The sequence below is a fragment of the Magnetospirillum aberrantis SpK genome (genome assembly GCF_011022235.1).
GTDB lineage: Bacteria > Pseudomonadota > Alphaproteobacteria > Rhodospirillales > Magnetospirillaceae > Magnetospirillum > Magnetospirillum aberrantis.
This window is the reverse complement of record NZ_JAAIYP010000026.1, coordinates 1-114,244: the sequence shown is the minus strand read 5'-3', so window position 1 is coordinate 114,244 and position 114,244 is coordinate 1. Positions and strand designations below refer to the sequence as shown.

Sequence of the window (114,244 nt, the reverse complement as noted above, 5' to 3'; positions counted from 1 at the left end):
GATCAGCATTACAATCATCGTGTTCTGGTCCGCCGTGGCGGTGCCATCGACGTCGATACCGTCAACCGGCTGCTGTCGACCCTGGAGCAGAACGGCACCTTGGCCGCGTTGTGGAAGGCCGCCGGGGTGGTTCGCTAAGCGTTTGACATTATTGTTAAAAGATGGGGCGGTGCCTGGAGGTGGGCGCCGCCTTCTGTTATGGCTCTGGCGGATGTTCACCGTCGAGGCCCCCATGCACACGCATCTCGAAAGCTTTTCCGATTCCCTGGTCGTCACCCTGAGCGGCCGTTTGACCTTCGCCGAGAACGGGGCTTTTCGTCAGGTGGTGGAAGACTTGGCGGGCAGCGATCGTCTTGCGGTGGTGGTCGATCTCGGGGGCCTTGACTTCATGGATTCGGCCGGCATGGGATTGTTGCTGGTGGCTCGCGACGTGGTGGCCGCGCGGGGGGGGCATGTCAGCCTGCGCGCGGCGCAAGGACAGGTGGCACGCATGTTGCGGTTGGCGAAGTTCGGTGACTTTTTCACCTTGGATTTCGAATGCGCACAGGTTTAACCGAAGGGTAAGGGAGTTGTCACATTGCCGTCATGACGGCTTTCTATAGTCGGGCGCGCACCTCAACCCGTACAAGGGGCCCCCACGGTGACTGACGACGCCACCACCATCGACGAGGTGATTGCCCCGGTTGCCTCGCCGGCCCGCTTCTCCCTGCCTTCCTGGTTCAAGCCGCTGTTGGTCCGCCTGGGGGCGTTGTGGCGGCATGGCGAAGTGCCTGGATTGGCGAACATCTCCATCGGCCGGCGACTGGCGTTGCTGGGCGTTTTGGCTTTGATCGGCGCGGCAAGCTTCGGCGTGGCCTATCATCTGGCCGAGCGGCGCATCGACAGCATGTTGGTGACCCAGGATGGCTATCGCCGCCTGAACGATCTGGCTGGCGACGTGCGGGCCAAGGTCGCGGCCTTGCAGAACCACCAGGAACAGTTCCTGCGCGAACGGGACGAGGCGCGGGCCAAGGACTTCCGCCAGGATGTGGCGTTCGTGGCACGCAGCCTTGACGCCATGCGGGCCTTGCCCGAAGCGGCGGGCATGGCCTCGAACCTGGCCGAGTTGAGTGCTGGCGTGGCTGCCGCCGCCCAGCGTTTCGAGGCGGTTTCCCACCGGGTGGGGGAATTGGGGGCAAGCGAGGCGCAGGGATTGCGCGGCCGTCTGGCCGCTTCGGTCAAGGCGGTCGAGGACGAGTTGAAGATGTGGCCCAATGCCGGCCCCTTGATCCCCGAGATGCTCCAGATGCGTCAGGCGGAAAAGAATTTCATGCTTTATGGTGGCGAGACCTACCTTAACCAGCATCGCCAGCACGCCAACCAATTCGATTTCGCCCTCGACGCCTCAAGCCTGCCGCCGTCCACCCGCGATGATTTCCGCAAGTTGCTGGCAGCCTATGGCGACGACATGCAAGCCTTTGCCGCCGGCACCATGGCGCTGGGCGAGGACGTCGCCGATCTGCGCCGCCAGTTCCGTGCCTTGCAGCCGACGCTCAACCAAGTGTTCGCCTATGCCCGCGAGGGCATGGCCTCGGCCATCGCCCAGCAAGAAGAAGTGCGCGCCGCCACCTCGCGTCTGTTGGCGTTGTTCGGCGTGATGGCCGTGTTGTCGTTCGGTGCGGCCGTTCTGGTGTTGGCCCGGTCGGTCACTCAGCCCGTGCGGATGATCGAAGAGGCCATGGAACGGTTGGCCGCCGGTGACCATGGCGTCACCGTGCCCGGCATCGCCCGCCGGGACGAGATCGGCGACATGGCCAAGGCAGTCGCGGTGTTCAAGGACAACGCCATCGCCATGGTGCGGATGCAACAGGAACAAGACGCCATCCGTGCCGAAGCCGAAGCCACCAGCCGCCAGCGGCTGATGGTTTTGGCCGACCGTTTCGAAGGTGCGGTCAAGTCGGTGGCCGATTCTGTCAACCGCAACGCCCAGGCGATCACCGCCACCGCCGAGGGCATGGTCCGGCACGAAGGCAACGGCGAAAACCGTTCGCTGTCGGTGGCCGAAGCCGCCGATCAGGCCCGCCGCACGGTGGTCGCGGTGGCCGAAGCGGCCGACGACCTTGCCGCCAGCGTCGGCGACATTTCCGCGCTGGCCGCCGAAACCTCGCGGGTGGTGCGTCAGGCGGTGTCCGAACTGGACCGCACCAACGCCCGTGTCCGCGGTTTGTCCGAGGTGGCGGGAAATATCGATCGGGTGGTCAACCTGATCGGCGACATCGCGGCGCGCACCAACATGTTGTCGCTGAACGCCACCATCGAGGCGCAACGGGCCGGCGAAGCGGGCAGGGGATTTGCCGTGGTCGCCGGCGAGGTCAAGCATCTGGCCCAGAAAACCAGCGAATCCACCCGTGAGATCGCCGACCAGATCGCCGCCATCCAAAGTGCCACGGCGGAAACGGTGTCGGCCATCGGCGATGTCGGCAGCGCGGTGCGGCGGATGGACGAGATCGCCGCCCAGGTGGCCGAGGCGGTCAACCGTCAGGGTGGGGTTACCGACAAGATCAGCCGTTGCGTGGATCAGGTCCGCCACGACACGGCCTGCGTCACCGAAGGCGTGGTGTCCGTCACCCAATCCGCGGCCCGCTATTGCGGCGCGGCGGTACGGGTGATGTGGGCGGCCGACGATCTGGCGGGGCCGGCGGCCAACCTCAAGGACGAAGTGGACGGTTTTCTCAGGACCATCCGGGCCTGATGGGTTTTTGCCGGATTAAGGTGGGGCACCGGTCTTTCGAATCGTGTTAGGAATCCGAAGGAGATGGTGTGAGGACCATCCCTCGGATTTTCTGTGTCAGGCTGCCTCCATGAAGATATTCGGCGTCGCCGGCTGGAGCGGCAGCGGCAAGACCACCTTGATGCTTCGTCTGGTTCCGGCCTTGGTGCGTCGTGGCGTTCGTGTCGCCACGCTTAAGCACACCCACCATGATCTGCGTTTCCAAGATTCCGAAAGCGTGGCGGCGCTGGAAGCTGGCGCGGTTCAGGCCGTGGCGCTTTCGCCCCGGCGGGCGACGATGATGACCAGGGCCGAGGCGGTGGATCTGGAGGATTTGCTGACGCGGGTGCGGGACGCCGATCTGGTGTTGGTCGAGGGATGGAAACGTTCCGGGATTGAGAAAATTGAAATCGTCGCCCCCGGTGCGAATGAGTCCCTGCTTCATCTAGATCAACCACAAGTTGTTGCCGTGGCCTGCGACTTCCGGGGCGAAGTCCACGGCCTTCCCTGCTTTCGCCGCGACGATGTCGAAGCTATCGCTGATTTTATATTATCTCGTATTGGTTGCTAGTTTCGTGTGCCTGTCTTGTCCTGCAAGGGGGGTGTCAAGCAAGTTCACGGTTCTGTTTTGATTGTTGTTAGTATGATGTGGTGTCAATGTTTTGTTCGCATGTGATGTTTGAATGTATTCTTCTGGATGAGGAAGTCAGTTTTCTGTTTTGTGTGTTGCGATTATTTTCAGATTGTAAATCTGTATCCGGCGTTGTGTGGATAACTACTTTTGTTGAATGGTTATTTTATCCTTGTTTGGCTGTGGTATCTTTTATAAAAGCTGTTTTCTGATGGCTTTTTTCGAACATCCTGTGTTGCGAGGCGGGAAAGAGTATGTTTAAAGTTTCTTCGGGGGCAGAGGGAGGCCATTGGTCCGTGCAACGGGGGTCCGGTAATGAAAGTTCTGCTCGCCGATGACCACGCCCTGTTTCGCGAGGGTGTTCGGCTGGTTCTTGAAAGTTTGGTCGATGGTCCTCTCGATGTGGTCGAGGCGCCTGATTATATTCAGGCCTTGGCGGCTGTGCGTGGCGATTCGGCGGTAGACGTCGCTCTGGTTGACCTCAACATGCCCGGCATGGATGGGTTTTCCGGCATCGAAGCGTTGAAGCGTGCCGCCCCCAGCCTGCATCTGGTCGTGGTTTCCGCTTCCGAACAGCCGACCGACGTCCGGCGTGCGTTGGATGCCGGGGCGCATGGCTACATCACCAAGGCGTCGTCCAGTGCCGCTATGCTTGAGGCGATTCGTCTGGTGCTGAGTGGGGAAACCTTCGTCAGTCCTGGCCTTGAAGTTCCCGACGGCCTTTCGGCGGGGGGCGACGTTGACACCGTACGTGCGTCGTTGACGCCACGTCAACGTGATGTCCTGGCCATGTTGCGCCAGGGGAAGAGCAACAAGGAAATCGCCCGCGACCTTGATCTGGCCGAAATCACGGTAAAGCTGCATGTCACCGCGATCTTGCGGGCGCTGGGGGTGGAGAACCGAACCCAGGCGGCGATCATGGCGTCCAAGATCGGCCTGTGATCCTTCTTTGCCGTGTTCTGTGAAAGGCGCCTCCTGGCGCCTTTTTTCATGGGGCATTGTGTCCCGAAACGAAAAAGGGCGCCTTGCGTGAGCAAGGCGCCCTTTTGTCAGGACACGAACTAGGACAGCAGCTTGTTCCACCAGCCCTTGCGCGCCGGCTGGACCGGGGCGGGAGCTTCTTCCTCAACGGAGGTGGCCGGTGCTTCCGTCATCACCGGTTCGGCCGGCGTCTCGGGGGCTACCACAGCCTCCGTGCTTGCGGACGGGACTTCGGCAGCGGTTTCGCTTTCAGCTTCGACCTTGGCTTCCACCTCGGCGGCGACGGCTTTCTTGGCACGGGTCCGCTTGGGTTTGGCCGGAGCTTCGCCGGCTTCCGCCTCGGTTTCCACCTTTTTGGTGCGGGTTCGCTTGGGCTTGGCCGGGGCTTCGGCCTCGGTAGCCTCCGTCGTCTTGGCGGCCTTCGGTTCAGCCGCCTTCCTGGTGCGGGTCCGCTTGGGCTTCTCAGTGACGGCCTGACCCTCGGCTGTGTCTTCGGCGGCAGCCGGTTCGGCGACTTCGGGCTCGGCGGTCTTGCGCGGGGCACGGCGGCGGCGCGGCTTCTCCTCGGCGACGATGTCGGCGTCTTCGGTCGAAGACACGACCACAGCTTCGGCTTGGACCTCGTTTTTGCGGGCGGCTTCGGCTTCGGCCGCGGCCTCGGCACGGGCGAACACGTCGGCGACGGCGTCGGGATTGGAGATCAACTCGCCCCCAGGGATGGCCGGCGGCGGCACGGCGGCATCATCGTGCTCGACGCCTTCACCGCCTTCACCGTTTTCGCGGTTGCGGCGACGACGACGACCGCCCCGGCGGCCCCGGCGGCGCTTGCGGCGATCGGCGTCACCTTCGCTTTCGCCTTCGCCTTCGCCTTCGCCTTCGCCCTCTGCGGCGGTGTCGGCATCATCGCCTTCGGCATCGTCCTCGGCACCGTCTTGATCGGCGGCGTCGGTTTCTTCTTCGCCGTCGCTTTCCTCGCCGCTGGCGAGATCCAGTTGCGACGGTTGTTCACCCGGCCGCCGCTTGCGGCGGCGGCGGCGGCGGCGCTTACGGCTTTCGGCGGATTCGCTACCATCGACGCTTTCGCCCTGTGTGCGCTCGCCGTCCTCGGAAGCGTCCTCTTCCTCGACGTCCTCTTCCTCTTCTTCGACCACGGCGGCCGGCGGCGGTACGTCAAGGGCGACGGGACGAACCTCGTCGGGGCGGTTTTCCGCCTTGATCCGTTCCATGCGCAGGGCCGGAGGAATCAGGCTGTCGTCACCCAACAAGAAAACCTGGAAGTCGTAGCGGAGTTCGATGGCCGCCAAGGCGTCGCGCTTCTGGTTGAGGATATAGAGCGCGATCTGGGACGGCACGTAGACCGTGACCTCGGACGAACGCCGGCGGATTCCTTCTTCCTCGATGGCGCGCAGCACATGCATGGCCGCCGATTCCACCGACCGCACCAGACCGGTGCCGCCGCAATGGGGGCACGGCGCGAAGGTGGTTTCCTGAAGGCTGGGGCGCAGACGCTGGCGCGACAGTTCCAACAGGCCGAAGGCGCTGATCTTGCCCACCTGGATGCGGGCGCGGTCGTCCTTCAGCGCCTCTTTCAGGCGGCGTTCGACGGCGTGGTTGTTGCGGTTCTCCTCCATGTCGATGAAATCGATCACGATGAGACCGGCAAGGTCGCGCAGGCGCAATTGGCGGGCCACTTCCTCGGCCGCCTCGAGATTGGTCTTGAGCGCCGTCTCCTCGATATGGCGCTCCTTGGTGGCGCGGCCCGAGTTGACGTCGATGGCGACCAAGGCTTCGGTCTGGCTGATGACGATGTAGCCGCCCGACCTCAGTTGCACCACCGGCGAATGCATGGCGTCAAGCTGGGCCTCCACCTGATAGCGGTGGAACATGGGCATGCCGGGGTCCCGGTACGGCTGGACCTTCTTGGCATGGCTGGGAGTCAGCATGCGCATGTAATCCTTGGCCAGACGGTAGCCTTCGTCGCCGTCCACCAGCACTTCGTCGATGTCGCGTGAATAAAGATCGCGGATCGAGCGCTTGATCAGACTGGCTTCCTCGTACACCGAGGCAGGGGCCGACGACTTCAGCGTCAGGTCGCGGACCTGATCCCAGGCGCGCAGCAGATATTCGTAATCGCGCTTGATCTCGGTCTTGCTGCGCTCCGAACCGGCGGTGCGCACGATCACCGCCATGCCTTCGGGACAGTTCAGTTCCTGGGCGATGGCCTTGAGGCGGCGCCGGTCGGTGGTGCTGACGATCTTGCGCGAGACGCCGCCGCCGCGCGCGGTGTTGGGCATCAGCACGCAATAGCGGCCGGCCAGCGACAGATAGGTGGTCAGCGCCGCGCCCTTGTTGCCGCGTTCTTCCTTGACCACCTGCACCAGCATGATCTGGCGGCGCTTGATGACTTCCTGAATCTTGTAATTGCGCAAGAGCTTGGCGCGGCGGCGCTCCAGTTCCTGTTCGCTGGCGTCGTCGCCGCCGACGCTTTCGACGGCGGTCGGCTTGGATACCTGTTCGGGGCCGCCTTCGCCTTCGGCCGGCGTCTCGCCGGTTTCGGTGCTTTCGCCGTTCTCGTCACCGGTCGCTTCGGTCGATACCGTTTCGTGTTCGGAATCGCCGTTGCTTTCGCTCACCGCCGCTTTCTGGGCGGCCAGCAACGCCTGGCGGTCGGCCACCGGGATCTGGAAGTAATCGGGGTGGATTTCGCTGAAGGCCAGGAAGCCGTGGCGGTTGCCGCCGTAATCGACGAAAGCGGCCTGGAGCGATGGCTCCACGCGGACCACCTTGGCCAGATAGATGTTTCCCTTGAGCTGCTTCTTAGTGCTGGTTTCGACGTCCAGTTCTTCCAGACGGGTGCCGTTCACCACGACGACCCGGGTCTCTTCCGGGTGCGTGGCGTCGATAAGCATGCGTTTGACCATTAAATCCTAATCTCCGTGGCGCCGCCCGCGACGCCACAGGGCGCGCAGGGCGGGGATGTGCAAAAGCGAAGCCGGCGGCGCCTGCGGGCGGTTCCTCGGTCGATGCTGAGAAAACGGGCATTTGGCGGAAACCTGTCACGGGCATCACGCCCGGCTTCGAAAGGGTCAGCGACAAGGTCCGCCATCCCGTCTCCGTGAAAGCTTCCTGCTCCGAATGCCGCGCCGAACATTGAACGAAACGCATTGAACGTAACGTGCGTCGGCGCGCGGAACGACGGCTTCACGTGTCCCGGCGGGCGGGACTCCTGAGACGGCGAACTTATGAGACGACAAGATAGCCAGTGTGGGGTGTTTCGACAATCATCTTGTTGTGGTGGTCCCGGCAATTGGCCGCAACGGCTGGATATCGTGTCCATGTGTCCCGAAGAGTCTGTGGAATCAATGCCTTTTGGGTTGAACTTGAGTCTCTGTCTGCGTTATAGCTGTTGGCATTCGGGATTGGGTGTCCGCACAAGGATGAGGGGCGTGGTGGTCCGGGGGTTCAGACGTCTTACCGTCTTGGCGGCGATGATTGTGGCCATGGTCGCGTTGACCTCGGCCGATGTCTGGGCGCGTGCCACCGCTACCGGTTTGCGGCTGGCCAGTCATCCCGACGGAATCACCCGTCTGGTGGTGGATCTTTCCGAAGGAATCGATTTCAGCACCGCGTTGTATGCCGATCCCTATCGTCTGGTGATCAACACGCCGCCCATGGGCTGGAGCGCCGACGCCGCCGTCAAGCGGCCGGTCGGTGCCGTGCGCACCTTGCATTATTCCGAGGATTCCCTGGGTGGCCGGGTGATGGTCGACCTCAAGGCTCCGGCCGTAGTCAAGTCGTCGTTCGTCATCCCGCCGCGTGACGGTCAGGGCTGGCGGCTGGTGCTCGACCTTCAGGCCGCCAGCCGCGACGCCTTCCTGGCAGTTGCCGTGCCGTTGCCGGCGCGCAAGGTTGCCAAGGCCGCCGTGCCGCCGGCACGGCCCATCGCCGCTCCGGCGGCACGACCCATCGCCGCTCCGGCGGCACGACCCATCGCCGCTCCGGCGGCACGACCCATCGCCGCTCCGGCCGCCGCGCCGGCCGAAGCGCCGCGCACCATCGTCATCACCTCGCCCCAGGTCGAAGCTCCGGCGCCTGCGCCTGCTCCCGTTTCTCCGCCGGTGGTCGCCGCCGCGCCCGTCGAGCCGCCCAAGGTGGTTCCGGTCGCCAAGGCCGCACCGGTCAAGGACGTTGAACCGCCTCAGGCTGTTTCGTCACGGTCGTCGATCAGCTTGCCGGTGGCCCGAAGCGGTGGTCCTGTCCTGTCGGCACCGGTGCCGCCGCCGCTGGCGTCGTCGCCCTCTCAGGAAAACGTCGCCCAGGCCGTGCCCGCCATGGCCGCGCCCCAGCCGGAACCGGCGCCGATCGTTACCAAGGTGTCGGCGCCCTTGCCCGCGCCGCAGCCCATGGAACCGATGGCGCCGCGTGAAATTCCCGCCGACGGCAAGCCGGTCGTGGTCATCGACCCCGGTCATGGCGGTGTCGATCCCGGCGCCATCGGCGTTTCCGGCATCTATGAAAAATACATCACCCTGGCGGTAGCCCGCGAACTCAAGGCGCAATTGGAAAAGAACGGCCGCTACAAGGTCCACCTGACCCGCGACCGCGACATCTTCATCCGCTTGCGCGACCGTATCGCCATCGCCCGGCAGTACAACGCCGACCTGTTCATCTCGTTGCACGCGGACACGGTGTCCAATGCCCAGATGCGGGGATTGTCCGTCTACACCTTGTCGCAGAACGCCTCGGACTCCGAAGCTCAGGCGCTGGCCGACAAGGAAAACAAGGCCGACCTGATCGCCGGCATCGACCTGTCCCACGAATCCGCCGACGTCGCCAACATCCTGATCGATCTGGCCCAGCGTGAAACCATGAACCGCTCGGCCGGTTTCGCCGGCGGCGTGGTGGAGGAGGTCGGGCACGACGTCACGCTTTTGGGCAATACCCACCGTTTCGCCGGTTTCGCCGTGCTCAAGGCCCCGGACGTGCCATCGGTGTTGATCGAGGCCGGCTATCTGTCCAATGAGGTCGAGGAACGCGCCCTGCGCCAGCCGGAATACCGCGTCAAACTGGCCAAGGGCATCGCCCGCGCCGTCGACCGTTTCTTCCTGCAAGGACAAAAGGCCCGCCGCCCCTGACGGTCTTGTCACGGGGCGCCGGTTCCGTCGTTTGCCCCGCCGGGCCTTCGTTTGCCCTGTCGGGCCTTCGTTTGCTTGACGGGGCGGGGTGAACGGGGTTACCACCGCCCGACCGGCCTTTAGCCGAAATGGATCCATGCTCCGCTTCATCGCCATCCTCTTCAGCCTTGTCTTCCTGCTGGCGGTTTCCGCGGCGGGCGGCGCGCTTTATCTGTTCTGGCATTACGGCCGCGGCCTGCCCGACTATCACCAGTTGGCCCATTACGAGCCGCCGATCACCACCCGCGTCTATGGCGGTGACGGTCGTCTGGTCGCCGAATACGCCGTGGAAAAGCGCGCCTTCGTGCCGCTGAACGCCATTCCTCAGCGGGTGGTCGACGCCTTCCTGGCGGCCGAGGACAAGAATTTCTACGAGCATGCCGGGGTCGATCCTTGGGGGGTCGCCCGCGCGGTGATCGTCAACCTGCGCAACAAGGGGCTGGGGGCGGATCGCCGTCCGGTCGGCGCCTCGACCATCACGCAACAGGTCGCCAAGAACTTCCTGCTGACCAACGAGGTGTCCATCGAGCGTAAGATCAAGGAAGCCATCCTGGCCTTCCGCATCGAACGCGCTTTCACCAAGGACCATATCCTCGAGCTGTATCTCAACGAGATATATCTCGGCATGGGCAATTACGGCGTCGCCGCCGCCGGGCTCAACTATTTCAACCGGGCGCTGGGCGACCTGAGCGTGGCCGAGGCCGCCTATCTGGCGGCGCTGCCCAAGGCGCCCAACAACTATCATCCCGTCCGTCACGCCCAGGCCGCCAAGGAACGCCGTGACTGGGTCATCGGCCGCATGTACGAGGATAACCGCATCACGCGGGCCGAATACGAGGCGGCGGTGGCCGAACCGTTGGTCATGCGGCCGCGCGACGAGAACCAGATGATCGTCGGTGCCGATTACTTTGCCGAGGACATCCGCCGCGACCTGGTCGCCCGCTATGGCGAGGAGGCGTTGTACAAGGGTGGCTTGGTGGTGCGTTCCACGGTGAACGCCGACCTTCAGGCCCACGCCTCCAAGGTGCTGCGCGAGGGGCTGGAATCCTATGACCGCCGCCACGGTTGGCGCGGTCCGGTGACCAAGATCCAGGCCGGACAGGGCTGGGCCCAGCGTTTGGCCGCCGTGCCCTATCCGGCCGGCGGCGAGCCGTGGGAACTGGCGGTGGTGCTGTCGGTGTCGGAGCAGATGGCCGGCATCGGTCTGCGCAACGGTTCGACCGGGGTCATTCCGTTCTCGGCCCTGAGATGGGCCCGTCCGACGCTCAAGGAACAGCATGTGGGCGCCCCGCCGCGTCGCCCCGCCGACGTGCTTCAGCCCGGCGACGTGGTGCTGGTCGAGGAAACGGCCAAGGGCGACGACGGCAAGGCTTTGCCGGCCGGTTCGTATGCTCTGCGCCAAATCCCCAAGGCCGAGGGCGCGCTGGTGGCCATGGACCCGCACACCGGACGTGTGCTGGCCATGGTCGGCGGTTGGTCCTATTCGAAAAGCCAGTTCAACCGCGCCAGTCAGGCCATGCGCCAGCCGGGGTCCTCGTTCAAGCCGTTCGTCTATCTGACGGCGCTCGAGAACGGCTATACCCCGTCGTCCCTGGTGCTCGACGCGCCCATCGCCTTGCCGCAGGGGCCGGGCCTGCCGTTGTGGCGTCCCAAGAATTACGGCGGCGACTTCCTGGGGCCGACCACGCTGCGCGTCGGCATCGAAAAGTCGCGCAACCTGATGACCGTGCGTCTGGCCCAGGCCGTGGGCATGGACAAGATCGCCGACTATTCCAACCGTTTCGGTATCTACGACAACCTGCCGCGCGTGCTGTCCATGGCCTTGGGCGCCGGCGAGACGACCGTTCTGCGGTTGACGGCGGCTTATGCCATGCTGGTCAACGGCGGCAAGAAAATCACGCCGACCCTGGTCGATCGCATCCAGGACCGCCAGGGCCGAACCATCTTCGTCCACGACAAGCGCTTCTGCGAGGGGTGCTGGCCGGTGCAGTTCGCCAACCAGGACATGCCGCGCCTGCCCGACATCCGCGAACAGATCGTCGATCCGGTGTCGGCCTATCAGATGGTGTCGATCCTGGAAGGTGTGATCCAGCGTGGCACCGGCCGTTCGGTTTCGGTGATCGGCAAGCCGCTGGCCGGCAAGACCGGCACCTCCAACGACAGTTTCGACGTGTGGTTCGCCGGCTTCTCGCCCGATCTGGCGGTGGCGGTGTTCGTCGGTTTCGACGAACCGGGCACCCTGGGGCCCAAGGAAACCGGCGGCAGCGTCGCGGCGCCGATCTTCCGCGACTTCATGTCCTATGCGCTCAAGGACAAACCGCCGACGCCGTTCCGGGTACCGCCGGGGGTGCGTCTGGTCCGCGTGGACGCCGGCACCGGCCGGCCGGCCATGCCCGGCGATTCCCGCGTGATCCTGGAGGCGTTCAAGTCCACCGACCCCATGCCGGACGAGGACGAGCGCGTTCTGGAGGGCGAGGGAACGGAAAGCTTCAGCTTCCAACCCTTGCCCGAGGAAGGCGCCGACGCTCCGGCCCATGGTCTGGTCGCTCCGGTGGCGCCCCAGGCCCCGGTCACGGCCCCCATGCCGGGGGGGTTGTACTAGCTGTTTTGGGGGATTGTTGCCAATCTCGCGGCCTTCCCCTAAAACTGCCCTTCTGTTGAATTTGGACCTTGTGGTCCGTTTGGAAAGGAAAAGCCGTGCGCGCCGAGATCGAAGCGCTGGCCCAGGATGTTCGCAACTCCGTGGCCCTGCTCAAGCGTCACCTCAATTGGGACGAGGCGCTGATGCGCCTGGACGAATTGAACGCGGCGTCCGAGGATCCAAATCTGTGGAACGACGCCGAGCGTGCCCAGAAGCTGATGCAGGAGCGCACCCGCCTGGATGCCCTGGTCCAGGGGTGCCGCAGCATGGAAAACGAAGTGACCGAACTGGTCGAGTTGATCGAATTGGCCGACATGGAGGGGGACGCCGCCGTCGCCGCCGACGCCGAGTCCCAGTTGCGCGCCGTCAAGGACCGCGCCGGCAAGATGGAACTGGAAACCCTTCTGTCGGGCGAGGCCGATTCCAACGATTGCTACGTGGAAATCAATGCCGGCGCTGGCGGCACCGAGGCCCAGGACTGGGCCGAGATGATGCAGCGCATGTATTTCCGTTGGGCCGAGCAGCACGGGTACAAGGTCGAACTGGTGGAAGAGACCGCCGGTGAAGCGGCGGGCATCAAGTCGGTGACCATGAAGGTCATCGGCCACAACGCCTATGGCTGGCTGAAGACCGAAGCCGGCGTGCACCGTCTGGTCCGTATCTCGCCGTTCGACAGCAACGCCCGGCGCCAGACCAGCTTCGCTTCGGTGTGGGTCTATCCCCAGGTGGACGACACCATCGACATCCAGATCAATGAAAGCGACTGCCGTATCGACACCTACCGCGCGTCCGGCGCGGGCGGTCAGCACATCAACAAGACCGATTCGGCGGTGCGCATCACCCACATTCCCACCAACATCGTGGTGGCCTGCCAGACCGAGCGTTCGCAGCACCAGAACCGGGCGCGGGCCTGGGAAATGCTGCGTGCCCGCATGTACGAGGCCGAATTGCAAAAGCGCGAGGCCGCCGCCCAGGCGTTGGAAGACACCAAGACCGACATCGGGTGGGGTCACCAGATCCGTTCCTATGTGCTTCAGCCTTACCAGATGGTCAAGGACCTGCGGACCAACGTCGAAACCTCGGACACCCAGGGCGTGCTGGATGGCGACCTGGACCAGTTCATGGCCGCGTCCCTGGCGCATCGCATCCAAGGCGCGGAACAGGATTCCTGAGAAACCGCCCTGACAGCGTTTGAATTGCCGATGGCGGGACCTATATGGGTCCCGCCATTTTTTTTCCGAACGGGATATTCGCATGAGGCACAAGCTGTTCGCCGTCCTTCTCGCCGCCGTGGTCACCCTGTCCATGGGGGCCGACGCCTGGGCGCGTGCCGGCAAGGGCGGCAGCATGGGCTCGCGCGGGTCGCGCACCTATGACCGTCCGATCGAACGTTCCATCACCCCGCCGACCACGGCCACCCAGCCGACGGCTCCGGTCATGGGCGCCACCCAGCCCATGTACAATCCCGGCGCCGTCCGTTCGCCTGCCACGGGCATGGCGACGCCGATGGCCGCCCAGCCGCCTGGTTTCTTTCAACGCAATCCCATGATGGGCGGCATCCTGGGCGGTCTGGTGGGCGTGGGCATCGGTTCCATGCTGTTCGGCCATTCGCCGGCCCTGGCCGCCGCGTCCGAGGCGGCACCCGGCGCCAGTGTCGTCGGCATGATGCTGCAACTGGCGCTGATCGGCGGTCTGGTGTGGCTGGCCATACGTTTCTTCCGCCGCCGTGCCGCCGCTTCGGCGCCCGCGGGTGTCGGCGCCTATGACCGCGAGATGCCGGCCGATTACGCCTCTGCCGCCAACTCGACGCCTGAGCGCCGGGTGGAAAAGGAATTCGAGGTCACTCCCGAGGACCAAGAGACCTTTGGGCGCATCATCGAAGGCGTGCAAAAGGCATGGTCGGACGGTAATCCGGTGGCGTTGCGTCAGTTCGTCACCCCGGAAGTTCTGGGGTGGATGGGCGAGGACCAAGCCCGCGACCAGTCGCGCGGCGTGCGCAACGTGATGGAAGACGTGCAATTGCTGAAAGGTGAGGTCAGCGAGACCTGGAGCGACGGCAAGCTTGAATACGCCACCGCGACCATCACCTTCTCGGCCAAGGATTACGTGGTCCGTCTGGCCGACAACCAGGTGGTCGAGGGCGACCCGGTCAATCCGGTCGAAGCGACCGAAGCCTGGACCTTCGTGCGCAGCCCCGGCGGAACCTGGCTTTTGTCGGCCATCGAACAGGTTTGACGCTGGCGACGAAAAAAAGGCCGCTGCCCCTTTGGGGCGGCGGCCTTTGTCGTTATACTAAATCGCGTTGATCTGAACCGATCAACGCCGCCCTCAAGCGCCGGGCGGGTTTTTCCAAAACCCTTGGCTCCCGCCGCGTCGGCGGCGCGGGCGCCTTGCGCCCGACCAAGTCTCGATGAGTCGTGCTCATCGAGACTTGGTATTACTGGGCCGGATTGGGCAGCGTCGGGAACATCCAGGTGCTGGCATAGCCGCACTGGAAGGCGGCGACCGACGGCGTCAGGATGCCGCACCGCAACGGGGTGAAGCTTTGGCCGATCAGCCCGGAAACTCCCAGGCCGGACTTGCCGCATTGACGGGCGGCGATGGTCAGGACCTCTTCGGGGGTCGAGGCGGCGCTGTTGTAGCAGACATAGCTGGTGGGGCCCTGGGCGGTGTCGGGCACCAGCGGCCGCGGGTCGGTGGAACAAGCGGACAGGGACAGGGCGGCAAACGCCGCCACGGCGGCCAAATGCATCTTCATGGAATGGGTTCCCCCCTGGGCGACGATGCGGATGAACTGGCCTACCCCGTCAATCGCCGCTTGGCAAGAGGCTTGGCGTGCGTGTCATACTCGTTTCAGAAATTCCCGACCTTTGGTCGGAAATTTCTTTTTGCCCCTCGCCGGGCGTGGCCCTCCGGCCACTTGGCCGCGCCCGCAATGATGGGGTGGACGGCCCCTGCTCACCGGCGTCGCAATGCGCCAAAGTGGTCGTTGAACACACACACCACTTGAAGACGGGGGGCCGTCCATGAACGAAATTAGCATGATCGGGTTGGATCTGGCGAAGGGGGGCGGCCCGCATCATCTCCGTCACCCCCTCGATTTCCGCTTCGGCGAAGCCGGTTTCCCCCTCGTGCCAGAACCTTTTGCCCTGGGGGGGCGTGCATCACCCTCTTCAGGCCTTCAGTGTCCCGCCACGCGAACCAATTGATGACACAGCCTTCCGCCATTCCCATCCTCCATCGTTCCGGCACCATCGTCGGGTGTCCCATCGCATGCGACAACCGCACGGTGGCGGTTCCAAGGGCCTTCATTCCGCGGAGAAGTCCTCGACTTCGCCGGGCTGTTCGATCTCGCCAGCCAGTTCGGGAAGGCTCCAGGCCGCCAACGCCTTCAGGTGCCCGTCGAGCGCCACCGCGCCGCCGATCTCATCGGCGCGGCTGACGTCCCAGTGACCGTAATGGCGTTCGAGGGTGCGGGGAGAGGTGTTGACGATCTTGGCTATCGCCTCGAACGACCTGCCGCTGTGCAGGAGCCAGCTCACGAAGGTGTGTTTGAAGACATGGGCAAAGCCCCTTCCGGCGGAAGATACCAGCAAGGCTGGTGGCGGAAGCTTTGGCGCGACAGGAGCGCGTGGAGACGAAGCGGCGTGCGGAATGGGCCATCGGCTCGGCGTTTGCCGATGCGTGGCGTAACGGCGCTTATCTCGAACGGGCGGAACCTGAAGGGGAAACCGTATTCTCCGATGAGACGGTGTATGGCGGCGGCGGGTCCATCATGGTGGATCGGGACGGCGGCGCCATCTGGTACGTCCCCAGGAACGGCGGCGAATACATTCAGCGGGACAACTTCGGCCGCCGGGTCGGAACGGTCGATCAGGGCTTTGGCGACGACAAGGTGATTCGTGATCGATCCGGCCGGAGAACCGCCGCCGCAGATTGGTGACCTCGCCGATGTAGACCTCGCACAACGCCCCCTGTCGGATGGTGATCCGATATAGCCCAGGATCCTTGCCGATCTCGGGGAAGCTCAGGCGCCCGTCCTCGGAAATGGAAACCGAACAGACCTCCTGCCAAGCCATGCTCAAGCTGCACTCGATGAGATCGGGGGGAGGGGGCGACAGGTCGTTCAAGGAAGTGCTCCCTGGAGTGGCACCTTGATGATGGACTGAACCGGTGACATATCCGGTCACCCATCAGGCAACTTGATACTCATCGCCCAGGGAAGTCGTTGCTGGCCTCCTCGTCAGCTTCCAACAACTTGGCGCCATCCCGACCGAAGCGCTCGACCAGACCTTCAATGAGGGTATGGTCGATGTCCGGGCCAGAAGGCCAGGTGCCGCCGCGCTTGGGGCGCAGCAATTGCACGTCCGGTTGCCCAAAACGCTGGAAGTCGTCAACCAGACGCCCACTTCCATCGATCAGAAGACAACCCGCCGTCTCGTCGGGAAGGGTTTGGAAAACCTCTCGCGCTTCTTCGATGGCCTCTTTGATCGTGGCTCCGATCTCGGCCATCGAGAGATCCATCAGGCTGTCGATAGCCTCATCGAGATCTTCCTGATGGAAGTTGTTCTTCCTGGTGATCTGCTCGGCCAACGAGAGAGGCGACCAATTCTCGTCCTTACCCGGCGCCGCCCAGATAGCCTGCCACAGCGGCATCACATGGCGGTGGATCAGGAAGAGATCCACGAAGTCGCGGACTTCGCGGCGACCTCCAGCCGCCAGAGTCTTGTTGATAGCGAGGTCCGCGATGTGCAGTCGATATCCATATTCGGGATCGGGCACAGGGGTGAAGAAGGTCCAGGATCCGGCTTCAACCCATTGGACTTTGGTCCACCCGGCATCTTCGGCACCAACGATGGCCTCAATGAAGCCCTCGTACCTCTTGGTTACCTCTACCGAATACCCAGCGGCCTGGAGCGTAAGGACGTCGCGTTCATAAATTTCGAGAACATCAACATCCTCAGCATGAAAGATGTCCTGGTCGTCGGACAGGCGGAAGGCATGTCGATTGAGGACGGAGCCGCCAGCGAAAACACTCTTGGGGGTCCGATTCGGAAGAAGGACAGTCAGAACCGCCTTCTGAAGGTCATCCAGCGGCATGTTCCAACACCTCCTTGATCTTGCTTGCAAGGCGCCAGGCATCCATGCCGCCATGCTTGCGGAGTTGAGCGGCAACCACTCTCATTCCATCTGCCGTGGCCGAGGGCTTCATGTTCCAAAAGCAGCGGACCCCGAATTTGTCCATCGCTTCCTTGTGGAGGGTGAACAGTTCAGACGGTTGCTGTGCCGCGCGATACTCAGACCGCAATTTGGCCGCCAGATCGACAATGGCTTGCCGTCCCTCCGGCGGCACCAGAACCTCCACGCGGACCATCCCGGCCGCTCCGCCCTCGGTCTTGTATTTCCTGATCCTGTCGCGCATGGACATTGCCGCCTCCGTATCCCGGATACTCATAATCTATGGTATCCCGGATACGATTTCAAGCTGAAGGCGGTATCCCCTCTATCGGCGGGGAGAGAATTGATCGCAGGTGGCGTCCATCACCGCGATGGCATTGGCCGAAAGCTTCCAAGGTGCTTCATGCCGCAACGCCATTCGTCGCAAGTCCGCCTCAATCCGCTCGCGGGCCGCGATGCCTTTGCCGCAAGAAGGCAAGCCAGCGAATTTCTCCCCGGCAATGGCGCCGATCTCCATGGACGGCCGATCTGCCGGTGTTGCTGATCACCCGCGACATGAAGGACACCCAGGCTCAATTGGACCGGGCGTGGTCCCAGCTGTTGCCGTAAAACGGCGCCGTCACATTTCCGCACGGCATGGAGCGGTGATTGCGCCGTTCGACAGAATATCGGGAGCGCAGGCGCCAGGGAGATATGTCTGGCAGTGGCGCGGCGACAGTGAAGGTGAGGTGTTGGTGTCTCTTGCAGATTTGATAGCCAGTGGTTGGCCATATCTGCACACAACAAACAAAGAAAATCTGCCGACGCAGTTGGGTCTTTGCTTGTCAGTATTTGCTGTTCGTCTTGAGTTTTATTTAGAAGAGATGGTGGGCGATGCAGGGATTGAACCTGCGACCCCACCCGTGTGAAGGGTGTGCTCTACCGCTGAGCTAATCGCCCATCTCTTCTACAGCCAGAGGTGGTTCCTCTGCTGGACCCGATCAAGGGAGATCGAGGAGGGGTTCTACCTGATCCTTGTTTTCGAGGCAAGCCCCGAACGTGCAGGAAACGTGCAGAGACCCAAAACAAAAAACCTAATCAACTCAGTCCCCTAAGGGAGGGAGCAACCCCCGTGTGAAGGGTGTGCTCTACCGCTGAGCTAATCGCCCATCTACTCTGTCGCCAGGGTGATGCCTTGGCGTTCCGCGTTGGGAGGCCGCTTTATAAAAGGGCGGCCCATGCCTGTCAACGAGGAAAATTCACTTTTCGCCGGCCATGGCGGCGAACCGTCAAATGGTATCGCGGCCGGCCACTTTGACCACGTTGGGCGGCACATAGGCGGCCAGACGGTCGAGCAGGCGGGCGGGGTCGGATTCCACCGCTGTCATGGCGCGGTGGCGTTCCTTGAGGAAGCCTTCGGCAACCGAATGGTCAAGGAACGCATGCAAGGAATCGTAATAGCCGGCGACGTCGAGAAAGCCCAGGGGCTTGGGGTGGATGCCAAGCTGGCCCCAGGTCCACACCTCGAACAATTCCTCGAGCGTGCCGATACCGCCGGGCAGGGCGACGAAGGCGTCGGACAGTTCGGCCATCATCGCCTTGCGTTCGTGCATGGTATCGACCACATGCAGCGCCGTCAGCTTGGGGTGTCCCACCTCCATGCGCATCAACGCCTCGGGGATGACTCCGATCACCTCGCCGCCGGCGGCCAGGGCGGAATTGGCGAGAATGCCCATCAGGCCGACTTCGCCACCACCGTAAACCAGTCCCAGGCCGCGTTCGGCCACCAGGCGGCCCATGGCCGCCGCCGCCTCGGCGTAATCCGCTCGCGCCCCCTTGCTGGAACCGCAGAACACGCAGACCCGGCGCACCGCCTCAGCCTCCGGCCAGGATACGGTTGAAGGCGCGCACCGCCGCCTCGGGGCCTTCCGGGTGGTTCCACACGCCGCCCGCCACCGCCAGGAAGTCGGCACCGGCCTCGACCAAAGGTTGGCAATTGTCCACCGTGATGCCGCCGATGGCGACGCTGGGGACGGTGAACAGTTCGGACCACCACCGCAGCAATTCAGTGTCGGCCTGGAACTTGGCGTCCTTGGTGGCGGTGGGGTAAAAAGCGCCGAAGGCGACGTAGTCGGCACCGTTCTCGCCAGCCTCCATGGCCAGATGGCGCGAATCATGGCAGGTGACCCCGACGATGCCGTCGCCCACCGCCTTGCGGGCCTCGGCATAAGTGCCGTCTTCCTGACCGATATGGACGCCGTCGCAGCCGGTCTCGAACGCCAGATCGGGACGGTCGTTGAGCAGCACGGCGACGCCGCGCTTTTGCGCCGGCGGGCGCAGCAAGTCCACGACGCGCGCCAGATCGTCGTCGGACAGGTCCTTCAGGCGGATCTGGACACAGGCGACGTCGCCGGCGTCCAAGGTGGCCTCCCACGTCTTCACCCATTCATACGGATTCTCGATGACCGGCGGAGTGATGAGGTAGAGGCGGCAGGATGCGGTGGAAATGGCGGTAGCCCTTTGCGCTGTGGGTCGCTGGCGAATGGCAACATAGACACGCCCACCCCCCTTTTGGCAAGGGTGCGCCGCGCCCCGAAAAGGTCACAATCGCACCTTAATGCCGCCACCATGCCGGGTCATCTTGACCAGGACGGCAAGGACGCGGCCACTGGGCCGAACTCCTCCCTCGCAAGCCCCATCAGGTCTTGGGGGCCGTGCCTTGATCCGTCAGCCAGTTCCGGCATGTCCGGGACACGTCCGACATCCCCGCCAGGTCCAGCGCCGGTTTCCCCCCTTCCGTCGCCAGAGTTCCCGCCTGGCGGGCGATGTCGGAAAGCTTTTCCAAGACTTCGGATGAAACCATCACCGCCACCGGTCCGGCGCCGTCACGAATGGCGGCCAGCGCCAAACCGGCCGACGGTCCGCAATCCAGCATGGTCTCGAAGGCCATGTCGGGAAAGGTTTCGCGGGCGCGGCGGATCAATTCGCGCCACCAGCCGATTCCGCATTGCCCCGCCTGGGGGCTGAGCAGTACCGGCGGTTGCCCCAATTCACGCGCGACCTCCAGGACGGCGGCGACCTGTTGCCAGTCGTGGACGCGGATGGCTTTCATGATCCGTGCTTCCCAACAAGAAGACCGGCGCCAGCCTAGCCGCCGTCAGGGGGGTGTCAAGGCGAGCTTGCGTTGACACTTCAAGGGAAGCGCCCTAACCTCGTTCCCCTATTGAAAAAGTTCGGGGGAATCCGCGTGTCGGAGCAAACCACGGCGACCCTGGGCCGCACCGTCGAGGCGGTACGGCGTCTGGGGGCCGCCATCGACCGTCTGGAAGCGGCCAGCACCCGCGTCGGTGCCGGCGACCTGTTGCTGGCCGGAGAATTGCGCGACGCCCGCGACCGCCAATCGATGTTGGAAGAGACCACGCGGGTGGTCGCCCAGCGTCTGGACGGCGCCATCGACCGTTTGCGCACCTTGCTGGAGGAATGAGCGTGGCTCTGGTTCCGCTGAACATCAACGGCCGTGTCTACGAGATCGCCTGCGACGATTCCCAGGTGTCGCGCGTCACCGAACTGGGCCGCGAGGTCGACCGGCGGGCCGAGGCTCTGCTCAAGCAATTGGGCAACGTGCCCGACGCCCGTCTGCTGGTCATGGTCGGGCTGATGTTGGCCGACGAGTTGACGGACAGCCGTGAACAACTGAAACACGCTTCCGGCGCGGTGGACGCCGCCGCCGAAGGGGACGCCACCCTGGCCGAAGGCATCGAATCCTTGGCTGCCCGCATCGAAGGCATTGCGGAACGGCTGGAAAGAGCCTAGCTTTTGAACAGGAGCGGTCTGCTGCGCGGCGCGTCAGGCAGCTAATGTCCCTGGGGCGATATCGAACCTCTTGGGAGCTGTCCCTGCCGGGATCGTGGTTCCGGCACATGGCGCCCACCTGACTAGTCAGGCCACGGAGGACTTACAACGCCAACGGCCGATGTGGCGCCGCTCCGCTTATGACCCATGAATCAGCTTCCTGACACCGCCAACGCCAAGAAACAGGCCCGCGCCGAACGCGCGGGCGTGCGCCGGGCCGTCGCCGCCGTCGCCGGGGCGGATTGCGCCCGGACGCTGGGGGCGCTGGCTCCATGCCTGGGGATTGGGGCGGGTTCCGTGGTCGCCGGCTATTGGCCCATGGGCGACGAAATCGATCCTCGACCGCTGATGACGGCCTTGACGGCCATGGACTGCATCTTGGCGCTGCCAGTGGTGGTGGGACGTGCGGCGCCGTTGTCGTTCCGTCGCTGGGCTGAGGGCGAGATGCTGGAGGCTGGAGCACACGGTACCGCCCATCCGCCCGCCACCGCGCCCGAGGTCGTGCCGGCCGTGGTGCTGGTGCCGCTGTTGGGGTTCGACCGCCGGGGCTTTCGTCTGGGCTATGGCGGCGGTTATTATGACCGCACCCTGGAACGCTTGCGGGTGAACGCCCAGATCAAGGCGGTCGGATTGGCGTTCGCCGCCCAGGAAATGGCCGAGGTGCCGCGCGATGGTCATGACCAGCGCCTTGACGGCATCTTGACGGAGTTGGGATTGATCAAGCCGGAGACAGCATGAGACTTCTTTATCTTGGCGACGTGGTGGGACGCGCCGGTCGCGACGCGGTGGTCGAGCGTTTGCCGGAGATCCGCACCCGGCTGAACCTGGATTTCGTGGTGGTCAACGGCGAGAACGCCGCCCACGGTTTCGGCATCACCCCCAAGATCTGCGAGGAGTTCTATGCCGCCGGCGTCGACGTCCTGACGCTGGGCAACCATTCCTGGGACCAGCGCGAGATCATGCCCTATATCGACGGTGATGCACGCCTGCTGCGCCCGGCCAACTATCCTGTCGGCACGCCGGGCAAGGGGGTGGGGGTCTATGCCTTGCCGCGCGGACGCAAGGTGATGGTGGTCCAGGTGATGGGGCGGCTGTTCATGGACCCGCTCGACGATCCTTTCGCCGCTCTCGAACGCGAACTGAACCGCGTGCGGCTGGGGGCGGCCGGGGGCGGCGCCGACGCCATCATCATCGACGTCCATGCCGAAGCCACCAGCGAGAAGATGGCGCTGGGCCATGTGGCCGATGGCCGTGCCAGTCTGGTGGTGGGGTCGCATTCACATATTCCCACCGCCGACACCCAGATTTTACCGGGAGGCACCGCCTATCAGACCGACGCCGGCATGTGCGGCGACTACGATTCGGTTATCGGCATGAAAAAGGATGCCGCTATCCACAAATTCGTGCGCAAGATTCCCGGCGAACGCTTGTCCCCGGCCGACGGGCCGGGCACGGTGTGCGGAGTCTTCGTGGAAACCGACGACCGTACCGGACTGGCGGTCAAGGCTGGCGCCTTGCGTCTGGGGCCGCGTCTCGCGGAAACCTGGCCCGATTGAACCGGTCGGAACCGCATCCGGCGTAGCCCTGGGACTACAAGATGTGGTATAGGCGGCGCCAAATCATTTCATTCTTCTGAATCGGGAAGTGTTCGAGTTATGGCCGGCCATTCGCAATTCAAGAATATCATGCACCGCAAGGGCGCGCAGGATGCCAAGCGCGCCAAGGTCTTCACCAAGCTGATCCGCGAATTGACGGTGTCGGCCAAGTCGGGCCAGCCCGACCCGGCGATGAATCCACGTCTGCGCGCCGCCATCCAGGCCGCACGCGCCGCCAACATGCCGAAAGACACCATGGAGCGCGCCATCAAACGCGGTGCCGGTGGCGAAGACGGTGCCAATTACGAGGAAGTGCGCTACGAAGGCTATGGCCCCGGTTCGGTGGCCATCATCGTCGAGGCGCTGACCGACAACCGCAACCGTACCGCGCCGGAAGTGCGCACCGCCTTTTCCAAGAACGGCGGCGCGCTGGGCGAGTCCAACTCGGTGTCGTTCATGTTCGACCGCGTCGGGGCCATTCGCTATCCGGCGGTGGCGGCCTCGGCCGAGGCGATGTTCGAGGCTGCGCTGGAGGCCGGTGCCGACAACGTGGAATCCGACGAGGACGGCCACGAGATCACCTGCGCTCCCGACGATCTCGCTACCGTGCGTGACGCGCTGGAAGCCGCCTTCGGCACGCCCGAGCATGCCCGCCTCGACTGGCGCCCGCAGACCACCGTGCCGGTGACAGACGAAAACGCGGCCAAGACGCTGCTCAAGCTGCTGGACATCCTGGAAGACAACGACGATGTCCAGCGCGTCTATGCCAATTTCGAAATCCCCGACGACCTGATGGAACGGTTGGGCTGACGGGACGATCGATCATGCGTCACCCCCGCGAAAGCGGGGGTCCATGTTTGGCGCGGGTATATACGGCGGCCATGGATTCCCGCTTTCGCGGGAATGACGAATGAAAGGCCAGAGAAGATATGAGAGTACTCGGGCTTGATCCTGGTCTGCGTGTCACCGGCTGGGGCATCGTCGATGCCGAAGGCAGCCGGTTGCGCCACGTGGCCGACGGCGTCATCAAGTCCGACGACCGGTTGACCCTGGCCGAACGGCTGACGCAGCTTCATCGCGGTGTTCTGGACGTGATTGCCCAATGGACGCCCGAGGAGGCGGCGGTGGAAGAAACCTTCGTCAACAAGAACCCGGAAAGCACGCTCAAGCTGGGGCAGGCGCGCGGGGCGGTGCTGTTGGCGCCGGCCTTGTCGGGGCTGACGGTCGGCGAATACGCCCCGGCTTCGGTCAAGCAGGCGGTGGTGGGCACCGGCCGGGCCGCCAAGGAACAGGTGGGCATGATGGTGCGCACCTTGTTGCCGGGGTGTCTGGTGAAAAGCCCCGATGCCGCCGACGCCCTGGCGGTGGCCATCTGCCATGCCCATCATCTGAACACGGCGCGCCGTCTGGCGCGGGCGGTGGTGTCGTGATCGCCAAGCTCAAGGGGCTGGTGGACAGCGTCGGCGACGATTTCGCGGTGATCGACGTGGGGGGTGTCGGCTATCTGGTGTTCTGTTCGGCCAAGACGCTGGGCAAGCTGGCGGTGGGGCAGGCGGCGGCGTTGCATGTGGAAACCCATGTGCGCGAGGACCACATCCACCTTTACGGTTTCCTGGAGGTGGCCGAGCGTGAATGGTTCAACCTGCTGACCACGGTCCAAGGGGTCGGCGCCAAGGTCGGGCTTGCCATCTTGTCGGCGGTGACGCCCGAGCAATTGCTTCAGACCATCGCGGCGCAGGACAAGACCACGCTGACGCGGGCCAACGGTGTCGGACCCAAGCTGGCGGTGCGTATCCTGACCGAGTTGAAGGACAAGGCCGGCAAGATCGCCCTGGGCGGCTTCGCGCCCCAGGCCGCGGCTGCCGCCGTGGCCGGTGCCGCGCCCATACTCGCCGAGGCGGGGGGAGTGATGGAAGACGCCATCTCGGCCCTGGTCAACCTGGGCTACCGCCGGCTCGAGGCGTTCGAGGCGGTGGGAAAGGTGGCGCGCGACAATGACGATGCCGACAGCTCCACCTTGATCCGTCTGGCACTCCGACAGTTGGGCAAGGATCTGGCGCGATGATCCAGGCGCCGAACGATCGCATGGTGTCGGGCGAACGCAGCGCGGCGGACGTCGAGACACATCTGCGGCCGCAATGCCTGGACGATTTCACCGGCCAGCAACAGGTGCGTGAAAATCTGAAGATCTTCATCACCGCCGCCCGTGCGCGTGGCGAGGCGCTGGATCACACCTTGTTCTATGGCCCGCCGGGTCTGGGCAAGACCACCTTGGCCCAGATCGTCGCCAAGGAACTGGGGGTGGGCTTCCGCGCCACCTCGGGTCCGGTGATCGCCAAGGCCGGCGATCTGGCGGCGCTGTTGACCAATCTGGAACCGCGCGACGTCCTGTTTATCGACGAAATCCACCGCCTTAATCCTGCCATAGAGGAAGTTCTCTATCCTGCGATGGAGGATTTTCAGTTGGATCTGATCATCGGCGAGGGCCCGGCCGCCCGTTCCGTCCGCATCGATCTGCCGCCCTTTACCTTGGTGGGGGCGACCACGCGCTCGGGGCTGTTGACCACCCCCTTACGCGAACGTTTCGGCATTCCCTGCCGCATGCAGTTCTATACCCCCGACGAGTTGCAATCGATCGTGGTGCGCGGCGCCCGCGTTCTGGGCTTCGCCATTACCGCCGACGGTGCCGCCGAGGTGGCGCGCCGGGCGCGCGGCACGCCGCGTGTCGCCGGTCGGCTGTTGCGCCGGGTGCGCGATTTCGCCGCGGTGGCGGGCAAAAGCCCGGTGGACCGCGCCGTCGCCGACGCGGCGCTGACCCGGCTCGAGGTCGACCAGATCGGTCTCGACGCCATGGACCGCCGCTACCTGTCGTGCATCGCCGACAATTACGGCGGCGGGCCGGTGGGTGTGGATACCCTGGCCGCCGCGCTTTCGGAAAGCCGCGACACACTGGAAGAAGTGATCGAGCCCTATCTGCTGCAACAGGGGCTGATCCAGCGCACGCCGCGCGGCCGCATGCTGTCGGCGGCCGGGTTCAAGCATATCGGCCTCAATCCGCCGCGCGAGGTGCTGGTGCAACTGGACCTGTTGGCGCACGAGGAGGGGGACGAATGAAGCCCCATCTTCACCGCATCCGCGTCTATTGGGAAGACACCGACGCCGGCGGCATCGTCTACCATTCCAACTACCTGAACTTCGCCGAGCGGGCGCGGACCGAGATGGTGCGCGACCTGGGCGTGAAGCAGTCTGATCTGGCCGCCCAGGGTTTCGCCTTCGCGGTGCGCCGTGCTGGCGTGGACTTTTTCAAGTCGGCGCGGCTGGACGATCATCTGGAAGTGGAAAGCGTCGCCACCGCCTTGGGCGGGGCGTCGCTGGACATCATCCAGACCATTCGCAGACTTGACGACGGCGCGAATTTGGTGCGTCTCGACGTGAAGCTGGCCTTCATCAGGTTGGACGGCAGGCCGGCACGCATTCCGGCGGAATTGAAAGCCTCGTTGCAGGCATATGTGAACGAAGAAAGGCGATAGTGTCATGGATCCTGTTCAGACGGTTCAGCTGGCTGGCTCGGTAGCCGCCGAACACGATTTGTCCATGTGGGCGCTGTTCATGCGAGCCGACATCATCGTCAAGATGGTGATGATCGCGCTGTTGCTGGCATCGTTCTGGTGCTGGGCCATCATCTTCGACAAGGTCCTGCGCCTGCGTGCGCTGTGGCAGCGTGCCGAACAGTTCGAGGAAAACTTCTGGTCCGGCGGCTCGCTGGAAGAACTTTACGACCGCATCGGTTCGCGCCCGCTTGATCCCATGAGCGCCATCTTCGTCGCCGCCATGCGCGAATGGCGCCGTTCCGCCGCCAAGGGACTGGCCGACAAGGAAGCGGCCCGCGTCAGCTTGCCGCAGCGCATCGACCGCGTCATGCACGTTACCTTGGGCCGCGAGATGGACATCCTGGAGCGCCATCTGGGCGTGCTGGCCTCCACCGGTTCGACCGCGCCGTTCATCGGCCTGTTCGGCACGGTGTGGGGCATCATGAACTCGTTCCAGTCCATCGCCGCCACCAAGAACACCTCGCTTGCCGTGGTGGCGCCGGGCATCTCGGAAGCGCTGTTCGCCACCGCGCTGGGTCTGGTGGCCGCCATTCCGGCGGTGATCGCCTACAACAAGATTTCCACCGACCTCGACCGCTATGCCAAGCGTCTCGAGAATTTCTCGGGTGAGTTCGGCGCGATCTTGTCGCGTCAGCTGGAGGAGAAGGTCTGATGGGAGTCGCCCTCGGCCCGAAACGGGGCGGGCGGCAACGCCACCGTCAGGTTTCGGACATCAACGTCACCCCCATGGTCGACGTCATGCTGGTGCTGCTGGTGATCTTCATGGTCACCGCGCCCTTGCTGACCGCCGGTGTCCAGGTCGACCTGCCCAAGACCGAAGCCGCCCCCATCAAGGGCGACGACCAGCCCCTGTCGGTGACGGTCGACGCCCATGGCGACGTGTGGATCCAGGAAACCAAGGTCACCATGGAGGAACTGGTGCCCAAGCTTCAGGCCATCACCGCCCAGAAGCCCGACACCCGCATCTTCATCCGCGGCGACAAGACCATCGATTACGGCCGGGTGATGGAAGTCATGGGCACGCTTGGCGGTGCCGGCTTCACCAAGGTCGCGTTGGTCACCGAAATGCGGCAAGGCGGCGACACTGCCGCCACCCCCGCCAAGAAGGGGGCTCGCTAGGGCGATCCCATGGAAATGAGGCGCGAAAGCTTCGTCTTCTCCGGTGTGCTGCACCTGTTCGCCGCGTTGGTGGCGATCTTCGGGCTGCCCATTTTTTGGGACGAGCCGGCCGAGATGGAAGCGCCTATCGTCGTCGATCTGGTGCCGATCGGCGCCAAGACCAACCCGCCGCCCAAGCAGGCCGAGGCGCCGCAACCCGAACCGGCCAAGCCCGAGCCACCCAAGGCCGAGGAACCCAAGCCCGAACCGCCGAAGCCCGAGCCCAAGCCGGCTCCGCCGCCACCGCCGCCGCCCGAGCCGAAACCGGAACCGACGCCCGCGCCGCCGCCGCCGAAACCCGAGCCCAAGCCCGAGCCCAAGCCGGAACCGAAACCCGAGCCCAAGCCGGAACCCAAGCCCGACGCCCAGAAGCTTCTGGAATCGTTGAAGCCGCAGCCCCGGCCGCAGCCGCCCCAAAACGACCTCGATTCCCTTCTCAAGTCCATCGACAAGAAGAAGCCGACGCCGTCCAATCCGCTCGACGACCTGTTGAAGGCCGCCGAAAAGGGCAAGCCGAACAAGCCGTCCACCGACCAGGGCACCAAGTCCACGCCGTCCAGCGTGCGTGGGTCGGACCAGCACAACCCCAACGAGCCCATCTCGATGACCGAGATGGACGCGATCCGGGCGCATGTGTCCAAGTTCTGGAATATTCCTGCGGGCGCCAAGGACGCGGCGAACCTGATCGTGGAAATCCGCGTCACCCTGATGCCTGACGGCACGGTGACCGACGCCCAGGTGGTCAACCGGCCGATGCTGGCCGATTCGTTCTGGCAGGCCGCCGCCGATTCGGCGCGCCGCGCCGTCCGTCTGGCCAGCCCGTTGCCGATTCCACGCGATAAGTACAGCCAGTTCCGTGATTTTGTGCTGGTGTTCAATCCCAAACAGATGATCGGGGGACGCTGATGTCCATCACGATCAATCAAACCGCCTTAACCCACCAAGACCAAGGACGATGACCATGCTCACGCGCCTTCGCCTTGCGGCCGCCGCCCTGGCCGTCGCCTTCGCCGGAATGCTGGCCGTGGCGCCGGCTTCCGCCCAAGGTGTCCGCATCGACATCACCAAGGGTTACATGAAGCCCTTGCCCATCGCCATCCCCGAATTGTTCGGCGCTTCGCCCCAGGAAAGCCAGGTGGGCCAGGACATCGCCAAGGTGGTGGCGGCCGATCTGGAACGCTCGGGGCTGTTCAAGCCAATCGACCAGCGTGCCTTCATCCAGACCGCGGCGGCGCTCCAGACCGGGCCGCGTTTCCCCGACTGGAAGCAGATCAACGCCGAGGCGCTGGTCAGCGGCAAGGCCGAAATCGGCGTCGATGGCCGCATGCGGGTCGAGTTCCGGCTGTGGGACGTGTTCAACGAACAGCAGATGGCCGGCCAGTTGTTCACCGCCACGCCCCAGGGCTGGCGGCGCATCGCCCATCTGATCGCCGACGCCATCTACAAGCGGGTGACCGGTGAAGACGGCTATTTCGACACCCAGATCGTCTACATCTCGGAAACCGGTCCCAAGAACGACCGCCGCAAGCGTCTGGCCATCATGGACCAGGATGGCGAGAACCACCGCTTCTTGTCGTCGGGCGCCGATCTGGTGCTGACGCCGCGTTTCTCGCCGACCGCGCGCGAGCTGACCTACATGTCCTATTACAAGGGCACGCCGCGCGTTTACATCTATCAGGTGGACACCGGCCGGCGGGAATTGCTGGGCGACTTCCCCGGCATGACCTTTGCCCCCCGGTTCTCGCCCGATGGCAACAAGGTCATCATGAGCCTGGCGCAGAACGGCAATACCGAAATCTACGAGATGAACCTGCTCACCCGCCAGAAGCGGCGGTTGACCAACCATCCGGCCATCGACACCTCGCCCTCCATGGCCCCTGATGGTGGTCACATCGTGTTCAATTCCGACCGTGGCGGGGCGCCGCAGCTTTACACCATGGATTCCGATGGCGGTGGTGTGCAGCGCATCAGCTTCGGCGATGGCCGTTACACCACCCCGGTGTGGTCGCCGCGTGGGGACTTGATCGCCTTCACCAAGCAAAAGGGCGGCGAGTTCTATATCGGCGTCATGCGTCCCGACGGGTCCGACGAACGCTTGTTGGCTCAGGGCTGGCTGGTGGAAGGCCCGACCTGGGCGCCCAACGGCCGTGTGCTGGCCTTCTGGAAGGAGACCCCCTCCAGCGAGCGTGGGACCGGTGGTGGCTCCAAGCTTTATACCATCGACTTGACGGGTGTTAACGAACGACAGGTTCTTACACCTTTGGACGGTTCGGATCCTGCTTGGTCCCCCTTGATTCCCTAAGACCATGGCAGTATAGTCCGCCCCGATTGAGATTTTTTCCGATGGTGATGGGAAATTCAAAAGACATCACCAAAGGAAGGGCGTGCCGCCTCTTCGTGGGGCGGCGCGGCGTCTCCAAAGGTCCAATCTGCATTCCCTACGGCGTTCCATTGAGGGGGAGTCCTCAAATATGAAGCTGCGTTTTCTGAGCATTTTCGCTGCCGCCGCCCTGTTGGCCGCCTGTGAGTCGGCCCCTGAGGAAAAGGCTGCTACCTCGTCCACCGCGACCCCGCCGGTCGTCAAGCAGGGCATCGTTCCGGGTTCGGAGCAGGACTTCATCGCCAATGTTGGCGATCGCGTCTTCTTCGACTTCGACAAGTATGCTTTGCGTGCTGACGCCAAGTCCACCCTGGACAAGCAGGTCGCTTGGCTGAAGAAGTACCCGACCTACAGCCTGACCATCGAGGGCCATGCCGACGAGCGCGGCACCCGCGAGTACAACCTCGCCCTGGGCGAGCGTCGTGCTAACTCGGTCAAGGAATACTTGGTCGCTGGTGGCCTGCCGGCCGCTCGCGTCAAGACCATCTCCTACGGCAAGGAGCGTCCGGTCGCCCTCGGTTCGAACGAGGCTGCCTGGTCGCAGAACCGCCGTGGCGTGACCGTCCTCAGCAAGTAATCTGCTGAAGCGTTCACGGACGTGACGAGACGCCCGCCCTTCCGATGGTCCTTGGGCCGTCGGAACGGGCGGGCGTCTTATTTCTGCCCTTTTTAAGCGCAAGGCTGGATAATCCGGCCTTACCCGACGCCCCAGCGAACGAGAGGTTCCCGTGCGCCGCATTTTCCTTGTTCCCGCGCTTGCCCTGACGCTTTCGCTTGGTGCAGGAGCCGCGCACGCCCAGTACGACAACCGTGGCGTCTATGACCGCCTGGACCGTCTGGAGCGCGATCTGCAAACCATGCAGCTCCAGATGTCGCGCGGCACCAGCGGCGGCTCCACGGTGATCACCTCGCCGGCCCTTGGCGGTGGTGTCGCCACCCGTCCCGCCGGGTCCGAACAGAGCTTGTCGCCCGGTCTCGCCACCCGCCTGGACGAGCGTGTCGACCAATTGGAGGACATGGTCCGCCAGTTGACCGGCCGTATCGAGGAGGCGCAGTACAAGAATAATCAGATCGCCAAGCAGCTTGAGCGCCTTCAGGCCGACATCGATCTGCGCTTCAAGGATATGCAAGGCGCGGGTGGTGGTGCCGCCCCGGCCGCCGAAGGCGCCGCGGCCCCTGCTCCTGCTCCCGCCCAATTGTCCATGCCGGCCGCCAGCGGTGGCGGCTCGGACCGTGTGGTCCTGACCCCGCCCAAGGGTGCCGACGCGCCCGCGCCCGTTTCCGGGGGCGGCGTCCTGGGGACCATGTCGGAAAAGGACATGAAAAAGGCGCAGTCGGTGCCCAAGCCCACCGATCCCCAGGCGATGTACGACGCGGCCTACGCCGCCGCCCAGGCTGGCGACTACACCACCGCCGAGGCGGGGTTCCAGGAGTTCCTGAGCAAGAACCCCAAGCACGCGCTGGCCGGCAACGCCCAATATTGGCTGGGCGACATCGCCTATTCCAAGAAGGACTTCAATACTGCCGCCGCCACCTTCCTGGACGGTTACAAGAAATTTCCCAAGCATTCCAAGTCGCCGGACATGATCTACAAGGCCGGGTCTTCCTTTGGACAGATGGGCAAGACCAAGGAAGCGTGTACCGCCTTCGCCATCCTGTTCAGCGAGAACCCGCAGATGCCCGACAGGGTCAAGCGGGCGGCCACCGCCGAGAAAAAGAAATACAACTGCAAATGACAGACAGGCCCCTCGCAAGAGGGGCCTTTTGGTTCGATCATGACCGATCCGCTTTCCGCCGCCGAGTTTTCCGCGCTGATGGTCCCCATGGGGCCGTTCGAGGCGCGGCCGCATGTGGCGGTGGCGGTGTCCGGGGGGGCGGATTCCCTGTGCCTTGCCCTGTTGGCCGCGCAATGGGCGCGTGACCTGGGAGGAAGGGCGACGGCCCTGACGGTGGACCATGGCTTGCGCTCCGATTCGGCGGCCGAGGCCGAGAAGGTGGAGCAATGGCTGGCGGCGCGTGGAATTACCCATCACGTTCTGCGCTGGCAAGGCGACAAGCCCAATTCCGACATTCAGGCGGCGGCGCGCGGTGCCCGATATGCCCTGTTGGAACAATGGTGCGCGGCCCATGCTGTGCTTCACCTGATGCTGGCCCATCATCGCGATGATCAGGCCGAGACGCTGTTGCTGCGCTTGGCACGTGGGTCGGGGGTGGATGGGTTGTCGGCCATGGCGGTGGTATCCGAACGTTTTTCCGTTCGTTTGCTGCGGCCGTTGCTGGGCGAGCCGCGTGATCGGCTGGCCGCGACCTTGCGGTGTCTGGGACAGGAATGGGTCGAGGACCCGTCCAACCGTGACCCCAAATTCGCCCGCGTGCGGGTGCGGACCCGTTTGCCCGATCTGGCTGTCGAGGGTGTGACACCGTCGCGGCTGGCCGACACCGCCCGCCGTCTGGGGCGTGCCCGCGCCGCGCTGGAGGCGGACGTGGCTGCTGCTGCCGCGCGTTGGGTGGGATTTCACCCCGCCGGTTTCGCCCATGTCGCGGACCACACCTTCGCCCATTTGTCCGACGAAATCGGTTTGCGTCTTCTCGCCCGCCTGCTTCAGGCTGTTGGCGGCGGGGCGCATCCCCCGCGTGAGGAGCGGGTGGAGAGCGTGCACGCGATGCTGCGCGGCGGGCGGCCTCGGGCGGCCACCTTGGGGGGCTGCCGTGTGGTGCCGGGGAAAGAACGCTTCCTGGTGTGTCGCGAGGCTGGGCGCATGGCCCCCGAAATCCCGGTGCTTCCCGGAGAGGAGGCGGCCTGGGACGGCCGCTTTCGTGTGGCCCTGCGCGCCGATGCTCCTTTCGGGCTGCGGCTGGGGGGATTGCGGGCCGAGGGATGGTCCCAATTGCGGGAACAAGGGGGGCGGGGAGGGCTTTTTTCCCTGCCGGCTCCGGTGCGGACCACTTTACCTGCGATTTACGATCAGCAGGGCCTTTGCGAGGTTCCGTACCTCGGCTATAACCGAGAGGCGCATAAGGAATCGGTTGTGCGGTGGATCGTCGCCGCGCCAACCGTTCCTGCGACGGTTGCCGGACGCCGCCTTGTCTAGAGCAAGGCCGTCATTATCTAAAGGGAACCGCATTTTCGGCGCGGTCAGCCGCCCATGCCGGGGCCGGCGCCAAGCCAAACGAGGAAGGGCCTGACCTTGAATTTCAGCAAGAACCTGGCGCTGTGGGTCATCATCGCCCTGTTGCTGGTGATGCTCTTCAACCTGTTCCAGACCAATTCGCCCCAGCGCGGTGTCGGACAGACCGCTTTTTCCGACTTCATGGCCGAGGTGGATCGCGGTCAGGTGTCCGACGTCACCATTCAAGGTTACGGCGTCACCGGCCATTACGCCGACGGCCGGCCCTTCAGCAGCTACCTGCCACCCGAAGCCAACATCGTGCCCAAGCTGCGCGAGACCGGCGTGCGCGTCTCGGCGTTGCCGCCGGCCGAGGATCAGCCGACGTTGTGGGGCGTGCTGGTGTCGTGGTTCCCCATGCTGCTGTTGCTTGGCGTGTGGATCTTCTTCATGCGTCAGATGCAGTCGGGCGGCGGCAAGGCCATGGGCTTCGGCAAGAGCCGGGCACGCCTGCTGACCGAAAAGACCGGGCGCGTCACCTTCGAGGACGTCGCCGGCATCGACGAGGCCAAGGGCGAACTGGAAGAGATCGTCGAGTTCCTGAAGGACCCGCAGAAGTTCCAGCGCCTGGGCGGCAAGATTCCCAAGGGCTGTTTGCTGGTCGGCCCGCCCGGTACCGGCAAGACCCTGTTGGCCCGCGCCATCGCCGGCGAAGCCAACGTTCCGTTCTTCACCATTTCCGGTTCCGACTTCGTCGAGATGTTCGTCGGCGTCGGCGCGTCGCGTGTGCGCGACATGTTCGAACAGGGCAAGAAGAACGCCCCTTGCATCATTTTCATCGACGAAATCGATGCCGTTGGCCGCCATCGTGGTGCCGGCCTGGGCGGCGGCAACGACGAACGCGAACAGACTCTTAACCAGTTGCTGGTCGAGATGGACGGCTTCGAATCCAACGAAGGCGTCATCCTGATCGCCGCCACCAACCGTCCCGACGTGTTGGACCCGGCGCTGTTGCGTCCCGGCCGCTTCGACCGTCAGGTGGTGGTGCCCAATCCCGACATCCTGGGCCGCGAGAAGATTCTCAAGGTGCACATGCGCAAGGTGCCGCTGGCGCCGGACGTGGACGCCAAGATCATCGCGCGCGGCACCCCCGGTTTCTCGGGCGCCGATCTGTCCAATCTGGTCAACGAGGCAGCGTTGCTGGCCGCCCGCGCCGGCAAGCGCGTGGTGACCATGGCCGAGTTCGAGTCCGCCAAGGACAAGGTGATGATGGGCGCCGAGCGGCGTTCCATGGTGATGAGCGAGACCGAGAAGGAGGCCACCGCCTATCACGAGGCCGGCCACGCGGTGGTCAACCTGCACATGCCGCATTCCGACCCGCTGCACAAGGTCACCATCATTCCGCGCGGCCGTGCGCTGGGCGTGACCATGTCGTTGCCGGAACGCGACCGGCTGTCGTACTCCAAGAAGTTCTTCGAGGCCCGCATCGCCGTGTGTTTCGGCGGCCGCGTCGCCGAGCAGATCACCTATGGCGAGGAACACCTGAACTCGGGCGCTTCCAACGACATCATGCAGGCCACCAGCATGGCCCGTAAGATGGTCACCGAGTTCGGTTTCTCGGAAAAGCTGGGGCCGCTGCGTTACAACGAAAACCAGGAAGAGGTGTTCCTGGGCCATTCGGTCACCCAGCACAAGAACATGTCGGACAACACCGCCATGCTCATCGACGCCGAGGTGCGCCGCTTCGTCGAGGACGGCGAGCGAAAGGCCCGTCAGATCCTGACCGAGCACAAGGACGAACTGGAAGCCATCGCCAAGGGGCTTTTGGAATACGAAACCTTGTCGCGCGAAGACATCGACGCCTTGCTGAAAGGTGAACCGGTGGTGCGCGACGGCACGTATACCCGTCCTCCCGAGGGGCCGCGCCGCTCCTCGGTGCCGACCTCGGGGCCGGCGGTGGGAGGAGATCCCGAGCCGCAGCCGGGACACTGATCACGTTTGTACGGTGAACGGGGCGGTCCATAAGGGCCGCCCCGATCCATTTGGAGAACGTCATGGCCGTTGTTTCCGCCTTTCGCCGCGCCGCCGGTCTGCCGCGCGGCCTTGATTGGGAAAGCCAGCCTCTTGATGGCCGGCTTTATCTTTTGCCGGCCGGCATGGTCGCCGGCGAGGTCGCGGCGGCGGCGGTGATTTCGGGCAACGGCTGGCCGGTGGCGGGAACGGAACTGGCCTTCACCCTGGGGGCGGTGATCTGGCGCGAGGGACAGATGGCGTGGGTCGCCGCCGCGCCTTATGCCGAACTGGTGGAATGGTCGGAAGCCGAGGGCGAGACGGTGGCCCGTCACATGGGCCGGCTGGTGCGGCGCATCGGTGGCAAGCGTGCGCCGTGGGGCGGGCTGGAGGTCAACCGGCCGCTGGTCATGGGCATCGTCAACACCACCCCCGACAGCTTTTCCGATGGCGGCAAGCATTTCGATCCGGCGACCGCCATCGCCAGCGGACTGGAGATGGCGGCGGCGGGGGCGGACATCATCGATGTCGGCGGTGAATCGACCCGGCCCGGATCGGCGCCGGTGATGCGGGACGAGGAACTGGCGCGCGTCTTGCCGGTGGTGCGGGAGTTGGCCGCGCGCGGGGTCACGGTCTCCATCGACACCCGCCACGCCCAGGTGATGGAGGCGGCGGTCACCGCCGGTGCCCGCATCATCAACGATGTCACCGCGCTGGAAGGCGAAGGCGCGCTTGAGGTCGCGGCGCGGACCGGGGCGGCGGTGTGCCTGATGCACATGCAGGGCCAGCCCCAGACCATGCAGGACGATCCCGTTTACGCCTGCGCGCCGCTTGACATCTATGACTATCTGGCCGGCCGCATCAAGGCATGCGAGGCCGCCGGCATCCCGGCCGAGCGCATCGCCACCGACCCCGGCATCGGTTTCGGCAAGACGCCGTCGCACAACGCCCAGCTTTTGGCATCACTGGCGCTGTATCACGGCTTGGGCTGTCCCATCCTGTTGGGAGCCAGCCGCAAACGCTTCGTCGCCGCCCTGTCCAACGACGAAGGCCCGACCGAACGCCTTCCCGGCACACTGGCCGCCCATCTCGCTGGCCTGGATTCCGGCACCCAGATCATCCGCGTGCACGATGTCCCCGAAGCGGTGCAGGCGGTCAAGCTGTGGCGGGCGATGAAGGCGGCGGGGTGACGGGTGGTTCGGTGGTGAAGCTGTAGCGCTGGGCCACCCTGGCCCAGTCGCGCAAGGCCGGGGGCGACAGCCGGATGTCGATCAGCGCCCGCTTGACCGTGTGCCAGGAGTCGTCGTCCTTGGCCTTGGCGTCCAACTCCGAGATCAGGGTCGCCAAGCTGTCGGTCGTGGCCAGGGCTTCGAAATAGGCTGGCGCCAGACGCGGCGCTCCGGCGGCGACCACCAGATTGGCCAACAGCGCCTCCAGCGCCCCCGGTTGTCGCAACGTCGCCAGTTCGTCGGTGCCCAGGCCGACCTTGATCAGGCTGAACAGGTTGATGAAGCGCTTGACCCGCCGGGGCGAGCCGCCCAGCAGCGGCGCCAGTTCGGCGATCTGGTCGATCTCGCGCGGCTCCAGGCGGGCGAACTCCATCTGCTGTTCGGCCTGGGCGGCGGCGGGGGCGGAGACGATGGTGGTTTCGGCCGGTGTTTCCTGGTCGTCCGTTCCTGTCTCGGTCGGGGCTTCGGTCGCGGCGGCGGCGTCTGGTTGGGGACTTTCATTCGGTCGCGGCGGTGCCGCCTGTTCCATCAGCCGGCGGGCATAGGCGCTGGCGGCGGTGCCGTCCATGGGCTGGACCCAATAGGGCACCTGGAAGATCTTTTCCAGATAGTCCTGGGTGCTGGCCGGGCGCACGGCCGATGCCTGGGCGGCGTCATCGCTGTTTTCGTCGTTACCGTCGATCAACAGGTGGGAATAGGCGGTCTTGAGCGAGGCCTGAAGCCAGCGCACGTCCACCGCCACCACCACCACGAACAGCGGAAAGGCCAGCAACAGGTGGATGGCCTGCAACACCTTGACCACCAGCGGCGCCGGGCAACGGTCGAGGTCGTCGATGTAAAGGATAATGCGGTCGAGACGGGGCAGATCGGGATCGGGCGCCTTGTCCGTTGGCGCCAGCAAGTCCGACAATTTCTCGATGTCCTTGCGGATGGTGGCGAGGATGCCCAGCTTGGCGGCGTAGGTGCCGGCGGCCACCCTTTCCTCGAGGAAGCGACGCATGCGTTCCTGGGGCGTGCTGTCCTTGATCTGCTGCCGCAACGTACTCAGCTTCTCGGCGGCCTCGCTGCGGGCGGCGCGGGCCAGTTCCAAGGCCCCGGCCTTGGCCGTCACCGCCGCCTCGGCCTCGGCCAACGCTTGGACCGCTTTGCCTTGTTCGGTGGTCACCGCGTCGGCGATGCTGTTCTTGGCGGCGGTCAGCTTTTCCAGGGCGCTTTTGGCGGTTTGGTACAACCTGAACAGCCATGCGGCAGGGGCCGCGAACAGCACCTCGAGCAGGTTTCTTTCCCCTTCGCCGATCGGGATGCGAAGCAAGGCGGGCACGAGGCAGGAAAGCGCCAGCACCGCCAGGGTCAGCCACAGGGTGGGCCGGTTCCAGCCCTCGCCGGCGGTCAGCGCCGTCCAGGTGGTGCGGATGGTGCCGGCGGTTTGGTTGAGGTCGTCGATGCATTCGCGCAGGCGGTCGGGCGATTCGATCTCGGGCGGCAGGCCAAGATCCTTCCACGCCTTGCGCAGTTCGGGCGTGTCCAGGGCGGTCCGCGCCAGGACCTTGCCCGCCTGCGGCCATTTGATGCGCTGGGTTTCCCGCGCCACCAGGCTCTTGGCATAGGCGGCCTGGGTCTTTTGCAATTGTGCCTGGGCGGCGTCGAACTGGCGTTGCGCAGCCTGTTCCTGGCGCTCGCTTTCCTCAAGCACCGCCTTGGCCGAGGCCAGTTCGGCCAGCGGGTCGGTGACGTTGTCGTCGCTGCGCTCGCGGAAATGGTCATTGAGCCGGGTGAACAGATGGTCGGCCAGGCTGGCCCACAAATCGGCCTCGATATAGTGCCAGGCGTTGAACTCGATCTGGGCGACGTGGCCCAGGAAGGGCGATTGGCCGCCGGCGGTCTCGGTTTTCCGCGCCTGCTCGGCGAAGGTCTCGACGCGATGCTTGAGCGCCTTCATGAAGAACGACTTGCCGTGCCCCCAGTCGCCGAACAGGCCGATGGCCAGCGGCAGCGCGGTCGATTGCGCGGCGACGAAGCGGGCGAAGGTCTCGACGTTGGCGCTGACGTCCAACAGATCCTCGTTGACCTCGCCGATCGCGTCGGGATGGGTGCGCACCAGGGCGGCGGCCGGGGGCGGCGCGGCTGGGGCATTCAGTCCAAGGGCGTCACGCAGCGCCGCCGCGTCCAGGTGGAACGAGGCCATCAACTGGGCCAGCTTTCCGCTGGTGGTGTCGAGCATGGCGGCGATCAGGTCGAGGATCGTCGTCTCGGGGCCGCCGCGCCGCAGCGCGTTGGCGCCGGTGGCGTCCAGCAAGCGCCGCGCCGCGCTGGACAACTGGAAGCGCCGCAACGTGAAGCGTTGGGTTTTGATGCCGGGCAGCCGCACACGCGGCGCATAATTGCCGCGCGCGGTGCCATAGCTGTCGGCGGCCATGACCGCCTCGGCCAGCACGGTCAGCACCCGGCGTTCCCCGGAATCCTCGCCCAGCGCCACGCCCTGTTCGACCACGTCGGCGATGGTGAACAACAGCGTCGCCGGCGACACGATGCCGGCATTGGCCGATTTCTGGTCGCCCAGGAACGCCGCCGCCCGCAACAGATACCGTAGCCCCCGGCTGGCCGGCGGCGCGATGGCGTCGCAGGCGTTGGTCAGCGCCTCGGCGGGGGATTTTGGTGGCGGTGGTGGCACGTTGCTTTTGCCGCTTAGGACGTCTCCGCCAGACAGGGTGGAATTGTCGAGGGTGACGGGCTTTGACGGTGGTGGAGCATCGCTGTTGAAGTTGAATACGCCGTCAGATTTGACCAGTTCCAACAATGGCTGGCCCAAGGAGTCCGGTAGATATTGGAATTCTCCGTCCGCCAATCCGTCCAGCGCTCGCTGCAATTCGGGGAAGGCACGGGTGACGATATCGGTAGCGATAGGACGTTTCGGCTTCTTGAAGGTAAGGATTTCAAATCCAGCGATTCCTTCTTTGCCGTGACTTGTGGCATAGCCGCAAATTCCCTGATCCACCGCCCAATGGAGAATGAAGGCGCCGTTTTCGAAGGGAGTGTTTCTGATTGTCAGGTTGTTCCCCACGAATTTCTTGTCATGTCGATACAGCCAATACGCCACCACATCCCCCTGCCAAAGGTCCTGCGCGCGGAAGTGTCACTCAACCGCGTCTTTGGCGCAACAAAGGTTGTAGAGGTTTCACGCCGCCCGTGCCCTTTCCGGCCGCAGGCGTTCCAGCACGTTGCCGATCAGCGCAAGGCCGTTGCCGTCGCCCAGCGTCAACAGCGATTCCGGGTGGAACTGTACCGCCGCCAATGCCAAGGCTCGGTGCTCGACAGCCATCACCATGCCGTCTTCGGCCAATTCCGCCGTGACCTCCAGACAGGCGGGCAAACTGGCGCGGTCGGCGTGCAGGCTGTGGTATCGCCCGGCGCGGAAGCTGGCGGGCAGGCCGGCGAACAGGGTGCCGCCCAACACCTTGATCTCGGCCGGCTGGCCGTGTGCCGGAGCGCCAAGGTTCAGGTGCCCGCCGAAATGTTCCACCATGCCCTGAAGCCCCAGGCAGATGCCGAACACCGCCGCGCCGTGGTCCAGCGCCGCCTGGATGGTGTCGGATAGGTGGAAATCCTGGGGACGGCCCGGTCCCGGCGACAGCACCACCAGATCGGGGGCGAAGGCGGCGAAGGCGGCGCGGGCCGCCGGCTGGCGCACCACCCGCGTCTCGGCGCCGAACTGGCGGAAGTAATCGGCCAGGGTGTGGACGAAGCTGTCCTCGTGGTCGATCACCAGCACCCGGCGGCCGGCATGGGGCAAGGACGGGGCCGGCCGCGCCACCGTCGGTGGGATGTCGTCCAGCACCGCCAACAGGGCCGACGCCTTGAGCGCGCATTCCCGTTCCTCGGATTCCGGCTGGCTGTCGATCAGCAAGGTGGCGCCCGCCCGCACCTCGGCCACGCCGTTCTTCAGACGGATGGTGCGCAGCGTCAATCCGCTATCCAGGTCGCCATTCATCAGCACCGCGCCGAAGGCGCCGCCGTACCACTGGCGCGGGCTGGTCTCGTGGTCCTCGACGAATTGCATGGCGGCCTTTTTGGGGGCGCCGGTCACCGTCACCGCCCAGGCATGGGCCAGGAACGCGTCGAGCGCGTCCATGCCGGGGCGCAATTGTCCTTCCACATGGTCAACCGTATGGATGAGGCGCGAATATATCTCCACCTGTCGTCGGCCAACCACGCGCACGCTCCCAGGCAGGCAGATGCGGGCCTTGTCGTTGCGGTCGACGTCGGTGCACATGGTCAATTCGGCGGTTTCCTTGGCGTCGGATAACAGCCGCAACACCGCGTCGGCGTCGCCCAAGGCGTCCGCGCCGCGTGCCACTGTGCCCGAGATGGGGGCGGTTTCCACCCGCTCGCCCTGGACGCGCACGAACATTTCCGGGCTGGCCGAGATCAACGCCTCGCCTTCGCCCAGATTGGCCAACAGGCCGTGCGGGGCCGGGTTGGCGGCGCGCAGGCGGTGGAACAGTACGCTTGGCGTCAGGGCGCAGGGGCGGGCGAAGGTCTGGGACGGCACCGCCTCGAACAGGTCGCCGCGCCGGAAATGCTCAAGCGCCTGACGCACCACCTGGGCATAGTCGCCGGGGCGGTGGGAATCCATGGCGGTGTTGGCCCGGTCGGCGCGTACCGGCGCCGCCTGGGGCTCGCGCCGGCGGCCGCTGGTGGTGACGAAGCCCTTGCTGAATTCATAGCGGACCAGATGCGCCGGCCCGCCCTCGGGATCGGCCAGTAACAGCCGGTCGGGTAGGTACAGCACCATGTCGCGCTGGTCCGCCGGCCGGATCAGGTGTTGCCGCAGCGGGTCCACCTGTTGGGCAAGGTCGTAGCCGAAGGCGCCATAGAGACCAAGATGGCGTTCGTCCTCGGCAAAGAACAGGTCGCGCAATCGCCGGACCAGGGTGAACACCGAAGCCCGGCGGGTGCGGCCGGCTTCGTCCACCGGTTCGCCGCTGTCGGCCATGGTGCCCCCGGCCAGGACCGGGGAGTTCTGTTCCAACTCCAGCGCCTGGGCCAGCAACGGCAACAACACCTCGCCCCGGCGGTTCAGGGCCTCAAGCGTCACCTCGCGGCCGCGCGCCACCACCATCAGCGGCGGTGCGTCGAAGCCCACGGCGCGCGGCCGGTAACGGCCGGCCACCGCCACGTCGCACACCATCAACAGGCCGTGGCCATGGTCCAGGCGTTCGGCCAAATCGGCGATGGCGGCGGGGCCATCGGGCAGCACGTCGACGGCACGGTCGACGGTCAGGCCGCCCTGAGTGACGAAATGGCCGGCGGCGGGGGAAAAGGGCGGAATCATGACGGGTCTCTCTCCTGCGGGGTGCCGCCAGGGGGAAGACCGAACGAGAGGGGAGAAAATACGAAAGCCGCCCGGTTCCCCGTGGCGGCCTTTGTTGGGTCTGCTTCAGACGCGAAGACAGGTACGGCCGCCGGTTATGCGGTCCACCACCAATACTGCGCGAAGGAAACGAACGTAATCATGGGGCGCATGCTGCGCCTGCCGACGGGGCGTTGTCAATCATTTCACGATCATCTCGGCCAACGGCGTCGGCCGGACCGCCCCCGGTTCCAGATAGGGGTTGCCCTGGACCAGGACGATGGCGGCGGTGGGGCCGGCGGCGGCGGTGAACAACAGCACGGCCAGCAACTCGGCCTTGGGCTGGTCCACGTAGACCATGGAAATGGAAATCATGGTCACCAGTCCCAGAAAGGCCATGCCCAGCCATTTCAGCGGGTTGACGTGGGTCTGGCTGAGCGCCATGCGCTGTTCGCGGGCGTTGCGCACGGTGATCGCCTGTTCCAGGACCTGGGCATGGCTGGTGGGGTGCAGGCTGGCCGCGACCTCCGGCCCCGACAGGACTTCCAACAGCCCGGCCAACGCCTCGGAGGTCTCGGGGTTGCCTTGGCGATGGGCAAGGCGTGGCCATTCCCCTTCGACCGTCGACCGGACATAGGCCTGAATGGCGCGGTCGACCTTGGCCCGCGTCGTCTCGGGCAGGTGGCGCGACAGCGCCTGGATGGATTTGAGTGCCCCGGCTTCCTGGAACACCGCGTTGGTGGCGCGGTCGTGGGCGTTCCAGGTGTCGTTGGCCAGGAACGCCAGGGTCAGGGCGAACAGCACGCCGATGACGTTGACGAAGGGCGGCGACAACCCCCGCCAGTCGCGGATGGCGGCGCCATGGCGGGACCGTCCCAGCCACAGACCGGCGCCGCACGCCCCCAACGTGCCGAACAGGGCAAGGGCGGCGAACAGATAATGGTCATAGGCGTACAACATCGGGGGGCGGTCCTGGCGGCATGGGGTGGCGCCCCATGGTGCCCGAGCCCCCCCTAGCTGTCGAGACGCTCACTTGGCCGGCGCGAAGACAAGGGTGGTTTGTCCCGATTGTTGCAAAGTGAAACAAAGCTTTATCGGCTACCCCCTTCCCATGACGGGGACAATCGCGCTATGCAATGACCCCTTATTCATGTTGTGGAATCGTGACGGGCATGACGCGCAAGCTTTTCGGCACCGACGGCATTCGTGGCACCGCCAACCTGGACCCCATGACCGCCGAGACGGCGTTGAAGCTGGGCATGGCCGCCGGCCGTCACTTCACCCGCGGTTCCCATCGTCATGTGGTGGTGATCGGCAAGGACACCCGCCTGTCGGGTTATCTGCTCGAACCGGCGTTGACCGCCGGCTTCATCGCGGTCGGCATGGACGTGGTGCTGTTGGGGCCGCTGCCGACGCCGGCGGTGGCCATGCTGACCCGGTCCTTGCGTGCCGATCTTGGCGTCATGATCTCGGCGTCGCACAATCCCTATCAGGACAACGGCATCAAGCTGTTCGGTCCCGACGGCTTCAAGCTGTCGGACGAGGACGAGGCCGCGATCGAGCACAAGATGTTCAACGGCCTGGAATCCTATCGCGTCGGATCGGACCATCTGGGCAAGGCCAAGCGTCTGGACGACGCGGTCGGCCGCTACATCGAATACGCCAAGGGCAGCTTTCCGCGCGGATTGCGGCTCGACGGCCTCAAGATCGTGGTCGACTGCGCCAACGGCGCCGCCTACAAGGTCGCGCCCACCGTGCTGTGGGAACTGGGCGCCGAGGTGGTTCCGGTGGCGGTCAACCCCGACGGCTTCAACATCAACAAGGATTGCGGGTCGCTGCATACCGAGGCCTTGCGGACTCAGGTGGTGACCCACGGCGCCCATCTCGGCATCGCGCTCGACGGCGACGCCGACCGGGTGGTCCTGTGCGACGAACACGGCGCCATCATCGACGGCGATCAGGTCATGGGCCTGATCGGCGCCAGTTGGAAGGCGTCCGGCCAACTTCGCGGCAACGCCGTGGTGGCGACGGTGATGTCCAACATGGGGCTGGAAAAGTTCCTTGGCGGGCACGGCATCGACCTGCACCGAACCGGTGTCGGCGACCGCTATGTGCTGGAACGCATGCGTCGGGACGGCATCAACGTCGGTGGCGAGCAATCGGGCCACATCATCCTGTCCGACCATTCGACCACCGGTGACGGTCTGGTGGCGGCGCTTCAGGTGCTGGCGGCCATCGTCGATTCGGGCAAGCCGGCATCCCAGGTGTTGCGGCTGTTCGATCCCTTTCCGCAGGTGTTGAAGAACGTGCGCGTCTCCGGTCAGCCCGAGACGGTTCTGGGCGAGGCCAAGGTCAAGGCGGCCATCGCCGAGGGCGAAAACCGCCTGAACGGGTCGGGCCGGGTGCTGATCCGCAAGTCGGGTACCGAACCGTTGATCCGCGTCATGGCCGAGGGCGAGGACAAGCCGTTGGTGGAATCGGTGGTGGACGACATCGTCGCCGCCATCAAGGATGTCGCCGCCTGACCTTCACATTCCGCGCGGTTTATCTATCATGTGGCCATTCCCGTTGTTGGAGGGCGCATGAAAGGTCGCGTTCTTATTGTCGCCGGTTCAGATTCCGGCGGCGGCGCCGGCATCCAGGCCGACATCAAGGCGGTTTCGGCGCTTGACGGCTATGCCGCCACCGCCATAACCGCGCTTACCGCCCAGAACACCCAAGGGGTGTTCGGCGTGCATGCCGTGCCGACGGATTTCATCGTGCAGCAGATGGAACTTGTTCTGGGTGACATCGGCGCCGATTGTCTGAAGACCGGTATGCTGGCGACGGTGCCGATCATCGAGGCGGTGGCCGGCGCCATCGACCGCTTCGCCGCCGCCGTACCCTTGGTGGTCGATCCGGTGATGGTGGCCAAGGGGGGGGCGCCGCTGTTGCAGGACGACGCGGCCCAAGCCCTGGTCGAACGGCTGGTGCGGCGCGCGACGCTGATCACTCCCAACATTCCCGAGGCCGAGGTGCTGCTGGGCCGGGCCATTCCCGACCTTGCGGCCATGGAACAGGCGGCGCGCGACCTGTTGGCGTTGGGGCCCAAGGCGGTGCTGCTCAAGGGCGGGCACATGCAAGGCGACGAACTGGTCGACCTGTTGGCCGAACCGGGCAAGCTGACCGCTTTCGCTGGTCAGCGCATCCACACCAGTTCGACCCATGGCACCGGCTGCACGCTGGCTTCGGCCATCGCCTGCGGTCTGGCCCAGGGGATGGACCTGCACGACGCGGTGGTCCGTGCACGGGCCTATGTCCGCAAGGCCATCGAGACGGCGCCGGGTCTGGGCCATGGTCATGGGCCGCTCAACCATTTGCACACGGTTTCGGAGTTCAGGGCATGACGGGTTTTCCTTTCTGGCACGTTGACGCCTTCGCCGACGCGGCGCCGTTCACCGGCAACCCGGCGGCGGTGGTCGTGCTGCCCGATTGGCGGCCCGAGGATTGGATGCAGGGGGTGGCGGCCCAGAACGCGCTGTCGGAAACCGCCTTCGTGGTCAAGGAAGCGGGCGGCTGGCGCGTCCGCTGGTTCACGCCTAAGGTCGAGGTGGATTTGTGCGGCCACGCCACCCTGGCCGCGGCCTGGGTGGTTCTGACCCATGTGGAGCCGGGGGACGAGGTGGTTTTCGCCTCGAAAAGCGGCCCCTTGACCGTGACCCGCGACGGCGGCCGGCTGGTGCTGGATTTCCCGGCCAACGCGCCGCGTCCCACGGTGTTCCCCGAGGATATCGAACGCATCCTGGCCAAGCCGGTGCGCGAGGTGCTGGCGACCAAGGACCATCTGTTGTGCGTGCTGGACAGCGCCGACGCGGTGGCGGCGCTGGTGCCCGACATGGCGGGGGTGGCGTCGTTGTCCAGGCGGGCGCTGATCGTCACCGCGCCGGGTGCGGGAGAGGTGGATTTCGTGTCGCGTTTCTTCGCGCCGCGTTGGGGAGTGGTCGAGGACCCGGTGACCGGGTCCGCCCATTGCGTGCTGGCGCCGTTCTGGGCCAAGCGTCTGGGCAAGGCCGCTCTGGTGGCCCGTCAGTTGTCGCGGCGCGGCGGCACCCTGTGGGTCGAGGATCGGGGCGAGCGCGTGTGTATCGGCGGCCATGTGCGGCCTTTCGTGGCCGGCACCTTGAGGCCATGAAGGCGGTTGTCCTCAACCTTGTTCGCCGGCCCGAACGGCTGTCCCGTTTCATGGCGTGGAACGGCGGCCACGATCTGGATTTCCAGGTCGTGGCGGCGGTGGACGGGGCGGGGATGGACCGCGCCGGCCTGATGGCGGAAGGATTGCTGGACCGCGACAACGCCATGTTCAGCGACGGGGCGCTGGGCAACGCGCTGTCCCACCGCGCCCAATGGCAAGCCGTGGTGGCGGAAGGGGCTTCCCGGCTGATCTGCGAGGACGACGCCTGTCTGCATGGCGGGCTGACCCATCTTCTGCCCGGCCTGGCCCGCGTGCTGGACCGGGCCGACATCCTGTTTCTTGGCTACAACACCAACGCGCCGCTGGCCCTGACCCTGCCCGAGGGCATGGTGATGGAAAGCTATTTCGGCTGGCAAAACGAATCCTCCGACTTTCATGCCGCTTTCGCCGCTTCGGCCCGGCGGGCCAAGCCGGCCTTGCACCCGGTGCGCGCGGTCTGGGGAACCATCGCCTACGTCGTTTCTCCCGCTGGGGCGCAACGTTTGCTGACATGGTGTTTCCCGCTGTCGGTGCGGCGCGGGCGGATTCGTTTCGCCCAAGCACGCCGCCACGTCCGGCCGCGTGCCCTTGACGGCATGATCAATCTGGCCCTGCAAGGCGGCCATGCCCAGGGCGTCGCCTGTCTGCCGCCGCTGGCCCTCAGCCCCAACGACGCCTCGGACGTCGTCACCGCGTTTCCTTGTCCTTGAATAAAGATGTGAGCCGCCGGTGCTCCGTCATGTGAAGGCGGTAGTGGCGGCGAGGGTTTTTTTGCTATTGAGATGGGATTGGGACGAAATGATGAGGGACGGGTGGATTACGCGAACATCGCGGCGGCGACGCCTCAGGTCTGGTTGACGCTGGCCCTTCTCGGGCTCGCCCTGGGGCTTTACGTCAGCGAGAAACTGCCGGTCGAGGTGGTGTCCATCGGCATGTTGTCGGTGATGATGTTGGCGTTCCATCTGTTTCCGGTGGCTGACGCGGCCGGCAAGAATCAGTTGACGCCCGGCGCCTTGCTGGCCGGTTTCGGCAATCCGGCGCTTCTGACGGTGATGGCCTTGCTGGTGGTGGCCGAGGCGCTGTCGCGCACCGGCGCTCTGGACAAGCTGGCCGACGGCGTCGGCCATCTGCGCCTGCCCAATTGGGCGATGCTGTTGCTGGCGCTGGCGGTGGTCGGTGTGGCCAGCGCCTTCATCAACGATACCCCCGTGGTGGTGATGTTCCTGCCGGTGCTTCAGGCGATGGCCCAGCGCGGCGGGCTGGCGTCGTCGCGGGTGATGATGCCGCTGTCGTTTGTCGCCATCCTGGGCGGTATGACCACGCTGATCGGTTCCTCGACCAACCTTTTGGTGTCCTCGGCGTTGATCGCCCAGGGGCTTCCCGGACTCGATTTCTTCGACCAGACCCCCATGGGCTTGCTGGTGGCGGCGGTCGGCTTCGTTTACGTGGTTTTCGTGATGCCCCGGCTGTTGCCCAAGGGCACCGCCGGGCTGGCCGGACATCTTCTGGGCCAGGGCAAGCAATTCGTGTCGCAGTGTACCGTTGGCGCCGGTTCCGCCCTCGAGGGGGAGACCGCCGCCGCCGGCACTTTCCGGTCGCTGCCCGACATCACCGTCCACCTGATCGTGCGCGATGGCCGGCCGGTTTATCCGCCCTATGACGACGTCCAGTTGCTGGCCGGTGACGAGTTGATGGTCGCCGGCACGCGCAAGGCGTTGTCCGACGTGGCGGCGCGTCTGCCGGGGCTTTTGTCGGTCCCCGACGCCAAGGAAGACGATTTCGACGCCGAACCGCCGGCGGCACGCGGGCGCGACGCCTCGGCCGGGGAACGGGTGCTGGTCGAGGCGATGATCCCGCCGACCTCGCGCTTCGCCGGTTTCTCCGTGGATCAGCTTGGCCTGCAACGCCATGGTGTCACGGTGCTGGGCATCGAACGCCGGGCCCGCATGATCCGTGGGCCGACCACGGAAATCCGTCTTCAGGCCGGCGACGTCCTGTTGCTGATGGGGCCGTGGGACGCCATCGACCAGTTGCGTGCCGAACGCGACCTGGTGGTGGTGTCGGGCAGCGCCGGCTCGTTGCCCAAGGTGCACCATGCCCGCCGCGCAGCCTTTGTCTTCCTGTCCATGGTGGCGCTGTCGGCGTTCGGCGTCCTGCCCATCGCCATCGCGGCGTTGGGGGCGGCGACCATCCTGGTGGCGGTGGGAACCCTGACGCCACGTCAGGCCATCCGCGCCATCGACACCAAGGTGGTGCTGATGGTCGGCAACGCCCTGGCCTTGGGCGAGGCCATGGATGCCACCGGCGCTGCGTCGTTTTTGGCCAACCACATGCTGGCGGCGGTGGGCGATATCGGGCCTTGGGGTGCTCTGGTGGCGTTCTTCGGTTTGGTGGCGGTGGCGACCAACGTCTTGTCCAACAACGCCACCGCCGTCCTGTTCACCCCCATCGGCGTCGGCATCGCCCGGCAATTGGGGTTGGACCCCCACCTTTTCGCCATCGCCACCATTTTGGCCTCCAACTGCTCGTTCGCCACGCCCATCGGCTATCAGACCAACCTGTTGGTGATGGGGCCGGGCCATTATCGTTTCGCCCACTACACCAAGGCCGGTCTGCCGCTGATGCTGTTGCTGTGGGCGGCGTTCGCGGTGGGGGCCAAGGTGGTGTGGGGACTGTGACCCCGCCACCTTAGACTCCCTCTCAAACACCGTGCTTGCGCCCCCCCGCCGCCCTGCTACACTCGCGCCCGGGCCACGGCCCCCCAACGGGCCGCGTCCCTTCTGCGAGGGAGGGTTTCCTTATGAGTGAGCTTTCGCGGCCGGCTGTTCGGCCCGCCAATCCCAATTTTTCCTCTGGTCCCTGTGCCAAGCGTCCGGGTTGGACGGTCGAGGCGTTGTCCGACACGCCTGTCGGCCGTTCGCACCGCGCCAAGATCGGCAAGGCCAAGCTTGAAGAAGTGATCACCCGCACCCGCGCGGTGCTGGGCATTCCCGCCGATTACCGTATCGGCATCGTGCCGGCGTCCGACACCGGTGCCGTCGAAATGGCCATGTGGTCGTTGTTGGGCGCCCGCGGCATCGACATGCTGGCGTGGGAAAGCTTTGGCGACGGCTGGGTGACCGACGTCACCAAGCAGTTGAAGATCGAAGACGTGCGCGTTTTCAAGGCGCCGTACGGCGAGTTGCCCGATTTCGGTCAGGTGGATTTCGCCCGTGACGTGGTGTTCACCTGGAACGGCACCACCGGCGGCGTGCGCGTGCCGAACGGCGACTGGATCAAGGCCGACCGCGAAGGTTTGACCATCTGCGACGCCACCTCGGCGGTGTTCGCCATGGACATGCCGTGGGACAAGCTGGACGTGGTCACCTGGTCCTGGCAGAAGGTGCTGGGCGGCGAGGGCGCGCACGGCATGCTGGTGCTGAGCCCGCGCGCCGTCGAACGGCTCGAGACCTACAAGCCGGCATGGCCGTTGCCCAAGATCTTCCGCATGACCAAGGGCGGCAAGCTGATCGAAGGCATCTTCAAGGGCGAGACCATCAACACGCCGTCGATGATCGCCGTGGAAGACCAGATCGACGCGCTCAAGTGGGTCGAGGGGATCGGCGGCCTCAAGGCTCTGATTCAACGCTCCGAAGCCAATCTGGCCGCGCTTCAGGCGTGGATGGACCGCTCCGATTGGGCCGAGAACCTGGCCAAGGTTCCCGCGACCCGGTCGTGCACCTCGATCTGCGTCGCCATCAAGGCGCCGTTCTTCGCGCGCCTGTCCGCCGACGATCAGGCGGCGGCGGCCAAGAAGATCGTCTCGATCCTGGACAAGGAAGGTGTCGCCTATGACATCGGCGCCTATCGCGACGCCCCCTCGGGGCTGCGCGTGTGGGGCGGTGCCACGGTGGAAACCAAGGATGTCGAGGCGTTGACGCCGTGGTTGGACTGGGCCTTCGCCCAGGTCAAGGCGGAGTTCGAGCCCAAAGTCCAGTAAACATCGTCACATTCGGAACGGGCGCCGCCTTGTGCAGGGCGGCGCCCGAACTCCCTCGGGGGAAGGACAAGCTATGCCCAAGGTTCTCATCAGCGACAAACTGAGCCCCGCCGCCGTCCAGATCTTCAAGGACCGTGGCATCGAAGCCGACGTCAAGACCGGCCTCGCTCCCGATGAACTGAAGGCCATCATTGGCCAGTACGACGGTCTGGCCATCCGTTCCAATACCAAGGTGACCGCCGACATCCTGGCCGCCGCCGGCAACCTCAAGGTGGTCGGACGCGCCGGTATCGGCGTCGATAACGTCGACGTTCCCGCCGCCACCGCGCGCGGTGTGGTGGTCATGAACACGCCGTTCGGCAATTCGGTCACTACCGCCGAGCACGCCATCGCCATGATGTTCGCGCTGGCCCGCGACATTCCCCAGGCCAACGCCTCGACCCACGCCGGCAAGTGGGAAAAGTCCAAGTTCATGGGCGTCGAACTGACCGGCAAGACGCTGGGCATCATCGGCTGCGGCAACATCGGCGCCATCGTCGCCGACCGCGCGCTGGGCCTGCGCATGAAGGTTGTGGCCTATGATCCGTTCCTGTCGGCGGAACGCGCCAAGGACCTGACCATCGAAAAGGTCGATCTGGACACCTTGTTCGCGCGGGCCGACTTCATCACGCTGCATACGCCGCTGACCGAAGCGACCAAGAACATCATCAGCGCCGACGCCATCGCCAAGATGAAGAAGGGCGTGCGCATCATCAACTGCGCCCGCGGCGGTCTGCTGGTCGAGGAAGACCTCAAGGCGGCCATCGAATCGGGTCAGGTGGCGGGTGCCGCGCTCGACGTGTTCAAGGCCGAGCCGGCCAAGGAGAACATCCTGTTCGGCAACGAGCACGTGGTGTGCACGCCGCATCTCGGCGCCTCGACCTCGGAAGCCCAGGAAAACGTGGCGCTTCAGGTGGCCGAACAGATGGCGGATTATCTGTTGACGGGCGCCGTGGTCAACGCGCTCAACATGCCTTCGGTTTCGGCCGAGGACGCGCCCAAGCTCCGCCCCTACATGAAGCTTGCCGGCCAGTTGGGAAGCTTCGCCGGCCAGTTGACCGAGAACGCCCTCAAGGCGGTGTCGATCGAATATGTGGGCGTCGTCGCCGGGCTGAACACCAAGCCGCTGACCGCCATCATCCTCGAGGGGCTTTTGAAGCCCATGGTGGAGACGGTCAACATGGTCAACGCGCCGGTGATCGCCAAGGACCGTAACATCGACGTGTCCGAGACCAAGAACGCGCGCGAGGGCGACTACCACACCCTGATCCGCGTCACCGTCACCACCGAGGTGCGTTCGCGTTCGGTGGCAGGCACCTTGTTCGGCGGCGACAAGCCGCGTGTGGTCGAGATCAAGGGCATTCCGATCGAGGCCGAACTGGGCGAGCATGTGCTTTACGTCACCAACCAGGACAAGCCCGGCTTCATCGGCGCGCTCGGTTCGCTGTTGGGCCAGCATGGCGTCAACATCGCCACCTTCCATCTGGGCCGGGCCGAAGCCGGCGGCGACGCCATCTTGTTGACCCAGGTCGATCAGCCGTTGACCGACGTCATCCTTGAGGAAGTGCGCGCCCTGCCGCAGGTGGTCCAGGCCAAGGCGCTATCGTTCTAAGGCACGGGCAACCGTCGCTTTTGCCAAAGGGGGAGCTCCTGCCCAGGGGCTTACAATAAGTGTTGAGGGCGCCTCGCGAGAGTGAGGCGCCCTCTCGGTTTTGGCGTTTTCAACCAGCGAAGAAATCTTCGAGCCTAAAAACGTCATGGCCGGGCTTGGCCCGGCCAGCCATGTATTTGGGCATTGGCGCGAACGAATGGTCCGCTTTGCGCCCATCTACGACATTCCGAAGGGCGCGCAGAGTTTCCGATAACGGACTTTGCCGAACTGAGTGGAGCGTCACCGTAACTCTATGTCCCAGAGAAGCGCCGTGCCCTCGACGTGTGGGCCGCGTATCTGGAAAATATCCTGCAATCACGGCCTGCAAAAAAATGTTATTCCGTTCCCCGCACAAGGTGTGAAGGTAAGAGGTGCCGTAATGAGTTCCGCCTACAAGCGCGCTCCCGTCGAGGTCGCCCAAGAAATTATTCGGCTGTCGGAGCTGCACCTGCAATCCATGCTGACAATCAGCATTGCTGCAGATCAAAGGGCAGCCACATTGGCGGGCATTTTTACCACGGGAACCGTTGCGACCTTAGCCGCCGTTGCTGCCGCCGTGAGTAGTGGGATGGGGGCGGCAATCATTGGCGGCGGGGTTATTTGTGCCCTGTTTCTGTTCGTCGGCAGCCTGTTTTGCGTCGCAGCTCTTTGGCCGACAAACTTTCACGTCGCGGGCATTCATCCGAAAAGCTGGCTGAATGGCGAGACTTTGTTTGGTTCGCGTGCAGAAACCCTTTTATACCATGCACAAAATTACCAAGAGCGGATCGATCACAATATCGGTGTCAACAAGCGATGCAGTAAGCTCCAAAAGAGAGGGGCTGCGCTTGCTTGCGCCGCCCCTGTTGTTGGCGTTGCTGTTTGGGTACTACTTCATTTTTGGCCTGCTACAAAGGCAACCATCAGCATCTGACTACTTCTTTGGTGTATCGGCAGGCGGTTGCTGTGTCGGAGGCTTCGGCGCGGGTCTTGCGGGAGGACGTTGCACATCGGCCGAATTCGTCACCCCTTCGCGCAAGCTCTTCGTCAGTGGCGGGTCTTGCGGAGGTTTCGCATACCGTCTTTCCATAACCAAACCTCTTAGATCGAAGTGTTTGTGACTTTGCGGGGAGCTTCCATCAAAAAGCGCATCAGGTCAATCTTTCCCGAATGCCTCCGCCAAGTTCCGCGCGCCATGCAAAACGCGCACGATCAACACCCCATCTAGTTACGGCGCCACGGCACCCAATTCCAAAGGTCCGCTTTACCGCTCCCACCTCCAAAACCCGCCCTTCCGCTTCCGGCCCACAGCGGACATCGCGGATGGCCGGGCCAAGCTTGGTCGTGACGCATAATGGCTGTGTAAACCCCTTGCCTTCGTGCTCCCCCTTTTTGTGTCCGCTGCAAGTCATATCATCCAGCGGTAATGGCTATGGGTGGTGTGTTGGCGGGCCAGGCTGTATTCCACCACATGGGCCAGCAGGTCGCGGCGCGAGAACCCCCATTGGCTTCCCGCCAAGGCCAGGGCGCCGTGGCGGCCGAAATAGCAACAGATGTTGATTTCCAGCACGGTCCGGGTGCCGGTGGCGGGGTTCCAACGGTAATCGACGCGGAAATAGTCGATGGGGCCAAGGTTGCGCCACAGCGTCGCGACGTCTTCTTCCACGGCGGCGGCGGTGGCGGCGTCCAGGCTCACCAGCCGGTTGCCGAGATGGTCGTCCACCTTCAGGCTTTCGGTCAGGATGCCGCCCACTTCGTCCGATTGCGGCGCCACATGGCCAAGGACCAGATAGGGGGCATGGCCGATCACCGGCACGGTGACGTCGACACCGGGGCAATAGCGCTCGACCAGGGCCTCGCGTCCTTGGGCGTGGAAACGTTGGATGACCGGTATCGTGCCTTGCCAACTGTCTTGCAGACTGTCGGCGGCGATGCCTTCCGAGGCGGCGCCGAAGCGGTCCTTGACGAAATAGGGGCCGGTGAAATCCGGTGGCGTTAGTTCCTGCCCCGGCGCATAGGCCCGGCCTTCGGCCACCGGCAGGCCAAGAGCGCGGAAGGCCAGCTTGCTCAGGAACTTGTCTTCGGCCAGAGCCCGGATGTTGGGCGGCGCCCCCAGATGGGGCAGGTGCTGGTACTCGCACACCGAGGGGACATGAATCTCGGGATTGCGCATGGGCATGCGGTTCAACAGCGAGAACACGAAATCCACGTTGCCGCCCGCCATCCACGCCGCATAGGGCTTGGAGCTTGAGCGCACGTCGTAGCCGATGCCCTGCAATTCGGTGAACAGGTTGAAATGGTATTGGGAATACCCGGCGGCGTGGGTATCCGGCTTTTGCGCCAGCACCGGCTCGTCGGGGGCGAAGCGGGCCAGATAGAGGATGCGGGTGCGCTTTGGCTCGGTGGGAAAGCGCAAGGGGACAGAGGGTGTCTTGGTGGCGGAAATGACGGGAATGTACATTTTTATCCCCTTCTTACGTCAATGTAAAAGTTCGGCAATGTAAGATGTCGCATCTTCGACATTTGAATGTTTGAAGTGCTACGATGGTTATTTTGTTGATATATTGTTTTGTCGTTGACATTCATTGCAGATTCGAGAAATTCTTGTCTAGTGTTTTGTTGTGTGCGGAGCGAGTGGATGTTCCTGGGGCGTGCGCACATTGCCGGAGAATGCAAGGCTTCGTCTTCCGATGGCCTGGATTTGCTGGCCCGCATGCCGTTGCCGCTGCGGCGGCCGTTCAAGCAGGCGGTGGAGCCGGTGGCTCTAAGGCATCGCCTGCGGCTGTCCGCCGCCATGGGCGGCGCCTGGTATGCCCCCTTCGACATCCTGGCGCGGCCCCCCCAATCCTGGCCTTCCATGGTGGTGACGCCGTGGACGCCCGAGCCGGCATGCGAACGCCTGCTGGCCGAGGCCGCACAGGCCGGGCCGGCCGTGGCGGCGGCCGACCCGGCCTGTCGCGAGTTGATGGACCCCCTGGGGAGCTTCGTCACGTTCGCGGCCATTCCCATGGTGTTCCTGGTGGACCACCTTCGCTTGGATGGACGTGCGCCGCCCCGGCGGTGGGTCGATCTGTTGGCGCCTGAGTGGCGGGGCCAAGTGGTGTTCGGCGGTTGGCGCCCTGGCGCGGACCAGCCCTATGGCGATTACAACCAGTTCCTGTTGTTCTGTCTGGCCGAGGAGTTCGGAGACGACGGTCTTTGCGCTTTCGCCGCCGCCACCAAGGGATTGCAGCACAATGTGGTCAGCACCCGCACCGCCGGCGGTGCGGGTGGCCTGGGCGGCACGGTCATGGTGTTGCCGTGGTTGCAGGCGGAGATGGCGCCCCGGCGTCGTCATGTGTCGGTGGTGTGGCCCGAGGACGGCGCTTACGCCATGCCCATCGGTTTCACCCTGCGGCCCGAGGCGGCCGAGCGGCTGTCGCCGTTGGTCGAGATGCTGACCGGTGCGGCGTTCGGTTCCGTGCTGGCGCGCAACTGTTATCCGCCCACCATCGCCCCCCTGGCCGGGGCGTTCCCGACGGGCGCGCGGCTGAAATGGCCGGGTTGGGAGCGGGTGCGGGCGGGCGGCATGACCGAGCGCGCGGCACGAATCGGACGGCTGTTCTTCGAAGTCTGGGGCGGCTGATGGCGCCGCCGCGGTTGGTCACTGTCGCCGGGCCGCCCTCGGTGGGCAAGACCTCGGTCATCTCGCGGGCGCTGGCCGTGCTGCGCGACGACGGCGTCGCGGCCGGGGTGGTGAAGTTCGATTCCCTGTCCACCGCCGACCAGGATTTGTATGCGCGGGCCGGGCTGCCGTCGCGGGTCGGTTTGTCGGGTGGATTATGCCCGGATCATTTCTTCGTCACCAACATCGAGGCCTGTCTGGCCTGGGGCGAACGGCGGGGACTGGATTTGCTGGTCAGTGAGAGTGCCGGCCTGTGCAACCGCTGTTCGCCCCATCTTGATGGTGTCCTGGCGGTGTGCGTGGTGGACGTGCTGGCGGGAATCCGTACTCCGGCCAAGATCGGCCCCATGCTGCGTCTGGCCGATCTGGTGGTGGTGACCAAGGGCGACATCGTCAGCCAGGCCGAACGTGAGGTCTTCGCCTTCAACCTGCGTCTGGCCAATCCCCGTGCCGCCACGGTGTTCTGCAACGGCATCACCGGCCAGGGGGCAATGGAGGTGGCATGGCATCTGGCCCGTGCCCCACAAGTGGAAACGCTGGACGGTCGCCGGTTGCGTTTCGCCATGCCGTCGGCGGTGTGTCCCTATTGCGTGGGCGAAACCGCCATCGGTGACGTTCATCATCGCGGCAACGTCAAGAGGATGAGGTTCGATGACCTCCCATAGCCTTGGGATGCTGATGGCGGCGCATGCCGCCGTGGCCGAGTTCCTGGCCGGGTTGCCGTTGCCGTTGCGGCCCGAGCTGACGTTGGACGAGTGGCTGGCCGGGTTGGGCGAGGAGGAACTGGCCGAACTGGGACTGGACGGCGAGCAACTGGCCGACCATGTGGCGCGTTTGATGGGGCGGAAAAAAAGCGTGGCCTCGGCTCCGCGCAATCTGGTGCTGCGCGGCGGCCACGATCGCCACGGACAGCCGGAAGTGGCCGAACTGGTCCTGCGTCCCGGCCAGACTACCTGCATCGTCGGCCCCACCGGCTCGGGGAAAAGCCGCCTGTTGGCCGACATCGAATGCCTCGCCCAAGGCGACACCCCCACCGGCCGGGTGGTGCTGGTGGACGGCGCGCCGCCGTCGCCGCAGGCGCGATTCGCCCCCGAATGCAAGCTGGTGGCGCAATTGTCGCAAAACATGAATTTCGTGGTCGATCTTCCGGTGGCGGAATTCGTCGCCATGCATGCCCAGGTCCGCGGCGTGACGGAGGTGGAGGCGGTCACCGCCCGTGTCATCGCCTGCGCCAACGACCTGACCGGCGAGAAATTCGCTCCCGACACCGCGCTGACTCAATTGTCGGGCGGCCAGACGCGGGCGCTGATGATCGCCGACGTGGCGTTGCTGTCGGAATCGCCGGTGGTGCTGATCGACGAGATCGAGAACGCCGGGGTGGATCGTTCACGGGCGCTGGGCCTGTTGGTGGCGGGCGACAAGATCGTGTTGGTCGCCACCCACGACCCGTTGCTGGCGTTGCGTGGCGACCGCCGTGTGGTGCTGCGCGGCGGCGGCATCGCCGAAATCCTGGAAACGTCGGCGGCGGAACGCCGTGCGCTGCAACGTCTGGAACGGGTGGATGCCGGCCTGATGGAACTGCGCGACCGCCTGCGTCACGGCGGCCGTATCGAGGAGGATTTGCCGTCATGGAGCTGAGTCCTGGCCTGTCGTTGCTGCTCAACCGTCGCTCGTGCCATGCGTTGACCGAACCGGGGCCGGACGGGGCGGCGCTGGACGCCATCTTCCAGGCGGCGTTGCGGGTGCCCGACTTCCTGCATTTGCGGCCGTTCCGTTTTTTGGTGGCGGGTGGCGATGGTCGTGACCGTCTGGGACAGGCCATGTTGCGTGCCGCCCTGGCCGCCGGCAAACCCGACGCGGTGGTGGAACGTGCGCCGCGTTTGCCCCATCGCGCGCCGTTGGTCGTCATCGTGGTGGCCGTGCCACGGGTCAGCGACGTGGTCCCGGTGTTCGACCAGATCCTGTCCGCCGGCTGCACGGTCATGGCCATGCAGATGGCGGCCCAGGCCCAGGGCTTCGGCGGGGTGTGGCGGTCGGGTTGGCTGATGCACGACGACGGCTTCCACCGCGAGCTTGGACTGGCCGAAGGCGAGCGCATCGTCGGCTTCCTGTATCTCGGTACGCCTTCGGCGCAACCGGCGCCGGCGCCGGCCGAGGACCATTCCCCCCTGATTCACTGGCTCTGAAGGACCGACATGAACGCCCTGACCGACAACCAACGCTTCCATCTGATCCTGGCCGATATCGCCATGGCCATGGCGATTGCCACGCTGGACGGCGGCCGTCCGGTTTGCGACGGCGACTACCGCCCCGGCATGGTGCGCGACGGCTGGCTGGCCCGTGTCACCGATGCCGGCCTGCGCCAGCGGGTGACCGCCCTGGCCAATGCCGGGCTGGGGTCACTTCAGACGATCAGCGGCGAGGAACTGGTGACGAAGGCCGGCCGCTTCGGCGTGCCGCTGTCGCCGGAACTGGCGCGCGAGGTCTGCGAGCATTTCGCCGCCCGGGGCGAGCGGGTGCTGACCTACCGGCGCTGATCAGGGGGCAAGACGGAAGCGAAGGCGGTCCTGCGGCACACGGACACCGTACAGGCGGTGGATGGTGTCGATGGTGACCACTTCGGCGGGTGGGCCGTCACGCTCGATCCGGCCGTCGATCAGCACGGCGACACGGGTCGAACAATTGGCCGCATGGTCTGGATGGTGGGTGGTCATCAGAATGCCGAAACCATCGGCGGCCAGCCGCCCCAATTGGTCGAGCAGACGGATCTGGTTGCCGTAATCCAATCCGCTCAGCGGTTCGTCCATGATCAACAGTCGTGCTTCCTGGGCCAGGGCTCGGGCGATCAGGGCCAGTTGACGTTCGCCGCCGGACAGGGCGGTGTAAGGGCGCGTGGCCAGATGGGCGATGCCCAGCCGTTCCAGCGTCGCGGCCACCAATGCGCGGTCGTGCTGCGACGGCGGGCCGAACAGACCGCTTCGCGGCAGGCGGCCCAACGCCACCACCTCGTCCACCCGATAGGGAAAGGGGGCGGCATGGGCCTGGGGCACGTAAGCGACGGCGCGGGCGATCCGGCGCCGGTTCTGTCCGGCCATGGCGGCACCGTTCAGGCGGACTTCGCCGCCATGGGGCGCCTCGAACCCCAATAACAGGCGCAACAAGGTGGTCTTGCCGGCGCCGTTGGCTCCCAACAGCGACACCAGATCGCCTTGACACAGCTTCAGGTCGACGCCGTTCAGCACGCTCCGGCCCTGACGGCGGTAACACACTCCGCATCCGGCCAAGGTGTCGGCCATCACAGCCACCCCCGGCGCGAGCGGTGCAGCACCAAAAGGAACAGCGGAATTCCCACCATCTCGGTGACGATGCCGATGGGTATCTCCACTTCCGCCACGGTGCGGGCCAGGCAGTCGGCGCCGATCAGGAAGCCGGCGCCCAGCAAGGCGCTGGCCGGCAGCAACAACTGGTTGCCCGGCCCCAGCAGCAATCGGGCGACGTGGGGAATGATCAGGCCGACCCAGCCGATGGTGCCGGCGATGGACACGGTCAGCGCCGAGGCCAGGGTGGCCGCCGCGATGACACCATAGCGCAGGGCTGTGACCGGCACTCCCAGCGAACGTGCCTCGTCGTCGCCCATGGACAAGGCGTCCAACGCCCGGCCACAGGCGGACATGGCCGTCACGGCGACCAGCAGCGGCGGCGCCGTCCAAGCCAGTTGGTCGAGGCTGGCATGGGCCAGGGTCCCCATCAGCCAATAGACGATGGCCGGCAACTGGTTCAGTGGATCGGCCACGTACTTGACCACCGACAACAAGGCGGCGAACAGGGCGCTGCTGACGATGCCGCCCAGCACCAGCACCACCATGGTAGCGCTACCGAAGATGTGGGCGATGCCCACACCCAGCGCCACCGCCGCCAAGCCCATGGTGAAGGACAGCGTCTGCACCAGCAGCCACGATCCGTCCAGCACCATGGCCAGCGCGGCCCCGAAGGCGGAACCGGCCAATACGCCCAACAGGCCGGGCGACACCAGCGGGTTGCGGAACACCGCCTGGAACGCGGCGCCCGAACTGGCCAGCGCCATGCCGACCAGCGCAGCCGCCAATACTCGCGGCAAACGGATGTCCACCAAGATGTTGCGCAAGGCGTCGAACCGCGTCTGTTCCATGGTGGACAGGCCGGCGGCGGTCGCCAGGAAATGCAGGATTTCCGCCCACGACACCGGAAACCGGCCGATGGAAAGCGCGGTCAGCATGGCCGCCGTTACCAGCACGGCCAAGGCCAGCGGCCATGCGATCGTCGTCGCCAAGCGGCGGCGGCAGGTCTGGGGCAGAGATATTTCTGCGGTGCGGCTCATGGACGGGCCAGGATCCGGCCCAGATCCTCCTCGTCCAGTCGCAGGTTGAAGAATTGCTGGTAAAAGCGCCGCGTTTCCTCGGCCAAGGTACCCGTGGCGTGGTCGGGATAAAGCTGTTCAAACAGCCAACGTGCCCCCAGTGCGCGCATGAACGACGGCGGCCGGTCGAACCAGTTGAACGGCAGCGCGGGGACGGCGTACACCCGGCCCGTCCGTACCGCTCTCACCTGTGCCCAGCGAGGGTCGGCGACGATGGCCCGCGCGGTCTGGGCAAAGCGGGTCACGATGACGTCAGGATCGGCGGCCAACAGGGTTTCCTGGTCGACCGGCATGTTGTCGGCCGGGGTCAGCGGGTTGGAACAATGCAGGGCGTTGATCCCGCCCCCCCGCAAGATGACGTCGCTGCGGTCCGAACTGTCGCATTGGCTGGTCAGGCCATCGACGCTTTCGGCGTAATAGACCCGAAGCCGCCGCTCCTGGGGGATGGCGGCCACCATGGCCGCCGTTTCCGTCATCAGCCGTTCGAGATGACTGGCCAACGCCTCGGCCCGTTCCTCACGCTTCAGCAGACGGCCGAGGAAACGGAAGGTGGCGGGATATTGTTCCTGGCGGTCCACGTCCACCAGCACCGTCGGCAGGGCGATGCGGTCGAACTGGCCGACCCGGTCGCGCACGAACGCGGGCGTGGTCCAGCCCAGGGCGAAGTCGGGGGCCAGGGCCTTGAGCTGCTCCAGGTTGCCGTCCAGTTGCGGCAGGCTGGCGTAGCGGGCGGGCAGGTAACGTTCGGCCTCTGGGTTGCGCTTGAACGGAAACGGCAGACCCACCAGCAGGTCGGGGGCCAAGGCGGTGACGATGGCCAGGGAATGCGACATGGCGTAGATGCCATGGACATGCTCTGGCACCGTCACCGTGCGGCCGGCCATGTCGGTGACCTCGCGCGCCTGGGCGGGAGCCAGGACGAGACACAAGAACAACAGCATGGGCGGCATGGTGAAACGACGAAGGGTCATCGTTGGCGTCTCCGTCAGAAGTCCATGGAAACCGAGGCCTTGAACGTCCGTGGTTCGCCCAGGAAGGCGCTGGAGCCCGAGGTGGTGGAATCGCCGGCCACGTTGCTGGGCATGATCGACGCCCAATAGCGTTCGTCGAACAGGTTGGTGATCCCCAGCCGCGCCGTCAGCTTGCGGCCGACGGCCTCGCCACTGAAACGCAGGCCGATGTCGACGGTGGTGTAGCCGTCTGCCCAGGCGGTGTTGTAGGCGTTGGCGGCGCGCTCGCCGGTATAGTGCAGGTTCAGGCTGGCGGTGGTGCCGGGCACCAGGGATTCGGGCAGCTTGTATTCAGTCAACAGGTTGGCCTGCCATTCGGGAACGCCGATGGCCTGTTTCCCTTCGGTGGCGACGCTGTCTGTCTCCGATACCTTGGTGTCCAACCAGGTGACGCCGCCGAAGATGGTGATGTCGTCGGCCAGCTTGCCCTTGGTCATCAGTTCCAGGCCCTGGTTGCGCTGTTGCCCCTGGACCCGGTAGACGTTGTCGGTGCCGGCATAGGCGGTGGGCCGTTTGATGTGGAAGGCGGCGACGTTCACGTCCAACCCCGACAATTCCACCTTGTAGCCCATTTCCCATTGGGTGGCTTCGTAAGGGTCCATGGGCTGGCCGGCGTTGGCCGGCAGGTTGGCGCCGGAACTGGGGGCACGTTCGCCGGGCAGCACGCTAGAGGCGTAGTTGAGGTAGACGGTCATGTCCGGCCGCGGCTTGTACATGACGGCGCCGGTGTAGGACAGGGCGTCGTCCTCGTCGATCGCCTGCGCCGGGGTGGTGCTTTCCGCGGTGATCCAGCCGTTGCTGACCACCCCCAGCACCGACCATTGGTCGTTGATGGTGACGGTGTCGCCGATGATGGCGGTCTGGTAGCGGTCTTCGGTGCCGGTACGGTAGAAGCCGCCGTCTGTTTTCCAGTTCAGCGGCGAGACCGCACACGACGTGTTGCCGATGTCGCACCACGCGCTGGTGTTGGTGGCGGCGTTGTTGCCGTTGTTGGCGGCGAAACCGGGATTGACGTAGCCGTTGGTGCCGAAGGTCAGTTCGTGTTCCATCCCGGCCAGCTCGGTTCGGCCGTTCAGGTAAAGCTGGTTCGATGTCAGTTCCCAATGGGCGTAGGCCTCGCTGGCCCGGGCCCGGTAGCTGCCGGCGTCGGTGGACAAGGTGTTGCTGACGCTACGCATGACGCGGGTGGTGTTCTGGCGCATCAGGCCGCCGGTGATCTTCCAATCCTGGTTGAAGTGGTGGGTGAGCTTGGCGGTGTAATAGTCGATGGTGGTCTGTACGCCAGCCCAGTCGTAGCTGTATCCCTTTTGGTCCAGCTTGCCGGCATCGGGCAGTTGAGCGCCGGCGCCGGTGGCGACGGAGAAGGAACCGGGATAGCCGTTGCGGTCGTAGACGTAGCGGCCGGCGCTGGCTTCCAGCACCGTGTCGGACGGCAGGCGGGCGTCCACCGCCAGACTGGCAACCTCGCGGCGCAGGTTGCTGGTGTCGGAGAAGGTCTCGCCATCGGTGTGGGCCACGTTCAGGCGATAACCGAACATGTTGTCCTTGCCGGCGCGGCCGCCCAGGTCGGCGCGGGTGGTGAGGTTGCCGTCCGACTGATAGGCCAGGCCGACCCGGTTCAGCGTGGTCTCGGTTGGGCGCTTGAGTACATAGTTGAATACGCCGGCCGGGTTCATGGGGCCATACAGGGCGCCAGACAGGCCGCTCAGCACGTCGATGTGGTCGGTCATCTCGATGGGCTGCGGAATATGCGACTGCACGGCGAAGCCGTCGATGCGGGTGTTGCCCAACAAATCCGCCTCGAAGCCGCGGCTTTGCGGACGTCCAACCTCGGAGCCGCCGCGATATTCGATCTGGGTCGACGGCAGGTATTTCAGCAATTCCCAATTGTCCGTGACCCCCTGATTCTGAATCAGGTCCTGCGGCACGGTTTGGACGGCATAGGGGGTGTCCAGTGCCGGTCGGTCACCCAGCGGCCCCAGGCCGAAATCGCTGACCCGGTAGCCATCGGCCTCGGAGCCGGTGTTTTTGTTGGAGGTCACGACAACGGTGACGGCCGCAGCTTCGTCGTCGGTGGCGGCGACCTGAGCATGCGCCAGCGGGGCCAGGGTCATCAACACGGCGAACGAACTGGTCGCGGTCAGACGGCACACGAGCGGGGAAACGGGGAACTGGCGAACCATTGCATGCAATCCTTCCAGGGAGTTTTTTCGCGCAAAAGGACGCGGGGGATGGTTTCCAGGCTCAGGCCTGCCTCCGGTGCCGATGGTGCCGGCATCTGTCGTGATGGTGGGGGGGCTAAGCGCGATGGCGCGATGGCCACCGCGCCAGGGAGTCACTTGACGATGGATGTGGCGTCGGGACGGTCCTTGGTGATGGCGTTGACCCAGATGCGCACGCGATCGACGTCGGAATCGACGCATGGAATGAAGGCTTCGGCGCGGAACACCTTGAGCGCCTCGGGATCGCTGACCGAGATGAAGGCCTTGCGGATTTCCTCCTTGAACGCCGGGTCAAGCCCCTGGCGGAAGGTCCACATGTATTCCGGGATGGCGGGAGATTCGGCCAGTACGCGCACGGCGTTGGGGTCAAGCTTGCCTTCCTTCAACAGGCGCTTGTAGATGGGCATGGACAGGCCGCCGGCGTCGGCTTTCTTGTTGGCGACCGCCAGTGCCACCGCGTCGTGGGCGCCCAGGACCCGAAGCGTGTAGTCACGCTCCGATACCAGGCCGGCGTCGGCGAACATGTAGCGCGGAACCCAGGTGCCGGAGGTCGAGGCGGGATCGCCGAAGGCCACGTCCTTACCCTTGAGGTCGGCCAAGTTTTTGGCCGGGCTGTCGGCCGGAACGATGACCACCGCCTGGAAGGTTGGGCCGACCACCTCGTGCGAGGGGCGGGCGAACGGTTCCAGTTTGGAATGCTTGCTTTGCAGGATATAGGTCACCGGCCCCAGATAGGCGATGTCGAGGCGGCCGAAGCGCAACGCCTCGCCGGTGGCGGCATAATTGGCCCCGACCACCAGTTCGACCGGCAGTCCCAGGCGCTTTTCCAGATAGGCGCGCAACGGTTCGTTCAACCGCATGACGGTGGGGGCGGATTCGCCCGGCAACAGGCCGACCACCAGCTTTTCGGGCTTCTCGGCGGCCTGGGGGGACAGGGCGCCGGCGACGCACAAGGTGGCGGCCAGACAGAGATTTTTCAGCAGCGGACGCATGGGGTCAGTCCTCGTTATTGGGAACAAAGGGAAAGATGGTTGCCTCGGTTTCGGCGTCGAATGCCGTGGCCGGGCCATCGAAGGCGACGCACCCATCGACCAGGCCGACGATGCGGTCGGCCAAGAAACGGGCGGTTTCCAATTGGTGCAGCACCAGCACCACGCTCAGACCGTGGCGTTGGGTCAGGGTGCGGAAATCGGCGCTCATCTGGCGGACCAATGAGGGATCCACCGAGGCGAAGGGTTCGTCCCCCAACAACAGGCGGGGGCGCCGCACCAGGGCACGGGCGACGCCGACCCGCTGCCGCTCGCCACCGCTCAGGCTCGCGGTGCGGGCGGTGGCGCGATGCAACAGGCCCACTTCGTCCAGAGCCTCGGCGGCGCGGCGGCGCAGTGCCTCGGACCATGGCAGCGGCGACAGCGGATGACGCTGGTCGGCCAGTCCCAGCAACACGTTGTCGATGGCGCTAAGACGGTCGATCAGGGCGTGATCTTGGAAGATGGTGGCCGTGCGGCGGCGGTGGTTGCGCAATACGGCGGAATCGGCCAGGTCGCCCAGGTCCGGTGCCTGGATGCTGCCCCGGTCGGGGAGCAACAGGCCGTTCAGCGTCGCTACCAAGGTGCTCTTGCCGACGCCGGAACGTCCGACCACGGCGGTGATGCGGCCGGCGGGAATGCGAAGGTCGATGCCTTTCAGCACCCAATTGTCGCCACGCCGCACCGTCACGCCATGCAGCACCAGGATGTCGCCGGAAACGGCGGGGGCTTGGCGGTCATGGTCGATCACCGGGGGAGAGCCGTCAAAGTGGGTCATGGAGGGGGGCTCCGTAGCGCAGCACGCGGCACATCCACAAAGGCGGGTCGCGGCGCATCAGGGTTTGCAGACGGGACAGCACCGCGGAAATGGGCCGGCGCTGTTCCAGCACCACCGGGAAAATTCCCGCCTGGGACAAGGTCAGGGCGGTCTGGTCGGACAGGCCGGTGCTGAACAGGACGCCACAGCCGCCCAACACCCGCAGTTTGGCCGCCAACTGATCGGCCGCGTCGCCCGTGCGGTAATCGCGAGCGTGGAGCAGGTCGCTGCCGCCAAGGGTGACGTCGTAGACCATCAGATGCCGGGACCATGCGAGGTCGGCATCCACCCAGTTGCGGCTGTCGGTGGCGAAGGCGGCTTTAAGGTGGGGGGCGGGATCAAGCATGCGCGGCCGTCCGGGACTGTGCGCACCCGACACGACGCGTGATGGAAACGCGCGCATGGGGCGGTGTCTGGTCCGGCTCAGGCCGTCATCCGACGGGGTGGCGAAAACATCCCGTCAACAAAGTCAGTGTTACTGATCTATATTCTCATGTCAACGCTAGTACGTTGATTTATAAAAAGAACATATCCGTTCATTGTACGGCGGCGAACGAAATCACTTTCGTCGGCGCAGATGGACATAGCGACCGAAACGGGTGAATTCGCGCGGGCCGCCACCGGCGCGGATGGTCGCCGCCAGTCCGACGGGGTTGTCCACCACCAATCCCCCCAGGATGCCGATTCCGTAATCGTGCAAGCGCTCGGTCAACGGCGTCGAGGGACCGATCAACGCCATCGGCGCACCTTGAGCCAGCCGCAGGATGCGCGGCAGCGAGCGGTTGATCAGGGCCGAGGAATTGACCACCGCGCCGCCGCAACCGGGCAACAAGGTGTCCATGGCCACCGGCGGGAACTCGCCGGGGCGCGGGTCGGTTTCGATCACCGCGGAATTGGGCAGAATGTCGGCCAGTCCGGGAAAGGCGCCGATCACCACCACGCGTCCGGCGGCACCGGACAGGGCACGGGCGCCGTTGCCCGCCGACAGGTCGCGGTCGCGGCGGTTGTAATGAGCGTTGATGGCGGCGATTCCCAGCGCCATCTCGGCCGGGTCCCAGGATCGCACCAGACCGGCCAGCTTGCGCAGGCTGTGGCGGCGCAGCACTTCCAGACGCGGCAGCAGATCCCGCGCCGAACGCGGCAGATAGGCCACGCCCGAACCATGGGGGCCGTCCACCATGATCCAGCGGCCGCCCACGGCGACGGTCCGCACCTCGTCTTCGGCCACGCCCAGGGCAAGATCCTGGTACAGCCGCTCCGGTCCCCACCACCGCCACAGGGCCGCCGGATCGGGGGCGATCATGGCGCCATCCAGGCCCAGCTTCTGGACGCAGCGCCCGGCGATCGAGGTCAGCACCGGCATGCCCTGGGCGGGGCCGGCGGCGATGGCGGCGTTGACATTGGCCGACGCCGAGTGAAAGGCTTGGAAGCGGCTGATGACCAACAGATCGGCATCCTCGCGCATGGCCTTGCGCAGATGGAATTCCGCCTCGGCGCGGGTGGCGGCCAACACTTGGCCGCTGGCGACGTCGAAGAATTCGATGCGGGCGGCACAGCCAAGTCCCATTTCGGCCCCGGCGGCGTTGTTGCGCTGAACGTAGCCGGTAACGTTGAAGCCGCGATCCCGCAAACGCAGGGCGAATTCCGCCAACAGGCCGTCCACCGGGGTACGGGCCTCGTGCACCACCACGCCGGGACGCAGCCACGGCGCCTGTACCGGAGACAGCACCGACAGCGATTCGGCGGGGGCGGCCTCGGTGCGGCCGCAAGGGCGGGAATGGACGTTCATGGCGTGCTCCCGTTGGTCGACGTCGTCATGGCCGTGCTCGGAACCGGCAACCGCTCTCGGCCGGGGCATCCTCTCGTTTGAGGTGCAGATAGTGGCCGAAACGGCCGAATTCGCGCGGCAACGCGCCGGCGCGGATGGCTTCGCCCAGGCCACGGGCGTCGCGCACCACCAAACCGCCCAGAATCTCGCAGCCATAATGAAACAGGCGGTGGGTCAGCGGTGTCGCCGGCCCGACCAGGGCGATACGCGATCCCTGGGCCAGCCGCAGGATGCGCGGCAGGTTGCGGTTGATCAGGGTGGAGGACGCGACCACCGCAGCCGCGCAGCCGGGCAACAGGCTGTCCATGGCTACCGTGGGATACTCGCCGGGGCGGGGGTCGGCCTCGATCACCTGGGGGTTGGACAGGGTTTCCGACAGGCCGGGAAAGGCGCCGATCACCACGACCCGGCCGGCTTCGTGGCCGAAGGCGCTGGCGCCATTGCCCATTTCCCCTTCCAGGTCGAAGCGGTTGTAATGGGCGTTGATGGCGGCGATGCCGACCGCCATCTCCAGCGGGTCCCACGATCCCGACAGTTCCGCCAGTTGGCGCAGACTTTTACGCTTGAGTTCGGCGATGCGTCCCACCAACTCGCGCGAATTGCGCGGCAGATAGGCCAGACCGGCGCCGGCCGGTCCTTGCACCATCAGCCAGCGCGGTCCCACGGCGATCTGCCGCACTTCGTCGGCGGCGACCCCCAAGGCAAGGTCGCGGTACAGCCGTTCCGGCCCCCACCACCGCCACAGCGCGCGGGTGGTCGGCGCGATCATGGTGCCGCCGTGGCCGATGAAATCGTGCCATTCCAGCACCCGGCCATCGGGAATGGTGGTCAGCACCGGCATGCCCTGGGTCGCCCCTTGTCCGATGGACGCGGTCAGTTCGACGGCGGCATGACGGAATCCATCGAACCCGCCGATCACCGCCAGATCGGCGTCGTCGCGCATGGCGACACGCAAGGTGCGGGCCGCCACTTCAAGCGGCGTGCCCGCCAGGGGCTCGCCGCTGACCAGATCCACCATGGTTTCCCCACGTTGGGCACAGGCGGCGACCAAGAATCCACGGCGTGCCGCGGAATTGGCGAATTTGGCGATCAGTTCGTCCACGGGCGCGCCGGCGTCGTGGATGACCACGCCGGGATTGATCCAAGGAGCTTGGGCGGGCTGGAACATGTCAGTTCGTGACCTGGGCGGCAAAGGCGGGGTGGGTGGCATCGATCATGCGACGCGCTCCTTTAGCGGGTATCAGCGGGAAGATAGGTTTGGGCGACGTAGCGGGTTCCCATGCATAACGCTTCCATGGACAGGCCGGGAACCTGACGCTGTACCACCGACACCCAATCGAAATAACTGATGGCGGCGAGGTGGCGGCGCATGTCCACGTGGTCCACCCGGCCCGAGCCGCCGGCGGTCTCCAGGTTTGGTTCGTCGGCATGGAAATGGTCAAGACGGCCACGGACGGCGGCGAAGGTGGCGTGCCCCATCTCGCCGCTGGCGGTCAGCGCGGCCGCCGACAGATGCAGTCCCAGGGCCGGGTGGTCCACGGCGTTGACCAGCAGATAGCATTCCTTGGCGGTGACGCAGAAATCGCCCTGGCCGGGGGCCAGACACAGTACGGTGCCATGGGGTTCGATGCGTGGCAGCAGACGTTCCAGGAAGTCGCGGCCAGCCAGCCACGCCGCGCGGTCGGACAGGTCGTGACGCCAGCGCGCTCCCAGGATCAAGGTGCGGCCACCCAGGTCCCGACATAAGGCCGAGCGGGCGACCACGGTGTCGATCAGACGCTCCTGGCTGTCGCGGTCGGCGAACATGGCCGTCCCGTCCAGTCCGTGCAGCCCCACCACCCGCAGGTCCGAGGCCTCGGCAGTGCGGCGGAACGCGTTGATCTCGGCGGCGCAGACCGCGTCGGGGTCGGCCCAGGTGTGGGACGGGACGATTTCGATGCCATCGACGCCCATGCCCTTGACCTGGGGAAACAGATATTGGTGGTCGAAGGCGGGCAGGGCCAGGTTGGAGATGCAGAGTTTCATGCCAACTCATCCTCCGAGGCGACCAGCCGGCGGGTGTCGCCATCGATGGGGGACGCGGTGGTCCCCGCCGCCTTGGCTCGCTCGACCCAGGGCAGGCCGCCATAGACCAGCGCCAGGCTGACTTCGTTCAACAGGTCCAAGATGTCGTGTCCCGCATCGACGATGATCGGTTGGACCCCCAGCGCCATCAGCCGCTTGATGGAATTGGCGCCGATCGAGGCCGCGTAGACGGCGGCGCAGCCCTGGACGAAATCCAGCTTGGGGATGACCTTGTCCTGGGTGGTGCCGGCCAGTCCGGCGCGGCCGTCGGTGCCGACCTGTTCGGCCTTGACGAACTCAGCCACGCCCACCAGATCGGCTTGGCCGGGCGCCACGTCGAAGATCACCAGACTTTCGGCACCGCCGAAATGCAGGTCCACATGAACGCGGTCGGTCGAGGCGAAGGCCACTCTCAGCATGGGGTGGCTCCGTTCTCCTGGTCGCGGGGCGTGCCCTGCCAATAGGCCGGGCGGTAGGGAGAGATTTCCTGGTGGAAGGTGGTCAGCAGATTGGCCAACTGAAACAGGGTGTGGCGGCTGCCGTCATACCCCACCCAGCACTGCGCCGGGCCGCCATAGATGTCGTACAACGGGAAACCGGCGCGCAACAGCGGCACGCCCAGCCGGGCGGCGATATCGGTGCCGTGCGAGTTGGTGACGATCAGTTCCGCCTTGGCGCCCTTGGCCATGACCTCCAGATCCTCGAGGTCGCCGACCACCACCCGGTCCACCGACAACCCGGCCAGCGCCGGTGCCTTGGCCGCGCCCACCGCGCCCACCACTTCCATGCCCATGTCGGCGCAGAACCGCACCATGCCGGCCAAAAGGTCGGGGTCGGCGGCGATGGCGACGCGGGTGCCGCCCAGGGTGAAATGACAATCCACCATGGCGTCGAGCAGTTGCGAACGCTTGCGCTCCAGCCGTTCGGGCACCGGGCGCCCCGACAGCCGTGCCAGGACGTGGGTGAAGGCGTCGCATTCGTCCAACCCCATCAGGCCGGGGAAGCGATGGTCCGGTACGCCGGTGCGGGTCCGCAACAGGTCGGCGGCACGGCCCAGCGAGCGGCCGACGACCAAGGTCGCCGCCGATTCGCCCAAGGCCGCGATGTCGGCGGCGCGGGTGCCGCCATAGGTCAGTGTCGAATAGCCCTCGTCGATCAGGTGGCCATCCAGGGAATCGGCGAGGTCGGGCAGGACGATGGCCGTCAACCCGAACGCTTCGATCCAGTCCTTGAGATGCTCGACGTCACCCGGCGTCAGCATGGACGAAGCCAGCACGTTGATCTGGCGCGGACGGCGGATCTTGGCCGGTTGCGCGGGAACCATGGTGGCGATGATGGCTTCCATCGCCAGGGCGAAACCGGTTTCCAGGCACCCTTGGGTGTCGGTGGCGTTGACCGGCACCACCGTTATGGCGGCGTATTGCGGATAGGCCGCGCGGAACGCCTTGATGGTGCGGGGAATGTCGGCTCCCTGGGTTTCCGACAGGCCGGTGGTGATCAGGCCGATGACGGCGGGGGTATCCTTGGCGCAGATGGTGGCCAGGGCCTCGACCACGTTGTCGTCGGCGCCGATCACCGTGGTCACCTGATCCATGGCGGTGGTCTGGAGCGCGATGGGCTCGCGGAAATGGCGCATGAAGAACAGTTTGTTGAAACTGGCGCAGCCACGGGCTCCGTGCTCCAAAGGCATGGTGGCGGCCAGCCCGAGAAAGGCCAGAGAGGCTCCCACCGGCTGGCTGACCTTCAGCGGGTTGACGGCAAGCGGTTTTCCGGGGTGGATGATTTCGGCCATGTCCCTTGCTCTCCCCCTCAGGCAGCCCAGCGGGCCGGGGCGCGCACTTTGGCCCAGACCGGACTTTCCACTGATCGGCACAGGTTGCGTGCCAGTTCGATCATCCCGTCATAGCCGGCGTAGCCGATGGAACGGACATGGTCGATGTCGAGGAATGGCAGCCGCGATTTCAGCGTCGGATAGATGTAGCGGTCGCCGGCCACCAGGATGTGGGCGCCGGTTTCGTGAAAGGTGGCGATCAGGGCGTGCTGGTCGTTGTCGGCGATCATGCGGGCGTCGGGCCCCATCAGGTCCTTGATGCGGGCCTTGTCTTCCTCGGTCGATTTCTCGGTGCCGGTGGCCACCACCACCAGCCCAAGGTCCTGCATGGCGGAAACGATGGACCACGATTTGTAGCCGCCGGTGAAGATCAGCACCCGCTTGCCCGTCAGCCGTTGTCGCAACGGCGCCAGTTCCGCCTCGACGCGGGCCTCTTCGCGCGCGATCAGCGCTTCGGTGCGTTCGGTCAGGTCCGGGTCGCCCAACAGCCGGGCGATGTCGCGTAGCGCCTGGCTGGTGTCGCGCAGGCCATAGAAGCTTCCCTCGAAGAAGGGTGTGCCCCAATCCTCGTTCAGCTTGCGCGCCACATGCAGCATGGCCTTGGAGCACACCACCATGTTGGCCTCGGCCCGGTGCATGGTCTGCACCTCGGCGAAACGTGCATCGCCCGAGAACGTGCACAGCACCCGCAGGCCCAGTTCGTCCAACAGCGGCGCCACGTTCCAATATTCGCCGCCGACGTTCCATTCGCCGATCAGGTTGATGTCGTGGGGGGTGATGCCGGGACGGCGTGCCGCATGGGGATAGGGGGCGGGTTCACGGCTGCCGATGACGTGTCGGTAGACGACGTCGCCGGCGATGCGGTTGCCCAGGTTCTTGTTGCCATAGAAGCCGGCGGCGTCCACCGGCACCACCGGTACGCCCAGGCGTTGGGCGGCGGTCTTGCACACCGCCTCGACGTCGTCGCCGTGCAAGGCCGGGACACAGGTGGTGTAGACGAACACCGCCGCCGGAGCATGACTTTCCACCGCCTGTCGGATCGAGCGATAGAGGCGTTTTTCGCCCTGGCCCATGATCACGTCCAATTCGCTCAGGTCGGTGGTCATGCCGACGCGGTACAGGCTGGCGCCGGAGGACCGGGTGCCGCGGTTGTCCCACGACGATCCGGCGCAGCCGATGGGGCCGTGCACCACATGGGCGACGTCGGCGATGGGCAGGAGCGCGTTGCGGGCGCCGTCGAAGCAACAGCCGCCCTGCGTCGCCCCCGGCTTGGGGCGGGCGCACCCCGATTTGGTCTTGTCGTTGTGGGCGCAGGCCGGTTCGTTCAACAGGGCCTGGATGTCGTCCGCGTTCATGCCGCTCTCCCGGTTGCGCCAAAAGTCGGAGAGAAGACCAGCAAACGACGTGCCATCGTCGGCAGGTCCGTGCGATGTCTCGATTTCCAAGAATGTCGGTAGCAGAAGGCTGTACGGATGTGTGCTCGCATGATCAGGAATGTACGTTTTTGTATGTTCTTTGGTTGGTAGAAGAATCCTGCGTTAAAGGTGCGCTTTGAGACTGGTGGTGTTTATGCGGCATTCCGCGTCGTGAATGCGACAACAACATGTATGGAATGCGACAATGCTGATGGTATCTGTTGGAAAATGACGTTTATGTTGACTGTTATCTTTCGTTATGTGTTATCTGTATATGACGGATGGTGGCATGTTCCACCGCGTACGAACTGTTTTCGGGCATCAGGCCTCGGGGACACGAGATGCACATGGACTACACTTACGCCATCGACCTGGACGATTTCGTCGATGACTTCACCGATTGCAAAACCGGGGAGTGTCGCGTCAACGTCCTGCCGATCCTGTTCCAGATCAGTCAGATCATCACCGAAAGCGAGGACCTGCCCAGTTCCCTGGCGCTGATCCTTAAGGTGATGCAAAGCCGCATGCGGATCGTGCGTGGTGCCGTCAGCCTTTATGACCGCGAAGGCGGCAACATCTTCATTCACGAGAGTTTCGGTTTGACCGAGGAACAAAAGGCCCGCGGCACCTATGCGCCGGGTGAGGGCATCACCGGCCAGGTGGTCGAGGCCGGCAAGGCCATCATCGTGCCCGAACTGCGCAACAATCCCAGTTTCCTCAACCGCACCCAGGCCCGTACCGACGGAACCGACCTCAATTTCTCGTTCTTCTGTGTGCCTATCCTGCATGGGCGCAAGGTTCTGGGGACCATCAGCGCCGAACGGGTCTATGCCAATCGCCGCCTGCTCAAGCAGGACGTGGAACTGATGGCGACCATTGCCTCGATGATCGCTCCGGCGGTCGAACTGTACCTTCTGGAAAACATCGACAAGGTCCGGCTCGAGGCCGAGAACCAGCGCCTGAGCGCCGCGCTCAAGCAACGCTTCAAGCCCAGCAACATCATCGGTAATTCGAAACCGATGCAGGAAGTGTACGAATTGATCCACAAGGTGGCGGTGACCAAGGCCACCGTGCTGGTGCTGGGCGAAAGCGGCGTCGGCAAGGAACTGGTGGCCAACGCCATCCACTACAACAGCACCACCGCCGACGGTCCGTTCATCAAGTTCAATTGCGCAGCCTTGCCCGAAAGCATCGTCGAGTCGGAATTGTTCGGTCACGAAAAGGGCTCGTTCACCGGCGCCGCCGCCATGCGCAAGGGCCGTTTCGAGTTGGCTGACGGCGGCACCATCTTCCTGGACGAAGTGGGAGAGCTTAGCCTCTCAATGCAGGCCAAGCTGTTGCGGGTGCTTCAGGAAAAGACCTTCGAACGAGTGGGCGGTGCCCGTCCGGTCAAGGTGGATCTGCGCATCATCGCCGCCACCAACCGCGATCTTCCGCAAATGGTCGAGCAAGGAACGTTCCGCGAGGATCTGTATTACCGCCTCAACGTCTTTCCCATCACCATTCCGCCACTGCGCGAACGCGGTTCCGACGTCATCTTGCTGGCTGACTATTTCGTCGCCCAATACGCCGAGGAAAGCGGGCGCGAGGCCAAGCGCATCTCGACCCCCGCGCTCAACATGCTGATGGCCTATCACTGGCCGGGCAACGTGCGTGAGCTGGAAAACGTCATCGAGCGTTCGGTGATCTTGTCGGAAGACGGTGTCATCCACGGCTACAACCTGCCCCCTTCGCTACAGACCTCGGTGGAAAGCGGCACCAGTTTCGGCTGTGGAATCGAGGCCAAGCTGGCGGCGGTGGAATACGAGATGATCGTCGAGGCGCTGAAGACCCATGTGGGCAACGTGACCGAGGCGGCCAAGGATCTGGGATTGACCCGCCGTATCCTCGGTCTGCGCATGGAGCGATACGGCCTGGATTACAAGGCTTTCCGCAAGAAATAGGGGCGAGGGGGGAACACCCCCTCGCTTTTCCTACATCGGCGTGACGCCGTGTTCCTTGTACATTTCGTCCTGGGCCTTCTTGAATTCCTGCATGGTGAATTCAAAGCCGCTGGCGCGGATGTGGTTCCAACTGGCGTCCTCGTCCTCGCTCAGGTCGTTCATGGTCTGACGGAAGGTGTCGTCGGAGCGCATGCGCTTGATGTAGGCGACGGCGGATTCCACGGACATGGCGGGTCTCCCGAAAAGGCAGGCCCCTCCCGCAGGGGGGAGGGGCCGGAGAGGGATCAAGCCGAGCAGAGCGACTTTTCCTTGGCTTCCAACTCGGCCAGGGCCTGCTCGTCGGACTTCATGATGCCGAACTCGAGCAGCATGTCTTCCAACTCCTCCATGGTGATCGGGGTCGGGATGGTGCCCTTGCCGCCGTTGGCATGGATCTTGGTGGCCAACTGACGGTACTCGGCGGCCTGTTGGCAATCCGGCTTGTACTGGATCACGGTCTGGCGCCGCAGTTCGGCGTGCTGGACGACGTTGTCGCGCGGCACGAAATGGATCATCTGGGTGTTCAGCTTTTTGGCCAGGCTCTCGGCTAGGTCCAACTCGCGGTCGGTCTGACGCTCGTTGCAGATCAGGCCGCCCAGACGGACGCCGCCGGTGCCGGCGTACTTCAGGATGCCCTTGGCGATGTTGTTGGCGGCGAACAGCGCCATCATCTCGCCGGACATGACGATGTAGATTTCCTGGGCCTTGTTCTCGCGGATGGGCATGGCGAAGCCGCCGCACACCACGTCGCCCAGCACGTCGTAGGACACGTAGTCCACGTCGTCATAGGCGCCGTTCTCTTCCAGGAAGTTGATGGCGGTGATGACGCCGCGGCCGGCGCAGCCGACGCCCGGCTCGGGACCGCCGGCCTCGGTGCACTTGATGCCCTTGTAGCCGATCTTCATCACGTCTTCGAGTTCCAGATCCTCGACCGAACCGGCCTTGGCGGCCAGGTGCAGCACGGTGTCCTGGAGCTTGGTGTTGAGGATCAGGCGGGTCGAGTCAGCCTTGGGGTCGCAGCCGACGATCAGGATCTTCTGACCCATTTCGACCAGAGCGGCCAGCGTGTTCTGCGAGGTGGTGGACTTGCCGATGCCGCCCTTGCCGTAGAAAGCGATCTGACGAGGCATGAAAGGTTCCTTCGTGAAATAGGAAGAGTCCCCTGTAAACAGCAAGCGCCGTGCCAAGAAATCAGGATGGAAACTGCACCAGCTCGATGCGGTGGCCGTCGGGGTCTTCGACGAAGGCGACGATGTTGTCGCCGTGGCGTTGGCTGCGCGGCGGCCGCGGCATGGGCACGCCGGCCGCCGCCAGCCGGTCGCAAAGCCGGGTGACGGAGGGTACGGAAATGGCCACATGGCCGAACGCGTTTCCCAAAACGTACGTTTCCTCGTTGCTCCAGTTGAACACCAGTTCCAGGCACATTCCCTCCCAGCCGGCGCCATAGCCCAGATAGACCTGGGTGAACTGGTTCTTCTTGTGCTCGCGCTGTTCCAGCACCGTCATGCCGAGCAGCCTTGTATAGAAGTCGAGCGAACGTTCCATGTCGCTGACCCGCAACATGGCGTGCAGAAGGCGGAAATCCGTGGAATCCACCGTGGCGTCGGTGGTTGCCACCGCCGCCTTGGCGGCGAAAAGCTCGGCGACCGTGTCGTCTACGTTCTTGCCGGCATGCAGGTCGGTGGCCTCGATGCCGATGCCGGCAAGGCGTTCTTGCGGGACCGGGCCGATCTTGGCCACCAGCAGCATGCGGCAATCGGCCAGCATGCGGCAGATGGTGTCGCGGCGGTCTTCGTCGCCGGGCTGTTCGTGGGCGGTGACCGAACGGGTTTCCACCAATTCCGGCCCATCCACGCCCTGGCGATAGATATGGAATTCCTCGGCTTGACCGAAATGCTTGTCGATGCGGCCGCCAAGGGTGCCGGCCACGGCGATCAGCAGTGGGGAAGGGTGGGTGTCGTCGTACATTTTCGCTCCTTGCCGTTCGCGGGCGTACCGGCCCGTACTTTTCTTAAGGCAACCGGCGTGCCAGGGCGAAAGTGGCGGATGAATTGGGGTTTTCCACCTTTGACGCACGCCGTCGAACTCTCGGGCGGTGGAACGTACCGGTACGAACTATCGAATGCCGTCGCCGCCGTGGGGGGCGGGACTTCCTGAAAAGGGCGGTTTTCCTAGGCGTGACGCGCCGTTGGGTGGGGCTGGATGGCTTTGGCACGCTTCGTGCTTTTATGTCGCCATCAGCTTCCGCGTAAAGCAAATGGCCGGTTTGCGATGAATATCAGCAACAAGGCTTAAGGAGAAACCGCCATGCCTATGGTACTGCTGGAGTGCGACAAGGATATTCCTGAGCGCGAAAGGCATATCTATTTGAAGGTCGACGGTGAAGACACCCGCGACTTCCTGCCCATCTCCAACGCCGCCACCATTCCCGGCACGCTGTCCGAGCGCGGATGCTCGTTCTGTGGTGCCAAGCTGGTGATCGGCGGTGTCCTCAAGGACACCATCCAGATGATCCACGGCCCCATCGGCTGTGCTTACGACACCTGGCACACCAAGCGCTATCCCACCGACAACGGCCACTTCAACATGAAGTACGTGTGGTCGACGGACATGAAGGAAAGCCACATCGTCTTCGGCGGCGAAAAGCGCCTGGAGAAGTCGTGCCACGAAGCCTTCGACGAGATGCCCGACATCAAGCGCATGATCATCTACACCACCTGCCCGACCGCGCTGATCGGCGACGACATCAAGGCGGTGGCGAAGCGGGTGATGGAGGCGCGTCCCGACGTGGACATCTTCACCGTGGAATGCCCCGGCTTCGCCGGCGTGTCCCAGTCCAAGGGCCACCACGTCCTGAACATCGGCTGGATCAACGAAAAGGTCGGTCAACTCGACGCCGAGATCACCAGCCCCTACACCATGAACTTCATCGGCGACTTCAACATCGGTGGCGACACCCAGCTGTTGCAGAAATACTGGGACAAGCTGGGCATCCAGGTGATTGCCCACTTCACCGGCAACGGCACCTACGACGACTTGCGCCGTATGCATAAGGCCCAGTTGAACGTCGTCAACTGTGCCCGCTCGTCCGGCTACATCGCCAACGAGTTGAAGAAACAATACGGCATCCCGCGTCTCGACATCGACTCGTGGGGCTTCAACTACATGGCCGAAGGCATCCGCAAGATCTGCGCCTTCTTCGGCATCGAAGAGAAGGGCGAAGCCCTGATCGCCGAGGAATACGCCAAGTGGAAGCCGCAGCTCGACTGGTACAAGGAGCGGCTTCAGGGCGTCAAGATGGCCATCTGGACCGGCGGCCCGCGTCTGTGGCACTGGACAAAGTCGGTCGAGGACGACCTGGGCGTCCAGGTGGTGGCCATGGCCTCGAAGTTCGGCCACCAGGAAGATTTCGAGAAGGTCATCGCCCGTGGTCAGGCCGGCACCTACTACATCGACGACGGCAACGAGCTCGAATTCTTCGAGATCATCGATCTGGTCAGGCCGGATGTCATCTTCACCGGCCCGCGCGTCGGCGAATTGGTGAAGAAGCTGCACATCCCCTACATCAACGGCCACGGTTACCACAACGGCCCCTACATGGGCTTCGAGGGCTTCGTGAACCTGGCCCGCGACATGTACAACGCGGTGCACAACCCGCTCTTGAAGCTGGCCGCCACCGACATTCGCGGCGAGACCGCCACCCCGGTCAAGGAGGCCGCGGAATGAACAGCGAAAAACTCGACGAATTGTACGGCTATGTGCAGGAGCGTTGCCTGTGGCAGTTCTTCTCGCGCTCGTGGGACCGCCAGGAAAACATCGACGGCATCCTGAAGACCGCGACCGACATCCTGACCGGTGAACCGCCGGCCAAGGAAACGCCCCAGGACCGGCTGTTCTACGCCGACGCCAAGATCATGGTCGCCGACTTCAAGCAACGGTTCCCGTGGATCGAGGAAGCCGGCGCCGCGCAAATCCGCGATCTCATGCATGGCCTCAAGGAGCGGCTGGTGGACATCACCATCACCAACTCCAAGAACGGCGAACTGCACCACACCCTTTATTAGGAAGACACGCCATGGGTTGCGAAATCTCCAACAAGGAGCGGGCAGGCGTCATCAACCCGATGTACGACTGCCAGCCGGCCGGCGCCCAGTATGCGGGCATCGGTGTCAAGGACTGCATTCCGCTGGTCCACGGCGGCCAGGGCTGCACCATGTTCGTGCGCCTGTTGTTCGCCCAGCATTTCAAGGAGAACTTCGACATCGCCTCGACCTCGCTGCACGAGGATTCGGCGGTGTTCGGCGGTCACCAGCGCATCCAGGACGGCGTCATGACGCTGGCCCGGCGCTATCCCGAGCTGCGGGTGATCCCGGTGATCACCACCTGCTCGACCGAGGTCATCGGCGACGACGTCGAAGGCAACATCTCCGCCTGCAACCGGATGCTGAAGGAAGAGTTTCCGGGCCGTAAGATCCATGTGGTCCCGGTTCACACCCCCAGCTTCAAGTCGAGCCAGGTGGGCGGCTATTCCGAGTGCATGCAATCCATCTTCAAGACCATCACCACCGCCAAGGTGGCGCCGACCGGCAAGCTCAATCTGTTCCCCGGTTGGGTCAATCCCGGCGACGTGGCCTTGCTCAAGCGCTATATGGGCGAAATGGGAATCGACGCCACGGTGTTCATGGACACCGAAAGCTTCGACAGCCCGATGATGCCGGACAAGTCCATCAGCACCTACGGCAACACCACGGTCGAGGACATCCAGGCGGCGTCCGGCGCTTCGGCCTCGGTGGCCCTGGCCCGTTACGAGGGGGCGACCACCGCCAATTACCTGCAACAGGAATTCGAGGTTCCGGCGACCATTGTCGGCACCCCTTACGGCATCGGCAACACCGACGCCATGCTTCAGGCCATCAGCCGGATCACCGGCAAGTCGATCCCGGAAAGCCTGGTCAAGGAACGCGGCGTCGCCATCGATGCGTTGCAGGACCTGGCGCACATGTTCTTCGCCAACAAGAAGGTGGCGCTGTTCGGCCATCCCGATCTGGTGATCGGTCTGGCTCAGTTCTGTCTTGAGGTGGAGTTGGAGCCGGTGCTGCTTTTGCTTGGCGACGACAACAGCAAGTACAAGAAGGATCCCCGCATCCTGGACCTCAAGGCCAAGTGCACCTGGGACATGGAAGTGGTGTGCAACGCCGACCTGTGGGAACTGGAAAAGCGGGTCAAGGACCCGGCCTACAAGATCGACCTGATCATGGGGCATTCCAAGGGCCGCTATGTGGGCATCTACAACAACGTGCCCATGGTCCGCGTCGGCTTCCCCACCTTCGATCGGGCCGGCCTTTACCGTAAGCCGACCATGGGCTACGCGGGCGCCATGGAACTGGGCGAGGCCATCGCCAACACCTTGTTCACCCACATGGAGTACAACAAGGACCGCGAGTGGCTCTTGAACACCTGGTAGGCGCCGTTCCTGGGGGCCGGCGGCGGCCGGCCCCCGATCCGCTTGCGAAAGGGTTCGATCCATGGATCTGTTCGATGACCTTGCGGCCGGGCTGTACGCCCTGGCCGGCGACCGGCCGCGCCGTACCGAATACCGGCAGGTCGAGCTTTACACCAAGAAGAAGGCCCTGAGCTTCGCCGATCCGGCACCTCGTTCCCCGGCGGTGGGATTGGTGGCGCGGGCGTTGTGGGCGTCGTCGCTGTTGGACATGGCGCTTGAGAGCCGGTGTCCCGAAGCCCAGAACAAGAGCGGCTGGCAGAAATACCAGAGCCTGCCGCGCAAGACCCCGTCCGAAAAGGTGGCCGGCGAATTGTTCCGCATGCTGCGCGTGGTGCGCGCGGTGGCGGTGCACCGTCACGGCCATATCGAATTCGACGACGGCATCGTCCGTGTCAACGGCGCCATCGACCTTGTGGCGCTGTCCTTGGAAATCACGCCGGCCGGCCTGGGGCTGTTGGAGGCGGCGGCGGCCTATTATCTGGAATCCGCCGGCCAGCCTTATCCCGACGCTTATGTGGACGCGATGATGCTGCAATACCTGGCCGACATCGTGGCCGAGGTGAAGCGTTTCGCCGACGAGGACCGTATCCTTTACCAGTACAAGCCGGCGTTCTTCTTCAACCGGCATTTCCGTTTCGATTGCGACAATCCCAAGATTCAGATCGCGGACGGCCGCATCGCCTTCGAGGTCGGCGCCCTGCATCGCGACCCGGCGCGCACGCCCATCGATTTCTACGTGGTCTATGACCGCGCTCTCTACATCGTACCGGTCGAGGCGTTGCGCGACTTTGCCCTGCCGCTGGACGAGTTGCCGCGTTGGCGGGCCCGTCTGGACGACGGCCTGACCCTGCCGGCCGAGTTTCGCCAGCGTTTCGGGCGCGAGGTCAACGTGCCCGGCCTGCCCATGACCTGAGGGGACTCGCGATGAACGACACCCATTTGCGTATCGCCATCACCACCAACAGCCTGGTCGCGCTCGACGCCAATTTCGTCGCCGCCCGGCAGATGGTGTTCTACGACGTGTCGCGCGACGCTTCGGAATTCGTCGACGTGGTGCACTTCTCGCGCTCGGGCAAGGCCAAGAAGGGGCCGGGCGGCGGGAAGGGCTGTGTCATGGACGACATGGAAGACGACGACGGCACCGGTTTCGACCCCATGACCGAACGGGTGGCGTCCTTGGCCGATTGTTCGGTGCTGTTCACCATGGGGCTGTCCGATCTGGCGGCGGTGCGGGTTCACGCCATCAAGGTGTTTCCGGTCAAGTCCGAGAAATCCCGCTCCATCGACGAGGTCATCGCCAACGTCCAGCACATGATGCGCGACACTCCGCCGCTGTGGCTGCGTCGTCTGTTGCGCGACAAGGACGGCAACCGCATCGGCGTCAGCCTGGATTTGCAGGAGGAATGAGGTCATGACCGACCGCGTGGGCATGGTTCTGGCCGCCGGGCGGCGGTCGTTGCGACACAACGCCCTGGGTTCGGCCATGGGGGTGGGGGTCATCATGTTGGCGTTCGCCTATGCCGGGGTGTTCGACCCGGCCCGTTATCGCGGGGCGCTGACCACCATCCTGACCTTGGCCGGCGACGCCACGCCGCCTGATTTCAGCCGGTGGACCAAATGGGGCAAGCCGCTGGTGGAAACCCTGGCCATGAGCATTGCCGGAACCGTGCTGGGCGGTCTGATCGCCCTGCCGCTGGCGGGGGTGGCGGCACGGAACGTGGCGCCCAATTGGGCGGGCGAGCCGGTACGCCTGTTGCTCAATGCCATGCGGTCGATCCCCGGCCTGATCTGGGGGGTGCTGTTCGTTGCCGCCGTCGGCTTTGGCCCGTTGCCCGGCATCTTCGCCCTGGCCGCCCATTCCACCGGCGTATTGGGCAAGTTCTATTCGGAAATCTTCGAACATGTGGACCGGGCTCCCGGCAACGCCCTGCGTGCCCATGGCGTGTCGCCCTTGGGGGTGTTCCGCTTTGGCGTCTGGCCGCAGGTACTGCCGCGTCTGATGGATGCCACCATCTATCGATGGGAACACAACGTGCGCGCCGCCACCACGCTGGGGGTGGTCGGAGCGGGGGGATTGGGGTTGGAGATCGTCACCGCCTTTCACCTGTTCGAATATCGCGAGGCCGCCGCCCTGGTGCTGGTGTTGTTGGCCATGGTCACTCTCCTGAACGGTGCCAGTGCGTTCATCCGCAAGCGGTTTGTCAGTCAGAATCGATGAAAAACATGGTTCTTTTGTGTGACTTATTCTCTTGTATATGGGGTTATGGTTGTGATGTGCGGGAATTTTACAAAAATGAACTTTCAACGAAATGGTATTTATTGCTAACGGTTCTTATTAATGCTTGACGTGTGCGGAAAATATGGCAAACGATATGGGCAGGATTTTTTCCTGAGTAAAAAATCCTATCTCCCTGGCCTGGCGCCTTTGGCGAAAACCGGGCGGAGCACGGCCTGAGCCGGTTCTTCAATCGTTACCGACCACGCCTTGGCGTGGCGCGATGGAGCCCGGCATGCGCCCCCAATCCGTTTCCCGATCCTTTGCCCTGACCGCCGGCACCGCCATGTCCCTGGTGTTGTCCGCCTTCTCTCCGGCCGCCGCGCAGACGGCTTCCTCCGAAACCGAAGCGACCGCCGAAGTGGTGGTCACCGATCAGCAGGAAACGCCCGAAGGCAGCGTTGAAAACGGCTATCGCTACGACGCCGGCAATTTGGGGCCGCTGGGCAAGACCTCGCTTCAGGACACGCCCTATTCGCTGCACGTCACCTCGGGTGAGATGATGCGCAACCGCGAAGCCCACACCCTGGAAGAAGCGCTGAAACCCAATCCGACCGTGGCCTCGCTGCTTAATTCCAACGGTATCAACTCGCTGACCCGCATGATGATCCGCGGCTTCACCGCGGCCGATGGCGGCGAGTTGCGTGACGGTCTGGTGGATCGCAGTTTCACCTTCCCGCCTATGGAAATCGTCGACCGCATCGAGGTGCTGAACGGTTTCAACGGCTTCCTCTACGGCTTCTCGGCACCGGGCGGCACCATCAACTATGTCAGCAAGATGCCGACAGAAAAGACCCTGACCAGCGCCACGGCGGGTGTCTATGGCGGCGGCATCGGCTATGTCCACGCCGACCTGGGCGGCAAGGTGGCGAGCACTGGAAACCGGCTGGGCTATCGTTTCAACGCCTACCGTGAAAACGGCAGCACTTTCATCGACGGCGGCGAACAGGACCGCGCCCTGGTGTCGGGCGTGTTGACCTATCAATTGGCCCCCGACACCGTGGTTCGTGCCGACATGTGGCACCAGGACTACAAGGTGCAGGGCCTGAGCACCTATTTCCGTCCCAACGGCGGCAACTGGTCGGGCACCGGCATTCGCGTGCCCGACGCCAAGGATCTTGACCCGTCCACCCAGTACACTCAGCCCTGGACCTACAACCAATCGGAAAAGACGGTGGTGGGGACCGGCCTGGACAGCAAGTTGAACGACACGTTCACCCTGCGCACCGGCTATCGTTACGCCACCATGTGGCGCCGCGACACCTATGTGAACGCGGTCTTGCTGGACAATTCGGGCAATTACAGCGAAGTCGCCAACATCGAGCCGACGCAGAGCGAGCAATACCACTCGGCCTATGCCTTGATGGACGCCAAGTTCGGCACGTTCGGCATCGGCCACGAAGTGACCTTCGGCTATACCGGCACCGACATGTACTACAAGCGGGCCAACAAGAACACCCAGACTCTCGGCAACGCCTCGTTCTCAAGCCAGCCCAGCTATTCCCTGTCCGCCACCGCCTATACCTTCGCCCCGAACAACAATTTTCAGCAAACCTACAACAATAATTATCTGTTGGGCGACACCCTGACCCTGAACGAGCAATGGAAGCTGCTGCTGGGCATCACCCATGCCCGTTACGATCAGCATGCCTGGGGCCGCGGCACCACCATCAGCACCTCGAACTACAAGGCCGAGGCCAACACTCCCAGTGTCGGCGTGGTGTTCAAGCCGGTTCCCGAGGCTTCCCTCTATGCTTCCTACGTGGAGGCCTTGCAGCAAGGCGACAGCACCTCGGACGCCACCGCTGTCAACGCCAACCAGGTTTTGCCGCCTTCCATCAGCAAGCAATACGAAACCGGCGTCAAAGCCCGCATCGGCGAAATGGACCTGACCGGCGCCTTGTTCCATATCGACAAGGTCAACGCCGGGATCGACCCGTCGGACCACATGTACAAACAGGACGGGCGCGAAATTCATCAGGGGCTTGAAGTCACCGCCATCGGCAAGTTGACCGACCGGTTGACCCTGGGCGGCGGCTTCACGGTGATGGATGCCCACATCGAAAAGGCCCAGGCGGCCCCGGCCACCAAAGGCAAGACCCCGATCAACGTGCCGGAAGAGATGGCCCGGTTGTGGGTGGAATACGCCTTGCCGTTCGTTCCCGACCTGAGCGTGACCGGCGGCATGAATTATTACGGCGAACGTCCGGTGGACAGCCTGAACACCCAGTACATGGACGGCGCCACCATCTTCGATGCCGGCTTGCGTTACACCCCCGAACTCTACGGCCACCCCGTCACCGTCAACCTGAATGTCAGCAACGTGTTCGACACCGCCTACTGGGCCTATTACCGCAGTTCCGACGGTCTGGTGCTGGGGGCGCCACGGGTGTTTTCCCTGTCGGTGCGGACCGAGTGGTAAGGGCCATGGCCGCCGCTTCGCCGCTTGTGGCCGTTCGGGGGCGGGTGCTGATGCGCCCGCTGGGGGTGGCGGCCGTTCTGGCGGCCGTCTTCCTGGCCTCGTTCCTGGTCGGCCGCTATCCGGTGGCTCCGCATACGGTGGTCGCCATCCTGGCGGCCAAGCTGGTGCCGCTGACGCCGTTCTGGCCGTCGCAGGCGGAAACGGTGGTGTGGGCCATCCGTCTGCCGCGCATCCTGGCGGCAATGGCGGTGGGGGCGGCGCTGTCGGCTTCGGGTGCCGCCTTCCAGGGGGTGTTCCGCAATCCCATGGTTTCCCCCGACCTGTTGGGGGTGGCGGCCGGGGCCGGATTCGGTGCCGCCTTGGGCATCCTGTCGGGCATGGGCGGCGGCGGTGTCCAGTTCTGCGCCTTCGGCGGCGGTCTGGTGGCGGTGGCGGCGACCTATGGGATCGGTGCCGGCGACCGCAGCGGCGGCGTCCTGACCCTGGTCCTGGCCGGCATCATCGTCGGCACCGTGGCTTCAGCCGGCATCGCCTTCACCAAATACGTGGCCGATCCGCACAACACCTTGCCGGCCATCACCTTCTGGCTGATGGGCAGTCTGGCCTCGGTGTCGCTGCGCGATCTCGGTGTTGCCGCCTTGCCCATGGCCGCCGGCCTGTTGCCGTTGCTGGGGCTGCGCTGGCGTCTCAACCTCTTGACCTTCGGCGACGAGGAGGCCCGCGCCCTGGGCGTGGACGTCATCCGGCTGCGGGCAATCGTCATCGTCGCCGCGACCCTGATGACCGCCTCGGCGGTGGCGTTGGCCGGCATCATCGGGTTGGTCGGGTTGATCGTCCCCCATCTGGTCCGGCTGTTGGTGGGGCCGGATTACCGGGTTCTGCTGCCGACCAGCACGGTTTTGGGTGCCGCTTTCCTGTTGGTGGTGGACGATCTGGCTCGGGTCCTGACAGCGGGCGAGGTGCCGCTGGGCATCCTGACCTCGCTGGTCGGCGCTCCGGTCTTCCTGATCCTGTTGCGCAACGGAGCCAAGGGATGGACACGGTCATGATCCCCCCGCTCGTGGAATTGGACGGCGTCACCTGCGGCTATGGCGGCCGGGCGGTGCTGCGTCACGTCAACCTGATCGTCCGTGGTGGCGAGGTTCTGTGTCTGCTTGGTCCCAACGGCATCGGCAAGACCACGCTGTTCAAAACCATGCTGCGGCTGCAACCGCCGTTGGCGGGGGTCGTCAAGGTTCGCGGCCATGACGTGGCGCGCTGGCCGGCCACGCGGCTGGCGACCGAGATGGGATATGTCCCCCAGGCCCATTCTCCGCCGTTTCCTTTCTCGGTGCTGGACGTGGTGACCATGGGACGGGCCGCCCACCTTGGTCCTTTCGCCCAACCATCGCGCCGCGACGTCGACTTGGCGCGGGCCGCCCTGGACGACATGGGGGTCGGCACCTTGGCCGGACGGGCCTATACCGAGATCAGCGGCGGCGAGCGCCAGTTGACGCTGATTGCCCGTGCCCTGGCCCAGCAGCCGGCGGTGCTGGTGATGGACGAGCCGACGTCCAACCTGGATTTCGGCAACCAGATCCTGGTGCTGGAACGCATCCGCGCCCTGGCCGCCGACAAGGGCATGGCGGTGGTGCTGACCACCCACGATCCCAATCACGCCCTGTGCTACGCCGACCGCGTCGCCTGTCTGGAGCGCTCCGGGCGGTTGCGGGTCGGAACGCCGGCCGCCATGGTGACCGAGGATTACCTGCGGCTGACCTATGGGGTCGCCACCCGTCTGGTGGCGGTGGACGAACGCCGCCGCCTGTGCCTGCCGCTGGGGCGGGAGGAGGGGGGGACGTCATGCGCCGTCTGCTGATCCTTTTGACGGTGCTTGCCGCTCCGGCCTGGGGACGCGAGATCGAGGACATGGCCGGCCGGGTGGTGTCGGTGCCCGACCACGCCGACCGCGTCGCCTGTCTGGAGGTGCTGTGCTATCCCAAGATGCTGATGTTGGGGGCCGCCGACCGGGTGGTGCTGATGACCGACAACGCCGCCCCCTGGCTGGTCGCCACCAACCCGGCCGCCGCCGCCATTCCGCGTGTCGGAGCCGAGGTCAACATGGAAGAAGTGTTGGCCCGTGGCGCCCAATTGGCCTTTTTCCGGTATGCGCCCGAACGGACGCGGGCCAAGCTGGCGGAACTGGGGGTTCCCGCCCTGTTGTCGCAGCCGCTGAGCCATGCCCGCCCCGACGGCCAGGGATTCGCCGACGAGGCCAAGGCCATGGTGCGGCTGTTCGGCAAGGCGCTGGGCGGCGAGGCCGAACGGCGGGCCGAGGAATGGTGCGCCTATTTCGACGAGCGGGTGCGTTTCGTCGCCGGACGGGTCGCCAAGGTGCCGCCCGCGCGGCGCACCCGGCTTTATTACGTGCGCGGTCCCCAGGCGCTGAGCACCCAGGGGCGTGGCAGCTACACCTATGGCGCCGGATTGCTGGCCGGGGCCGACATGGTGGTGGGGCGGGCGTCCCTGGCCGACAAGGGCGGCGTGTCCATGGAGGACATGCTGGGCTGGGATCCCGAGGTCATCCTGGTGGGGCGCCAGTATCCGCTGGAACTGGTGCTGGACGATCCGCGCTGGAAAGACGTCGCGGCGGTACGCTCGGGGCGCGTCCATTCCACCCCGGAAGGGGTGTTTTATTGGGATGGCGGCCCGGAAAACGTTCTGCTGATGCAGTTCATGGCCAAGCTGCTCTATCCCGACCTGTTCCGCGATTTCGACCTGGCCGCCGAGGTGAAGGCCTATTACGCCCGTTTCTACCGCGTGACCCTGTCCGATGGCGACGTGAGCCAGTTGTTGCAGGGCCGTTCGCCCGACGGCAGCCGCCGCAACCCCATGAACAACTGACGGGAAGGGGGGGAACGGTGACGAGTGGCAAGTGTCGTAAGATGGCTTCGGGCGGATGCGCCTTTCGCGGCGCCAAGATGGCGTTGCAGCCCATCGCCGACGCCGTGCATCTGGTGCATGGTCCGGTGACCTGTCAGGGCTTGGCCTGGGAGGTGCGGCCGACCCCAGGGTCCGGCCCCGACCACCATCGCCACGCCATGGCGACCGATCTGCGCGAGATGGATGTCATCGGCGGCGGCGAGGCCCGGCTGCAAGCGGCGGTGGCGGCGGTCGTCGCCGCCCGCGATCCGGCTGGGGTGTTCGTGTACCAGACCTGTGTCCCGGCCATGGTCGGCGACGACGTCCACGGCCTGTGCCGCCGTCTCAGCCGGCAATTCCACCGCCCGGTGGTGGCGGTGGACGTTCCCGGCTTTGCCGGCGGTCGCGACACCGGCGCGGATGCCGCGGGTCGGGTTCTGTTGGATCAGGTGATCGGCACCCGCGAACCGGAACACACCACCACCACCGACGTCGTGCTGATCGGTGAATACAACGTCGCCGGCGAGGTGTGGCAGGCCACGGGACTGTTGCGGGCCCTGGGTATCCGGGTGCTGGCCTCGATCCCCGGCGATGGCCGGATCGGCGCCATCGCCACCGCCCATCGGGCGCGAGCCGCCGTCACCTTGTGCTCACAGGCCATGGGCGGATTGGCCGAAGGGTTATGGGAACGCCATGGCGTCCCCTTCGTACAGGGCAGTTTCTATGGCATGGGCAATATCGCGGCCACCTTGCGTGCGCTTTGCCACCTGCTGGCCGACCGGGGTGGTCCCACCGATTTGCCGGCCCGTGCCGATTCCTTGGTCGCCGCCCTTGAGGCCAGCACCCGGACGCGGCTGCGGCCTTTGCTCGCCGATCTGCGGGGGCGCCGTGCCCTGTTGCTGGCCGGCGGCATCAAGACCTGGGCGTTGGCCGGCGCCTTGCGGGAACTGGGAATGGAGGTGGCGGGCAGCACGCTGCGCAAGGCCTCGGACGAGGATTGCCGCCGTGCCGTCCGCTTGCTGGGCGAGGAGTGTGTTCGGGGCGGCGGCGCCGACTCCCAGGTCGAGGCCGAACTGGCCGGTGGGGGCGTTGACGTGGTTCTGGGGTCGGATGGCTTGCGTCACCTGGCCTTTCGCACCGGAATCCCGTGGGTCGATGTTACCCACGGCCGCCGCGTCGCCCTGTCCGGCTATGACGGCATGGTCAATCTGGGGGGCGAGATCCGGCGCGCCTTGCGCCATCCCTTGCGCCGCCCCGGCGGCGTGGCCGCGCCCTGGCACCGGGCGCGGGGCGGTGGAGCATGAGACGTTGGCGCTGGGCGGTGTTGGCCGGAATTTGTGGTCTGCATGCGGCGGCCGTGGCGGCGCTGGCCCCCGGTCGCGACACGGTGCCACCAAAGGTCACCTTGCCCGTTCTGGAAGCGCGGCTGATCGCTGAGCCCGAGCCAGCCTCCCCAGCCCCGGCGCCTGTCGTCGAGCCGCCGCCCAAGCCGACAATACGCCCCCCAAAGCCGCGATCCCGGCCGCGCTCCGCCGCGATGCCGTCACCTTCGCCATCTCCGGCATCTGTTTTGCCCTCCGCCGAAGCAAGTGCCGCGCCTGCGGTCGCCGCCGCACCCACAATCGCGCCCGCCGCCGTGCCCAGTGTCGCGTCCCGGCCGATACGGCGTGAACCGGCGGCCATCTCTTGCCGCATACCGGCCTATCCGGCGGACGCCAGGCGGCGGCATGAAACCGGCGTGGTGACGCTGGCGCTGTTGATTGACGAGGACGGCGGGGTCGCCGACCGGCGCCTGGAAGCGTCAAGCGGTTCGGAAAGCCTGGATCAGGCGGCTTTGTCCGCCCTGTCGCGCTGTCGCTTTTCGCCCGGTACGGCGGACGGCCGTCCCCGGCAGGCCTGGGTACGGTTGCGTTATGTCTGGAAACTGGAGTGATGCCATGATCTCGCAGGAATTCTCGACCAGTCTGCCCGAATTGTGGGCCCAAGGGGACGTGGTCGCCCGCGCCACCCTGGCGCTGTTGCTGCTTATGTCGGTGACCTCGTGGACCGTGCTGGTGGTCAAGCTGGTGGAACAGGTCCGCCTGCTGCGACAGTCCCGACAAGCCATGGCGGCCCTGGGCAATTGTCTGTCGTTGGAGGCGCTGCCCGAGGACGGGCTGTTTTTCGCCATTGCCCAAAGCGGTCTGGAGGCGTTGCGCCGCCATGACGGCGCCACCATCGAACTGGACCGCAATGCAATGTTGTCGTTGGGTCTGAACCGGGCGTTGGCCCGATCCTTGGGGCGATTGCAAGGGGGGCTGGCGGCTTTGGCGACCATCGCCTCCACCGCGCCCTTCGTCGGCCTGTTCGGCACGGTGTGGGGCATCCACCATGCATTGACAGCCATCGGCCGTTCGGGGCAGGCGGCCATCGACAAGGTGGCCGGTCCGGTGGGCGAGGCGCTGGTGATGACCGCCTTGGGGTTGGCGGTGGCGGTCCCCGCCGTGCTGGCCTACAACTGGCTCAATCGGCGCAACAAAATTGCCGGGGACAGTCTGCGCGACTTCACCGCCGGGGCCCATGTCCTGTTGCTGGCCGGGCGGGTGAGCGAACGGGCCGAACCGGGGCAACGCCCGGCCGTCGCGCCGGTTCTGGCGTCGCGGACAGCCTGATCATGGCCGTGTCTGTTCCGCCCGACGACGGCGACGATGACGAGGCGGTGATGGTGGACATCAACACCACACCGCTGGTGGACGTGATGTTGGTCCTGTTGATCATCTTCCTGATCACCGTGCCGGTGATCAGCGTCGGCGTGCCGGTCAACCTGCCACGGGAACAGGCCGCGCCGTTGCTGGGGGATGCCGGGACCGTGATCCTCAGCCTGGATGGCGACGGGCGGCTCTTTTGGGACGATACGCCGTTGTCCGGGTTCGAGGAATTGCAAGACCGGCTTCGTCTGGTGGCCGCGGCCCATCCGGCGATCCAATTGCGCGGCGATGCCGACTTGCCGTTCGCCGCCGTGGCCAAAATCATGGATGCATGCCGCCAAGCCGGGTTGACCCGGCTGGGGTTCGTGCTGCGACCGGAGTGACGCCCGATGGAAGGTTATTTCCGGGACGACGACGGGGGGGCTTCTCCCGACATCAACACCACGCCGCTGATCGACGTGTTGCTGGTGTTGCTGGTCATGCTGATCGTCACCATTCCCGTTCCATTGCACAGCCTGTCCACCGCGTTGCCGTCGGACAGCGCGGCGGTGCCGCCGAAACAACCGCCGGTGCGGCTGACGCTGGACGCCGACGGCACTTTGTTTTGGAACGGCGAAAGGTTGGACAATGCGGACGGTTTGGACCTGCGCCTTGCGCAACTGGCCGCTCAAGGCGAGCCGCCGGCCCTCTATCTCCGTGTCCATGACGCGGTTCGCTACGGCCGGACCATGACGGTGATGGCGTCCATCCAACGCCACGGATTGCACGACGTCAACTTGCTGACCAATCCCTGAAATCCCGCCCGTGGCGTTTGCCGCGGGCGGGGGACCGGGTGGGTCAGATCAGGCCGGCCAGGGGCGAGCTGGGGTCGGCGTACAGCTTCCGCGGCATGCGCCCGGCCTGATAGGCCAGGCGGCCGGCCTCGATGGCCAGCTTCATGGCGCGGGCCATCTTGATCGGGTCCTTGGCCTGGGCGATGGCGGTGTTCATCAAGACGCCGTCGCATCCCAGTTCCATGGCCACCGCGGCGTCGGACGCGGTGCCGACGCCGGCATCGACCAACACCGGAACGGCGACGCTTTCCTTGATCAGGCGGACGTTGATGGGGTTGACGATGCCCAGGCCCGAACCGATCAGCGAGCCCAACGGCATGATGGCCACGCATCCCATCTGTTCCAGGGTCTTGGCCTGGATCGGATCGTCCGAGCAATAAACCATGACCTTGAAGCCGTCCTGGATCAGCGCCTCGGCGGCCTTCAGCGTCTCGGGCATGTTGGGATAAAGGGTCTTCTGATCGCCCAGGACCTCAAGCTTGACCAGATCCCAGCCGCCGGCCTCGCGCGCGAGGCGCAGGGTGCGCACCGCGTCGTCGGCGGTGTAGCAGCCGGCGGTGTTGGGCAGGAAGGTGTATTTCTTGGGGCTGACGTAATCCACCAGCATGGGCTGGCTGGGATCGGTCAGATTGACGCGGCGTACCGCGACGGTGACGATTTCGGCGCCCGATGCCTCGATGGCTCGCGCGGTCTCCTCGAAATCTTTGTACTTGCCGGTGCCGACCAACAGGCGCGAATGGAACTTGCGCCCGGCGACCTCGAAGAAATCATCTTCCATGAAATGCTCTCCTGAACCGCCACCAATGAAGTGCACCACCTCGAGACGGTCGCCGTCGCCGACCGTCACCGCGTCGTAGGTGGATTTGGGAACGATCTCCAGATTGCGCTCGACCGCCACCTTGCGGGGGTCGATGCCCAATTGACGCAACAGCGCCTCGACGCTCATGGGCGCGTCGAAAACGCGCTCCTCGCCGTTGATCCTGACCTTCATGAAATCCTCGAAAAACCAGCCCAAGGACATATCTGGGTCGGGAGTATGGGGCGCAGGATGCGGCATTGCAACGCCGCATCCTTTGATCCTCGGCTTACTTGCCGAACATGCCCTTCAGCGCATCGCTCGTGCCGCTGGGCACCACGCCCCCGGCCTTCTTGGCGACGCCATCGACCAGATTGCCGACGCCCAGGTTCTTGGCGCTCTTGACGGCGCTCTTGGCGACCGCGTCCAGCAATTGTTCGGCCACTTCGGAGGCGGAGGCGCCACCCGACTTGCGGCCGATGCCGGTCAGCACGATGTCGCCCATCTTGGCGCTGCTTTGCACGTCGGGCAGGGCGGTGGCAAGGCGAACCGTGCCGTTGGTGAGCGCCAGCCGGTCGATGACCAGCTTCTTTTCCTCGCCACCGGAAGAGGAGGACGAAGAAGAAGCCTCTCCGCCGGATTTCCCGCCCTTGCCGGCGATGTTGGCTTGGATGACGTCGAGATTGCTGCCTTTTTCACCCAGTTCCACGGTTATCTCGGGCGAGGCGACCGTGATGTCCTTGATGACCACTGGATTGCCGGTGACCGAGCCGGTGTCGATGGCGACGGCGATTTCGCCGAAGCTCATGGCCTTGGGGGTGGTGAAGCCCTTGGGATTGCCGACAGCCAGACCCTTGATCGAAGCCTTGCCGTCGCTGAGCGAAATCTTGACCTCGGATACGGTGACCGGAACGCCGGCGACCTCGCTTCCCACTTTCTCGATGGCGGTTTTCACCAAGCTGTCGAGCGACGAAAAGACGAAGACGGCGATTCCCACCACCAACGCCAACACCACGGCGGCGGCACCGCCGCCAATGATTGCCACCTTGCGCATGATCATCTCCCCGAATGAAGTCGCAGCCCAAATGACGCGGCGGCAAGTGTGCCACGGCCGGGCCACGGGGGCTACCCCGCAGGGATGCCGCCATGCGATCAATGTGTGGGAAACAATATTTCGTAGCTCTCAGGTTCCCGTTGCGCCGGACCTAGCGCCGCCGTATAAGAATGCCCCATGGCGAACCCCATCATCCTGATCGTCAACGGCCCCAACCTCAACATGCTCGGCAAGCGCCAGCCCGAGGTTTATGGCCGTGAAACGCTGGCCGACATCGAGGCGGCATGCATCCGCCACGCGGGTCTGGCCGGACTGGACGTGGAGTTTCGCCAATCCAACCACGAGGGCGACCTGGTGGATTGGATCCAGGGGGCACGGGAACGGGCGGCCGGCATCGTCATCAATGCCGGGGCCTATACCCACACTTCGATCGCCATCCTCGACGCGCTTTTGTCCGCCGAGGTTCCGTGTGTCGAGGTGCATTTGTCCAACATCCACCAGCGGGAAGATTTCCGCCACCATTCCTTCGTGTCCAAGGCGGCCAAGGGGATGATCTGCGGCTTCGGAAGCCACGGCTACATTCTGGCGATTGACGCGCTGGCGCGCCTGATCAGGGGAAGTTGAAGAGGCACATGGCCACCAAATCCATCGATTCCGAAACGGTGCGCGAACTCGCGCACCTGCTCGACGAAACCAACCTTACCGAGATCGAATACGATACCGGTTCGGTTCGTATCCGCGTTGCTCGCCAGGGCCTGCCCATGGCCGTCCACCACGCCATCCCGGCGGCGCCCGCCGTTGCCGCCGCGCCTGTCGCCCAGCCGGCGGCAGCCGTCCCCGACGACGCCAGCCATCCCGGCGCGGTGACGTCGCCCATGGTCGGTGTCGCCTATCTGGCGCCCGAGCCCGGCGCGGCCAAGTTCATCGACGTCGGCGCCTCGGTTTCCGAGGGCCAGACCCTGATGCTGATCGAGGCGATGAAGACCTTCAACCCGATCCGCGCCCCGCGCGGCGGCAAGGTTACCCGTCTCCTGGTCAGCGACGGCCAGCCGGTCGAATTCGGCGAGCCCCTGGTCATTATCGAATAGGGACTCGCATGTTCGAGAAGGTCCTGATCGCCAATCGCGGCGAAATCGCTCTGCGTATCCATCGCGCCTGCCGTGAGATGGGCATCCGCACGGTGGCCGTGCACTCCACAGCCGACAACGACGCCATGCACGTGCGTCTTGCCGACGAGGCGGTGTGCATCGGTCCGCCGTCCGGCAAGGACTCGTACCTCAACAAGGCGGCGATCCTGTCGGCGGCGACCATCACCGGGGCGGACGCCATCCATCCCGGTTACGGCTTCCTGTCGGAAAACGCCGACTTCGCCGCCATGGTCGAAGAACACGGCTTCACCTTCATCGGCCCCAGCCCGGACCACATCCGCATGATGGGCGACAAGATCACCGCCAAGCAGGCGGTGAAGTCGGCCGGCATCCCGTGTGTTCCGGGGTCCGAAGGGGCGCTGGACACCGATCAGGACGCGCTCGAATGCGCCGAGAGCATCGGTTATCCAGTGTTGATCAAGGCCACCGCCGGTGGCGGCGGCAAGGGCATGAAGGTGGCCCGCAACGCCGATGAACTGCGCGAGGCGTTCCGTCTGGCCCGCAACGAGGCCAAGGCGGCGTTCGGCAATCCCGACGTCTATATGGAAAAGTATCTCGGCAAGCCCCGGCACATCGAGATGCAGGTCCTGGCCGACAATTACGGCAACGTGGTGCATCTGGGCGAGCGCGACTGCTCGCTTCAGCGTCGCCACCAGAAGGTTCTGGAAGAGGCGCCGTCGCCGGCTCTTTCCCCGGAACAGCGTATCGCCATCGGCGAGACCACCCGCACGGCCATCGCCAAGCTGGGCTATCGCAACGCCGGCACCATCGAATATCTGTACGAGGACGGGAAGTTCTATTTCATCGAAATGAACACCCGCCTTCAGGTCGAGCATCCGGTCACCGAGGCCGTCACCGGCATCGATCTGGTGCGCGAGCAGATCCGTATCGCCGCTGGCGAGACCCTGGGCTACGAACAGCAGGACGTGGTGTTCCAGGGGCATGCCATCGAATGCCGCGTCAACGCCGAGGATGCGGTGACCTTCACCCCGTCGCCGGGGCGCGTGGTCGGCTACCATGCTCCTGGCGGTCTGGGCGTTCGTGTCGATTCGGCGCTTTACGCCGGGTACCGTATTCCGCCCCATTACGACAGCATGATCGCCAAGCTGATCGTGTCGGGAAAGAACCGGAACGAAGCCCTGATGCGGCTGCGCCGCGCCTTGGGCGAATATGTCATCGACGGGGTCAAGACCACCTTGCCGTTGCATGTCCGTCTGGTGGGGGATGCCGAATTCTGTGACGGCAATTACGACATCCACTGGCTGGAAAAGTGGGTGGCGAGCCATAATTGAGGCGGTTTCGCGCGGGGGCGGCATCCGTCCCCGCGCGGCCGTTTTCTCGTTGATCCAATCGTTTCGCGCGACCACATCCGGTCGCGTTTTTTGTTTCCGCCGCCCCCAACCGCTTGATGAAAACCGGGTGGATGCCGCAGGCGCGAAAAAAGAATCGGTCCGCGTGAATTATCTCTTTTCATTCCCTGAAAACGGCGTATATAGCGCCGTCATACGAGACGTACAGCGCACGTGCCTCTGGCCCTCAAGCGGTTTAAGCAACGACGTCCAAGGCGTCTTCTGGGTGCAAGCGGGGTGAAAGCCCTCGGTGCTTAGAGGAACTGGCTATGAACGTGGTGGCTCGGCACATGCTGTCGATGGACTCCCATCCCCTGTTTTCCAAAGGGTTCCGCCCGCGGCAGGCCTATACCCTGCTGTGGCGTGACGTCCGAAGTACCTTCCGGCGGATCTGACAACGTCCCGAAGTGTTGTCGCCTGACCTGATCGTCGCCCGTGTGGCGGCGGCAAGGGCTTTTGTCTGCTTTGTTCGTTCCGGGCGTCGCCCGGACAGCCGGAGGATGTTTCGCGATGACCGCGAAGATTGTGCGTTTCCTGGAAGAAGTCCGCCCCGTCACCCCCTGCGTCGTGGTCGACCTTGACGTGGTGCGTGAAAACTATCTGGGTTTGCGTCACTGGTTGCCGTTGGCCGAGGTTTATTACGCGGTCAAGGCCAATCCGGCGCCCGAGATCGTGCGCATGCTGGCCGAAATGGGCTCGTCCTTCGACGTCGCCTCGCGCGGCGAGATCGACCTGTGCCTGGCCAATGGCGTTCGGGCCGACAACATCTCGTTCGGCAACACCATCAAGAAACAGTCGGACATCGCCTACGCCTATGACAAAGGCGTGCGCCTTTACGCCTTCGATTCGCTGTGCGAACTGGAAAAGCTGGCGCAATCGGCGCCCGGTTCGCGCGTGTTCTGCCGCATTCTCATGACCTGTGACGGCGCCGAGTGGCCGCTGTCGCGCAAGTTCGGCTGTGAGGTGGAAATGGCCCGCGACCTTTTGGTCAAGGCCCGCGAGATGGGGCTTGATCCCTATGGCGTGTCGTTCCACGTCGGCTCGCAACAGACCGACCTGCGGCAATGGGACATCGCGGTGGGCAAGGTGGCCATGCTGTTCACCGCGCTTGACGAAGCCGGCATCGAATTGCGCATGGTCAACATGGGCGGTGGTTTCCCCGCCCAGTACCGCACCAACATTCCCGCCGTCGAGCAATATGCCGACGCGGTGATGACCGCCATGACCAACCATTTCGGCAATGCCTTGCCGGCCATGATCATCGAGCCGGGGCGTTCGCTGGTTGGCGACGCCGGCATCTTGGAAACCGAGGTGGTGCTGATCTCGCAAAAAGGCTACGACGACGACACCCGCTGGGTCTATCTGGATATCGGCAAGTTCGGCGGCTTGGCCGAAACCATGGACGAGGCCATCAAGTACCGTATCCTGACCCCTCACGACGGCAGCGAGACGGCGCCGGTCATCCTGGCCGGTCCCACCTGTGATTCGGCCGACATCCTTTATGAAAAGGCCGGTTACGAAATGCCGGTCGGGCTGCGCGTCGGCGACAAGGTGCGCATCCTGTCCACCGGGGCCTACACCACGTCCTACTCGGCGGTGAACTTCAACGGCTTCGCGCCCTTGAAGGCCTACTTCATCTAAGCGGGCCTGTGGCGGCGGCCTGCGCCCCGCCGGGGGGCCGAGCAAGCCTGTGGAAGGGGACGCGGAAAAATCCGCGTCCCCTTCGTCTTTTGTGCGCCCGGATTGCGTCCGGCATCCGTATCACCGTCACGGGGTGGAATGTGGGAAGAACTTGCCGGGGGCGCTGGGGAATTTCCGCCCACTGGGCCGTCCTTGCCGAGGTCGAAACCCGCTAACTGTTTGGAAATACAGGGATCCTCTTTTGGCACGCCGCCTGCATCTCCGGATGTCGGGATAGTTTGCGTTCGGTGGGCCAAAGGAGGCACGCGATGTTGTGGGGCGCGTTCAACAACGCTAGTGCGGCGATGCAGGTGTTCACGACCGATCTGGGATCGATCAGTCAGAACATCGCCAACGTCAACACCACCGGCTACAAACGCCAGGAAATGATGTTCTCGACCGTGATGTCGGAACATAAGGCGACGCCGACCAGCTACCTGAACGGGCTGAACATCTTCAGCGTCCAGGCCACCCAGCGCAACCTGATCGACGCCCAGGGCGTGATCACGCCGTCCACCACCTGGAGCGACCTGGCCATCAACGGCCAGGGATTCTTCATGGTGGCGCGTCCCACGGCGGGCACGGCGGCGACCACCGCCGCGACGGCCGGGGCGGGGGCGACCAACGTTCCCACCAGTTTCAGCACCGACGATCCCGGCTCCGTTCTTTATACCCGCGCCGGCGCCTGGAGCCGCGCTTATGGCCCAGACACCGATCCCACCCTGGCGCGCTCCTATTTCCTGAGCGGCGACGGCTCGTACCTTCTGGGCTGGATGGCCGACGACACCGGAACCATTCCCGCCAATGCCACGTTGCAGCCGGTCTATACCCTGACGGCGCGCCCCATCGCCAACAATGGCACGGCGGCGGTGGACGCAACCAGCACCTCGGACCCGACAGCCATCACCATGCCGGGGCGTGCCACCACCACCGCCAGCATCATCGCCAATTTGCCGCGCGATTCTTCCGTTGGCGGTAATAGCTCGACGCTGACGGTACAAGACGCCTTGGGGAACGACCAGACGGTCACCCTGACCTGGGAGCGGACAGGCGCCTACACCTACACCGTCATTCCCTCGACCTCGCATGGCACTTTCCCGGCCGGTACCGCGTGGGACGTGGAGGTGGATTCCACCGGCGCGGTGATCTCGCCGACCTCCGATCCGACGGTCGACATCGACTGGGACGCCACCGGCGGCGGTGCCACGACCTTCGGCACTGCCGTTTCCGTCAGTTCCCCGCCGACGCGGGGCGACGTCCACAACATTCCGATTTCCGTCTTCGACGAGAACTACACCGAGCATACGGTGACGTTGAGGTTCGAGCGAACCGGCAACAATCAATGGTACATGTTCGCCGATGCCGGCACCGACGCCACCGCCACGCCGGACCCGGTCGAGGTGACGTTCGACGGCAACGGCAAGATGATCTCGCCGGCCGACGGTCTTTTCAACGGTTCGTTCTCGTGGACTTCGGGAACAGAAACGGGTTCGGCGACGGTCGATTTCGACATGAGCGCCATCTCGCAATACGACGACGACGATCTTTTCATCAAGACCACCAGCCAGGACGGCTATGCCCGCGGTACCCTTCTCAGCACCACGTTCAACGAACAGGGCGAATTGCGGGGGTATTACGACAACGGCCGCACCCGGACCCTGTTCAAGGTGCCGGTCGCCAATTTCGTCGCGGACAATGCGTTGGAAGCCGTTTCCGGCACGATGTTCCGCCGTACTGCGGCAGCCGGAGAGTTGACCGTTTCCGCCATCGAGGACGCGCCGGGGGCCTCCAGCTTCGCGACCTCGTCGCTCGAGAACTCGACCGTCGAGGTCGAGGACGAGTTCACCCGCATGATCATGACGCAAAAGGCCTACAGCATGAATTCCAAGGTGTTCCAGACGGCCGACGACATGACGACGGTGGTGCGGGACCTGAAACGCTAGGCTGTTCGCGCCGGCTCAATGAAAAAGGGGGATCCGCGTCGGCGGATCCCCCTTTCGTTTGGCCGTAACGGCGTTTATTGCAGCTTGCCGCCGTTGCGGGTGATCTTGATCAACTGGCTGAACACCTGACCCTCGACCGCGCCGGACAAGGTCCGGGCCGCCTGACCACCGGCACCGGCGACGATGAAGCTGGGGGTCGAGGAAATGTCCAACGCGTGCGCCAGCTCGACGTTCTTCTTGAGCTGGGCGGCGATTTCGGGCGCCATCATTTCCTTCTTGATCTGGTCGACGTTGGCACCGGCCTCGCCCGCCAGACGGAAGATGGTCTTTTCATCCAGCTTGCCGCGGAACTTCATGAAGGCGCGGTGCACTTCCTCGTACTTGCCTTGTTTCTTGGCGGCCAGGGCGACGCGGGCGGCCGTCACCGAATCCTCGGACAGGATCGGCATTTCCTTGAAGACGACCCGGCTCTTTTCGTCGGCCTTGACCGCTTCCAGCATGGGGTCGAGCACCACCTTGCAATAGGGGCAGTTGTAGTCGAAGAACTCGACCACCACCACGTCGCCCTTGGCGTTGCCGACCGTCGGATCGTCCTTGGCGTTGAAGATCTCGTCCTTGCGGGCCTCGATGGCCTTTTGGGCTTCGACCTCGGCCTGGGCGCGCATCTTCTCGCGCAGGGCCTCGATGGCGTCGCCGATCACCTCGGGGTGCTCCATCAGGTAGACCTGGACGATCTTGCGGATGTCTTCGGTCTGCTGCTTGTTGAAGCTGGTCTGGTCTTCCTGGGCGCGGGCGGCGGGAACGGCCACGGCAAGGCCCAGAAGAAGGGCGCCGAAGGCGGCAAAGGACTTGCGGATCATCGGGGATGGAACTCCATTCGCGAAAGCCGGGGCATATTGGCTGATCGGGGGGCCGGGGACAAGCCCCCCGATGGTGCGGCGTTCAGCGCCGGGGTTGCTGTTTCTGGGCTTGGGCGGCGCGTTCCTTGATGTCTTGTATCCGCAGCCAGATGGAACCGGTGTGGGGCAACAGCCGTTCGGCCTTGCCCGCGTGGTAGGCGGCGTCCGAGGCCCGGCCTTCGAGCAAGGTCTGTTCGGCCATGGCATAGGCGGCCATGCCTTCCTCGCCGAGCCGGTTGTACGTGATGCCCAAAAGACGCCAGGCGCTGTGGTTTTCGGGCTCGCTTTGCAGCGCCTTGTTGAGTTGGGCTTTCGCGTCCTCCAGAAGGGACGGGTCTTCCTGTTCCACCTCGACCTGGGCCAGACCGATGCGCAACAGCGCGTTGTCGGGCAACAGCGACACCGCCTGACGATAGGGCTCCAGCGCTTCGATGCCGCGGCCGTTCTCGAACAGCATCTGGCCTTTCAGTTCCCAGAAATAGGGGTCTTTGGGCCGTTCGGCGATCAGCCCGTCGATCAGCGGCAAAGCGGTGTCCATGTCCGGCTTGCGATAGGCGGCGATGGCCCGCGCGTACCGCGAATCCAGGCTGTTGTCGTTTTCCTTGTACCGCTGGAGGGTGCGCACCGGCGATTCCAGGAAGGCGAACAGCTTGGCCCGCATGCGCTTGTGCATTTCGATGAATTCGGGGCTGTCGGGATTGTTGCTGTAAGGCGAGCTGGCCACGTGCTCGCGCACGTTGGCGACACGGTCACGGGTCAGGGGGTGGGTGCGCACATAGGGGTCCTGGCGGGTCGACACCAGCAATTCCTGGTCGCCCAGGATCTCGAAGAACTCAAGGAAGCCCTTGGCCGATTGCCGGGTGGTATCGAGGAAGGAAAGCGCCGCCTGATCGGCCGAGCCTTCCTGGGTGCGCGAGAATGCCATCAGGTTGCGGGTGGCGATTTCCTGGCTGCCCATCATCACCGCCGAACCCAGGTCGCCGCGGCCCGAGGCGGCGCCCAACGCCGCGCCCAGCAGCATGCCCATCACCGCCTCGGTCGCGGCGTTGCCCACCGCGTCCTGGATGCGGATCAGATGGCCGCCGGAAATGTGGCCGGTTTCGTGGGCGATGACGCCGATCAACTGGCTGGGACGTTCGGAACGGATCAACAGGCCGGTGTGAAAGAACATGTTCTGTCCGCCGGCGACGAAGGCGTTCAGGGTGGGATCCACCAGAAGATGGATGCGGACCGCGTCCGGGTCCAGGCCGGCCGCCTGGAACAGTGGCGTCGCGTAAGCTCGGATGGTATTTTCCACCTCCGCGTCGCGAATGAAGCTCCGCCTAGCGGTTTGCTGAGCCGTAGCGGGGACGGGCGCGACCAGCGTCAGCACCAGGGTTGCCAGAAGGAACAAGCGTGTGAACAAGAGCCTTACTCCGTCGGTCGGTCGTCTGTCTCGCCGCGCCGCTTGCGCGGTTTCCCTGCTGGCCCTGCTGGCCGGATGCGGCGAAAGCAAGCCGGTGGGCACCATCGGTTACGTCAGCGGTTTCGGCGGCATGGTCGCCGCCGACGAACCCCGCGCAGTGCTGGCTGCCCGCGACATTCTGTCCGCCGGCGGCACCGCCGCCGACGCTGCGGTGGTCGCCTATTTCACGATGGCGGTGACCCAGCCGTCAACAGCCAGTCTTGGCGGTGGCGGTGTCTGCGTGGTTTACGACAAGGACAAGAAACGCGCCGAAGTTGTCGATTTCATGGCGCCGCCGTCGGCCGCCGTGTCCATGTCCCGCAATCCCAGCGCCGTGCCGGGCAACGTGCGTGGATTTTATGCCTTACACGCGTTCTACGGCAAGTTCCGGTGGGAACAATTGCTGTCGGGGCCAGAATACATGGCGCGATCCGGCATCCCGGTATCGCGCGCCTTCGCCGCCGACGTTGCCCGCGCCGCGCCGTTGCTGGCGGCGGACCCCGCGGCACGTCAGGTGTTCCTGCCCGGTGGACGGCCCTTGGCCGAGGGGCAGAATTTCCAGCAATACGATCTCGCCGCCTTGCTGGGCCGCCTGCGCCGTGGGGCGGGCGAATTCTATTCCGGCCCGCTGGCCCGCGATCTGGTCCAGGCGGTGGCCCAGGCCGGCGGTTCGCTGACCATCGACGACCTGCGTGACTTCCGCCCGCTCATGCGCGACGGGATCCAGGTCGAGATCGGTTCCGAGACGGCGATCTTCCCCCCGCCGCCGGCGGTGGCGGGCGGTGTCGGCGCCACCATCGCCGCCGAAGTGGCCGACCGCTGGGGAAGCGCCGCCGCCGATGAAAAGCCCCACCTGTTGGCGGAAGCGGCCGCGCGGGCCTTTTCCGACCGGTCGCGCTGGATGTTGCCGCACGGCTGGCCCAACGATCAGGCCGGCAACCTGGGCAGCAAGGAACTGGCCGACAAGCTGATGGCCGGATACAACCCGGCCAAGCACCAGCCGGTCGAGGCGGCCAAGCCAACGGACGCCATTCCCGCCGCCAGTCTGGCGGTCATGGATTCCTATGGCAACGCCGTGGCGTGCAACGTCACCACCTATGGTCTGTTCGGCAACGGCCGCATGGCGCCGGGCACCGGCATGATGCTGGCCGCCGTGCCCGGCCTGTCCAGCGGTCCCGGTTCGGTCGGACCGGTGGTGGTGGTCAACCTGCCGACGCGAGAGGTGCGTTTCGTGGCGGCCGCCAGCGGCGGCGTGACCTCGCCCACCGCCCTGGTTCAGACCATGATGGGGAACCTCGTGGACAAGATGCCGCTCGAGGCGGCGGTGGCCCAGCCGCGTGTTCACCATTCCGGCGCTCCCGATTTCGTTTTCGTCGAGAACGGCGAGCGGGCGTTCGATCCGGCGCCGCTGGCGTCGCGTGGGCACGAGGTCAAGGCGGTGGCCATTCCCAGCCGCGTCCAGGCTCTGGCCTGCGGTTCCGGGTCCCCGGATTTCAAGAAGTGTTCGGTGAGCAGCGATCCACGCGGTTATGGCCTGGGTGTCATTGTCGGCAAGGATTGACGGTCATGGAGTTCAAGGTCGCCACGCGTGGCGCCATCGCCCCGTTTATCGTCATGGACGTGATGCGGGCCGCCAACGAACGCGCGGCCCAGGGCGGCGACGTTATCCATCTCGAGGTCGGCCAGCCTTCGGGGCAAGCGCCGACCCGTGTGCTGGCAGCGGCGCGGAACGCGCTTGACGGGCATGGTCTTGGCTATACCGAGGCGTTGGGCCTGCCGCAATTGCGTGAACGCATCGCCGGGCATTATCGTCACGCCTACGGCGTCGCCGTCGATCCGCAGAACGTCGCGGTGACCACGGGATCGTCCGGGGCCTTTCTGCTGGCGTTCCTGGCGGCCTTCGACGTCGGTGACCGGGTGGCGGTGGCGGCGCCCGGTTATCCCGCCTATCGCAACATCCTTGAAGCCCTGGGGATCGAGGTGGTGGCGGTGCCGGTGGGTGCCGCCTCGCGCTGGCAATTGACCGTCGAAGTTCTGGAACAGGTCGAGGGCCGTCTTGACGGGGTGGTGGTGGCCAGTCCCAGCAACCCCACCGGTTCCATGCTGTCGGCGCACGAGGTGGCGGAACTGGCGGCGTGGTGCGAACTCAAGGGCATCCGTCTGGTGTCCGACGAGATCTATCATGGCATCACCTATGGCGCGCCGGCCGGAACGGCGGCGGGGGCGGGCGGCCATGCGCTCATCGTCAACAGCTTCTCCAAATATTACGCCATGACCGGTTGGCGGCTGGGCTGGATGGTGGTGCCGCCCGACCTGTTGCGGGCGGTGGAGTGTCTGGCGCAGAACCTGTTCATCTCGCCGCCGACCTTGTCGCAGATCGCCGCCCAGGCGGTGTTCGACTGTGTCGAGGAACTGGATTCCCGTGTCGCCATCTACCGTGCCAACCGCGACGTTTTGCTGAACGAGTTGCCCAAGGCCGGATTCACCCGGCTGGCTCCGTCCGACGGCGCTTTCTACCTTTATGCCGACGTCGCCGAACTGACCAACGACAGCGCGGAATTCTGCCGTCGGATGCTGACGGAAACTGGGGTGGCGTGCACGCCGGGTATGGATTTCGATCCCTATCAGGGACATCGGACCTTGCGCTTTTCCTTTGCCGGCGCCACCGACGACATGGTCACGGCGGCGCGGCGGTTGCAGGAGTGGCGGCGCTAGAAAAGCCAGGGTCACTAGTGCTATGCTGAGGCATGGTTGACGTATCGGCATCCTCGGCAAATGGTCGCGTTGCCTCTCCGTCCAGCGTGGCGGAGGTGCTGACCGCGGCTGCGCGCAAATCCTCCAAAACCGCCACCAGCGAAAGTGGCGGCCGGACGGTCAGCGACAGCGTGGATTTGTCCGACATCGCCAAGATGGCCGCCGATTTCAAGGAAAGCGGCGACGTCGATCAACTGACCGCGTCGTTGAAACAGGCGCGTCAGATCACCGACAATTTCGTGGCACAGTTCAAGTCGGAAAAAACCGATTCGAGTTCGACCACGGATTTCGGGACGGCCTTGAACGAGGAGGTGACAGCCATCCTCAGGGAAGGCAAGCCGGCCAGCATCATCGACCGGATGGTCAAGCGTCTGTTCGGGTGAGCGTTTTCGCTTTCAGGCTGTGGTTCTGGAGCCTGTGCGTAATTTGTGATACCCTATGAAGGCTATGGATATATCGCCGCTCCAACATCCCGATGGAGTGAACGCGGCGAGCGCTCTGGAAAATCTGGCGCACCGCCTCGTCGCCGTCCATCATCGCAAGACGCCCGTCGAACTGGACGGGCGGCGGGTGGAAGACGTCGTTGATATCCCCTTGTTCAGCGATGGCGAATTCGGCCTGGACAAGCCTGAGGCTCCGGCTGAATCCTCGAGTTTCCTCGACCGGATCAAACATTTCTTCCAAAGCTGATCCCGGCAACGGTCGCCGCTCTTTCGAAAGAGCGGCGACCGTGCGTTCAGGTAACTTTTACAGCGAGCGGGCGATCAGCATGCGCTGGATTTCGCTGGCGCCCTCATAGATCTGGCAGACGCGGACATCGCGGTAGATGCGCTCCACCGGGAAATCCTTGAGATAGCCGTACCCGCCCAACACCTGGATGGCGCCCGAGGCCACGCGCTCGGCCATTTCGGAAGCGAACAGCTTGGCTTGCGACGCCTCGGTCAGGCAGGGCAGGCCGGCGTCGCGCAGGTCGGCGGCATGCAACACCATGAGCCGGGCGGCGGCCACCTGGGTCGCCATGTCGGCCAGCTTTTGGGCGATGGCCTGATGCTCGATCAGCGGCTGACCAAAGGTCACCCGCTCCTTGGCGTAGGCGGCGGCGGCCTCCAACGCGGCGCGGGCCATGCCGACGCATTGCGAGGCAATGCCGATACGGCCGCCTTCAAGGTTGCTGAGCGCGATCTTGTAGCCCTGGCCTTCCTCGCCCAGCCTCAGGCCGGCCGGGATGCGCATGTCCTCGAACACCACCTGGGCGGTGTCCGAGGCGTGCTGGCCCATCTTCTCCTCGATGCGGGCGACGCTGAAACCGGGGGTGTCGGTGGGGACGATGAAGCCGGTGATGCCCTTTTTGCCGGCGGCCGGGTCGGTGACGGCGAACACCACCAGCACCTGGGCCGACTTGCCCGAGGTGACGAACTGCTTGGTGCCGTTCAGGATGTAGTCGTCGCCGTCACGCACCGCGCGGACCTTGAGCGACGAGGCGTCGGAACCGGCATGCGGTTCGGTCAGGGCGAAACCGCCCAGCCATTCGCCCGACGCCATCTTGGGCAGGAAGCGGGCTTTCTGATCCTCGGTGCCGAACTTGAAGATGGGCATGCAGGCGACGGAATTGTGCACGCTCATCACCGTGGACAGGGCGCCGCAGCCGGCGGCGACCTCTTCCAGGGCCATGGCGTAGGCGACATGGCCGGTATAGCTGCCGCCCAGTTCCTCGGGCAGCAGCATGCCAAGGAAACCCAGTTCCGCCATCTCGGCCACCGCGCCGCGCGGGAAGGTGGCCTCGCGGTCCCATTTCTCGGCGTTGGGGGCCAGCCGCTCGCGGGCGAAGGCCCGCGCGGTGTCGCGGATCAGGCTCTGTTCTTCGGTCGGGATCATGGCTACAGCATCTCCACGGCCATGGCGGTGGCTTCGCCGCCGCCGATGCACAAGCTGGCCACGCCCTTCTTGCCGCCGTATTGCTTCAGCGCCGCCAACAGGGTCACCAGGATACGCGCGCCCGAGGCGCCGATGGGATGGCCCAGCGCGCAAGCGCCGCCGTGCACGTTGACCTTGGCCTCGTCGAGCGCCAGATCCTTGATGGCGGCCATGGCGACCACGGCGAAGGCTTCGTTGATCTCGTACAGATCGACCTGATCCTTGTTCCAGCCGGCCTTGGCCAGAACCTTCTGCACGGCGCCGATGGGGGCGGTGGCGAACAGGTTGGGTTCGTGCGCGTGGGTCGAATGGGCGCGGATGGCGGCGATCGGGGTCAGGCCCAGCTTCCGGGCGGTGGACAGCCGCATCAGGGTCAGCGCGGCGGCGCCGTCCGAGATGGAGGACGAATTGGCCGGAGTCACCGTTCCCCCCTCGCGGAAGGCGGGCTTGAGCGTCGGAATCTTGTCCGGGTTGGCCTTGGGCGGCTGTTCGTCGCTGTCCACCACGCGCTCGCTCTTGCCAGCCTTGACGGTGACCGGGGTGATCTCGGACTTGAACCACCCCTCGGTGATGGCCTTTTGCGCGCGGGTCAGCGACAGGATGGCCCAGCGGTCCTGCTCCTCGCGGGTGAAGCCATAGGATTGGGCGCAATCCTCGGCGAAGGTGCCCATCAGGCGGCCCTTGTCGTAGGCGTCCTCAAGGCCGTCCAGGAACATGTGGTCCATGATCTTGCCATGGCCCAGGCGGAAGCCGCCGCGCGCCTTTTCCAGCAGATAGGGGGCGTTGGTCATGCTTTCCATGCCGCCCGCCACCATGATGTCGTTGGTGCCGGCCAACAGCAGGTCATGGGCCAGCATGGCGGCCTTCATGCCCGAGCCGCACATCTTGTTGACGGTGGTGCATCCGGCCGACAGCGGCAGGCCGGCGCCCAGGCTGGCCTGGCGGGCCGGGGCCTGGCCCTGGCCGGCGGGCAGCACGCAGCCCATGATCACTTCCTCGATCTGTTCCGGCTTGAGGCCGGAACGTTCGACGGCGGCCTTGATGGCGGCGGCGCCGAGGCGGGTGGCGCTCACGTCCTTGAAGTCGCCCTGAAGACCGCCCATGGCGGTCCGGGCGGCGCCGACGATGACGACGGGATCGGTGTTGGTATTGGTCATGGATGGGACTCCCTTACTTCGCGGCCATGCGCACGGCGCCATCCAGACGGATGACCTCGCCGTTCAGCATGGTGTTGTCGAGAATGGCGCGACACAGGTCGGCGAATTCCGACGGCACGCCCAGACGGGGCGGGAAGGGCACCAGCTTGCCCAAGCTGTCCTGCACTTCCTGTGGCATGGCCTGGACCATGGGGGTGGCGAAGATGCCGGGCGCGATGGTCATGATGCGGATGCCGAAGCGCGCCAACTCGCGGGCGATGGGCAGCGTCATGCCGACGATTCCGCCCTTGGAGGCGGCATAGGCGGCCTGGCCGATCTGTCCGTCCATGGCGGCGATCGAGGCGGTGTTGATGATGACGCCGCGCTCGCCCTTGTCGTTGGCTTCACCCTTGCTCATGGCGGTGGCGGCCAGACGGATCATGTTGAAGGTGCCGACCAGGTTGATGGTCACGGTGCGGGAGAAGGTGGAAAGCGCGTGCGGCCCGTCGCGGCCCACCACCTTTTCGCCGGGGCAGATGCCGGCGCAGTTGATCAGGCCGTTGAGCCGGCCGAAAGTCGCGACCGCGAAGTCGACGCAGGCCGAGGCCGAGGCTTCGTCGGCCACGTCGGTCTTGCAGAACGCGGCCGAGGCGCCCAGTTCGGCGGCCGTGGCGGCGCCGGTGGCTTCGTTGACGTCGGCCAGGACCACCTTGCCGCCATTGTCCACGATCATGCGGGCCGCCGCGGCGCCCAGACCCGAACCGCCACCGGTGACGATGAAGACGTTGTCCTTGATCAGCATCGCGTTTCGCTCTCCAGCAAATGGGGTTTTGCGCGAAGCCTATAGCGGCGGCGGCGGCCAAGCGATGTCGCGAGCGCTCAAAATTCCTGACAGATTTTGCCGCTTGCGCTAGTGTGCCTGGAACCAGGATAAACGCGCCCCCAACATAACAAGAGGCGCGTCATCGGGAAGAGTATGGAAAAAGGAACAATTTCGATCCTGTTCGTGGAGGCCGTTCTCGATGGTCTTCGCCGCAAGGGATTCGACTCCGACGAGTTGCTGGAACAGATCGGGCTTTCGCCCAGCCTGTTGAATCTTCCCCATGCGCGGGTGTCGTCCGACGCCTATACCATGCTGTTGCGCCTGATCGCCCAGGTGCTGGACGACGAGTTCTTCGGCCAGGATTCGCGGCGCATGAAGGTCGGCAGCTTCGCCATGATGTGTCATGCGGTGGTCCATTGCCGGACCCTGGAAAGGGCGCTGAAGCGGGTTCTGCGCTTTTTCGACCTGGCCTTGGACGACCTGCGCGGCACGTTGTGTCGTGACGGCGACGGCATGGCGCTTTTGACGCTGAAGGACGCCGAAGGGGTCGTGCCGCATGTCTTTGCCCACGAAACCTATCTGATGTTCGTGCACCGTCTGGCGTGTTGGCTGGTCAACCGCCGCATTCCCCTGCAATGGGCGGCGTTCCGTTACGCGGAACCGCCGCAGGCGTTGAGCGAATACCCGCTGATGTTCACGTCCGAGCTGAGCTTCGGCCAGGACCACACCGCGGTCGCCTTCGACGTCAAATATCTTGACCTGCCGGTGGTGCGGACCGCGCAATCGCTCAAGGAATTCCTGTCGGTTGCGCCCGAGAATTTGTTGGTCCAATACAAGGACAGCAATTCGCTGGCGTCCCAGATTCAACGCCGGCTGCGCGACTTGCCCCCGGCCGATTGGCCGGGATTCGACCAGATCGCCGACGACATGCGCACCTCGGCTTCGACGCTGCGTCGCCGCATGGAGGCGGAAGGGCAATCCTATCAGGCGATCAAGGACCATCTGCGCCGCGACATGGCGATCACGCTGTTGTCGGATTCGACCATGAGCGTGATGGACATCGCCGCTGAACTGGGTTTCGCCGAAACCAGCGCTTTCCACCGTGCCTTCAAGAAATGGACGGGGGCCAATCCCGGCGAATACCGCCGCAGCGTGTGCGTGCCGGCTAAAGCTGCGTTTTGATCATTTCCACCAGTTCGGGCGGCAGCCGGCGATAGCGGAAGGTGCCGTCGCCGGTGGCCACCAGCTTGCCGGCCTCGTCACGGATTTCGGCATAGGTGAAGAAGATCGACTTGCCGCCGCCCTGGGCGTGGGATTGGGCGATCAGGGTGCCGGAATGGGCCGGGCTGATGAACTTGGTGTTCAGCGCCACGGTGAAACAGCCGACCGGGTCGGCCCCTTCCTCGGCATGGATGCCGGAAAATCCCGACACGGTGTCCAACAGGGTCAGCAGCACGCCGCCGTGGACATAGCCGAAACCATTGGCGTGTTCCGGGCGGATGTCCAGGCGGATGCGGGCGAAGTCTTTCCGCCATTCCTCCATGGACATCCCCACCAGCGAACTGAAGTTCTGGACCGGCGCGATCCAGTCGGCGGCACCGGACAGGTGCTTGAGGACGATTTCGCGCACGGCCATGGCAACTACTCCCAGTCGAAGGTGGCAAAGCTGGATACCGGTTCGCGCTCGGTCTCCAGCTTGTTTTCCGGCGCGTCAGGGTCTTCGTACCCAAGAGCGACGCCACAGGCAATCACTTGGCTGTCGGGAATACCAAGGTCTTCGTGGATAATCCGATGGTATTTGCTGAACGCCTGTTGCGGACAGCTATGCAGGCCAAAGCCGCGCGCCGCCAGCAAGATGGACTGCAAGAAGGTGCCCAGGTCGAACCAGGAACCGGTGTTCATGGCCTTGTCGATGGTGACGAACAGGCCGACGGGGGCGTCGAAGAACAGGTAGTTGCGGCCGAACTGGTGTTTCATGCGCTCGGAATCGCCCTTGCCGATGCCAAGCAGGGCATAAAGGTCGCGCCCCAGCTTGCGCCGGCGCGAGATATAGGGCTCGACCCATTCGCCGGGATAATAGGGATATTCCTCGTCATATCCCGGCGCGTCGGCGTCATGGGCGGCCATGATCTTGCCGGTCAGCCGCTTGAGCGGCGCGCCCGACAGCACCCACACCCGCCACGGCTGGATGTTGGTGCCGCTGGGGGCGCGGGCGGCCAGGGCCAGGATGCGTTCAACCGTCGCCCGATCCACCGGATCGGGCAGGAAGGCGCGGACGGCGCGGCGGCTGGCCATGGCCTCGAACACGTCGCATCGGGCCTTGGTGTCGGTGAGGTCCTGATGGGTCACGGCTTTTCCCCCTTTTTACAACTGGTCGGCGGGAACGGTCATCACCGCGTCGGCGCCACGGGTGATCGAGGCCAGGAAGGCCGGAGCCTGCGGCAGGACGTGCTCGGCGTAGAACCAGGCGGTGTTGAGCTTGGCCTCGAAGAAGTCCAGGTCGCCTTCGCCGGCATCCAGCCGGGCCCGCGCGACCTTGGCGGCACGAGCCATCTGATAGCCGCCCAGCACCACCCCCATCAGCTTGAGCAACGGCACGGCGGCGGCGGCGGGCAGGCGGGGGTCCTGGGGCGCGGCGGACAAAATCCATTCCACCGCGTCGGCGGCGGCGCGGCGGCCCTCGGCCAGTTCGGTGCCGATGGCCTTGAGCCGGGAATCGGACGCGGCGGCCAGTTCGTCGGCCAGCGCGGCCAGTTCGTCCAGGACCAGCTTGGCCGTGGCCCCCTTGTCGCGCAGGATTTTGCGGTTGACCAGATCATTGGCCTGGATGGCGGTGGTGCCTTCGTAGATGGCGGTGATGCGGGCGTCGCGCAAATGCTGGGCGGCGCCGGTTTCCTCCACATAGCCCATGCCGCCATGGACCTGGACGCCCAGGGACGCCATGTCGAAACCGGTCTCGGTGGACCAGCCCTTGACCACCGGGTTCAGGAACTCGGCCAGACGGAACGATTGGGCGCGCTTGTCCGCGTCGGGTTCGGCGTGGGCCTTGTCCAGTTCGGCCGCTTCCACATAGGCCAGTGCGCGCATGGCCTCGACATTGGCCTTGATGGTCATGAGCATGCGGCGCACGTCCGCATGGTCGACGATGGGGGTGACGGCCGCCGCGCCGGCCGGCTTGCCCTGCACACGCTCGCGGGCATAGGCGCGGGCCTGCTGATAGGCGCGTTCGGCGATGCCCAGGCCCTGGACGCCGACGTTCAGGCGGGCATGGTTCATCATCACGAACATGTATTCCAGGCCGCGGTTTTCCTGGCCGACCAGGAAGCCGGTGGCGCCGCCATTGTCGCCGAAGCTCATGACGCAGGTGGGGCTGGCGTGGATGCCCAGCTTGTGTTCCAGGGACACGGCGGCGACGTCGTTGCGCGCGCCCAAGGTTCCATCGGCGCTCACCATGAATTTGGGCACGATGAACAGCGAGATGCCCTTGACGCCGGGCGGCGCGTCGGGAAGGCGGGCCAGCACCAGATGGATGATGTTTTCCGCCAGTTCATGGTCGCCATAGGTGATGAAAATCTTCTGGCCGCTGATCAGGTAGCTGCCGTCGGCCTGGGGCACCGCCTTGGTGCGGATGGCGCCCAGGTCGGACCCGGCCGAGGATTCGGTCAGATTCATGGTGCCGGCCCATTCGCCGGTCACCAGCTTGGGCAGGTAGACGGCCTTTTGCTCCTCGGACGCGCATTCAAGGATGGCATGCACCGCGCCTTGCGTCAGCATCGGGCACAGGGTGAAGGCCATGTTGGCCGCCTGCCACATCTCGGCCACCGCCACGTTGACCACGCCCGGCAGCCCCATGCCGCCCCATTCGGCGGGGAAGGGCAGGCCGGTCCAGTTGCCCTCGACCATGGTACGGAAGGCGCCTTCCCAGCCCTCGGGCAGGGCGACCTTGCCGTCCACCAGCTTGGCGCCCTGGCGGTCGCCCACGGCGTTCAATGGTGCCAGTACCTCCGCGGCGATGCGGCCGGCCTCTTCCAGCACGGAATGGACCAGTTCGCGGCTGGCCTCCTCGTATCCGGGCAGCGCCGCGACCTCGTCCAGACCGGCCAGTTCGGCCAGCACGAATTCCATGTCGCGGATGTTGGGAGAGAAGGCGGTCATGGGCGCTTGCTCCTTGGCAGACCTGTGGATATTGCCCCCAGGCTAGCGGCGGCCGAGCGGCGGCGGCAATGTCCAGAGCGCTCAACGGCGTGGTGGGAAAAGCCACGGGAAAATACTTATTCATGTATTCTTGAAGGAATGAAAGTTGAAAATGCAAGTGTGGCAAAAACAATCACGGTATCTGAGTGGGAGAGGCATCGTTCGAAAGAATAGGCTCGTCTAGGATCGGCCTCCATGATCGGAGCTTCATGCCCCGAGATTAGGGAAAGCGGCGCTCAGGGGGAAACTGAAGGGCCGCAAAAGCAAAGGAGGCTGAATGTCCAAGCTGACTTATGAGCGCATTCGCGCCAATCCCAAGTTCAAGGAATTGGTGACGAAGCGGACCCGCATGTCGTGGCTGTTCGCCGCGGTGGTGCTGGGCGCCTATTACGGCTTCGTCTCGCTGGTGGCGTTCGCGCCGCAGGTCCTGCACATGCCGTTGTCGTCGGGCCGGACCACCTGGGGCGTCGTCCTCGGGTTCGGCATCGTCGTGCTGTCGTGGGTGTTGACCGCGCTTTACGTGCGTCGGGCCAACACCCAGCTCGACACCCTGAACAACGAAATCCTGCGGGAGTCGCTGTGATGAACCGTCTGATCGCCGCTCTCGCCGTTCCCGCCTTGCTGGCGGCCAACGCGGCCTATGCCGGCCCCGCCGTAGGCGAGGTGCAAAAGCAAGCCATGAACATTCCCGCCATCGCCATGTTCCTGGCCATCGTGGCGGTGACGTTGGGCATCACCTATTGGGCCGCCACCCGCACCCGTTCGGCGGCCGACTTCTACACCGCCGGCGGTGGCATCACCGGCTGGCAGAACGGTCTGGCCATCGCTGGCGACTACATGTCGGCGGCCACCTTGCTGGGCCTGTCGTCCATGGTCTACTTCAAGGGCTTCGACGGCTTCGTCTACACCATCGGCTTCTTCGTCGGCTGGCCGATCATCCTGTTCCTGATGGCGGAACGCCTGCGCAACCTCGGTAAGTTCACCTTCGCCGACATCGCGTCCTATCGCCTGGATCAGACCAAGATCCGCACCTTCGCGGCCGTCGGCTCGCTGACCGTGTGCGTGTTCTACCTGATCATCCAGATGGTCGGCGCCGGCCAGTTGATCCAGCTTCTGTTCGGCCTCGACTACATCTACGCGGTGATCATCGTCGGCGCGCTGATGATGATCTACGTGACCTTCGGCGGCATGCTGGCCACCACCTGGGTCCAGATCATCAAGGCCTGCCTGTTGCTGGGCGGCGGCACGCTGTTGCTGTATCTGGCGTTCGCCCAGTTCGACTTCAGCTTCGAGACCATGGCCGACCGCGCCATCTCGGTGCACAAGGACGGTCTCAAGATCATGGGACCCGGCACCTTGCTGTCCGACCCGGTTTCCGCCGTGTCGCTGTCGCTGGGTCTGATGTTCGGCACCGCCGGCTTGCCGCACATCCTGATGCGCTTCTTTACCGTGGCCGACGCCAAGGCGGCGCGCAAGTCGGTGCTCTACGCCACCGGCGTCATCGGCTACTTCTTCATGGTGGTGTGCATCCTGGGTCTGGCCGCGGTCACCATCGTCGGCACCGATCCTTCCTACTTCGAAGGCGGCGTGGTCGGCGGCAAGCTGATCGGCGGCAACAACATGCCGGTCATGCACCTGGCCAAGGCGTTGGGTGGCGACGTCATGTTGGGCTTCTTGTCGGCGGTGGCCTTCGCCACCATCCTCGCCGTGGTGGCGGGTCTGGTGCTGGCCGGCGCCTCGGCCATCTCGCATGATCTGTTCGCCAACGTCATCATGAAGGGCAAGGCCTCGGAACGTGCCGAAGTGCGTGCTTCCAAGATCGCCTCGATGACCCTTGGTACCATCGCCGTCCTGCTGGCCGTATTGTTCGAAAAGCAGAATCTGGTGTTCATGGTCGGTCTGACCTTCGGCGTGGCGGCTTCGGCCAACTTCCCGGTGCTGTTCCTGTCCATGTTCTGGAAGGGGCTGACCACCCGTGGCGCGTTGCTGGGCGGTCTTACCGGCCTGACCACCGCCGTGGTTCTGGTGATCCTGGGGCCGGCGGTGTGGAAGACCGTGCTGGGCCATGCCCAGGCGCTGTTCCCCTATGACCAGCCGGCGCTGTTCTCCATGCCGGCGGCGTTCCTGATGGCCTTCGTGGTGTCCAAGCTGGACAGCAGCGTCGGCGCAGCCAAGGAACGTGAAATCTTCGACGACCAGTTCGTCCGGGCCCAGACCGGCCTGGGCGCCGAGGGTGCGGCTTCGCACTGACCGGTCGCCGGGGTTTGTTGGAAATCGGCCAGGCGGGGCGACCCGCCTGGCCTTTTTTCGTGAGCGTTTCACCGATGTTGCAAATTCCGGCGTGCATTTTGAGTGATGGCGACATTTATCCCCGCCCTCGGCTGGCCTAACGTTGGGGTCGTTGGCTGCGGTCCTTCCATCGCAGCGGCGTTTCCTGGTTAAGCGGCCCTCCTAAGCCCTGAGGCCGCACCTTGGAGAGGGCGGGCTTTCCCGAATGGCAATCTGGCCCGCCCTCTTCCTTTTTTCCTGAACTGGAACATCGGAAGGTCCCGGCCATGAACGACGCCCGCGAAAGCATGGAATTCGACGTAGTTGTTGTTGGCGGGGGTCCTTCGGGTCTGTCGTCGGCGATCCGTCTGAAACAGCTTTGCCCGGATCTTTCGGTTTGCGTCCTGGAAAAGGGGTCCGAGATCGGGGCGCACATTTTGTCGGGGGCGATTTTCGAGCCGCACGCACTGGCCGAGCTGTT

General features: G+C 64.9%; 109 protein-coding genes, 1 tRNA gene and 1 other RNA gene (1 of these 111 cut by a window edge). 71 read left to right on the top strand and 40 right to left on the bottom strand.

The features are described 5' to 3' along the window. From G4223_RS04350 to G4223_RS04330, 5 genes are all read left to right on the top strand, one after another. Positions 1–138, top strand: the 3' end of a protein-coding gene (locus G4223_RS04350; protein WP_205762371.1) for a substrate-binding periplasmic protein. 612 nt of this gene lie to the left of the window's left edge; the window shows 138 of its 750 coding nt (coding positions 613–750); its start codon lies off the left edge, out of view; its stop codon occupies positions 136–138. Between the two features lie 94 nt (positions 139–232). Next, positions 233–553: an STAS domain-containing protein gene (locus G4223_RS04345; RefSeq protein ID WP_163675518.1), complete on the top strand. Its 321-nt coding sequence runs from the start codon at positions 233–235 to the stop codon at positions 551–553. Positions 554–640: 87 nt separating this feature from the next. Beyond that, positions 641–2,731 (top strand): methyl-accepting chemotaxis protein, encoded by a 2,091-nt coding sequence (locus G4223_RS04340; protein ID WP_338086810.1) that lies wholly within the window; start codon positions 641–643, stop codon positions 2,729–2,731. Between the two features lie 109 nt (positions 2,732–2,840). Further along, the gene (gene mobB / locus G4223_RS04335) at positions 2,841–3,320 is read left to right on the top strand and encodes a molybdopterin-guanine dinucleotide biosynthesis protein B (protein WP_163675515.1); all 480 of its coding nucleotides are present in this window, start codon (positions 2,841–2,843) and stop codon (positions 3,318–3,320) included. Between the two features lie 375 nt (positions 3,321–3,695). Continuing rightward, positions 3,696–4,322, top strand: coding sequence for a response regulator (locus G4223_RS04330; RefSeq protein WP_163675512.1), 627 nt, complete (start codon positions 3,696–3,698; stop codon positions 4,320–4,322). A 119-nt stretch (positions 4,323–4,441) separates the two neighbouring features. On the opposite strand, the gene G4223_RS04325 is transcribed toward G4223_RS04330, so the two are convergent. Further along, positions 4,442–7,270 (bottom strand): Rne/Rng family ribonuclease, encoded by a 2,829-nt coding sequence (locus G4223_RS04325; RefSeq protein ID WP_476738486.1) that lies wholly within the window; start codon positions 7,268–7,270, stop codon positions 4,442–4,444. Between the two features lie 591 nt (positions 7,271–7,861). Here G4223_RS04325 and G4223_RS04320 point away from each other — a divergent pair. From G4223_RS04320 to G4223_RS04305, 4 genes are all read left to right on the top strand, one after another. Continuing rightward, positions 7,862–9,496 (top strand): N-acetylmuramoyl-L-alanine amidase, encoded by a 1,635-nt coding sequence (locus G4223_RS04320; protein ID WP_163675506.1) that lies wholly within the window; start codon positions 7,862–7,864, stop codon positions 9,494–9,496. Between the two features lie 136 nt (positions 9,497–9,632). Next, positions 9,633–12,137: a penicillin-binding protein 1A gene (locus tag G4223_RS04315; protein ID WP_163675503.1), complete on the top strand. Its 2,505-nt coding sequence runs from the start codon at positions 9,633–9,635 to the stop codon at positions 12,135–12,137. A 95-nt stretch (positions 12,138–12,232) separates the two neighbouring features. After that, the gene (prfB, locus tag G4223_RS04310) at positions 12,233–13,348 is read left to right on the top strand and encodes a peptide chain release factor 2 (protein ID WP_163675500.1); all 1,116 of its coding nucleotides are present in this window, start codon (positions 12,233–12,235) and stop codon (positions 13,346–13,348) included. Positions 13,349–13,430: 82 nt separating this feature from the next. Continuing rightward, complete coding sequence (locus tag G4223_RS04305) at positions 13,431–14,411, top strand: TIM44-like domain-containing protein (RefSeq protein WP_163675497.1); 981 nt, start codon at positions 13,431–13,433, stop codon at positions 14,409–14,411. A gap of 202 nt (positions 14,412–14,613) precedes the next feature. On the opposite strand, the gene G4223_RS04300 is transcribed toward G4223_RS04305, so the two are convergent. Next, complete coding sequence (locus G4223_RS04300; RefSeq protein WP_241003939.1) at positions 14,614–14,934, bottom strand: hypothetical protein; 321 nt, start codon at positions 14,932–14,934, stop codon at positions 14,614–14,616. A gap of 550 nt (positions 14,935–15,484) precedes the next feature. Further along, complete coding sequence (locus G4223_RS04295; protein WP_163675494.1) at positions 15,485–15,718, bottom strand: hypothetical protein; 234 nt, start codon at positions 15,716–15,718, stop codon at positions 15,485–15,487. Positions 15,719–15,807: 89 nt separating this feature from the next. On the opposite strand from G4223_RS04295, the gene G4223_RS04290 reads away from it, so the two are divergent. Beyond that, positions 15,808–16,119: a hypothetical protein gene (locus G4223_RS04290; protein WP_163675491.1), complete on the top strand. Its 312-nt coding sequence runs from the start codon at positions 15,808–15,810 to the stop codon at positions 16,117–16,119. Positions 16,120–16,385: 266 nt separating this feature from the next. Here the strand turns inward: G4223_RS04290 and G4223_RS04285 are convergent, their stop codons facing one another. The 7 genes from G4223_RS04285 to G4223_RS04255 all read right to left on the bottom strand — a co-directional run bounded on the left by G4223_RS04285 (position 16,386) and on the right by G4223_RS04255 (position 20,445). Then, complete coding sequence (locus tag G4223_RS04285) at positions 16,386–17,276, bottom strand: hypothetical protein (RefSeq protein WP_163675489.1); 891 nt, start codon at positions 17,274–17,276, stop codon at positions 16,386–16,388. Beyond that, positions 17,263–17,604 carry a hypothetical protein gene (locus G4223_RS04280; protein ID WP_163675486.1) on the bottom strand — a complete coding sequence of 114 codons (342 nt, stop codon included), beginning with the start codon at positions 17,602–17,604 and terminating at the stop codon, positions 17,263–17,265. The genes G4223_RS04285 and G4223_RS04280 overlap by 14 nt, the downstream gene beginning before the upstream one ends. Positions 17,605–17,679: 75 nt before the next feature. Further along, positions 17,680–17,871 (bottom strand): hypothetical protein, encoded by a 192-nt coding sequence (locus tag G4223_RS04275; protein ID WP_163675483.1) that lies wholly within the window; start codon positions 17,869–17,871, stop codon positions 17,680–17,682. Between the two features lie 347 nt (positions 17,872–18,218). After that, positions 18,219–18,293 (bottom strand) — tRNA-Val (locus tag G4223_RS04270). A gap of 329 nt (positions 18,294–18,622) precedes the next feature. Beyond that, complete coding sequence (locus G4223_RS04265; RefSeq protein ID WP_163675480.1) at positions 18,623–19,204, bottom strand: TIGR00730 family Rossman fold protein; 582 nt, start codon at positions 19,202–19,204, stop codon at positions 18,623–18,625. A gap of 4 nt (positions 19,205–19,208) precedes the next feature. Continuing rightward, on the bottom strand, positions 19,209–19,841 hold the full coding sequence (gene thiE, locus G4223_RS04260; protein ID WP_163675579.1) for a thiamine phosphate synthase: 633 nt from the start codon (positions 19,839–19,841) through the stop codon (positions 19,209–19,211). Positions 19,842–20,031: 190 nt separating this feature from the next. After that, on the bottom strand, positions 20,032–20,445 hold the full coding sequence (locus tag G4223_RS04255) for a beta/alpha barrel domain-containing protein (protein WP_163675477.1): 414 nt from the start codon (positions 20,443–20,445) through the stop codon (positions 20,032–20,034). Between the two features lie 135 nt (positions 20,446–20,580). On the opposite strand from G4223_RS04255, the gene G4223_RS04250 reads away from it, so the two are divergent. The 19 genes from G4223_RS04250 to folP all read left to right on the top strand — a co-directional run bounded on the left by G4223_RS04250 (position 20,581) and on the right by folP (position 36,236). Next, on the top strand, positions 20,581–20,817 hold the full coding sequence (locus G4223_RS04250) for a hypothetical protein (protein WP_338086809.1): 237 nt from the start codon (positions 20,581–20,583) through the stop codon (positions 20,815–20,817). A 2-nt stretch (positions 20,818–20,819) separates the two neighbouring features. Then, on the top strand, positions 20,820–21,146 hold the full coding sequence (locus G4223_RS04245) for a cell division protein ZapA (protein ID WP_163675473.1): 327 nt from the start codon (positions 20,820–20,822) through the stop codon (positions 21,144–21,146). A 15-nt stretch (positions 21,147–21,161) separates the two neighbouring features. Continuing rightward, positions 21,162–21,319, top strand: a non-coding RNA gene (ssrS, locus tag G4223_RS04240) — 6S RNA. Between the two features lie 13 nt (positions 21,320–21,332). After that, a complete protein-coding gene (locus G4223_RS04235; RefSeq protein ID WP_163675469.1) occupies positions 21,333–21,923 on the top strand; it encodes a 5-formyltetrahydrofolate cyclo-ligase in 591 nt (196 codons plus the stop codon). After that, positions 21,920–22,741, top strand: a complete 822-nt coding sequence (locus tag G4223_RS04230; protein WP_163675467.1) for a TIGR00282 family metallophosphoesterase — start codon at positions 21,920–21,922, stop codon at positions 22,739–22,741. The genes G4223_RS04235 and G4223_RS04230 overlap by 4 nt, the downstream gene beginning before the upstream one ends. A gap of 99 nt (positions 22,742–22,840) precedes the next feature. Further along, positions 22,841–23,590, top strand: a complete 750-nt coding sequence (locus G4223_RS04225; RefSeq protein ID WP_163675464.1) for a YebC/PmpR family DNA-binding transcriptional regulator — start codon at positions 22,841–22,843, stop codon at positions 23,588–23,590. Between the two features lie 119 nt (positions 23,591–23,709). Beyond that, on the top strand, positions 23,710–24,210 hold the full coding sequence (gene ruvC / locus G4223_RS04220; protein WP_163675461.1) for a crossover junction endodeoxyribonuclease RuvC: 501 nt from the start codon (positions 23,710–23,712) through the stop codon (positions 24,208–24,210). Then, on the top strand, positions 24,207–24,845 hold the full coding sequence (gene ruvA, locus G4223_RS04215) for a Holliday junction branch migration protein RuvA (protein ID WP_163675459.1): 639 nt from the start codon (positions 24,207–24,209) through the stop codon (positions 24,843–24,845). Before ruvC ends, ruvA begins: the two co-directional genes overlap by 4 nt. Further along, positions 24,842–25,894 carry a Holliday junction branch migration DNA helicase RuvB gene (gene ruvB / locus G4223_RS04210; RefSeq protein ID WP_163675455.1) on the top strand — a complete coding sequence of 351 codons (1,053 nt, stop codon included), beginning with the start codon at positions 24,842–24,844 and terminating at the stop codon, positions 25,892–25,894. Before ruvA ends, ruvB begins: the two co-directional genes overlap by 4 nt. Further along, complete coding sequence (locus G4223_RS04205; protein WP_163675452.1) at positions 25,891–26,310, top strand: YbgC/FadM family acyl-CoA thioesterase; 420 nt, start codon at positions 25,891–25,893, stop codon at positions 26,308–26,310. The genes ruvB and G4223_RS04205 overlap by 4 nt, the downstream gene beginning before the upstream one ends. 4 nt (positions 26,311–26,314) lie before the next feature. Next, positions 26,315–27,043 (top strand): protein TolQ, encoded by a 729-nt coding sequence (gene tolQ / locus G4223_RS04200; RefSeq protein WP_163675449.1) that lies wholly within the window; start codon positions 26,315–26,317, stop codon positions 27,041–27,043. After that, positions 27,043–27,510 carry a protein TolR gene (gene tolR / locus G4223_RS04195; protein ID WP_163675445.1) on the top strand — a complete coding sequence of 156 codons (468 nt, stop codon included), beginning with the start codon at positions 27,043–27,045 and terminating at the stop codon, positions 27,508–27,510. Before tolQ ends, tolR begins: the two co-directional genes overlap by 1 nt. 9 nt (positions 27,511–27,519) lie before the next feature. Continuing rightward, the gene (locus G4223_RS04190; protein WP_163675442.1) at positions 27,520–28,455 is read left to right on the top strand and encodes a TonB C-terminal domain-containing protein; all 936 of its coding nucleotides are present in this window, start codon (positions 27,520–27,522) and stop codon (positions 28,453–28,455) included. A gap of 55 nt (positions 28,456–28,510) precedes the next feature. Continuing rightward, positions 28,511–29,851, top strand: coding sequence for a Tol-Pal system beta propeller repeat protein TolB (tolB, locus tag G4223_RS04185; protein WP_420844428.1), 1,341 nt, complete (start codon positions 28,511–28,513; stop codon positions 29,849–29,851). 169 nt (positions 29,852–30,020) lie between these two features. Further along, entirely contained in the window at positions 30,021–30,506 is a 486-nt protein-coding gene (gene pal / locus G4223_RS04180; RefSeq protein WP_163675436.1) for a peptidoglycan-associated lipoprotein Pal, read from the top strand. Between the two features lie 151 nt (positions 30,507–30,657). After that, complete coding sequence (ybgF, locus tag G4223_RS04175) at positions 30,658–31,665, top strand: tol-pal system protein YbgF (protein WP_163675433.1); 1,008 nt, start codon at positions 30,658–30,660, stop codon at positions 31,663–31,665. Between the two features lie 39 nt (positions 31,666–31,704). Then, positions 31,705–33,021, top strand: coding sequence for a tRNA lysidine(34) synthetase TilS (gene tilS / locus G4223_RS04170; RefSeq protein WP_163675431.1), 1,317 nt, complete (start codon positions 31,705–31,707; stop codon positions 33,019–33,021). A 54-nt stretch (positions 33,022–33,075) separates the two neighbouring features. After that, positions 33,076–35,028 (top strand): ATP-dependent zinc metalloprotease FtsH, encoded by a 1,953-nt coding sequence (gene ftsH, locus G4223_RS04165; RefSeq protein ID WP_277395012.1) that lies wholly within the window; start codon positions 33,076–33,078, stop codon positions 35,026–35,028. 62 nt (positions 35,029–35,090) lie between these two features. Continuing rightward, entirely contained in the window at positions 35,091–36,236 is a 1,146-nt protein-coding gene (folP, locus tag G4223_RS04160) for a dihydropteroate synthase (protein ID WP_163675425.1), read from the top strand. On the opposite strand, the gene G4223_RS04155 is transcribed toward folP, so the two are convergent. The 3 genes from G4223_RS04155 to G4223_RS04145 form a co-directional block, all read right to left on the bottom strand. Continuing rightward, positions 36,202–39,084, bottom strand: a complete 2,883-nt coding sequence (locus tag G4223_RS04155; RefSeq protein ID WP_163675422.1) for a P-loop NTPase fold protein — start codon at positions 39,082–39,084, stop codon at positions 36,202–36,204. The genes folP and G4223_RS04155 overlap by 35 nt on opposite strands. A 366-nt stretch (positions 39,085–39,450) precedes the next feature. Continuing rightward, the gene (locus G4223_RS04150) at positions 39,451–41,607 is read right to left on the bottom strand and encodes an anthranilate synthase component I (RefSeq protein WP_163675419.1); all 2,157 of its coding nucleotides are present in this window, start codon (positions 41,605–41,607) and stop codon (positions 39,451–39,453) included. Between the two features lie 219 nt (positions 41,608–41,826). Further along, a complete protein-coding gene (locus G4223_RS04145) occupies positions 41,827–42,585 on the bottom strand; it encodes a bestrophin-like domain (RefSeq protein WP_163675416.1) in 759 nt (252 codons plus the stop codon). A 212-nt stretch (positions 42,586–42,797) separates the two neighbouring features. On the opposite strand from G4223_RS04145, the gene glmM reads away from it, so the two are divergent. The 8 genes from glmM (at position 42,798) to G4223_RS04105 (ending at position 52,417) form a co-directional block, all read left to right on the top strand. Then, on the top strand, positions 42,798–44,150 hold the full coding sequence (gene glmM / locus G4223_RS04140) for a phosphoglucosamine mutase (protein ID WP_163675413.1): 1,353 nt from the start codon (positions 42,798–42,800) through the stop codon (positions 44,148–44,150). A 57-nt stretch (positions 44,151–44,207) separates the two neighbouring features. Further along, the gene (gene thiD / locus G4223_RS04135) at positions 44,208–45,011 is read left to right on the top strand and encodes a bifunctional hydroxymethylpyrimidine kinase/phosphomethylpyrimidine kinase (protein WP_163675410.1); all 804 of its coding nucleotides are present in this window, start codon (positions 44,208–44,210) and stop codon (positions 45,009–45,011) included. Then, a complete protein-coding gene (locus G4223_RS04130) occupies positions 45,008–45,796 on the top strand; it encodes a PhzF family phenazine biosynthesis protein (RefSeq protein ID WP_163675407.1) in 789 nt (262 codons plus the stop codon). The genes thiD and G4223_RS04130 overlap by 4 nt, the downstream gene beginning before the upstream one ends. Beyond that, positions 45,793–46,545, top strand: a complete 753-nt coding sequence (locus G4223_RS04125; RefSeq protein WP_163675403.1) for a glycosyltransferase family 25 protein — start codon at positions 45,793–45,795, stop codon at positions 46,543–46,545. The genes G4223_RS04130 and G4223_RS04125 overlap by 4 nt, the downstream gene beginning before the upstream one ends. A gap of 102 nt (positions 46,546–46,647) precedes the next feature. Further along, on the top strand, positions 46,648–48,513 hold the full coding sequence (locus G4223_RS04120) for an SLC13 family permease (RefSeq protein ID WP_338086808.1): 1,866 nt from the start codon (positions 46,648–46,650) through the stop codon (positions 48,511–48,513). Between the two features lie 122 nt (positions 48,514–48,635). Then, on the top strand, positions 48,636–49,814 hold the full coding sequence (locus G4223_RS04115; RefSeq protein WP_163675398.1) for a phosphoserine transaminase: 1,179 nt from the start codon (positions 48,636–48,638) through the stop codon (positions 49,812–49,814). A gap of 73 nt (positions 49,815–49,887) precedes the next feature. Then, positions 49,888–51,465 (top strand): phosphoglycerate dehydrogenase, encoded by a 1,578-nt coding sequence (gene serA, locus G4223_RS04110; RefSeq protein ID WP_163675395.1) that lies wholly within the window; start codon positions 49,888–49,890, stop codon positions 51,463–51,465. 418 nt (positions 51,466–51,883) lie between these two features. Continuing rightward, positions 51,884–52,417: a hypothetical protein gene (locus G4223_RS04105; protein WP_163675392.1), complete on the top strand. Its 534-nt coding sequence runs from the start codon at positions 51,884–51,886 to the stop codon at positions 52,415–52,417. 474 nt (positions 52,418–52,891) lie between these two features. Here the strand turns inward: G4223_RS04105 and G4223_RS04100 are convergent, their stop codons facing one another. Continuing rightward, positions 52,892–53,944: a D-alanine--D-alanine ligase family protein gene (locus G4223_RS04100; protein ID WP_241003938.1), complete on the bottom strand. Its 1,053-nt coding sequence runs from the start codon at positions 53,942–53,944 to the stop codon at positions 52,892–52,894. A gap of 177 nt (positions 53,945–54,121) precedes the next feature. Between G4223_RS04100 and G4223_RS04095 the strand changes: the two genes are divergently transcribed. The 5 genes from G4223_RS04095 to G4223_RS04075 are packed head-to-tail and all read left to right on the top strand — an operon-like array spanning position 54,122 to position 57,684. Beyond that, positions 54,122–55,108 (top strand): ABC transporter substrate-binding protein, encoded by a 987-nt coding sequence (locus tag G4223_RS04095; RefSeq protein WP_163675389.1) that lies wholly within the window; start codon positions 54,122–54,124, stop codon positions 55,106–55,108. Beyond that, on the top strand, positions 55,108–55,812 hold the full coding sequence (locus G4223_RS04090; protein WP_163675386.1) for a GTP-binding protein: 705 nt from the start codon (positions 55,108–55,110) through the stop codon (positions 55,810–55,812). Before G4223_RS04095 ends, G4223_RS04090 begins: the two co-directional genes overlap by 1 nt. After that, positions 55,799–56,785 carry an ATP-binding cassette domain-containing protein gene (locus tag G4223_RS04085; RefSeq protein ID WP_163675382.1) on the top strand — a complete coding sequence of 329 codons (987 nt, stop codon included), beginning with the start codon at positions 55,799–55,801 and terminating at the stop codon, positions 56,783–56,785. Before G4223_RS04090 ends, G4223_RS04085 begins: the two co-directional genes overlap by 14 nt. Further along, positions 56,776–57,333, top strand: coding sequence for a nitroreductase family protein (locus G4223_RS04080; protein ID WP_163675379.1), 558 nt, complete (start codon positions 56,776–56,778; stop codon positions 57,331–57,333). Before G4223_RS04085 ends, G4223_RS04080 begins: the two co-directional genes overlap by 10 nt. A gap of 9 nt (positions 57,334–57,342) precedes the next feature. Then, entirely contained in the window at positions 57,343–57,684 is a 342-nt protein-coding gene (locus tag G4223_RS04075; RefSeq protein WP_163675376.1) for a hypothetical protein, read from the top strand. Here G4223_RS04075 and G4223_RS04070 read toward each other — a convergent pair whose 3' ends face one another. The 13 genes from G4223_RS04070 to nifE all read right to left on the bottom strand — a co-directional run bounded on the left by G4223_RS04070 (position 57,685) and on the right by nifE (position 71,698). After that, positions 57,685–58,443 (bottom strand): ABC transporter ATP-binding protein, encoded by a 759-nt coding sequence (locus tag G4223_RS04070; RefSeq protein ID WP_163675373.1) that lies wholly within the window; start codon positions 58,441–58,443, stop codon positions 57,685–57,687. Beyond that, the gene (locus G4223_RS04065; protein WP_163675369.1) at positions 58,443–59,504 is read right to left on the bottom strand and encodes a FecCD family ABC transporter permease; all 1,062 of its coding nucleotides are present in this window, start codon (positions 59,502–59,504) and stop codon (positions 58,443–58,445) included. The genes G4223_RS04070 and G4223_RS04065 overlap by 1 nt, the downstream gene beginning before the upstream one ends. After that, the gene (locus G4223_RS04060; protein WP_163675366.1) at positions 59,501–60,514 is read right to left on the bottom strand and encodes an ABC transporter substrate-binding protein; all 1,014 of its coding nucleotides are present in this window, start codon (positions 60,512–60,514) and stop codon (positions 59,501–59,503) included. The genes G4223_RS04065 and G4223_RS04060 overlap by 4 nt, the downstream gene beginning before the upstream one ends. 14 nt (positions 60,515–60,528) lie before the next feature. After that, positions 60,529–62,736 carry a TonB-dependent receptor gene (locus tag G4223_RS04055; protein WP_163675362.1) on the bottom strand — a complete coding sequence of 736 codons (2,208 nt, stop codon included), beginning with the start codon at positions 62,734–62,736 and terminating at the stop codon, positions 60,529–60,531. A 152-nt stretch (positions 62,737–62,888) separates the two neighbouring features. Further along, on the bottom strand, positions 62,889–63,767 hold the full coding sequence (gene phnD, locus G4223_RS04050) for a phosphate/phosphite/phosphonate ABC transporter substrate-binding protein (RefSeq protein WP_163675359.1): 879 nt from the start codon (positions 63,765–63,767) through the stop codon (positions 62,889–62,891). A 4-nt stretch (positions 63,768–63,771) separates the two neighbouring features. After that, positions 63,772–64,581: a phosphonate ABC transporter ATP-binding protein gene (locus tag G4223_RS04045; RefSeq protein WP_241003937.1), complete on the bottom strand. Its 810-nt coding sequence runs from the start codon at positions 64,579–64,581 to the stop codon at positions 63,772–63,774. Next, complete coding sequence (locus G4223_RS04040; RefSeq protein ID WP_163675356.1) at positions 64,568–64,966, bottom strand: NifB/NifX family molybdenum-iron cluster-binding protein; 399 nt, start codon at positions 64,964–64,966, stop codon at positions 64,568–64,570. Before G4223_RS04040 ends, G4223_RS04045 begins: the two co-directional genes overlap by 14 nt. A gap of 213 nt (positions 64,967–65,179) precedes the next feature. Beyond that, positions 65,180–66,409 (bottom strand): Rossmann-like domain-containing protein, encoded by a 1,230-nt coding sequence (locus G4223_RS04035; protein WP_205762368.1) that lies wholly within the window; start codon positions 66,407–66,409, stop codon positions 65,180–65,182. Positions 66,410–66,434: 25 nt separating this feature from the next. Further along, a complete protein-coding gene (locus G4223_RS04030) occupies positions 66,435–67,616 on the bottom strand; it encodes a Rossmann-like domain-containing protein (protein ID WP_163675352.1) in 1,182 nt (393 codons plus the stop codon). 62 nt (positions 67,617–67,678) lie between these two features. Next, positions 67,679–68,473, bottom strand: a complete 795-nt coding sequence (locus G4223_RS04025) for a sugar phosphate isomerase/epimerase family protein (protein ID WP_163675349.1) — start codon at positions 68,471–68,473, stop codon at positions 67,679–67,681. After that, on the bottom strand, positions 68,470–68,931 hold the full coding sequence (locus G4223_RS04020; protein WP_163675346.1) for a NifB/NifX family molybdenum-iron cluster-binding protein: 462 nt from the start codon (positions 68,929–68,931) through the stop codon (positions 68,470–68,472). Before G4223_RS04020 ends, G4223_RS04025 begins: the two co-directional genes overlap by 4 nt. Further along, the gene (nifN, locus tag G4223_RS04015; protein ID WP_163675343.1) at positions 68,925–70,304 is read right to left on the bottom strand and encodes a nitrogenase iron-molybdenum cofactor biosynthesis protein NifN; all 1,380 of its coding nucleotides are present in this window, start codon (positions 70,302–70,304) and stop codon (positions 68,925–68,927) included. The genes G4223_RS04020 and nifN overlap by 7 nt, the downstream gene beginning before the upstream one ends. A 17-nt stretch (positions 70,305–70,321) precedes the next feature. Further along, positions 70,322–71,698: a nitrogenase iron-molybdenum cofactor biosynthesis protein NifE gene (gene nifE, locus G4223_RS04010; RefSeq protein ID WP_163675340.1), complete on the bottom strand. Its 1,377-nt coding sequence runs from the start codon at positions 71,696–71,698 to the stop codon at positions 70,322–70,324. A gap of 401 nt (positions 71,699–72,099) precedes the next feature. On the opposite strand from nifE, the gene G4223_RS04005 reads away from it, so the two are divergent. Beyond that, a complete protein-coding gene (locus G4223_RS04005; RefSeq protein WP_163675337.1) occupies positions 72,100–73,701 on the top strand; it encodes a sigma 54-interacting transcriptional regulator in 1,602 nt (533 codons plus the stop codon). 30 nt (positions 73,702–73,731) lie between these two features. Here G4223_RS04005 and G4223_RS04000 read toward each other — a convergent pair whose 3' ends face one another. The 3 genes from G4223_RS04000 to G4223_RS03990 form a co-directional block, all read right to left on the bottom strand. Further along, positions 73,732–73,929: a Nif11-like leader peptide family RiPP precursor gene (locus G4223_RS04000; RefSeq protein WP_163675334.1), complete on the bottom strand. Its 198-nt coding sequence runs from the start codon at positions 73,927–73,929 to the stop codon at positions 73,732–73,734. A gap of 56 nt (positions 73,930–73,985) precedes the next feature. Beyond that, positions 73,986–74,870: a nitrogenase iron protein gene (gene nifH / locus G4223_RS03995; RefSeq protein WP_163675331.1), complete on the bottom strand. Its 885-nt coding sequence runs from the start codon at positions 74,868–74,870 to the stop codon at positions 73,986–73,988. 61 nt (positions 74,871–74,931) lie between these two features. Continuing rightward, positions 74,932–75,708 (bottom strand): VOC family protein, encoded by a 777-nt coding sequence (locus G4223_RS03990; protein ID WP_163675328.1) that lies wholly within the window; start codon positions 75,706–75,708, stop codon positions 74,932–74,934. A gap of 339 nt (positions 75,709–76,047) precedes the next feature. Between G4223_RS03990 and vnfD the strand changes: the two genes are divergently transcribed. From vnfD to G4223_RS03915, 15 genes are all read left to right on the top strand, one after another. Next, positions 76,048–77,466 carry a nitrogenase vanadium-iron protein, alpha chain gene (gene vnfD / locus G4223_RS03985; protein WP_163675325.1) on the top strand — a complete coding sequence of 473 codons (1,419 nt, stop codon included), beginning with the start codon at positions 76,048–76,050 and terminating at the stop codon, positions 77,464–77,466. After that, positions 77,463–77,804, top strand: coding sequence for a V-containing nitrogenase subunit delta (vnfG, locus tag G4223_RS03980; RefSeq protein WP_163675322.1), 342 nt, complete (start codon positions 77,463–77,465; stop codon positions 77,802–77,804). Before vnfD ends, vnfG begins: the two co-directional genes overlap by 4 nt. An 11-nt stretch (positions 77,805–77,815) precedes the next feature. Continuing rightward, positions 77,816–79,204 (top strand): V-containing nitrogenase subunit beta, encoded by a 1,389-nt coding sequence (gene vnfK, locus G4223_RS03975; protein ID WP_163675319.1) that lies wholly within the window; start codon positions 77,816–77,818, stop codon positions 79,202–79,204. 61 nt (positions 79,205–79,265) lie between these two features. Next, on the top strand, positions 79,266–80,156 hold the full coding sequence (locus G4223_RS03970; protein ID WP_163675316.1) for a hypothetical protein: 891 nt from the start codon (positions 79,266–79,268) through the stop codon (positions 80,154–80,156). 11 nt (positions 80,157–80,167) lie between these two features. Continuing rightward, positions 80,168–80,650: a NifB/NifX family molybdenum-iron cluster-binding protein gene (locus G4223_RS03965; RefSeq protein WP_163675313.1), complete on the top strand. Its 483-nt coding sequence runs from the start codon at positions 80,168–80,170 to the stop codon at positions 80,648–80,650. A 4-nt stretch (positions 80,651–80,654) separates the two neighbouring features. Further along, positions 80,655–81,461: a phosphonate ABC transporter, permease protein PhnE gene (gene phnE, locus G4223_RS03960; RefSeq protein WP_163675310.1), complete on the top strand. Its 807-nt coding sequence runs from the start codon at positions 80,655–80,657 to the stop codon at positions 81,459–81,461. 292 nt (positions 81,462–81,753) lie between these two features. Then, positions 81,754–83,940 (top strand): TonB-dependent siderophore receptor, encoded by a 2,187-nt coding sequence (locus tag G4223_RS03955; protein ID WP_163675306.1) that lies wholly within the window; start codon positions 81,754–81,756, stop codon positions 83,938–83,940. Between the two features lie 5 nt (positions 83,941–83,945). Further along, positions 83,946–84,989: a FecCD family ABC transporter permease gene (locus tag G4223_RS03950; RefSeq protein WP_205762367.1), complete on the top strand. Its 1,044-nt coding sequence runs from the start codon at positions 83,946–83,948 to the stop codon at positions 84,987–84,989. Then, positions 84,986–85,798, top strand: coding sequence for an ABC transporter ATP-binding protein (locus tag G4223_RS03945; protein WP_241003935.1), 813 nt, complete (start codon positions 84,986–84,988; stop codon positions 85,796–85,798). Before G4223_RS03950 ends, G4223_RS03945 begins: the two co-directional genes overlap by 4 nt. After that, entirely contained in the window at positions 85,783–86,823 is a 1,041-nt protein-coding gene (locus G4223_RS03940) for an ABC transporter substrate-binding protein (RefSeq protein WP_163675301.1), read from the top strand. Before G4223_RS03945 ends, G4223_RS03940 begins: the two co-directional genes overlap by 16 nt. 17 nt (positions 86,824–86,840) lie before the next feature. Next, a complete protein-coding gene (locus G4223_RS03935; RefSeq protein WP_163675298.1) occupies positions 86,841–88,145 on the top strand; it encodes a nitrogenase component 1 in 1,305 nt (434 codons plus the stop codon). Further along, positions 88,142–88,774 (top strand): energy transducer TonB, encoded by a 633-nt coding sequence (locus G4223_RS19870; protein ID WP_163675295.1) that lies wholly within the window; start codon positions 88,142–88,144, stop codon positions 88,772–88,774. The genes G4223_RS03935 and G4223_RS19870 overlap by 4 nt, the downstream gene beginning before the upstream one ends. Before the next feature lie 4 nt (positions 88,775–88,778). Further along, a complete protein-coding gene (locus G4223_RS03925; protein WP_163675293.1) occupies positions 88,779–89,492 on the top strand; it encodes a MotA/TolQ/ExbB proton channel family protein in 714 nt (237 codons plus the stop codon). A gap of 2 nt (positions 89,493–89,494) precedes the next feature. Further along, complete coding sequence (locus G4223_RS03920) at positions 89,495–89,911, top strand: ExbD/TolR family protein (protein WP_163675289.1); 417 nt, start codon at positions 89,495–89,497, stop codon at positions 89,909–89,911. Positions 89,912–89,917: 6 nt separating this feature from the next. After that, a complete protein-coding gene (locus G4223_RS03915; protein ID WP_163675286.1) occupies positions 89,918–90,322 on the top strand; it encodes an ExbD/TolR family protein in 405 nt (134 codons plus the stop codon). Positions 90,323–90,365: 43 nt separating this feature from the next. Here the strand turns inward: G4223_RS03915 and thiS are convergent, their stop codons facing one another. Together thiS and G4223_RS03905 are read right to left on the bottom strand one after the other, a co-directional pair. Beyond that, the gene (gene thiS, locus G4223_RS03910) at positions 90,366–91,352 is read right to left on the bottom strand and encodes a sulfur carrier protein ThiS (protein ID WP_163675284.1); all 987 of its coding nucleotides are present in this window, start codon (positions 91,350–91,352) and stop codon (positions 90,366–90,368) included. A 94-nt stretch (positions 91,353–91,446) separates the two neighbouring features. Beyond that, on the bottom strand, positions 91,447–92,211 hold the full coding sequence (locus G4223_RS03905; protein ID WP_163675281.1) for a DUF748 domain-containing protein: 765 nt from the start codon (positions 92,209–92,211) through the stop codon (positions 91,447–91,449). A gap of 177 nt (positions 92,212–92,388) precedes the next feature. On the opposite strand from G4223_RS03905, the gene aroQ reads away from it, so the two are divergent. From aroQ to G4223_RS03880, 5 genes are all read left to right on the top strand, one after another. Then, positions 92,389–92,835, top strand: coding sequence for a type II 3-dehydroquinate dehydratase (gene aroQ / locus G4223_RS03900; protein WP_163675278.1), 447 nt, complete (start codon positions 92,389–92,391; stop codon positions 92,833–92,835). An 8-nt stretch (positions 92,836–92,843) separates the two neighbouring features. Further along, on the top strand, positions 92,844–93,299 hold the full coding sequence (accB, locus tag G4223_RS03895; RefSeq protein ID WP_163675275.1) for an acetyl-CoA carboxylase biotin carboxyl carrier protein: 456 nt from the start codon (positions 92,844–92,846) through the stop codon (positions 93,297–93,299). 8 nt (positions 93,300–93,307) lie between these two features. Continuing rightward, positions 93,308–94,651: an acetyl-CoA carboxylase biotin carboxylase subunit gene (gene accC / locus G4223_RS03890; protein ID WP_163675272.1), complete on the top strand. Its 1,344-nt coding sequence runs from the start codon at positions 93,308–93,310 to the stop codon at positions 94,649–94,651. A 567-nt stretch (positions 94,652–95,218) separates the two neighbouring features. Next, positions 95,219–96,349, top strand: coding sequence for a type III PLP-dependent enzyme (locus G4223_RS03885; protein WP_163675269.1), 1,131 nt, complete (start codon positions 95,219–95,221; stop codon positions 96,347–96,349). 308 nt (positions 96,350–96,657) lie between these two features. Further along, complete coding sequence (locus G4223_RS03880) at positions 96,658–98,331, top strand: flagellar hook-basal body complex protein (protein WP_163675266.1); 1,674 nt, start codon at positions 96,658–96,660, stop codon at positions 98,329–98,331. Positions 98,332–98,405: 74 nt separating this feature from the next. Here the strand turns inward: G4223_RS03880 and G4223_RS03875 are convergent, their stop codons facing one another. Together G4223_RS03875 and G4223_RS03870 are read right to left on the bottom strand one after the other, a co-directional pair. Further along, on the bottom strand, positions 98,406–99,191 hold the full coding sequence (locus G4223_RS03875) for a DsbA family protein (RefSeq protein WP_163675263.1): 786 nt from the start codon (positions 99,189–99,191) through the stop codon (positions 98,406–98,408). Positions 99,192–99,273: 82 nt separating this feature from the next. Continuing rightward, positions 99,274–100,635, bottom strand: a complete 1,362-nt coding sequence (locus G4223_RS03870; RefSeq protein WP_163675260.1) for a M48 family metalloprotease — start codon at positions 100,633–100,635, stop codon at positions 99,274–99,276. Between G4223_RS03870 and G4223_RS03865 the strand changes: the two genes are divergently transcribed. The 4 genes from G4223_RS03865 to G4223_RS03850 all read left to right on the top strand — a co-directional run bounded on the left by G4223_RS03865 (position 100,628) and on the right by G4223_RS03850 (position 104,118). Beyond that, entirely contained in the window at positions 100,628–102,235 is a 1,608-nt protein-coding gene (locus G4223_RS03865; RefSeq protein WP_163675257.1) for a gamma-glutamyltransferase, read from the top strand. The two genes, G4223_RS03870 and G4223_RS03865, sit on opposite strands and share 8 nt — an antisense overlap. A 5-nt stretch (positions 102,236–102,240) precedes the next feature. Then, positions 102,241–103,389 (top strand): pyridoxal phosphate-dependent aminotransferase, encoded by a 1,149-nt coding sequence (locus tag G4223_RS03860; RefSeq protein WP_163675254.1) that lies wholly within the window; start codon positions 102,241–102,243, stop codon positions 103,387–103,389. Positions 103,390–103,484: 95 nt separating this feature from the next. After that, on the top strand, positions 103,485–103,811 hold the full coding sequence (locus G4223_RS03855; protein WP_163675251.1) for a hypothetical protein: 327 nt from the start codon (positions 103,485–103,487) through the stop codon (positions 103,809–103,811). A 64-nt stretch (positions 103,812–103,875) separates the two neighbouring features. Next, the gene (locus G4223_RS03850) at positions 103,876–104,118 is read left to right on the top strand and encodes a hypothetical protein (RefSeq protein WP_163675249.1); all 243 of its coding nucleotides are present in this window, start codon (positions 103,876–103,878) and stop codon (positions 104,116–104,118) included. A gap of 57 nt (positions 104,119–104,175) precedes the next feature. On the opposite strand, the gene G4223_RS03845 is transcribed toward G4223_RS03850, so the two are convergent. From G4223_RS03845 to G4223_RS03835, 3 genes are read right to left on the bottom strand one after another with little or no spacing between them, the layout of a single operon-like run. Continuing rightward, a complete protein-coding gene (locus G4223_RS03845) occupies positions 104,176–105,303 on the bottom strand; it encodes an acyl-CoA dehydrogenase family protein (protein WP_163675246.1) in 1,128 nt (375 codons plus the stop codon). Between the two features lie 2 nt (positions 105,304–105,305). Next, complete coding sequence (locus tag G4223_RS03840) at positions 105,306–106,499, bottom strand: acetyl-CoA C-acyltransferase (protein WP_163675243.1); 1,194 nt, start codon at positions 106,497–106,499, stop codon at positions 105,306–105,308. A gap of 13 nt (positions 106,500–106,512) precedes the next feature. After that, positions 106,513–107,280, bottom strand: a complete 768-nt coding sequence (locus tag G4223_RS03835; RefSeq protein WP_163675242.1) for an SDR family NAD(P)-dependent oxidoreductase — start codon at positions 107,278–107,280, stop codon at positions 106,513–106,515. A 174-nt stretch (positions 107,281–107,454) separates the two neighbouring features. On the opposite strand from G4223_RS03835, the gene G4223_RS03830 reads away from it, so the two are divergent. After that, a complete protein-coding gene (locus tag G4223_RS03830) occupies positions 107,455–108,483 on the top strand; it encodes an AraC family transcriptional regulator (protein ID WP_163675240.1) in 1,029 nt (342 codons plus the stop codon). On the opposite strand, the gene G4223_RS03825 is transcribed toward G4223_RS03830, so the two are convergent. Genes G4223_RS03825 through G4223_RS03815 form a run of 3 tightly spaced genes read right to left on the bottom strand, consistent with a single transcriptional unit; the run spans position 108,467 to position 111,456 of the window. Continuing rightward, positions 108,467–108,937: a PaaI family thioesterase gene (locus G4223_RS03825; protein ID WP_163675238.1), complete on the bottom strand. Its 471-nt coding sequence runs from the start codon at positions 108,935–108,937 to the stop codon at positions 108,467–108,469. The two genes, G4223_RS03830 and G4223_RS03825, sit on opposite strands and share 17 nt — an antisense overlap. A gap of 5 nt (positions 108,938–108,942) precedes the next feature. Then, positions 108,943–109,650 (bottom strand): nitroreductase, encoded by a 708-nt coding sequence (locus G4223_RS03820; RefSeq protein WP_338086807.1) that lies wholly within the window; start codon positions 109,648–109,650, stop codon positions 108,943–108,945. A 15-nt stretch (positions 109,651–109,665) separates the two neighbouring features. Continuing rightward, positions 109,666–111,456, bottom strand: coding sequence for an acyl-CoA dehydrogenase (locus tag G4223_RS03815; RefSeq protein ID WP_163675237.1), 1,791 nt, complete (start codon positions 111,454–111,456; stop codon positions 109,666–109,668). A gap of 316 nt (positions 111,457–111,772) precedes the next feature. On the opposite strand from G4223_RS03815, the gene G4223_RS03810 reads away from it, so the two are divergent. The 3 genes from G4223_RS03810 to G4223_RS03800 form a co-directional block, all read left to right on the top strand. After that, complete coding sequence (locus G4223_RS03810; RefSeq protein WP_163675236.1) at positions 111,773–112,078, top strand: DUF485 domain-containing protein; 306 nt, start codon at positions 111,773–111,775, stop codon at positions 112,076–112,078. Then, complete coding sequence (locus tag G4223_RS03805) at positions 112,078–113,745, top strand: cation acetate symporter (protein ID WP_163675234.1); 1,668 nt, start codon at positions 112,078–112,080, stop codon at positions 113,743–113,745. The genes G4223_RS03810 and G4223_RS03805 overlap by 1 nt, the downstream gene beginning before the upstream one ends. Positions 113,746–114,050: 305 nt before the next feature. Next, a partial coding sequence (locus tag G4223_RS03800) for an NAD(P)/FAD-dependent oxidoreductase (protein ID WP_163675232.1) occupies positions 114,051–114,244 on the top strand: 194 nt, incomplete at its 3' end.

Coding starts and splice junctions, on each gene's coding strand:
- accC (WP_163675272.1), top strand. CDS start 93,308: ATGTTCGAGAAGGTCCTGATCGCCAATCGCGGCGAAATCGCTCTGCGT.
- nifE (WP_163675340.1), bottom strand. CDS start 71,698: ATGAACGCGGACGACATCCAGGCCCTGTTGAACGAACCGGCCTGCGCC.
- G4223_RS04315 (WP_163675503.1), top strand. CDS start 9,633: ATGCTCCGCTTCATCGCCATCCTCTTCAGCCTTGTCTTCCTGCTGGCG.
- folP (WP_163675425.1), top strand. CDS start 35,091: ATGGCCGTTGTTTCCGCCTTTCGCCGCGCCGCCGGTCTGCCGCGCGGC.
- G4223_RS03875 (WP_163675263.1), bottom strand. CDS start 99,191: ATGATCCGCAAGTCCTTTGCCGCCTTCGGCGCCCTTCTTCTGGGCCTT.
- tolQ (WP_163675449.1), top strand. CDS start 26,315: ATGGATCCTGTTCAGACGGTTCAGCTGGCTGGCTCGGTAGCCGCCGAA.
- thiS (WP_163675284.1), bottom strand. CDS start 91,352: ATGAAGGTCAGGATCAACGGCGAGGAGCGCGTTTTCGACGCGCCCATG.
- G4223_RS19870 (WP_163675295.1), top strand. CDS start 88,142: ATGAGACGTTGGCGCTGGGCGGTGTTGGCCGGAATTTGTGGTCTGCAT.
- G4223_RS04080 (WP_163675379.1), top strand. CDS start 56,776: ATGGAGCTGAGTCCTGGCCTGTCGTTGCTGCTCAACCGTCGCTCGTGC.
- G4223_RS04090 (WP_163675386.1), top strand. CDS start 55,108: ATGGCGCCGCCGCGGTTGGTCACTGTCGCCGGGCCGCCCTCGGTGGGC.
- G4223_RS04055 (WP_163675362.1), bottom strand. CDS start 62,736: ATGGTTCGCCAGTTCCCCGTTTCCCCGCTCGTGTGCCGTCTGACCGCG.
- G4223_RS04025 (WP_163675349.1), bottom strand. CDS start 68,473: ATGAAACTCTGCATCTCCAACCTGGCCCTGCCCGCCTTCGACCACCAA.
- G4223_RS04300 (WP_241003939.1), bottom strand. CDS start 14,934: ATGAAGATGCATTTGGCCGCCGTGGCGGCGTTTGCCGCCCTGTCCCTG.
- G4223_RS04145 (WP_163675416.1), bottom strand. CDS start 42,585: ATGTTGTACGCCTATGACCATTATCTGTTCGCCGCCCTTGCCCTGTTC.
- G4223_RS03990 (WP_163675328.1), bottom strand. CDS start 75,708: ATGTACGACGACACCCACCCTTCCCCACTGCTGATCGCCGTGGCCGGC.
- G4223_RS04115 (WP_163675398.1), top strand. CDS start 48,636: ATGAGTGAGCTTTCGCGGCCGGCTGTTCGGCCCGCCAATCCCAATTTT.
- G4223_RS04065 (WP_163675369.1), bottom strand. CDS start 59,504: ATGAGCCGCACCGCAGAAATATCTCTGCCCCAGACCTGCCGCCGCCGC.
- G4223_RS04150 (WP_163675419.1), bottom strand. CDS start 41,607: ATGATTCCGCCCTTTTCCCCCGCCGCCGGCCATTTCGTCACTCAGGGC.
- G4223_RS03915 (WP_163675286.1), top strand. CDS start 89,918: ATGGAAGGTTATTTCCGGGACGACGACGGGGGGGCTTCTCCCGACATC.
- G4223_RS04235 (WP_163675469.1), top strand. CDS start 21,333: ATGAATCAGCTTCCTGACACCGCCAACGCCAAGAAACAGGCCCGCGCC.
- G4223_RS03825 (WP_163675238.1), bottom strand. CDS start 108,937: ATGGCCGTGCGCGAAATCGTCCTCAAGCACCTGTCCGGTGCCGCCGAC.
- G4223_RS04275 (WP_163675483.1), bottom strand. CDS start 17,871: ATGGAGATCGGCGCCATTGCCGGGGAGAAATTCGCTGGCTTGCCTTCT.
- G4223_RS04030 (WP_163675352.1), bottom strand. CDS start 67,616: ATGTTCCAGCCCGCCCAAGCTCCTTGGATCAATCCCGGCGTGGTCATC.
- tolR (WP_163675445.1), top strand. CDS start 27,043: ATGGGAGTCGCCCTCGGCCCGAAACGGGGCGGGCGGCAACGCCACCGT.
- G4223_RS03970 (WP_163675316.1), top strand. CDS start 79,266: ATGGATCTGTTCGATGACCTTGCGGCCGGGCTGTACGCCCTGGCCGGC.
- G4223_RS04230 (WP_163675467.1), top strand. CDS start 21,920: ATGAGACTTCTTTATCTTGGCGACGTGGTGGGACGCGCCGGTCGCGAC.
- G4223_RS03830 (WP_163675240.1), top strand. CDS start 107,455: ATGGAAAAAGGAACAATTTCGATCCTGTTCGTGGAGGCCGTTCTCGAT.
- G4223_RS03815 (WP_163675237.1), bottom strand. CDS start 111,456: ATGACCGCCTTCTCTCCCAACATCCGCGACATGGAATTCGTGCTGGCC.
- tilS (WP_163675431.1), top strand. CDS start 31,705: ATGACCGATCCGCTTTCCGCCGCCGAGTTTTCCGCGCTGATGGTCCCC.
- G4223_RS04285 (WP_163675489.1), bottom strand. CDS start 17,276: ATGCCGCTGGATGACCTTCAGAAGGCGGTTCTGACTGTCCTTCTTCCG.
- G4223_RS04105 (WP_163675392.1), top strand. CDS start 51,884: ATGAGTTCCGCCTACAAGCGCGCTCCCGTCGAGGTCGCCCAAGAAATT.
- G4223_RS04225 (WP_163675464.1), top strand. CDS start 22,841: ATGGCCGGCCATTCGCAATTCAAGAATATCATGCACCGCAAGGGCGCG.
- G4223_RS03860 (WP_163675254.1), top strand. CDS start 102,241: ATGGAGTTCAAGGTCGCCACGCGTGGCGCCATCGCCCCGTTTATCGTC.
- G4223_RS04190 (WP_163675442.1), top strand. CDS start 27,520: ATGGAAATGAGGCGCGAAAGCTTCGTCTTCTCCGGTGTGCTGCACCTG.
- G4223_RS03840 (WP_163675243.1), bottom strand. CDS start 106,499: ATGACCAATACCAACACCGATCCCGTCGTCATCGTCGGCGCCGCCCGG.
- phnD (WP_163675359.1), bottom strand. CDS start 63,767: ATGCGTCCGCTGCTGAAAAATCTCTGTCTGGCCGCCACCTTGTGCGTC.
- G4223_RS03880 (WP_163675266.1), top strand. CDS start 96,658: ATGTTGTGGGGCGCGTTCAACAACGCTAGTGCGGCGATGCAGGTGTTC.
- G4223_RS04345 (WP_163675518.1), top strand. CDS start 233: ATGCACACGCATCTCGAAAGCTTTTCCGATTCCCTGGTCGTCACCCTG.
- vnfK (WP_163675319.1), top strand. CDS start 77,816: ATGGGTTGCGAAATCTCCAACAAGGAGCGGGCAGGCGTCATCAACCCG.
- G4223_RS04005 (WP_163675337.1), top strand. CDS start 72,100: ATGCACATGGACTACACTTACGCCATCGACCTGGACGATTTCGTCGAT.
- G4223_RS03965 (WP_163675313.1), top strand. CDS start 80,168: ATGAACGACACCCATTTGCGTATCGCCATCACCACCAACAGCCTGGTC.
- tolB (WP_420844428.1), top strand. CDS start 28,511: ATGCTCACGCGCCTTCGCCTTGCGGCCGCCGCCCTGGCCGTCGCCTTC.
- G4223_RS04060 (WP_163675366.1), bottom strand. CDS start 60,514: ATGACCCTTCGTCGTTTCACCATGCCGCCCATGCTGTTGTTCTTGTGT.
- G4223_RS04070 (WP_163675373.1), bottom strand. CDS start 58,443: ATGGCCGACACCTTGGCCGGATGCGGAGTGTGTTACCGCCGTCAGGGC.
- nifH (WP_163675331.1), bottom strand. CDS start 74,870: ATGCCTCGTCAGATCGCTTTCTACGGCAAGGGCGGCATCGGCAAGTCC.
- ruvC (WP_163675461.1), top strand. CDS start 23,710: ATGAGAGTACTCGGGCTTGATCCTGGTCTGCGTGTCACCGGCTGGGGC.
- G4223_RS04330 (WP_163675512.1), top strand. CDS start 3,696: ATGAAAGTTCTGCTCGCCGATGACCACGCCCTGTTTCGCGAGGGTGTT.
- pal (WP_163675436.1), top strand. CDS start 30,021: ATGAAGCTGCGTTTTCTGAGCATTTTCGCTGCCGCCGCCCTGTTGGCC.
- G4223_RS04280 (WP_163675486.1), bottom strand. CDS start 17,604: ATGTCCATGCGCGACAGGATCAGGAAATACAAGACCGAGGGCGGAGCG.
- accB (WP_163675275.1), top strand. CDS start 92,844: ATGGCCACCAAATCCATCGATTCCGAAACGGTGCGCGAACTCGCGCAC.
- G4223_RS04305 (WP_163675497.1), top strand. CDS start 13,431: ATGAGGCACAAGCTGTTCGCCGTCCTTCTCGCCGCCGTGGTCACCCTG.
- G4223_RS03885 (WP_163675269.1), top strand. CDS start 95,219: ATGACCGCGAAGATTGTGCGTTTCCTGGAAGAAGTCCGCCCCGTCACC.
- G4223_RS04325 (WP_476738486.1), bottom strand. CDS start 7,270: ATGCTTATCGACGCCACGCACCCGGAAGAGACCCGGGTCGTCGTGGTG.
- G4223_RS04125 (WP_163675403.1), top strand. CDS start 45,793: ATGAAGGCGGTTGTCCTCAACCTTGTTCGCCGGCCCGAACGGCTGTCC.
- G4223_RS03845 (WP_163675246.1), bottom strand. CDS start 105,303: ATGATCCCGACCGAAGAACAGAGCCTGATCCGCGACACCGCGCGGGCC.
- G4223_RS03955 (WP_163675306.1), top strand. CDS start 81,754: ATGCGCCCCCAATCCGTTTCCCGATCCTTTGCCCTGACCGCCGGCACC.
- G4223_RS04045 (WP_241003937.1), bottom strand. CDS start 64,581: ATGACCCACTTTGACGGCTCTCCCCCGGTGATCGACCATGACCGCCAA.
- G4223_RS03805 (WP_163675234.1), top strand. CDS start 112,078: ATGAACCGTCTGATCGCCGCTCTCGCCGTTCCCGCCTTGCTGGCGGCC.
- G4223_RS04020 (WP_163675346.1), bottom strand. CDS start 68,931: ATGCTGAGAGTGGCCTTCGCCTCGACCGACCGCGTTCATGTGGACCTG.
- G4223_RS04085 (WP_163675382.1), top strand. CDS start 55,799: ATGACCTCCCATAGCCTTGGGATGCTGATGGCGGCGCATGCCGCCGTG.
- phnE (WP_163675310.1), top strand. CDS start 80,655: ATGACCGACCGCGTGGGCATGGTTCTGGCCGCCGGGCGGCGGTCGTTG.
- G4223_RS03925 (WP_163675293.1), top strand. CDS start 88,779: ATGATCTCGCAGGAATTCTCGACCAGTCTGCCCGAATTGTGGGCCCAA.
- ftsH (WP_277395012.1), top strand. CDS start 33,076: ATGCCGGGGCCGGCGCCAAGCCAAACGAGGAAGGGCCTGACCTTGAAT.
- ruvB (WP_163675455.1), top strand. CDS start 24,842: ATGATCCAGGCGCCGAACGATCGCATGGTGTCGGGCGAACGCAGCGCG.
- G4223_RS04205 (WP_163675452.1), top strand. CDS start 25,891: ATGAAGCCCCATCTTCACCGCATCCGCGTCTATTGGGAAGACACCGAC.
- G4223_RS04095 (WP_163675389.1), top strand. CDS start 54,122: ATGTTCCTGGGGCGTGCGCACATTGCCGGAGAATGCAAGGCTTCGTCT.
- mobB (WP_163675515.1), top strand. CDS start 2,841: ATGAAGATATTCGGCGTCGCCGGCTGGAGCGGCAGCGGCAAGACCACC.
- G4223_RS03810 (WP_163675236.1), top strand. CDS start 111,773: ATGTCCAAGCTGACTTATGAGCGCATTCGCGCCAATCCCAAGTTCAAG.
- thiD (WP_163675410.1), top strand. CDS start 44,208: ATGAAAGGTCGCGTTCTTATTGTCGCCGGTTCAGATTCCGGCGGCGGC.
- G4223_RS04000 (WP_163675334.1), bottom strand. CDS start 73,929: ATGTCCGTGGAATCCGCCGTCGCCTACATCAAGCGCATGCGCTCCGAC.
- G4223_RS03940 (WP_163675301.1), top strand. CDS start 85,783: ATGCGCCGTCTGCTGATCCTTTTGACGGTGCTTGCCGCTCCGGCCTGG.
- G4223_RS03850 (WP_163675249.1), top strand. CDS start 103,876: ATGGATATATCGCCGCTCCAACATCCCGATGGAGTGAACGCGGCGAGC.
- G4223_RS04255 (WP_163675477.1), bottom strand. CDS start 20,445: ATGAAAGCCATCCGCGTCCACGACTGGCAACAGGTCGCCGCCGTCCTG.
- G4223_RS03835 (WP_163675242.1), bottom strand. CDS start 107,280: ATGCTGATCAAGGACAACGTCTTCATCGTCACCGGTGGCGGTTCGGGT.
- G4223_RS03905 (WP_163675281.1), bottom strand. CDS start 92,211: ATGCGCAAGGTGGCAATCATTGGCGGCGGTGCCGCCGCCGTGGTGTTG.
- vnfG (WP_163675322.1), top strand. CDS start 77,463: ATGAACAGCGAAAAACTCGACGAATTGTACGGCTATGTGCAGGAGCGT.
- nifN (WP_163675343.1), bottom strand. CDS start 70,304: ATGGCCGAAATCATCCACCCCGGAAAACCGCTTGCCGTCAACCCGCTG.
- G4223_RS04040 (WP_163675356.1), bottom strand. CDS start 64,966: ATGCTTGATCCCGCCCCCCACCTTAAAGCCGCCTTCGCCACCGACAGC.
- G4223_RS03950 (WP_205762367.1), top strand. CDS start 83,946: ATGGCCGCCGCTTCGCCGCTTGTGGCCGTTCGGGGGCGGGTGCTGATG.
- vnfD (WP_163675325.1), top strand. CDS start 76,048: ATGCCTATGGTACTGCTGGAGTGCGACAAGGATATTCCTGAGCGCGAA.
- G4223_RS04100 (WP_241003938.1), bottom strand. CDS start 53,944: ATGTACATTCCCGTCATTTCCGCCACCAAGACACCCTCTGTCCCCTTG.
- aroQ (WP_163675278.1), top strand. CDS start 92,389: ATGGCGAACCCCATCATCCTGATCGTCAACGGCCCCAACCTCAACATG.
- glmM (WP_163675413.1), top strand. CDS start 42,798: ATGACGCGCAAGCTTTTCGGCACCGACGGCATTCGTGGCACCGCCAAC.
- G4223_RS03945 (WP_241003935.1), top strand. CDS start 84,986: ATGATCCCCCCGCTCGTGGAATTGGACGGCGTCACCTGCGGCTATGGC.
- G4223_RS04035 (WP_205762368.1), bottom strand. CDS start 66,409: ATGAACGTCCATTCCCGCCCTTGCGGCCGCACCGAGGCCGCCCCCGCC.
- G4223_RS03920 (WP_163675289.1), top strand. CDS start 89,495: ATGGCCGTGTCTGTTCCGCCCGACGACGGCGACGATGACGAGGCGGTG.
- G4223_RS04320 (WP_163675506.1), top strand. CDS start 7,862: ATGGTCGCGTTGACCTCGGCCGATGTCTGGGCGCGTGCCACCGCTACC.
- G4223_RS04130 (WP_163675407.1), top strand. CDS start 45,008: ATGACGGGTTTTCCTTTCTGGCACGTTGACGCCTTCGCCGACGCGGCG.
- G4223_RS04075 (WP_163675376.1), top strand. CDS start 57,343: ATGAACGCCCTGACCGACAACCAACGCTTCCATCTGATCCTGGCCGAT.
- serA (WP_163675395.1), top strand. CDS start 49,888: ATGCCCAAGGTTCTCATCAGCGACAAACTGAGCCCCGCCGCCGTCCAG.